The following is a 108,176-nucleotide window of genomic DNA, read 5'->3' on the forward strand; positions in this document are numbered from 1 at the left end:
CTGAATCAGCATTGTATCAGACGCAGTTCCTTTTTTCACAGCTGGTTCGGCAGGAACTTCAACAAATAGTGATGCATCTGAGCTGCTGATTTCCAGATCTGCAAGTTTTCGTTTCCAGTAATAGTAAGCGTGCTTTGTCAGCTGATTCAGTGCACACCAATCATCCAGTTTTAATCCGCTGGATTTTTTATCTGCTATTCTTCGCTGCCAAAGAGAAATGTTTTCATTTTTCATTTGATGCCTCCTAGAATTATTCTTTTAGGGAGCATATCATGATCTGGAGTTCTTTGGAATGACGCTGTTTTTTGAATCACTTACACTCCATCGTCCACAGAGATCGTTTATATAGAATATGGGATAATGCTCGGTTTAGGTGGCTTGTTTGGATTTTTTTAATTACAACAACATCACATTTTCAACCTGTCGGTTCGGTAGATACAGTCCACACTTTGCCTGTTCGGTATCGGTAGATGAGAACATATTTACTCAAAATTTCTAATGTCCAAAGCCCTCTATTTTCCATCCCGTTTGAGGAGTCTCATAAACCATACGGCAATCCCAAAACTGCTCTCCGCTGCTGATGGTCAACTCCTTTTTGTATTGAAGATTTACTGTCACTCTAAAGATTTTAGTGTTTTTATCGGGTTCATCAATCAGTTCGGTATTAAATAGTTTTGTGGATTTTAGGTTATCAAAACTTGATTTTGCTCCAATATCACTATCAGTTAACGGTAACCCAATCCCCTCGTTAAATAATTCCTCATTCTGAATGTTTGATGTTAAATTCCCAAGTAGAGCTTTTTTTGAAATACAGTATCCAGCTAATTTTGCATCTTTATTATCCAGTGCTGTGAAATATTCCTGGATTACCTGTTCCGGCTCTAATTTGGAGAGTCTTTCTTCGATATTATCCGCTCTGACCATACCATTAAGCCACCCGTAAATTGTTTTGCCGGTCACTTTTTCAAAACTATTCCCTCTTAGACTACAAGCGTTAAAAACACTATGACGACCAGCACTAATGAACGCGCCAATTATTTTGTCATCTTTCTTTACAACAATTCCCCTGGAATCCTGTATTGGATAAAACTCCTGAGGCATACTCTCATGGATTCGATAAATTTTAACGTCAATGTTGGCACTATTGGAATATCCGTTCATATCCAAACCTACATCCTTTGACAACTCATTATTATACGCAAAATAATATGCATTTGGATTAAAACCAGTTAAGACATTGATGTTGTTAAGTTTGTTATTCATAGCGCTAATTTGGTAATCCAGTGTCCATCCATACGTCTGAAACAGAGCCACCACATCGGCGTCATCTATATAAAAGTCGATGTTACTGTTCTCTAGAAATGAATCAATATAACGTGCAAAATCTGTTCCTAACTCATAAAGACCGCCATCTTTTACAATATAGGCTTTATTATACAGCGTATCGTAGTAAAGCTTGCAGCTATATCCGCCAATATCATTAGACAATTTTATCGAATACTGATTTGTATGATTATTCTCCAAGTCATCCTCCTGCACAGGTGTCAGGCTGGTTCTGAGCGTTGAATCGATGTATGCAACTATTGGGGAATGGGTTGTTTCAAACTGGTTTGCCGACTTAAAACCCATCATGTCGGATAGAAACTCAATCCTTACCCTATCATACTCGGTATGATACGCCACATCCGTTGTGCCCGAAGGACTAGATGCCGTTTCAATAATAGAAAGCATTGTTTCATAGTCGTTTTGGCCTATTGTGTAATATCTCCACTGTTCATTCATGCGAACCATCGCAAGAAGGGGTTCCGATTCGAAAAATCGTAGTTCTTGATCCTCATTCCATTCTATTTGCAGATCAGCTGATAGTTCTAGTGGTGAGTCCATTTTCTTTTCAGACCATTTGGCATTATCCAAATACTCCGCTATGGCTCGTGCTGAGACATTAAAGCCTTCATTCTTTCCCGGTGTACGGGAAACTAATAGTTCATTCTTTTGATATGATAATTTTGCAAGATTTTTGATGTTAAGCATCGATAAATCCTGTTTACTGACAGCAGGATTTGATAGCAGTGTGATACAAGTGCCAATCAAAATAATGACCGAAACAAGCACAACCCAAAATCTTGGTCTTTTATAATTCAACACGTTTTTAATCCTCCCTCTTACATTCCCCTCGCCAAAAGCAAGCGGACTTCCATTTAAAATGCGTCTTCCGATAGCAAGCGACAATAATGAATTAGCATAAGGTTTTTTTATATCTTCATGCATCTCTTTCAATACTCTTTCGTCACAGGAAAGTTCCATATCCGTACTCATTAACATGAATGCAATCCACACAAGGGGGTTAAACCAGTGGACGGACAGTGTTAGGAAAGCTAACACCTTAATGATGTGGTCTTTTCGGTGGATATGGGTTTGTTCATGTAGCAAAATATAGCTTCTTTCGGTAGCGTTAAGTCCAACAGGTAAATATATCTTGGGTTTTATTAATCCAAGCACAAACGGTGTTTTCAAATTCTTAGCTTCGAAGATATTGTTCTCTATTATTTGTGCACTTTTAAGCTGTCTTTTTAAGATCAAAATTGATACAAGGCTATAAATAAGTAATGCTATTATGCCAAAAACCCAGATATACGCCCCTATTTCCACATATATCTGAAGTGGATTCACACTTGCCCCAATAGTCGGTGCAGGAAGTGATTCGCTTACAAATGAATCTACCACTCCTATCCCACTATTAATCTGCGGACTTTGCTGATAGATGATATCATGGGGGATCGGAACAGCATTCGTATTCCGTGGCATTAGACTAAACATGCTTTCAAAGGAGAATGGAATTATAAGGCGAAAAGCGACCACACCCCATAAGGCATAGGAGATGACTTTTGGCACTTTTTTAAGTAATAGTCTGATGAGTATCACAAAAAGGATTACATAGCTTGCCGTAAGGCTCATATTTAAAACAGTAAGAAATAGTTCACTCATTGCTACACCTCCTTGTGCTCATCAATCAATCTTTTCAACTCTTCGGCTTGATTATTACTTAATTTTTTACCACTGATAAAAGATGTTAGAAATTTCGGCAGTGACCCTCCAAAGGTATCCTCAACAAAACGTATACTTTGCTTGGCATAATATTCATCCTTTGAAGTTTGAGATGAAACCACCGCATTTTCATTTTGAAAAATGCCCTTTTTACATAACTTTTTAAGTACTGTATATGTTGTAGACTTTTTCCAATTCATTTCTTTTTCACTTAGCTTCACAAGATCGCCGGAACCAATCGGTTCGTTCTGCCAGATTAATTCAGCAAACTTTTCTTCAGTTTCTGCGAGTTTATAATATTTCATGATAAACCTCCTTGGTCTATTCAATATCGACTTTATTTTATAAGTCTATACCCGATAGACTAAAATGTCAATGATAATTTATGATGTATTACAAAATATTCACAGTTGCATTGTTTAATTAAAGAAACAGTCAACTAATAAAACTTATCTCCAAGTTGACGGTAAAAAAAAATGCTGTGTTTATGAACTCTATTGACATTTTCACTCTAACCAGTTAGACTCTATGTATACTCTATTGCATTAGAGAAAGGAGCGGCTAGTATGGAGACACCGAAAGTATTTGAGAGCGAATATCGCTTTTGTCTTATTCTGTGGGAACATGAGCCTATCGGAAGCGGCGAGCTTGTAAAGCTGTGTAAAAAGCAGCTCGACTGGAAGCCCACCACCACATATACGGTCATCAAACGCCTTTCCGAACGTGGTATTCTGAAAAACGAAAACTCAATCGTATCTTCGTTAATTTCAAAGGATGAAGTGCAGGCTGCCGAGATCGATGAGCTTGTAGAAAAGAAATTTGAGGGTTCGCTACCGGCTTTTATAACTGCATTTACAAAGCACCAGCAGATTTCAGATAAGGAGATCGATGAAGTACAGAAAATGATTGATCGATACAGGAAGGGGGATCGCAATGGCTGATATATTCTTCAAATTTATCAACATGAGCATATCCGCAAGCTGGCTTGTGCTTGTTGTGATCATTCTAAGATTATTACTAAAAAAGGCCCCAAAATGGCTGAATCCTGTGCTATGGGGAATCGTCGGTCTGCGGCTCGTTTTGCCCTTTTCCTTCGAAAGCATCCTGAGCCTGATCCCTACTGCGGAAACAATCAGCCCGGAAATTATTTACTCTCAGGAACCTATAATTCATAGTGGTATTCCTGCATTAAACAGCGTGGTCAATCCCATCATTACGGAATATTTTGCCACCAATCCTACGGCCAGTGCAAATCCACTGCAAATATGGATTCCAATAGCTGCTATCGTTTGGACTGTTGGCATCGCCACCATGCTTATCTATACGGTTATCAGTTATCTGCATCTAAGCAGGCGGGTAAAGACTGCCGTGTTGCTCCGGGATAACATCTATCAGAGTGAAAATGTTGCATCGCCCTTTGTGCTTGGCATATTGCGCCCTCGCATCTATCTGTCATTTAATATGAACGAAAAAGATATATCTCATGTAGTTGCCCATGAATAAACGCACATCAAGCGGCATGATCACTGGATCAAGCTATTTGGCTTTTTACTGCTTGCTTTGTACTGGTTCAATCCTGTGTTGTGGGTGGCGTATATTCTTCTCTGCCGGGATATTGAGCTCGCCTGTGATGAGGGAGTGATCAAAGAATTGTGTGCAGATCAGCGGGCGGATTATTCGGATGCGCTACTTTCATGCAGTGTGCCACGACGCATGATTGATGCATGTCCGCTTGCTTTCGGAGAGATTGGTGTGAAAGAGAGGGTGAAAAACGTGCTGAATTATAAAAAGCCTACTTTCTGGCTTGTCTTCGTTGCTATTATCATCTGCCTCGTCGTGGCTGTATGCTTTCTAACAAATCCAAAGAAGGCTCCAATCTCTTTCAGTACTATTCAGATAACTTGGGCTAACACATTAGATATGAGACCTAACGAGCCGACATCTTACAAATTGAATGACGCAGAGCTTGGTGAACTAAAAGACCGTCTGCGAGATTTGGAGATTGGCAGAAAAAATAATGATTATGGCGGTTTTACGCCTGTGTATTCGCTGTCAATAAAAGCGCAAGGCATGGAGCAATTCATGATTGCAAGCTACAACAGCGACGGCACTCATGTAGGTTTGATGTATCAGGGGGAATATTACCGAATTGAGAATGACGATTTTTCAAGATACCTCAGCAACATCTGTGCCGGGAGCAACAGATCTGATGCACCCGGTAATAAAGGCGGGTTATCTCTCAATGATGTGATTATTCTTTCTCAAAAAGGTGAAGAGCTCTCGTGGGAAGATTTTGAACAATTTTCTTATGTAGAAGCCGGCTCTGGCCTCTATATCCGTGTTTATGAAATCAATCCTTTGTTCTCACTTTGGATAGGCGGAGGCAATCCCGATAATGAGCCAATGTATATCAGCCTTCGCACTAATACGGAGCCGGAGGATGCCATAGACATTCGAACAGAGGATGTAGCGGCTTTTATCAGCAAGCATAGAGATGATCTAGCTGAAACCTCGCCTCCAGTCTCTGACCCAAACGAAGATATGGAGCTAATGCCCGGTGGTTTGCCGAGGGTTTCTTCTGAAAATAACGAATTAAACAAGGCGTTTATTAACGCAAAACTGCTCCCCGATACCTATTGGGAAACCGACAACAAGACGAATCTGCCTATAGAAGGCGCAGCCGTTTCTATACCATCCGGCCGACTGGCTTTTGCGTTCCTGCCAACTCGTCCTCGCGAGGAAGAGTCCATATTCATTGACGAAGCGACGCTGAAACAGATCATCAGCGAAATCAACGTCGCAAAAGTATTGCCAAAAGCATCTCGCATCGATTGGGCGCAGGCTGATTTTCAAGACTATCGGCTCAACCTGTATATTCTTACCGACGGGAACGTCTACAATCGCATTGAACTTTGGGGCCCCATTCGCCACAAAAAGGATGTTTATGTGGATATCAGCGTAAGGAGTGTTGACAGCACGTATGCTCATGAAAGCTGGCGTATTGAATCGTCCGCGCTTGGCCAAATACTCATTGATACTTGGGGGTCGAAATTTGATCTTAAACGCTTGCACGATGTAACTCGCATCGACATGCGTGTGCTAAATTTTCATGATACGACAAAAGTAGGCAATACAGCTACACTTGAGGGAGACGCAGCACAGGATATGGCTGAACGTATGCTCAAAACCGCAAAAATCGTAACAGGGTATGGAAGTTGCGGCTATAATATCGAGCTTTGCTTTACCTTTTCGGATGGTACCACTGAGCTTGGATGGCTCAATGGCGATAGTTGCACCGGTATCGCAATGGATAATGGACCTAACATCATGTTCGACAAGGAGATTACAAGGGAACTATATAAACTACTCGACTACGGGGATGATTTTATCTCAGATTAATTATTTATCCTCGTAGATGGTATCTTTTCAATCAGCTGTAGGATAAGCTGCTCATCGTATTTGTCCGGAAGATATGACAAATCGAAATATCTGGGAACCAATAAAGTATTTATCTAAAACAACACAACATTAAGAAAGACTGCACTAAAAGTTTTATCCTTCGGTGCAGTCTTTGCTTTCGAGCCTCCGCTTGAAGAGAGTCGGTCAAAAATTTACTTGGTTTCGTAAATCCCTAAGTTGAACACCCTTTCGAGCGCCTTCTTCTGGCGCCCATAAGCCTTAATCTACTAATGATTGCAAAGACAACGGGAGCCATCGTGTTCGGAATCCTCAACGCCTTTGTCCCGGTCCTGTTTGCATCATTTATGACAGACCTTTCTGGCATCAACTGGGGGTATGCAATTGCTGCAGTCGTCCTGATTGCCATCACCTCTACTTTTCTGGGTCTTTTTATTGCCGTCTCGGTCAGCGAGGTATTCGAAGCTCAGACATTCTCTAATTTTTTCCGCTTCCCTATGATGTTTCTGTGCGGTCTGTTTATTCCGATCAGCAGCCTGCCGGCGTTTCTGCGCCCCCTTTCCTACATCCTCCCCCTGACCTACGGCGCTGATATCCTGAAGCGCTCCATTAACGGATCAGGCAGCATCAGCCCCTGGATAGCCTTTCCTGTTCTTGTTGCCTTCGGCTTCACCCTCTTTATCATAAGCACCCGAAATATTAAAAAGAAGTGGATCCACTAAAAACAGATGCCCGGCCGGATTTCCCCGGCTGGGCATCTGTTTTTAGTATGTTTAATATTGCTATTCTATTAAAGCTGCTGCTTCTCGTTTCCGCTGCACCACTTCTTACAGGCCTCCGCCTTTTTACCGCACATGATGTTCTTAGAACCGCACGAGGGACACAGTCTCTTATCCTGTTCGAAATTAATTTCATACACAGTACCGCAGTCCATGCATTTGAATTTGCACAGGCTTGTCTTATAGCTACCGCCGCTTATACTGATCGCTTTCCCTTCGCTGAGAGCGATGGCAACCTTGCGCCTTGCCTCATCTATAATGTTCTGGAATGTTTGTCTGGAGACCTGCATCCTTTCTGCGCACTCCTCCTGATTAAGGTCCTCTACATCCTTAAGCCTCATTGCTTCAAGCTCCTCGACTTTTAATATAACTTCCTCAAGTTCACATTTCGGCTTTCCTAACGGAACAAAGTATGTATCGCTTGGGAAGAATTCCACTCTTCTGAATTTCGTTGGTCTGGCCATCTTTTTCCTCCTGAATCTATCCAATCTATTCTGCTACTATCATAACACCTAAAAGGGAGCGTGAAAAGACGATTTATTGTAACTGTTCAGAACCCCTGTCTCGCGAGGTGTTTTTATGCTGATTTTGCATAAAAACCCGAGACATTCGTGCGCCAAATTGCTGATTTTGCAATTTGTGTGCCTCATATGTCACTATGAAGGACGTAGTCCTGAATAGCTACGATTTATTTGTAGATATCCTTTAAATCTTTCCATTTTGAAACAAAACAGAAATAGCCTTTTCCATAAGTCTGGGCTGCACTTCCTGATATGTCCAGTGTTCAGGAAGCCTTTCAGACAGCTCGATTTTTTCCATCTCAAAATCAGGCATTTCGCCAAACCTGCTTATATCTCCAAAATACAGCATGCCGTAAGTCTCTTCATCATTCCGGACAATCCCGTCAAAACCATTGACAGAATAGATGCACACTGGCTTCAACGAATATTCCAAAGCGCCAGTCTCTTCATACAGCTCTCTTTTCGCCGTTGCCAGTATATCTTCCCCTTCTTCCCGGTGACCGCTGGGAAACTCATAGGTATCACGTTCCTTATGCTTGCAGAATACCCATTTCCCCTCTGACCTTGCTATTATGACAGCCAGTTTCAAAAGGCTGTCATCTGCTTCTTCATAAAACTTGATTTCTAACATGAACTTGTTCCCTCCATCAGTCAGAATTCCTTTCATTCCGTACAGCATTTACGAAGCGACGGCAGCATGGCACACACAAACGCCAGCAGGATTGCAAGAACACCAGATATCAAAAACCAGATATTGACGCCAATTACATCCACAAATGCAGCGGACAAAAGGAGGCCTACCGGCATCGCTACCATTGACAGGCTCATGGATAAGGAAAATACCCTTCCCAGATATTCCGGTTCTATCTTCAGCTGGAATATCGTTGTCAGAACGCCATAGTAAAACGGAATCGTGACACCCATCACAGCGGCTAAACCGCCAAAAATCCAGATAACTCCCGACGGTAGCAGCCCGGATATCAGAAGGCCGATTCCCATGACTCCGATCGATTTCTTTATGGCTCCGATTTTATCAATCTTTTCTCCCCATCTTCCCAGGGCAATGGAACCGATCAGCGTTCCTGATGCAAACAGAATTTCCACAATGCCGGCTTCTGTAAACGTGCTGCCGAAATAGGATATGCACATCAACGGATACAGGGTCCCTATGGGCATGTAGATGATTGCGTACAGCGCACTGATAAATAAAAGCGCTATCATCCCCTGTTCTTTCCTGATTACCGCGACGGCTTCCTTCGCTTCCCTTATCATATGGGGCGTTTGAGCTTCTTCGTCCCTGACCAGGGCCGGAATCTCAATGCTTGTTATGGTAACGGCTGCAAAAACGGCACCCGCAACATCCAGCAGGATGATTGTACTGATGTCCCATACCCCATACAGGGCAGCGGCAATTGCCGGACTCAGCAGCATAGAAACCGATTCCACTGCCTGGGAATACCCGGCATATTTGACCAGGTGCTCACCCGGCACAATCAGGGGGGTGACAGCCTGCAGTGAAGGCATATGAAAAGTCGTTCCAATGGAACGCACAAAAAGGACGGACATGATCAGCCAGATCGGTATCTCTGTGTAGAATCCCCAGACGACAAGTATGAGGGTTACTGCAGCAATCAGCAGATCTGATATGATCATGATTTTCTTTCTGTCATACCGGTCTACCAGTACACCTATGAAAGGCCCCAGAACAGCATGCGGCAGGAATCCTGCCATTGTGGCAAAGGAAAGGATGGCTGCCGAACCTGTTTTCTCCGTCATATACCATATGATTGCCATCTGTATGACCGAACTTGTCAAAATCGACACTGCCTGTCCCGTCCAAAGTATATAAAATCTGCGTTTCCATTCTTGTTTCTGTCTGTTCACTATACTCACCTTCTATCAGTCTCTGAAATTATAAATATTCAGGACTATGTCCTTCATGGTCTCACAGAGTGAAAGAAAAAACACTTTCACTCTTAGCGTTTGTGATTTCACCTTTGCAGGCAATTGAAATCACGGCACTTAATAATGCACACAAATTACACAAAGCTTAACAGAACCCGAACATTCTGCTAAGCTTTTCGATTTATATGCCCTGTATTATGCTGTACCCGGCACCGCCCTGTATACCGGAAAAAAATCGCCCGTATTGTCTATGCCATCCTCCGTCTTTCGCATGGCTGCTAATTGCGCATACTTTGCTTCATCAAATATTTTACTGCCAAGGCTGAATACATTGGCTTCATTCCTGTTGAAACCCTTCTTGAACCTGAACAGGCTGTCTTCCGAGCCACCCAGTCCTCCGCCCATATGAAAGGTATCAAATCCATTTTCACATCCCCAACATGCCGCCTCATAAATCATGAGCGCCATTGGGCTGAACTTCTGGTAGTCTATATTTCCGGCTGCCAGATGATAATGCATCTTTTGGTTTGCCATCAGAACTAATGCCATGGCAATGATTCTTCCCTCATAGACAGAATAGAACAGCATTGCATTGTATTTCAAATCATTAAGCAATGCATCAAAAAATTCTTTTTCAAAATAATAATAGCTTTTGGCATTCCTTCTATCCATGGTGGCCGTATAGAGGGTTATAAATTCCTGATACAGCCATGGACTCCTTCCCCAAAAGACCTCTACTCCTGATTCTGTCGATTTCTTGATTTCCCGTCGGGTATTGCCTGACAGCGCTTCTGTGATCTGCTCCTGTGAATCAAGATGGATAGATACGGTTTTACCCGCCTCACGTACCTGATAAATCTCTTCAAGGCCTGCGCTGTTATTCAGGACCGGGTGAAAACGCACAAACTCGCTGACGATTCCCCTATCTTTACAATAAAAACTATATTCCTCGTCAAAACGTTTCAGGCTGTCCTCTCCGACTTCCCCCTCTATTAGAAAACCTCCGTAACCATATGGCGTGGCGATGTCAAAATAAGCGCCCTCCTCCAGTTTCCCACTGAAATGCGGGGCTTTGCTTATGTCCCTTTTCATCACTACATTAATTGCCCGTATCCCGTCGCCCTCATAATAGAAGAGGATGGGCTCACCGTCTCCGTGGAACTGCAGCGACTTCGCATAACCCGAAAGATAATATACATCATATTTTTCAAAGGTATTAACTATCTTATCCCATTTATCTGATTCATCAATCATAATTTCAGATATCATAATTTCACTTCCTGTCTGCGTTTGGTCTCCAAAATCGTATTGATATTTATAAATCTAATACTTAAAGTATATCTGTATTAACGCCAATAGTCAAATACCGAATTCCAGATTTTACTCCAGCCGCAGCTGATCCTCTGGCATCTCCAGATTAATCGGTTCCCCTTTTTTCTCCAGTTCGGCGGTCCTGTCTTTCGGCACAAACCAGCAGACCTGTGCTTCCTCAGGCGAGAGACTGCCGCCTGCCAACATTCCCATACAGAAAGGTATCATTGGAATTTCTAGAGCACATTCAGATGGCTCAGCAGAATCCTAAGCCCAATCAGAATCAGAATTGCACCACCAGCAATTTCAGCCTTGCTTTTGTACTTCGATCCAAAATAACTTCCGGCGAATACCCCGAAAAAGGAAATGATGAAGGTTGTTACTCCGATCAGCGAAACTGCCGGAATGATATCCACCTTCAGGAATGCAAAGGTAACGCCGACTGCGAGGGCATCTATACTTGTCGCAACTGCCATTCCGACAAGCTCCCTGATATTCAGGACTTCGCCTTCAATGGGACAAAGGGTCTCCTCTTCTTCCTTTTTACCGCCAATGCCTTCCCTAAGCATGCTCGATCCAATGAATCCAAGAAGTACAAATGCAATCCAGTGATCGATACTGGTAATATAGTTTTCAAACTGTTTCCCGAGAAACCAGCCAATCAGAGGCATCAGACCCTGGAAGCCGCCAAAAAGCAGCCCGATTATCAGGCTGTTCTTAATATATACTTTTTTCATGCACAGACCTTTACAGACCGCCGCTGCAAAAGCATCCATGGAAAGACCGATTCCGACAAGCAATAACTCTAAAAATCCCATTTTTTCTTTCTCCCGTTAATATTAATTTAATCAAAACCTATCCGGCGGGAGCAAAACGCAAGAAAGCCGCCCTTTGCCACCGCCGGATCATTTTCCGACTATGATTTTCTGAAGTTGTTGATATCCCTGACTATTTCCTTTACATCTTTGATCGTCCTGTCAAAAATCCCGGCCTCGAACAGATTGATGATGATCATTCCTACGGGTACCGCGATTATCATACCGAGCACGCCGCTGAGTTTATATCCCGTATACATGAATATCAGGGTCGGAAGGGGGTTGAGCCCCATGGTCTCTCCCAGTATCTTCGGCTGTATAAGCTGCCTGATCAGCTGGCTTGCTCCGTATATGACAAGCAGGCCCACTCCCATCTTAACATCTGAAGTCAGAAACTTGACAATCGCCCATGGTATCAGGACTGTGCCCGTTCCCAGGAAAGGAAGAAAATCCAATATTGCTATCACAAGAGCCAGGAAGATGGAATAACGTACTCCCAGTATCAGGAATCCGGCGAAAAGTATCACTGCCACAATCCCCATTATCTTAAACTGGGCCTTGAAGTATCCACCGACAACACGCTTCAGATTATTGCCAACTATACTGTAGTTCAGTTTTATCGATTCCGGAACATTCTTCTTTGCCCATGCAGAAATTTTTTCTTTCTCGATAAGCATGAAATAAGATGAAAGAATCGTGATTATGATTGCAATAAGCATGGCTGGCAGATTGGATGCCAGTTTCTTCACAGCCTCTATAGTAGGCACGCTTAATGTCTCCACTGCTTTCCCAATATAAGCACTGAAATTCTTTCCAATTTCCGTAATACTCTCCTGGACGCCCGACGGAAGCCTGTCATAAATAATCTTGAATTTATCTCCTACCTGCTCAAAGTCTGCCAAAAGAGATTTGTACATGGCTGGCGCATTTGACAGGAACTCTGATGCCTCTTTCACAATCTTTGCGATGCCAAAGTATCCTCCAAGGACAATCAGCCCAAGGACCACGATGATAATGCCCATAGAACTGTGCTTACGAAGGATTTTGACTTTTTTCTCAAGCACCTTCACAAGAGGATTCGCAATCATGGCGATGATCCAGCCTATGAGAAACGGCATAAAGAAAACTGCTACTTTCGGCCCTATATAGACCACCAAAAACAACCCCAGAATCAACACCATGAAATTCGTCAATATCTTTAAATATTTTACTGAATACTTCATCTGCACCACCCCTGGCTTTTTTCTTTATTATAACAGATGTATATTGGTTTTTCTCCCAAAACTTACATGTTTTGCAGCTGGATATTCAGACCGCGCTGTGTATCGGATCCTGATCGCCCCATTCCTATTCCGCAGCGCTGTTGTCCTTGTCCGCCGTTTCTACATTCTCTGCAGCGTCCGCTTCTACATTTTCATTCTCTTCAGAATCTTCTGCTGTCTCACCCGCCAGAATCTGGTCAATAATAGCCATAATTTCATCCTTGCCCTGCTTTGAAAGGGACGAGAATGGAATGACTACAGTACCAGGTACCACATTCAGGCCTGTCTTGATCATCTTGACGTGCTTCTGGAGCTGGCTTCGTTTGAGCTTGTCCGCCTTTGTCGCTATGATGATTGGATCGTACCCCTGATTCAGGATCCAGTCATACATATGCCTGTCATTTTCAGAAGGCTCATGCCTGATGTCGATCAGCAGGAATACCGCCTTCAGCTGATCCGAACTCCTTAAGTATTTCTCGATCAGCTTGCCCCATTTTGCCTTGGCTTCCAGGGATACCTTCGCATATCCGTATCCCGGAAGATCCACAAAATAGATCTCCTCGCTTATGTTGTAGAAATTGATAGTCTGTGTCTTGCCTGGCTGTGCGGAAGTCCTTGCGTAGGATTTCCTGTTCATCAGGGCGTTGATGAGGGAGGATTTTCCTACGTTGGATTTTCCGGCAAAGGCTATTTCCGGTTTTTCATTTTTAGGCAGAACGGAGGTTACTCCGCATACTGTCTCTAGATTTACGCTTCTAACAATCATTATTTCTTCTCCTTTTTTCCGGCATCCTGCCCTTTGGCAAATGCCAGAGGAAGTACATCTTTCATGGTTTCCGCATAAATGATTTCAATTCCTCTTTTTATCTCCATGGATATTTCAGCTATATCCTTTTCGTTGTTTTTAGGTACGATTACGGTTTTGATTCCCGCATTCTTTGCCGCGAGTATCTTTTCCTTCAGCCCGCCTACCGGAAGCACTCTTCCTCTTAATGTGATTTCACCGGTCATTGCCAGGTCTGCCCTGACAGGTTTCCTGACTACTGCCGAAATCATGGCTGTTGCCATTGTGATGCCGGCGGAAGGTCCGTCTTTTGGAACTGCACCTTCCGGAATATGGATATGGATGTCATGTGTGGCAAAGAAGTCCTCTGGTATTTCGAATTCCGTGCTTAAGGAGCGGATATAGCTGATGCCGGCCATTGCCGATTCCTTCATGACATCCCCCATCTGTCCCGTAAGCCTGAATTCACCTTTTCCAGGCATTACATTTACTTCTATCTGGAGGGTATCACCGCCTGCACTTGTCCATGCGAGTCCTCTTACGATACCGATTTCGTCTGTCACGTTGGCTGCCTCGTACTGGAAAACTGCATTGCCAAGATATTTCTCGAGATTGGACTCCGTTATTTTTACGGACTTCTTTTTCTTTTCGAGAATCTCTCTGGCCGCTTTCCTGCAGAGCTCTCCGATCTCTCTTTCCAGGCTTCTTACGCCTGACTCCCTTGTATGTCCGCTGATGATATTTTTAAGCGCTTTCGGGGATATGACCAGCTGCTGTTCTTCAAGACCGTGCTTCTTCTTCTGTTTCGGAATGAGATGCTCTGTTGCGATGTGGATCTTTTCATTTTCCGTATAGCTTGTCACTTCAATGATTTCCATCCTGTCCAGAAGTGGTTTCGGTATCGTCTGAAGAGAGTTTGCAGTAGTGATGAACATGACTTCCGACAGGTCTATGGGTATTTCGATATAGTGGTCCCTGAATTTTACATTCTGCTCGGAATCGAGAACCTCCAGGAGGGCAGATGCCGTATCTCCCTTGTAGTCGCTGCTCACCTTGTCTATTTCATCAAGGAGCATGAGGGGATTCTTTACGCCTGCGGACTTTATTCCTACAGCAATTCTTCCCGGCATGGCTCCCACATAGGTTTTCCTGTGTCCCCTGATTTCGGCCTCATCCCTGATTCCTCCGAGGGAAATACGGACATATTCCTTGTTCAGGGCTCTGGCTATGGATCTGGCTATGGAGGTCTTTCCTGTTCCCGGAGGGCCCACCAGGCAGATGATCGGTGTGGTTCCCTTTTTCGTAAGAATCCTTACTGCAAGGAATTCAAGCACCCTCTCCTTCACTTTCTCAAGTCCATAATGGTCCTCATTCAGAATCCTTTCGGCGTTCCTGATATCCTCATTGTCCTCCGACGCTTTTTCCCAGGGCATCTCCAGCAAGGTTTCTATATAGCCCCTTTCGACTGCGCTCTCAGAAGAGTTCGGTCCTATGCTTTTAAACCGTTCAATCTCTTTGATGATCTTCTCTTTGACTTCGTCACTTGCCTGAAGGTTCTCCACCTCAGCCATGAAGCGGTCTGCATCGGAAGTGGACGGATCCTCGCCCAGCTCTTCCTTGATCAGCTTCAGCTGCTCTCTCAAAAGATATTCCTTCTGGTTCTTATCCACCTTCTCTTTTACCTTGGTCTGGATCTCATGCTTGATCCGCATGATTTCGACCTCGTTGCTCAGGATCACAGAAAGGAGCTCATATCTTTCTTGTATATTGTCGGCTTCCAGAAGCCTCTGTTTTTCCTCGTAATAAAGCGGTATGTTTGTTATGATTGCATCCATCAGCTCTTTCAGTCCCTGGACGCTTCCAACCGTAACTGGAAGTTCTCTCGGAATTCTCGTATTGCTGTTGCTGTATATAAAGAATATCTCTTTCAGGTTCCTGATCATAGCTTCCGATGTGGCAGGTGAAAATGGGAAAAGGTCTTCCTCTTCGAGAATCTCGATGTTTGCCGTAAGCATATCATCCGTCTCCTCAAATCCGCTGAGCTCCGCCCTCTCTTTTCCTTCCACAAGCACCCTTAACACATTATTGGGCAGCTTGATTACCTGCTTGATTTCAGCCAGCGTGCCTATTTTGTACATGCTGTTGAAATCAGGATTTTCATCATCTATTTCTTTCTGCGTGACAAGAAAAACCTGCTGATCCTCCAGCATGGCATTTTCAATTGCCTTAACGGATTTTTTCCTGCTAACGTCAAAATGTATTACCATTCCAGGAATGATAGTCATGCCTCTCAATGCTACTGCCGGCAATTTTCTGAAACGATCACTCATTTTAGTTCTCCTTTACTGAATGACAAATGTGGATGCAGAAATATCATTTTGGCTGATACCCACATCCACATCATCTTTTCTGCATTATTTAAGCTGTCTCGTCATCAGCTTTCTTTAATATCTTGCTTGCTATTGATTTCTTTTTCGGAGACTGTGAATCCCTTCTTGTAATGAGCGGTTCACCAGTTCCTTCTGCTGCCTCTTTCGTTATATGGCAGGATTCAATCGTTTCATCTGAAGGAATCGTATACATAAGATCCATCATAACGTGTTCCATGATTGAACGGAGCCCTCTGGCGCCGGTTTTTCTTGCAAGGGATTTTTCGGCGATCACTTCGATCGCTTCCCTGTCAAAACTCAATTTCACGCCATCCAGTTCAAAAAGCTTCTTGTACTGCTTGATGATGGCACTCTTTGGTTCTGTCAGAATTCTCACAAGCGCTTCCTGATCCAGCGCATCGAGAGAAACCGTAATCGGAACACGTCCTACAAATTCCGGAATAAGTCCGAATTTCACGAAGTCCTGCGGAAGCGCCTGTTTCAGTATGGTTCCAACGTTTTCTTCTTTCCTGTGGGCGATTTCCGCATTGAATCCTATGGATTTCTGATCCATTCTGGTTTCGATTATCTTATCGAGACCTTCAAACGCACCGCCGCAGATAAACAGAATGTTTGTGGTGTTTATCTGGAGAAGCTCCTGATGAGGATGCTTCCTTCCGCCCTGTGGCGGCACTGAAGCCACTGTTCCTTCTATTATTTTCAGAAGAGCCTGCTGTACGCCTTCACCAGATACGTCCCTGGTAATGGATGCATTTTCTGACTTTCTGGTTATCTTATCGATCTCATCGATATAGATGATGCCGTATTCCGCTTTTTCTATATTGTAGTCGGCCGCCTGAATAAGCTTTAACAGGATATTCTCCACGTCCTCGCCTACGTAACCTGCTTCCGTAAGTGCTGTAGCATCCGCAATCGCGAAGGGTACATTCAGAAGCTTTGCAAGGGTCTGGGCAAGAAGCGTCTTGCCTGAACCTGTAGGTCCGAGCATCAGGATATTGCTTTTCTGCAATTCCACTTCAAGATCTTTTTCTGCCGTAATCCTCTTGTAATGATTGTAGACGGCAACTGAAAGAACTTTTTTTGCATCATCCTGGCCGATTACATAATCGTCAAGAAATGCCTTGATCTCTTCCGGCTTAAGCAGATTGATATCCTCTAAGATTTCCGGTTCGTTTTCAAATTCTTCTTCAATTATTTCCGCACAGATATCCACGCACTCGTCACATATATAAGCGCCGTTTGGTCCGGCTATTATTTTCCTTACCTGGTCCTGTGTCTTATTACAAAATGAGCATCTCACTTTATCTTCACTGTTTCTTCCTGGCATCATTTCACCTCTATTCTAAAAACTCTATCAAGTTGCATTAAGACCCCCACTAAACAGCAGGGGCCTTCATTATTTTGTCTGATTATCGGCTCGTAATTACGTTGTCGATGATTCCGTATGTTTTTGCTTCTTCCGAGTTCATGTAGTGATCTCTTTCGGTATCGACTGCAATCACTTCAATCGGCTGTCCTGTGTTTGCCGCTAAAATCTCGTTCAATTTTCTTTTTGTCTCAATGATTCTGTCTGCTATGATTTTGATATCAGTAGCCTGACCCTGAGCACCGCCTGATGGCTGATGAATCATGATTTCTGCATTCGGAAGAGCGAATCTCTTGCCTTTTGCACCGCCTGCCAGGAGGAATGCTCCCATGCTGGCTGCCATTCCCACGCAGATTGTAGATACATCTGACTTGATATAATTCATCGTATCATAGATCGCCATTCCTGCAGTTACTGAACCGCCAGGGCTGTTGATATAAAGATGTATATCTTTGGAAGGATCTTCTGATTCTAAAAATAAAAGCTGGGCAACAATCAGGCTCGCTGTTGTTTCATTAACTTCTTCTCCCAGAAATATGATTCTTTCCTTTAAAAGTCTTGAATAAATATCGTAGGATCTTTCTCCCCTGCTTGTCTGTTCAATGACATAAGGTACTAAACTCATGCTGCTCCTCCTGTCTGTAAATCAAGTTGTTTTTGCAATTCCGGTTACCGTATCGACCAGAATTATTTTTCTACAGCTGCATCTGTTACTAAAGTAACTGCCTGCTGAACTGCGATATCCATCTTCATCTGTTCTCTTTCGCCTTCACCGATCAGTTCAGCTAATTTTTCAGCTTCCATTTTGTACATAACTGCCATGTCTGCGATTTCTTTTTCAATCGCTTCTTCGCTTACTTCAATGTTTTCAGCCTTAACGACAGCTTCTAATACTAATCTGCTCTGGATTCTCTTAACAGCCTGTGGTTTCATCTGCTCTAATAAAGTCTGAGCTGAAAGTCCTGTGAACTGGAAGTACTGTTCGATTGTAAGACCCTGTGACTGGATTCTCTGAGCGAAATCATCTGCCATCTGTCTAACCTGAGTTTCTACCATCGCATCTGGAATTTCCATAGTTGCGTTTTCGATAATCTTAGCGATTACAGCATCTTCTTTCGCTGTTTTAGCCTGGTTTTCTTTCTTTTCAGCAAGCTTTGCTTTGATGTCTGCTTTGTATTCTTCTATTGTATCGAATTCTGAAACGTCTTTAGCGAAATCGTCATCTGCTGCAGGAAGTTCTTTTTCTTTGATTCCTTTTACAGTAACTTTGAACATAGCAGCTTTTCCTGCTAATTCAGCTGCCTGGTATTCAGCTGGGAAAGTAACGTTTACTTCTACTTCTTTGCCGATTTCAGCGCCGATCAGCTGTTCTTCGAATGTGTCGATGAATGAGTGTGATCCGATTGTTAATGGGAAGTCTTCACCTTTTCCGCCTTCGAAAGCAACTCCGTCAACAAATCCTTCAAAATCGATGATTGTTTCATCTTTGTCCTGAACTGGTCTGTTTTCTACGTTTACGATTCTTGCGTTGTTATTTCTTTCTTTGTCGATTTCTGCGTTGATTTCTTCTTCTGTAACTTCTACAGCAGCTTTTTCTACTTCGATTCCTTTGTATTCTCCAAGAGTCACTTCAGGTTTAACAGCAACTTCAGCTGTGAAGATGAAAGGTTTTCCGCTTTCGATCTGAACAACATCGATAGATGGCTGGGAAACGATGTCAAGTCCGCTTTCTTTTGCCGCTGCTTCATATGCATCAGGAATGATTGCATTTGCTGCATCTTCATAGAAAGTTTCAACTCCGTACATTTTTTCTACCATTTTTCTAGGCACTTTGCCTTGTCTGAATCCTGGAACACTGATTTTTCCTTTATTTTTAAGATATGCGCCCTGGATCGCTTTTTCTAATTCTTCTGCTGATGCCTCGATTGTAAGTTTCACCATATTTTTTTCTAATTTTTCTACCTGTAAACTCATTTTACAATTTCCTCCTTATATATATGTGAAAAGTTTATATACTTATCCATATTTGCAGTCATTATAAAAGTATAGCATACCGACTTTTAAAATACCAGCATTTTTTTAGCTCCCTGCCGAAAATGCGCCAGTCCCTCGCCAGCAGACCATCCAGCCTGTTTCTTCCTAATATATAATAGAATCCTTAATGTCATCGGCTATCTGTTTATCCTTGAGCTGGGCTACCAGCGAAAGCGCAAAAGGGATTGCCGTTCCAAGCCCCCGGCTTGTGGTAATGTTTCCAGACACTTCTACGGCGTTTTCTGTTACTTTTGCCCCCTTAAGCCTGTCTTCAAACCCCGGATATGCAGTAGCCGTCCTGTTCTTCAAGATCCCCAGGTCCCCCAGAATACTCGGTGCCGCACAGATTGCAGCTATTTTCCTGTTCTGGTCATTGAAGGATTCCAAGAGCTTTCCTAGTTTCTTATGCTTTGCCAGATTCAGGGTTCCAGGCATGCCTCCCGGAAGAACCAGAACCTCCGCATCGCTGAAATCTGCCTTTTCAAAAATAAGATCTGTCTCTACGTTTATTTTATGGCCTCCGTCTACCCTTGTCGCTTCGGACACGGATACAGTCTTCACATCAATCCTTGCCCTTCTCAGGATATCGACGACCGTAAGTGCTTCGATTTCCTCAAAGCCTTCTGCAAGAAACACATATACTTTTCCCATTATGAACTCCTCCTTCTTTATGATGATCCCGCCTGTTTTTCGTTAGAATTATTCTAACAGATATGCCCCCGGATTGCCATATTTAGTTGATATTTTGCGATACAGGTATTACTATGATGTTGGGACAAAGGATATTTTGCCCCCTGATACCTACCGATTGTTGCGCACTTCGCTTTCACAATCCTAAAAACATTCGAAAGGAGATCTTTATGGAAATTGAGAGAAAATTTCTGATAGAAGCCCTTCCACCAGACCTCGACTCCTGCCGCTCCCATATAATAGAGCAGGGATATCTCTGCACTGAGCCCGTAATCAGGGTCCGCAGGGAGGATGACGATTACTGGCTGACCTATAAAGGCAAAGGCCTTATGGTCCGGGAGGAGCATAACCTTCCTATTACAAGGGAAGCCTATGAGCACCTGCGTGAAAAGGCTGATGGCAATCTGATCACGAAAAAGCGGTATCTCATCCCCTTGGACAACGGACTCACGATCGAGCTTGACATATTCGACAAACCCTTTGCTCCCCTTGTCATTGCTGAGGTGGAATTCGCTTCTGAAGAAGAAGCTGGGGGATTTGTCGCTCCTGACTGGTTCGGAAAAGAAGTTACTTTCAACAGCGAGTACCAGAATAGCAGTCTGAGCCGAAAGAAGTTCTGATCTTTTTTAGGTTCAGGACCTGTCTCGGGGAAACTTTTTCCTCATCGGATGAACATTCATAGAAAAAAACAGAAAGCCTGATAAAAGACGGCTGCGGTTTTGTGCCAGCTTCTGGCCATCTCCGCCATCCGTCTCCATCAGGCTTTTCTGTTTTTCCTTATCTTTTCCAGCATTTCTTCTACTGAAAGTACAGCCGTGGATGCTTCAGCCATTTCCCGTTCCACCAGCTTTTCCTGCCTCCTGGCATACGTTTCCACAATCTTCCATAGCAGCCCTCCAGCCAGACGCAGAATTTTGCTGCTACTCTTTCTGTATTTTAACGAGTATTCTAAAATCATCTTCATTCTTCTCTTCCTTTATCTTGCACATTCTTTGGTGCTGTTCATTTTTTAGCCAAAGGGTTTCACCGTTTTTCCGTTCTATTTAGCCTGTCTTCCCAATTATAGATAATTCCACGCTCAAGCGCAACTAAAAGTAGCAAACAATCATTTTCACTACTTTAAGTTGCATTTGGGGATATTTCACAAAGAAGTTGTTATAATATAGGCATTCTCATGTTCGGACAATAAATTGATGATCCCACACCGGAGGTTAAAGAATGCTTGGAATAAAGCTTGCTCAGCGGCTTAAAGAGCTCCGCGATTCAAAAAATCTGACTCAGAAAGTCCTTGCCGATCAACTCGGCATCTCCCGTCAGTCATATTCAAAATACGAACTCGGCAAATGCGAACCAGACATCACAAGCCTGATCAGGCTTGCAAGCTTTTATTCCATTTCCCTGGAGAGCCTGCTGGACGTGGATCTTTCAACCCTCGACAGCAATTTGGCTATTTCTGAAACCATGGCATACCACCTGGGCATCAACAAGGAAAGCAACAGTTTCCTGCACCTGAGCGGAACCGAGGCGAAAATCATCATGGATTTCCGCAAACTTTCCCCTGATGACCAGCGTGAATTACGCAACTACATCAGTTTTAAAATCCAGGAAAGCTGATTCTACAATAGCGCATGAACTTTTCTATAGGATGAAAAATGGCAGATAACTGTTCCGGTTATCTGCCACATGCCTTACTATATTGTCTTTTTCACATTCTGTAACTATTCAGTACGATCTCATTCATAGTCACACAGAACGAACTTAGCATTTATGATTTCACTTCTCGCAAGCAAGCACAATCACGACACTTGGTGATCCACACAAATTGCAGGACCTGCCTCAGCTTACCACCCTGAATTCGTACACATGTTGATTATTCTCTGCACGTAGGCAGTCGCCTCCGGAGTATTCTGCGTATTTGCATTTTTCATGATATTCTGAAAAACGCCGGCAAAAAATTCCATTGAGCTCGAGGTATCATAATTACTGTTATATGAGCTGCCGTCTGCCGATACATAACAGCCCTTTTCCTTCTCATAAATGTCCAGAAATCTGACAAAATCAGATCTCAGACATAAATGATAATCTAGATAATGTCCGAATTCATGGTCAACAGAAAGCGGAAGCCGGCTGCTGTCTGCAAGGTAGAATATGTGGGTCTTTCCAGCAGAACCGCTGAAAGACCCAATTGTACCTGCGTCTACTTTAGCCGCCACGCCCCTTTTTGATGCCGAAGAAGAAATATTCTTCGTGAGCACTACGATATTAGCGCCCTTTTTTCTGTTCTTAAAAGCCTCCCGTATATTTGACGGGATTTTTGCAAGTTCCTCTTTTAGTACCGTCAAAGTCTCCACATCCGCATCTGCATCCATTTCAAAGTTTCCAATCAGGTTCTTGATCTCTGAGACGAGTCCGTTCTTCCTGTCTGGAGCCGCTGTTTCGGATGATGATCCGGGTAATGGATTTGCTTCAGGTAGAGCTGATGACGTTTTAGGTACAGATGCCGGGGGTGCCGCATCGGATACGGTCTGCCCCGATGCTGGCGTTTCAGATGCAGGTGGCGGCGTCCCAGGTGCAGGGGCTGGCGGTTTTTGCGCTGGATTCGGTGTTGTTGGTGCTGGCGCCGGCGGTTTTTGTGCGGATGCCGGTATTGTTGTTGCGGACGCTGGTTTTTCAGTTCCCGGGGCCTGGATTCCGTTTTCCCCTATCTGCGTTTCCTGCTCCGCTGCCTGCATTTCTTCAGTCTGTAATGCTGTCTCTTCCGGCTCTCCTGTCATTCCTGTTTCGCCTGTTTCGTCTGCCAGGAAAATCTCATCATCTCCGGTTATCTCCGTAACCGCTTCCGATGCATCCGATATTCCTGACAGCATTCTGCCAGCCTCCTCCTGAAGCTCTCCCAGGTATGTTATATTCGTTAATTCTTTCGGGGCGCATCCAGTCAATGCCAGGCATAAAAATGCCGATAGCAGAGCCCTTCTGCATATTTCCTTTCTTGTTCTCATCTGTCCAATGTCCTCTGCTTCCAGCCATATCAAGAAATATTGTCAATATTGTATTTCCCCTTATTTTTCTCCCTTAACCAAATGAAGTTTTCCGGTAACTGTTCAGAACCCCTGTACCGCCCCCCCGGTATAAACAGCTATTTTAATCCAAAGCTTTCTACTATCCCAGTGAATTCCGGTGAGTGAGCAAATCCTGATAAAATTTCCTCTTTGCTCGTTCCACTTTCTATTTTCTCCAGATAATAGTCAAGTCCGCCCTGTTCAAATTCCCTTCCCAGGAACGTCCTGTATAATGTTTTTATATAATCTGCATCCGAAAGATTTTTGTCCCTGAATTCATCCGAGAATATGAAGTTCTGGGCCACCTGGATCGGTGTAACCTCTCCTGCCAGAATCTTTTCAGCGTAGTAGTTCAGGCCGTCTGCCTCTGCTTCCCTGCCCAGCGCTTTTGCATATAAGCGGTTTACATACATCGTAAGATTTGGATTGATATCCATTGCCTTGTCAGTATGGACTTCTCCGCGTTCTATTCCATATCCGCTGCAGATAGCTGAATATTCCGGCGATTCCACGAATCCTTTGAATACAAAAAGTCTTGACACTCCGTTATCCAGGTAGTTTTTCCAGTATTCCATTCCTCCTGCATCGGAGCCGCGGTCCATGAATGTTCCATATAATACTTCCACATATTCTTCATTGCTCAGGTTCTGCCTTGTAAATTCAGGACTGAAGACGAAACCGCGTCCCACATCTGCTCCTGTCTTTTCCTGCGCTTTCAGCGATGTCGTGTAGTAGCTTATTTCGCTTTCTTCGGCGGTTCTTCCCAGCACTTTCCTATAAAGTCTTTCTACGAAGGCTTTAATCGGGTCACTCGGAACCAGCGACGTTTTTGCTGCATCTGCAGCCGCTTTAATTTCTCTTACCTGAAGCGGATTGATGCTTGTAACCAGATTATCGGCTATGCACTGTACTGCTGCGTCATATGCCCTGTCAAATACTTCCTTTGATTCCACTGCATATGTTGCCGAATCTGCTCTGACAGGCGCTAATTGCTCAACTAACAGGATCAGGTCTTCAATGCTTCCCATTTCGTAGACAAGTGCCATTGCAGCGGCGCCTATCATTGCATTGATTTCGTCAAGGCTTTCCTGTGTCTGGTTTTTGTCAGCAGCAATTGCTTTCCCGCTGTTTAGAGCTTCCTGGAATGCTTTCCATGATTTCGCCGTATATAAGGATGAGTCGGCAAAATCGAGTTCTTTTGCTGCAATTGCTGCGGCAAAATCTGAAAGGCTGCCTGTCGTCCTGTGGTTTGCAAGGAGATCCGCAAGGCTGTTCGCTGCACTGTCTACAGCTGTCTGCGCGATGTATTCGTTTGCTGCGAAGGCTTCTGCAATTTCAATCGCATCTGCCAGCTTCCGGCTGTCTTCCGGAATCCATGATGATATATCTGCCGCTTTTGCCAGCGCAAGCTGTTCCTGAAGGGCTGTTTTTGAAACATCAGCCATGCTGTCTTTTGTTGTAATGATTTCATAGATTCCCGGCTTTACGCCTGCTGCCCATTTGATTTTAACTGCAAGTACATTTGAAAAATCTTTTGTGCAAAACTGGTTTATGCTCTGCTTCAGGCTTCCTACCTCTACCCATCCGAAGGAATTTCCTTCCGGAACATAGATAGAAACCGCAGCATCAGAAATTTCAGTCGCCTTCTGCAGGATGGTCAGCTGGGTAATTCCCGCCGTCTTTTCAGACAGGTAGTAAATTGCCTCACCTGCCGCATCTGTAGCCGGACTGAACATTGTGGATACATCCCCATCAAACAGATTTTCTTTTTCATATCCGTTAGTCAGTTCTGCATCGGTTACTACTGTAGGATTGTTGATGCTTGGGATATATGCGCCATTGTTGATCTCGATTTCTCGAATCCTTGTCCATTTGTTATCCCCAACCTTTGATCTTGTGATTTCAAACTTCAGGTATCTTGCTGCTTTGCTGATGCCTGCTGCTTCTTTTACGCAGTATGAGATTTCATGATCAGGCATTACATCGAATATACTGTCTGTATTCGCTGCTTCTCCTGGATTTGCTTCTGTCTGGCTTCCTATTGTCAGAACTTCCGTCCAGTTTGTTTTATCGCTTGAAACGGAAAGCTTCGCATGTCTTGGGAAATCGACGTTGCTATCATTGAGTACGATTTTGATTGTATCCAGATCTATGGTGCGTCCCAGATCATACACAATGTTGTAGCCTGCTGTCTGTGAATTTTTGTATATTGCTTCTGTGGTTCTGTCATTGTCAAATACATTCAGAGGCGTTTCAACTGATCCAAATGTATTGCTTACCATGGACTTTTCTGCATATTCTGCTGAATTCACTTTGAAACTTGTAATATGGAAGGTTGCCGTCGATGCTGTTTTGTTGATTATCCTGATATATCTTGCATCTTCTAATGTGTTCAGGTCTGTTACTGCTGTCCACTCAACTTCATTCCTGGAAGTTTCAAGGGTAAGCCCTGACAAGCTCACATTTGTCGTGATGCTTGAAAGATCTTTGATTCTGTTAAGTTTGATGCCGATGTATTCATTCTGCGCCAGGGTGATTCCTGATGCCGCATCGATGGAGGTCATGCTGTCTTCTACTGTTGTCGTGAGGGCCGCATATGCCTTTACATTTGTGTAGACTTTATCATAAACTCTCGATTTTACACTGAATTCGGAGAACTGTGCCCAGTTTCCTTTTTGCACTTTATTGACCAGCCTTACGTATCTTGCTGTAATTCCTGTTCCGGAAAGGTCAAGGTCTGTGGCTAATTTCGTAACTGCCTGGGAAATCGTGTTGCCATACTTGGTCCAGGTGCTGTTGTTTGTGGAATATTCAAAATCATAGCTGGTCCAGTGGTCGCTGCCGCTTGTGCCTCCGACTGCAAAATGGATTTTTCCAAGTTCAACAGCTCTTCCAAGGTCAAGTGCAATGTAGTCGCCTACGAGTGCCGTATCCGCCGTTGCGCTTCCAACTCCAGTCTTATACCATACAAAAGTGGAGTCATCGCCATCTGTCAGATTCGCATCCAATCCGCTGTAGACCGTCATTGTTGATGATTTGCTTAACGTAGTCGTGATAGGTGCATTTGCTGCATCTTCCGCTGCCGCAGCCTCTGCCGCAGCCTTATTGACTGTAATTTCCCTGCATGCAATCCATACATTGCTGGTCGCAGTAGTTGCAATCAGTCTGATGCCTTTTATGTCAAGGTCAAGTCCTGTCACCGTAATAATGTCCTGGGTGTCCCCATAGACAGTGGCAGATAAATCCACCCATGTTTTCCCATCAGCAGTGTACTGGATTTTTGCATTCTGGAAGGTGTCATTCGGATTTGCATCAGTACCCATTCTGAATTCGACGTCTGACATATGTACGGTCTTGTTATAGATGATACCTACATAATCGCCTGCAACCGATGAGGAAGGGTTCTTCCAGATCGCTGCTGTCGATTTGTTCCCGTCAGTTATATTGCTTACATCCCCGGTTGGGGTGTCTGTCCTGCTTGTGATCACTGTGGTGAAAACGGTATCCGTTCCTATGACGGCCGAAACTTCTGCTGCCAGCGCTGTCTTGAGAGCTGCTGCAAAAGGAATGAGCCTTTTTGAACCAGGAGCTGCCTTTTTTGTTCCATTGATTATTACCCTGTCGTAATTTTTACTCTGTTCAAAGAGAGAAGATGCCTGGGAGTAGCTTGACCATACAGCATTGTTATCTTCCTTTTCAAGCGCGATTGCTGTTTTGATGAAACCGATATTTGCATCTGCTAAATCCTTTAATGAATTTGTAAATGGCAGAAGTTCGTCTTTCAGTGCTTCATTTTTTGATTTTGCCTGGAAGCCGTCACATGCTTCTGTGATCATCTCAAATTCGCTAATAAGCGCTTCGCCTTTTGCAAGGATGCTTTCGCCCGCATCCAGAGAAGCCCTGAACGCATCAAGCTGGGCCTTCAGGTCCTCTGACTCTCCAAGGTTGAGTCCGTGTCCGTTCGGACTTGGATCCGACATATGCTTTGCAAGTGTGTGGAGTTCATCGCCTGCATCCGCATCAACATAATCAAAACATGCGCTCCAGCTCCTGTCGTCGTCGAAATCATCTGTATTCCATGCGTAGTCCGCTACCTGGAAGATGGCTACCTTTGAAGCTTCAGCATCCTGCATCGGATTGGTAACAACTCCGGCAAGGTTCTTAACTCCAGGATTCAGCACTTCTGCTTTACCCATAAGGATTCTGGCCATATTGATATCGTTTACAGGCCAGTTGAGCCAGAATAAAGGATCTCTTCTGACTTCACCTGCTGCTGCAAGTGCAGATGAAAGGTTTCTTGTCTTGAAGTTGTTTACAGTCCCCTGGGTAACATGGCCGCAAACGCTGTCGCCTGTCCAGAAAATGTGGATGTTTTCATCAAAGCCTAATTCGTAGACATTCAATTCCTCACAGTCAGTCCATGCATTGTTGTATCCTGCCGGACAGAAAACAAGGTCGTAAACGTCGCCCTTCGCTTCCACCCAGCTGTTGAGGGCGTTCATCAGTTTGATTACCGCCTCTTTATTAAGGGATCCGACATCATCGCCAAGAACGCCGAATTGGCGGATTCCCACGCTGTAAAGCTGTTCGAATTTCGCAATTACTTTAGCGATATTTCCGTCTACATCTGTCCAGCTTCCGCTGAATGGATGCACTGTCCATACGAAACGGCATTTGCTTGCAACGCCTACCCGGGCCATTTCTGCGATTGCTTCCAGGTTCTCTGCCGGATAGAGCTCTGCCCACCTGCTCTTGTGATAAGGGTCATCCTTCGGTGCAAAAACGTAGGATGTCATCTTGAAATCGCCGCCAAATTCCATCAGGGACATACGGTCCTCGTTGCTCCATGGAATGCCGTAGTAGCCTTCGATGAATCCCCTGATTGCCGTGTCTGCATAATCATCAATCCTGAAATTGCGGATCGTCCTGCTTTCCATCTGCGTAAAAATATGCTTTAAAGAAACAAGGCCATAAAAAGCCGCATCCGTTGTATTGCCGAGAATTGCGATTGTTCCTTTGTCTGCTGACAGAATATAGGAATCTATCTTATCGAAGAATGTCTCTTCATGGACGATCTTGCCTGTAAAATAGGAATCTGCATACCCTCCCGAACCATTAATTCCAACAAGGATGTTTGTTGTTCCTGCCACAACTGCGCTGCTTTCAGTATAGGTGATGCCTTTTGATGCAAGCACCTCTTTCAGCTTTTCCTTAGTCGGATCGTCAATTCCGTCTTCAAAAACAACGTTGGCCTGAGGCGTAATCACAAAGGTCCCGTCGTTATATACCGTGTTCTGTGGTTTCGGATAAATCTGGTATTCCTGCATCGCCGCTGCTGCAATTCCCGAAACTGCAGCTCCTGCTGTTTCCGTCGACGCCTCAGACGCCGCTTCTTCAGCATTTACCTCTAATGGTGCGAATCCGCTGAATCCGCTTACCATCAGGGTTAGTGCCAAGAATAAACTTAGTGCTCTTTTGATTGTTTTCATAACTTTCCCCCGTTTTGATATTGTTTAGTTGTCTGCATCTTTGGGTTTTTATGTGAAATTTTCACAATAATCAACCTTATAAACGCAATACTCTTTAGTTGAATTGTATCCCATGGGGTATTTAAATGCTTTGTACAATCAACCTTTTTTTTTACAGTATAGTATAGGGGACGTGATGCAAAACATGTTCATTCGCAGCGCGCTCTCGCTTAGATGAAGACGTAGTGGTACGTAAGGCCGCAAAGTACGCGGCCTAAGTACCAACGTCTTCATATCATAGGAAAGTTCGTCCTATGATATGAAAACCCTCCGGGGGATGTGCAGTCGGGCTTGTGGTATTTGATTGACTTTCGTCAATCAGCCCTCCGCACAGCAAAGTGTTTTCGCCTTCAAGTTTTAGGTTCATGGAGTTAAAACGGCGAAACCACTTTGTTCTAAAGCTGCTCATTGAATCATGTTTTGCATCACTGCGTGTTGGATGGCGAATGTGAAAAGTGACGAAAACGAACGTTACAAGAGGGGTTTTAGACTCGCAAAACAAAATACCTTTTGACTCTAATGCCAGTATATATCAATATGTTACAGGGAATTATTCCCGTACAGACAGACAACAGCGGATGCCTCATCTGTTTTAGATAAGGTATCCGCTGCTGTTGTGATACTTTTTATAAAGGCTTTTCTTCCGGTATCTGATCATCCGCATCCAGTACGAACTTTCTTACAGCCTTGGCGACGCCTGCGTTTTCGTTGGTATCTGTTATGTAGTCGGCTTCGGCCTTGATGTCCTGGCTTCCGTTTCCCATTGCAATACCCAGGCCTGCAAACCGGATCATGGAAATGTCATTTTCGTTGTCACCGATGCAGATGATCCTGCTTCTCTCGATTCCCAGATACCCGCCTAAAATGCGCACGGCCTCTGCTTTTGAGGTCCCTGCAAGCATGACCTCGAAATTGTTTGCGTTCGAGCTTACCACCTCAAAATCCTCATATCCCTTGAGCTCCATCTTCGCCATCCGCACCCTTTCGCAGACCGACTTATCGCTGCAGTATGAGATGCTCTTGCAGATGTCATCCTGCTCAGCGGCAAGGATCTCTTCTTCCGAGGCATTCTCGATGATGATGATTTTCTTTTCATCACTGAGTTCGGGATTCACTCTCCTGTACGGGTGTTCCTCCGGAACGGGTGTGTTGCTGATCAGCTTGTTCGCCCCCTTAAAGTGGAGCACGAGATCGTATTTTGCTGCGACCCTGTATATCCGCCTCATCTGCTCATGATTCAGGCATCTCTTATATTCCAGGTCCCCGTACCTGAAATAGGTTCCGTTCGTTCCTATCACATGGACCCGCTTGTCAATCTTGTCGGCGAAATATCTGCCAAAATTGTAGGGGCGACCTGAAACCAGCGCTATCTCCACACCGCGTTCCAGTGCCTGCCTCAGGACTTTGATGTTTTCCTCCGGGATGGAAAACTCTTTGTTCAGAAGGGTTCCGTCCATGTCGATGCAGATTAATTTGTAAAACATAATGTCACCTCCGGTTTGCAATAGTTCCATACAACTCAATTATACCAAAACCAGTTAATTCTTGCTATTTTTCTGATAGTTATTATTGAACTGTATTGCCTGCCATAACGCCATGACTCTCTGCTAGCGATTCATTCTAAACCTTACCAGACAAGATTTTCAATGATGTTCTGGAATTGCTGGGATTTTGTAAACGATATACTGGGTTTTTTTGGTGGACTACAGGTATCGTTTTTGCTATAATAAAACAGAAAAATCCGAAATTTTAAAACAGAAAAAATTTGTTTTTCTTTTCTATAAAAGAGAATGGAGTGTTGATCATGGATAGTTATAAAGAAAAAGAAAATTGCAGAAAGTTATCCGAGGCAGAGAAAAAGCGTAAAGCAGAGTTTGAAGCGCTGTCTTCAAAACTGGAGACCCAGGGATACAAGAAAAAAGATCTGACGGTTGGAATCATGTTTGCAAATATTATGACTTTTGTAATTGCTGCACCATTTATTGGACTCTTCACCTTCTGGTTTCTTATGAAAAATCAGAACACTGGATTTTCACATAACTCAATCGGAAATCAAAATGTCTTTTTACTATTTATCGTGCTGATTTTCATCCATGAACTGCTTCATGGTGCTGTCTGGGCTGCTTTTGCAAAAAATCACTGGAAATCCATTTCGTTTGGATTTATGATGAAATATCTTACACCTTATTGTACCTGCAAGGAGCCATTAAAGAAAAACGAATATATACTTGGTGGATTGATGCCAACTCTTTGTTTAGGAATATTACCAGCAATCATTTCGATCTATACCGGATCCGATTTTATTTTTCACATGAGTATGATAATGATTCTATGTGGCGGTGGTGATATATTGATTGTCTTAAAGCTGATATTACATGAAAACCAGAATTCACAAAACACGATTTATATTGATCACCCCTATCAGGCAGGATTGGTGATGTTTGAACGCTAGCATCAAATAAAAACTGCTTTTTTACATTGACAAATCCATATTGCAGTACGGAGTGCTGATTGACGATAGCCGATCAACTCTCACAAGTCCGAATCCGCTTCCACGGAGAGCATTTTCATGTCATAGGAGACGCTCCTATGACATGAAAAACCGGATATCACAGTTCATTCCTTGTGATATCCGGTTTTTTTTGTTATTACTTATTAAGATTAGAATGTCTAAAGCCCTCTTGTAACGTTCGGCTTCGTCAATTTGCACCTTCGCCATCTGTTACACAGTGATACAAAACATGATTCAATGAGCAGCTTTATGAAGACGTTGGCACTTGGGCCGCGTATTCTGCGGCCCTATGTACCACTACGTCTTCATCTAAGCGAGAGCGCGCTGCGAATGAACATGTTTTGTATCACGTCCTCTTATATCTCTCAATCATATCCTCAAGCGTCGCGCATTCTACAAGAGGCGCCTTTCCTACCGAACCGAATTCCACGATCAGCGTACCCAGCACTTCCTTAACGCCTTTTTCCATGCATTCCACCACTGCTGCCACATCGTCATCCGGGATGTTTCCGTACATGACTGTGTCCATGATCGGCGTGATGAACACTCTCGGGTCGAACTGGTTCTTCTTTTCTTCCAGAATCTGATAAACCGCTCCGATCGAAGCGCTGTCGCGTTTTGACGGGTTGTATTTGAAGAATTCCCTTAAGTTTCTTGTAACTGCCATGCGGAGGTCGGTGTCCACGTTGATTTTTCCGATTCCGCAGTCGATCGCCTTTTTGAGCTCGCTTACTGCGATTCCGCCTGTGTTCTGGATGTCGCCGCCCAGGGCGTTGATCTCGTCAACGATATATTTCGGGACTGTGGAGGATCCGTGGGACACAAGGGCTCCGAAGACTCTTTCGTGCTTCATGCATTCCTTGATTGCGATTACAATTTCTTTTCTAAGCTTTACATCTTTTCCTTTTACCGCCCCGTGCATGGTTCCGTAGGAGATTGCCAGGCAGTCTGCCTGGGTCTTTTTGAAGAAGTCAACGGCGCTTAACGGATTCGTGTAGGTTGATGCGTCTGAGAATACGTGGTCTTCAACGCCTGCAAGAACGCCTAATTCACCCTCTACGGATACGCCCCTTGCATGGGCATATTTTACCACTTCCCTTGTGAGCTCTACGTTCTCGTCATACGGAAGGGATGAGCCGTCGATCATGACAGAGGTGTAGCCGCCGTCAATTGCCGCTTTTACGGATTCGAAGTCTTTTCCGTGGTCCAGATGGAGAACGATGGGGACAGGGGAGTTTTCACCGTACTTGCGGACAGCGTCTGCGATGTTTTTTGCGCCGGCCTTCTTATCTTCCAGAGTGGAATTGAAGAAGTCGGTCCTTCCGCCCATGAAGCCGTTTGCAAGGTCTGCTCCCTGGAGGATTGCTGCCGATCTGAACATTTCATGCACTTCTATGGCTGCCTTTACCTGGGCTACCGCATTTACATTGAACGCCCCCTGGGCGAACTGGTATTTTTCTGTTGCTTCTAATAATGGTCTTAAAGGTATTACTGGCATATGATTGATTTCCTTTCGAAATGAATTTTATTTCTGTATCTGTTTTCCTTTTACGAATGTATCTTCCACGTCATTTTCCTCATTAAGGATGACCAGGTCCGCATATTTTCCCGCTTCGATGGAGCCTTTCCTGTCGAATACGCCGATGAGTTTTGCCGGGTTTTCCGTCAGGAGGAGCAGCGCTTTTTCAAGGGGAAGGCCAGTGAATTTCAGGATGTTCTTCAGTGCGGTCCCCGTCGTCAGGGTGCTGCCTGCCCGCGATCCGCCCACTGCAAGCTTTGCATCGCCGTCGACTACCACGATGTCGTTCACGCCGAGCTTGTATTTTCCATCCGGAAGTCCCGTCGCCATAATGGAGTCTGTTACTGCCACCACTTTGTCGATTCCCTTGACTTTGAGCAGAAGCCTGACGACTGCCGGATGCAGATGCCTTCCGTCACAGATCGCCTCGCAGTATATATCGGATTCAAGTACCGCCCCCATGATTGCCGGGAAATGCTGGTGCATGAGCTTCATTGCATTGAAGGTATGGGTTGCTGTTGCCGCCCCGTTTTCGATTGCTTTCATTGCGGTGTCATAGTCCGCTCCCGAATGGCCGATTCCAACTGTCATCCCGAGTTCCTTCATGTTACCGATGCTTTCCGTGACGCCTTCGACTTCCGGGGATACGGTGATGTATCTGATGGCACCGTCCGCTGCCTCCTGGTATTCCCTGAGCAGTTCCATATCCGGCCGGTTCATCAGCAGATGCTCAGGCATTGCGCCCTTATATTCCGCTGCGAGGAAAGGGCCTTCCAGATGGATGCCCATCAGATCCGCTCCATTGCTTTCCATTTTCTGATGCTCCCTGAACTGTCCGATGCACCACAGGGTCTGTTCCCGCGTGTCCGTAAGGACGGAGCACAGCCAGGAGGTGGTTCCCTGGGTTGCAAAGAAATGGCTGATTTTCTCAAGATCTTCTGCCGTTGCCGCGTTTACGTCCACATTTACCGCTCCATGAGTGTGCAGGTCGATAAATCCAGGCACTACCGTTTTTCCTGTTGCATCGTAAACGGCTGCACCTTCAGGTGCCTGATCTTCTGATGAAATTCCAGTTATGATTCCATCGCTTACTGTAATATTGGTCTTTTCAAACCCCCCGTTTAAAAAAACGTTCCCATTCTTTATATATAAGCTGTTCATGCCAGTCCTCCTATGACTATCCTTCTAAGTTTGCCACAAAATCCGAAAATCTGATGCTGATATCCTGATGTCCCTGCAGCAGGGTCACTGGAAAATGTGCCGCTTTTTCTCCGTGTGCCGCATGGCGTACGACTGCACGGTGCCAGTCCCTGAAGCATCCGAGCCTGATTTTCCTTGCACTGCTGATTTCATGCATGCCGATCGTCACGCAATAGCGGGGCATGTCGTCAAGCGCTCCGTTCAGGTCTCCGATGGAATTGACAGCGCGGGTCTCCTTTGCGATATCGAGAACCCTTGTCTTGAGCTGAAGAAACTCCTCCGGTGACAGCTCATCCTGTGGTTCATTGAACGCCACGTGGCCGTTGATTCCGATTCCCCCGAATGCAATGTCAACTCCGCCCAGCTTTTCTATGAGGGCAGGGATATGTCCGATATTCTCAGGATCCGGGAATACCCGCTGTTCTTCCGGCATCACAAGTTCCGGTTTGATCTTTGTGTAGACATTGCGGTCCATGAAGCCCCTGAAGCTTAATTTATGCTCTTTTGCAATCCACTGCTTATTGTCGTCCAGATATTCGTCCATGTTGATGAACCATACCTGTTTCAGGCTGAGATTCTTCTGGTTCACCATGTCCACAAAATAAGGGTAGTGGCCGACCGGACCCACCGGACAGATGAATACCGTTGTCTCACCAAGTGCATTCTTTCTTTCTATCTCCTGCACCATTTCCTCCGCCAGTGATCTGAAAATGGTCGGATTGTCTTCCATTACCATAAGCGGAATCTTAGGTGCGTTTAAAAGCTCTTGTTTGCTGTACGAATAATATTTGTGTTCCATCGTGATTCTTTTCCTCACTTTCTTGTCCCATTGCAGCTATAGCCGGCAACCCGGCATTCCATGCAACTTTTCAGAACAGGTGGCCAAGGCTCAGCCCCCTGATGATTTTTACAATTTCCTTTGTGCGTGCGCATCCGAACTTCTGCAGTATGCTTCTGATCTGGGTCTTGACAGTCACCACTTCGACGCTTCTTGCCGCTGCAATCTCCGTGACCTTCATATCGAGAAGGAGCAGTCTGACCAGTTCCCGCTCGGCGCTTGTAAGCTTTGAGATGTTGTTGATAAAAAACAGCAGGCTCTTTTCAGACTCCTGAAGCCTTTTATATTCATTCATTACGATTTCCTGTACCTTTCCCTGCATTACCTGCTTGCCCCTGTAGGCGCTTCTGATGTGGTACAGTATTTCGTCCTCCGGACTTCCTTTTACAATGTAATCCACCGCGCCTGTTGCCATTGCAGTTATTACGATATTGTCAGTTTCATGTGCTGTAAGAAAAATGATTTTTGCTTCCGGATTCCTGTCGCGTATCTGCTCCGTTGCCGTTATGCCCGCAGTCATATTTTCCATCTCGATGTCCATCAGGATGATGTCATAGTCTGTCTGTTCCGCCAGCGCGACGATCCCGCTCCCGCTGTTGGCAGCAGCAACAACCTTCATATCCGGCTGTGCATTAATCTCTTCGGACAGATCTTCAATCAGCAGCTGAAAATCATCCGCAATCATTACTTTTATCAGGTCCGCCATTAGAATGCCCCTCCTCTCTATTCTTTATATTTCGGAAGCAGTATGTAGAAGCTGCTTCCCTCTCCCTCGCGGCTCTCATACCGGAGGCTTCCAAAATGTCCTCTGGCTATGGCCCTCACATAATACAGGCCCATACCCCAGTTGTAATTGGAATTCTTGCTGGAATAGAAGGGTTCAAACATTTTCTTCATCACCTGCTTATTCATGCCCGTTCCGTTGTCCCTGACTTCAATCACCGTATAGAGCCTTTCGCTATGGGTCTCGAGGTGGACTTCTCCACTCCTGCCTGTTGCATTGACTGACTCCTGTGCATTTACAAGCAGGTTATAGACAGCCTCGCAAAGATGGGTCTTGTCTGCCAGTACGACGGCATTTGTGTTCAGCTTGATCTGCACGGTCTCATCAGGATATTTGCTGTGGAACCTTTCTACTGCGCAATCTGCTATCTGTTCAAGCTTTGTCGGAACCAGATATAGCTGGTTTGATTTTACCGACCTGTATAATTCATCCAGACGGTTCAGCATGGTCTCGTTATGTTCTGACAGCAGCTCCACATATTCCTTCAATTTTTCCGTGTCCAGGGTTTCGTTTTCATACAGCTGCATAATCCTTTTATTGATGACGCGGTTCGCAAGCAGCTGGTTCTTAATGCTGTGGACGAATACGGAAGCGCCTATGCTTGCCGTATCGAATTTGTTCTGCATCATAAATTCTTCTTTTGTTTCAACAAAATTGCTCTGCGTATACTTCAAAAGGCTTGCAAAACCAAGTATGCAGCCGACTACGTTCAGGACGATAATAGCTACATATGCCCTCACTGGCAGGGTAGCGTTCATGTAATAGATTCCGTTCTTCCAGATAAAATCATCATAGTAGAACTTATAGATCTGGGCCGGATCCTGCCTGTAGTAGAGCAGATACAGGATTGACAGCGAAAATACAAATACGATAATCTGGACAAACTGCTTCTTGCAGAATTTCATGGTGATTGAAAAAAATTCAATAATCAGAAGCCCGAAAGACAAAACGACATAGATGGTTATCCACAAAAGCGATGCATCGACGATCACCTGCTGCACGAAGACCCTCTTGTCAGTCAGGGCCTTGAAAACATCAGGCATATAAATGACCAGCGATAATACCGGGCACACAAGGACCGCCATGTTCAGCCATCTGTTCCTCCTGATCCACGGAATCATGGAATACTTCATTGCGAGCAGCAGCAGAAACAGCGGAAACAGGTAACGTCCCAGTGCTATGATATACCCCAGCTGATCCAGCGTGAGGAGCATATATTGTATCTTCGTCTTAATTGTCCCGTTCAGGAAGAAAAATTCCTGAAGTTCCCTTGATATGCCGCCTTTTTTTGCAATATAGGTGAATACTCCCGTCAGGTTTACTGCAAGGCTGAGGCACATGCCCAGAAGCCAGACCGACTCACGGTTCCGTTTCACAATCAGCAGCAGTATTGTCGCTACAACCAGAAAAAACATCAATAAAATCAACATCAGCTAATATCCTCCGGATTCCTGTTCTTACGGGGCTGCTCTCTAAAAGCAGCCCGATAAAACCATTATATCACAAACTTTCCGGGATCCTATCCGTTGTATACCTCGTCTTTCATCATCAGATGCACTGCTGCTGTCTTGAAGGTGAGAGGCAGTGCCAGGATATTCGGATTTTCTCCTACGTACTTCCTTTTTGCATCTGCGAGCGCCTCTTCGATCGTAGCCCTTGTCTTAAGTCCCATTCCTCTTGCATACCCCGGTTCCTGGGCTCCGCAGAGGTAGATTGCAGACGTGTGCCTTTCTGCAAGATGTCCGCAGGAAATCATGGAAAATCCGTGGAACGGATGGAATGCGTTGCAGTAGCGGTATTTCCTGATGTATTCCTCATTTGTGGCAAAATATTCGCCATAGCGGTTCAGATCAGGAAGGGTGTTCATCTGATCCTTCTGGAACATATCGTACATCTCTCTCAGGTATGGCCATAATTCGTCGTGGAAGTATCCGTTGCATGTGGATGCGCAGATGATGACGCAGTTGTCGCTCATGACGCGTTTGTGGCGGATTACCTGTGCCGACAATGCCTGCATCAGCATGATCGGGTTGGTTCCCATTCCTTCCCCGTAGTGGAAGAACTGAGGCATACCGAATATCATGACGTCATATTTCTTTTCCGCAAAGGGAACATAGGTCCTCTTGTCTGCCGTCTTCCAGGAAACCGGCTGCATTTCCTTTGCGTATCCGCTGTTGATTTCAATCTGCCTGGATTTCGTATCAAGTACGGCATCGCAGCAGAAGAATTTTTTGCCCATGCACTTTTCCATGTGCTGTCCGATTTCATCGAATTTCGATCTCATCGTGGAATGGCCGCTTACAGGAACGAAATCCTTTTTGTGCATGACTTCCGGAACATGGTGGGATGCGATGGATCTCCAGTGTGTGATTCCCGTTGCGCAGTGTTTGTATCCGCCTGAATATCCGCCATACGGATTTCCCTGGGTATGTCCGATCAGGATTGCCAGATCGCTTTCATAAACATATTTGTTCATGATGACAGGATCTCCGTATTCGGTGGTTCCCAGATCCACAAGGTGGTCATAGTCCTCGCTGTCATGGTTGATGATCTGATGGGTATGCCAGAACTCATGGAACAGGTCAGCTCCCAGCACGTTGTAGATCTCCCTGTCCGTATTTTTTCTGTGGAGACCGTTCGAGCAGATGAGAAGGATGTCCTTTTTCTCAACGCCTGCGCTGTACAGTTCCTGAAGAATCAGCCTGATTGAGGTTTTTCTGTGTGAAGTAGCCTGTTCCCCGCCTTTGACCCTGTCCGGGAAAATAATTGTAACTTTTGAGCCTTTCTTCACAAGTTTTGTAACCGGCTCCATTCCGATCGGGTTCCGGATCGATTCAAGGGTCTTTTCAACAATCTGGTCTTCCGGGATGCATGCCGGATCCGGAACTGTAACTCCCGGTATAAAGACGTCTGTGCTGTCTGGAAGGTCGGCTTCTACTGTTCCCTGTCCATATTCAAATGATAATTTCATAGATGTTTCCTCACTTTCTTGATTGATTATTGTTCGTATCAACAGATATCCGCTGTACTGCTTCTGATTGTCTGCTTTGTTCCATAACTGTTCAGGGCTGTTTCCTCCACAGTCCCTCTATGCCAGGTAGGTTCTGATGATTTCCAGGTATTCTTCCGGATAAAATCCGATGTCTCCCTGGAACCGCGTAAGTGCGATAAGTCCGCCGTCAATTTCCGGTATCGATGCAAGCATGCCTGCGTTGTCTGTTTTCAGTCCGCCGCCATAGGTTACCGGGATTTCTCCAGCCTTTTCCTTTACAAACCTGGCTATTTTTTCTATATATTCTTTTCCCGGAGGTGTCTTTCCTGGTCCGATTGCCCAGATCGGCTCATAGGCGATTGCCACCTTGCCTTTGTCTACTCCTTCAAGACCTATGGAAAGCTGGTTTCCAAGAACCTCCTGCCATCTGTCCTGTTCTTCGGATGTCTCTCCTATGCAGTAAAGAACCGTCAGTCCCGAGGCAATTGCGGCCTTGATCTCTTTATTGAGAATCCGGTTCACTGCATCTGCATCGACGACTCCGGCTTCAGCCAGGATTCCAGCTTTGTCCCTTCTCTCTTCACAGTGTCCGATCAGGGCTCCGTTGCAGCCAATGGCCTTCATTGCATTTCCCGTCCTCAGGGATGTAAATGCGCCGAAGTTTCCTCCTATTGCCGTATCTTCCCTGTGAAGACCCTGGCATCCCAGTTTCAGGCAGCTTCCTTCCTGAAGCGCCGATGCCGCCCCGATCAGGTGGGCTTCCGGCATGAACATGACGAATTCCGCTTCCGCTTCCGGATACCTGTTCAGTTCCTCCTGTACCTGCTCAACGATGTATTTCCCCCATTCCGCCGGTACCGCAATGCTGTTCACGCCGCCAAATTCCCTCGGGATGTCAAACCTTTTCAAATTCAGATAAATATGCTTCATGCTTTTGTCTCCTCTTCTATTTCATCCTTAAAGCTTATGAATTCATTCAGTTCTCCCCCGATCAGAGGTTTGCACCATTTCACGAATTCTCCCGTAACGTCATTTCCCCGTTCGTTGATATAATCCTCCGGAATTTCTCTTTCATGCATCATGACTTCCTCGATGGGCACTAAAAATGTCTCTATTCCGTATTCATCACCCGGCCTGCGGCTGATACCTACCATAACGCCTGTCTCGCCGGCAACTGCTGCCCTGACTGCCTCCTGGCCCACCAGAACCGCCTCTTCCCGGTCCACTTCTGACTGGAGGGCAATGGAGGCCCTTCCGCAGATTCCCGGTTTTTCGCTTCTTGCCTTGATTCCAAGCTTCCTGATGACAAGGTTTGCAAGATGGCTGCTGACGTCGCCATAGTAGGTTGCCCTTTCGGTCTTGAATATAGGCGGCACAATCGACTCTCCATCCTTGTTTTTCAGGCCCTCGCTTACAACAACAACCACTCCGCCAAGCTCGTCATATAATTTTTTCACATCTTCCAGAAATTCATCTTCGTTAAAAGGCCTTTCCGGCAGATAGATCAGGTGCGGCGCATCTCCCTGTTTCCTTCTTGCAAGGGCAGATGCTGCGGTGATCCAACCTGCATTCCTTCCCATGGCTTCGATGACGCATACATGGATGGGAAGGGATTTCACATCGGCACCAACTTCCGCAGTCACTGTTGCGATATATTTTGCTGCGCTTCCGTACCCCGGCGCATGATCGATGATTGACAGGTCATTGTCAATGGTCTTTGGAATCCCTACTACATATATGTCATGGTCTTTGCACACCTTGCTTACTTTTCCGCATGTATCCATGGATCCGTTTCCGCCATTGAACAGGACGTATTTGATATTGTTCCTCTTAAAGATTTCAACCATCTGGTCATAATCATCCTGCCAGAGTTCAAACCGGGAAGATCCGATTGCCGTTCCCGGCGTCTGCAGCAGAAGCTTCAGGCGCTCCTCATCCGTCTTGCCGAGATCCAGGAAGTTTTCCTTCAGGATTGCCTCAGAGCCTCCGATTGCCCCGTATATTTTGTCTATCTTATCATTCTTTTTTGCTTCCGTAATAACTCCGTAAAGCGATGAGTTGATTACCGCTGTAGGTCCGCCACCGTGGACAACCAGCATATTGCCTTTTATCATCTTTTCCGCCTTTCCGCCTGTCTGGACAGGTCATATCTTTCTTCTGCAAGACATATTCCAAATGATCTGAAACAGCCGCATTCCGTTATTGCTTAATTCGATACTACCATATTTTCGTAGCAACAACACGCAATTTGATACGTTTTTTACACAAACGTTTGCGCATTTACCAATCGCAATGTTATAATTTGATTTGTATACTTATAATAACAGATCTAGATAATTATTAGGGACATAGTCCTGAATATATACCAGCCGGTTTAAGCAAAGATTACGCAAATTCCGGCTGCATCTGCACAAATACTGCGCAAACGTTATGGTAAAGCACACGGCTAACCAGACATCATCCAGGGAGGATATTATGACATTAAAAGAAATTGCCCGCCAGGCCGGAGTTTCAATTTCGACCGTCTCAAGGGTTATCAATCACAGCAATACAAAGGTTGCAAGCCAGGAAGTCCAGGACAGAATCTGGAAAATTGTACGCGAAAACAACTACGTCCCGAATTCCACCGCCCGCAGCCTGAAGCTCGGCACCACAGAAGAATACGAACCGAAAAGGACCAGGACCATCGGATGTATTTTCGCCCGCTCTTCCGACACCACGAACGATCCCTTTTTCACCCAGATTGCCCGTTCCATTGAACGTGAGGCTTTCCGGCAGGGATACATCCTCAAATATTCCTTTTCAGCCATAGACATCAATAATCCTTCTACCTTCAGCCTGATTGCAAACCATCAGGTAAACGGAGTCGCCGTGCTTGGCAGATTCGACAAGAACCTGCTGAATTTCATCAAAAAGCAGTATAAGCACGTTGTCTACACAGGCCTCAACACTATAGATACCGGCTTCGACCAGGTCATCTGCGACGGCTACCAGGCCTCCATTGCTGCCGTAAAACATCTGTATAAACTTGGTCACAGAAGAATCGGCTATGTCGGCGAAAAAAGCAAAGAGCTCAGGTACCAGGGATATATGGATACCATGAAAGAGCTCGGGCTGCCCCTGAACAGGGAGGATATCGTGATCACCCAACTCTCTTCTGACGGAGGCTATAACGGGATGAAGAAATTTCTCAAAGAGACGGACAGCATTGGGGTTACTGCCTTCTTCTGTGCAAACGACCTTACCGCAATCGGTGCCATGAAGGCAATCAAGGAGAACGGCCTCAGCGTGCCTTACGATATCGCGATCATGAGCATCGACGACATCGACACCGCCCAGTATGTTTCACCCATGCTTTCGACAATCCATGTCCCCATGGACGAGCTGGGTAAAATGACTGCAAAAATCCTGATCGACCGTATCGAAAACGGCAAGAATCTTCCAATGAAAATAGAGCTTCCTTTTTCTTTTGCACTCCGCGAAAGCTGCATATCAAGAGAAGCCCAGACAAAACATAAAAAACCAGAAAGCCAGGTGTAGACTGATGAAAAAAACAAATGGAAAAACCTTATATTTAGAATGCTATTCAGGAATCAGCGGCGACATGACAGTGGCAGCCCTCCTGGATCTTGGAGCTGATCAGGATGTCTTGATGGCTGGCCTTGAAAGCCTCAATGTCGACGGATACAGTATTAAAATCGGGAGAAAGGAGAAATGCGGGATCGATGCATGCGATTTCGACGTGGTTCTGACAAAAGGATTGGAATGCGACTGGAATCCTGATCATGTTCAGGATCATACGCACGAACATGAACATGCACACGAGCATGACCACGAACACGGTCATACCCACGAACATGAACATGGCCATAAGCATGAGCATACACACGATCACGAACATAGCCACGACCGCGAACATACACACGATCACGACCATACACACGATCACGGTCATACACACGATCACGACCATACACACGATCACGACCATACACACGACCACGGTCATACGCCCGATCACAGTCACAGGCACGCACCCGCGCTTTCAAAGAATCAGGAGCACATACATATCCACACCCATAGCTCCTCAGACCATGACCATCCACACGGCGCCCCCCATATCCACCTTGGTCACCATGACCACAGGAACCTCCTCGACATCAACAGGATCATCGAAACTTCATCCATCTCCCCGAATGCCATGGAACTTGCGAAAAGGATCTTCCATATAGTGGCAGTTGCGGAATCCAGGGCACACAGGAAACCCGTTGAGGAGGTTCATTTCCACGAAGTCGGCGCAGTCGACTCCATCGTCGATATCGTGGCGGTCGCCGTCTGCCTTGACAACCTTGACATCACCGATGTGATCGTGACCGAACTGTACGAAGGCACCGGCCACATCAGATGCCAGCACGGCATACTGCCGGTTCCTGTTCCCGCTGTTGCGAATATATCTGCCGACCATGACTTGCCGCTCCACATCACCTCTATAAAAGGCGAGCTTGTCACACCGACCGGTGCTGCAATCGTTGCCGCAATCAGGACAAAGGATTCCCTCCCCAAAAATTTCAAGATCCGCGGGATCGGACTGGGAGCCGGAAAGCGCAGCTATGAAAATTCAACCGGAATTCTGCGCGCCATGATCATCGAAGACATGGCCGCTGCTGAAACTTCGGACAGGGTATGGGTTCTTGAAACGAACATCGACGACTGCACCGGTGAAGCCCTGTCCTTCTGCATGGAACAGCTTTTCAAGGGCGGAGCCAAAGACGTATTCTACACACCGATCTACATGAAGAAAAACAGGCCGGCATACATGCTGAGCGTGATCTGCAGCGGGGACATGATCCCTCTGATGGAGGATATCATCTTCACAAACACAACCTCCATCGGAATCCGCAGGCATGAAGATACCCGAACAATCCTGAGCAGGGAGTTCAGAAACATAGCCACTCCATACGGCGAAGCCATCATCAAGGTCTGTACAAACAACGGAAAACAATACTTTTACCCGGAATACGACAGTGTCCGGAAGCTCTGCAGCATATCCGGGCAGGACTACATGACAATCTACAGCCTCCTGCAGCAATTAGCGCAAGAAAGGAAATAACAGAATGAATCAGACACCACATGCCGAAGCGGCAGCTGCAGAGAACACTGCCGTTTTAGATAAGTTATATAGCACCCTTGAGGGCCATGTACAAGAAGGGATCTGCGTGGCCTTTTCAGGCGGCGTCGACAGCAGCCTCCTGCTCATGCTCGCCTGTAAAGCAGGAGCGAAAGCGGGAATCCCGGTCCACGCCGTCACCTTCGAGACCAGACTCCATCCCCATGGCGACCTCGAAGAGGCTGCGGAGGCGGCCACCGCAATGGGTGCCCTCCACAAAACAATAGCCGTCGATGAATTTGCCGATGAAAGCATCCTGCACAACCCTGTCGACCGCTGCTACCGCTGCAAGAAGCTGCTCTTCCAGACTCTGCTGGCATATGCGGAACAGGAAGGCTGCGGCTATGTCATAGACGGCAGCAACTTCGATGACCTGAATGCCTACAGGCCTGGCATGAAGGCACTCAAAGAACTCGGCATACACAGCCCCCTGCTGGAGCTTGCAGTCACCAAAGCTCAGATCAGGTCTCTTTCCGCCGTACTTGGGATTCCTGCCCATGACAAGCCTGCTGCTCCCTGTCTCGCCACAAGGCTCCCCTACGGAACCAGACTTGATTTTGAACTTCTGGAACGACTGGACCAGGGCGAGAAGTTCATCCGGGCTCTCGGCTTCTACAACGTACGCCTGAGACAGCACGGCGAAATTACCCGTATCGAAATCGACAGGAAGGATTTCTCCGTGTTTATGGAATCCGCCGAAACCGTTACCGGGAGGCTGAAGGAACTCGGATTTTCATACATCACCCTTGACCTTGAAGGATTCCGGTCAGGAAGCATGGATATTCACGTAGTCTGATTTTGCGTCTATTCTGAATGATATCCTTCCTAGCCAGACTAAATACACAAATGAAGTTTCCTGCAAACTCATTAAAAATACCCCGCTTCTTCCTATCGAAAAGAAGCGGGGTATTTTTACTGTCCCAATGCGAAATATGCCGGAAGGAAAAGAAAATTCTCTCCTTTTGAACCCCGAAGCGGAACAAAATGGTCTTCAGGCACGACATCCAGCCATGCCTTGATCGCTTTTGACTCCCTGCTCAGGTCTCTTTGGACATTTATAAGCGTCTTCGGTTCTTCAAAGTACGAAAAGAGAATGTCCTCATGCAGGGCGATCGACTGGTACTTATCTCCGGCCAGAAGCCCTTCTTTTATGATTGCAACATGGTGATAGACATATTCGAACATGTTCTCCTCTTTCAGATATGCGATGCGTCCTCTCCTGCATTCCGGGCTGACCGGACGCCTCCAGTCCTCTTCGCTTTCCGGAATCGCATGATAAAAGACCTGATACATCCTGGCCCAGTCAGACAGTCCCGACTTTTCCGGCCATTTTTCGAGCAGTCCATGCATCGGTTCCATAAATTCCTCCGTCCTGACTTCCTCTCCGACAGCCTCAAAATACAGAAACAGCATACCCCCATGATAATACAGCGCCGCAGTCATGAGCCTTCCTTCGGCAATCATCCTTTCGGCATTCTTTCTGCACTTGTCCAGAGTTTCATCCAGTTCTTGTCCTGCAAAGTTGTTTTTCAGCTGTCCCCGATAATGGCAGCGGTAGATGTTACGATTCATTTCTATTTCCTCCCTGCAGATATTTCTTCAAACGGTATCTTTTCACCTATTTTATCATATTTCATCATTTCCGCTATGCAATCCCTGAATCCAGTCAATCATTGCCGTATTTTGTTCAACAAAAGATGGTATAGCGCAAAGCCATACCATCTTTCCTTTTGTTCCATTTCCATAGGAATGGCTCTATGCCGTCCATTCCTCTCAGTCATTCGGAATATCCTTGCGATCGCTGTACAGATCCCTTCCCAGAACCTCATCCTCTTCTCTTCCGTCCGGATAAACATCTTCCGCACTGTGATACTCACCTGCCAGATTTTCGAGTTCCTCCACTGTCATATCCTCACGAAACCTTGGATCTCCACTGCTGTTGCTGCTGATGATTTTTTTAAGTTCATGCTTGTTCATGGCAAGACCTCCTCCTTCTCTTCATCACCTGGATTGGCGTCTAAGCAGGCAAGTAAAATCAACTTGTGTAACTGCATCTTAATCATAATCATAATCATAATCGTAATCGTTACCTGAATTATACCAAATCGAAGGCGTTTATTCAATGCCCTGCATGCAGAACGGAAGTTCTAGTCCAGCCGCATCCATCAGCTTTTCATCAGCCAGTATCTCTCTGGCTCTTCCCTCGGCGAACACGGCGCCGTCCTTCAGGACCAGAACACGGTCGCAGATTTCAAGGGCCATATCCAGATCATGGGTGGCAATCAGTTTCGTCACCTCCAGCCCCTTCAGGAAATTCATCAGTTTTCTCCGAGTCTTGGGATCCAGGAAGGAGGTCGGCTCGTCAAAGAGCACAAGGGAAGGCTCCATGACAAGAATCGATGCCAGTGCGGCGATCCTTTTCTCACCTCCGGACAGCTTGTGGGAGTGGGACTGGAGCAGCTTCTCTATGCCAAGAACACCTGCGATGCCGGATATCTTCTCCCTAACCGTTTCCTCGCTGTCTCCATAATTTCTGAGGCCAAAGGCGATATCGTCATACACATTTGACATGAAGAGCTGATCATCCGGATTCTGGAATACAACCCCGGCACGCCTCCTGATTTCAGACAGGTTCTTTTTACAGACCTCAGTTCCCTCCACAAGAATCCTTCCCTCTTCAGGAATCAGGATTCCGACGACGGACATGAGGAGCGTGGACTTTCCGGCACCGTTCGTTCCAACAATGCCCACTGTCTCGCCTTTTTCAATATGAAAATCCAGATGCTCAAGTACCTTGTGCCCATCCGGATATGTTACGCTGATGCTTTCTATTTTTAACATTACTATGCCTCCGTGATTTTTCAGATCTTATTGCCGCCTGACCGCCTGTTACAGAAACAAGCTGCCTACCAGAGCGCTTACGTTTACAAATCGGAGCAGGAGAAAAAAGACCGAAGTGACCGTTATATAAGCCCATCCCTTTAACGAAATTTTTTCCCTGTCCGAATATGCAATCCGGCCTTCGTATCCCCTGCACTTCATTGCGTTATAAATCCGTTCCGACCTGTCGAAACTGCGGATGATCAGCTGCCCCAGGAAAGCCCCCATGTCCTTCATCCGGATTCCTTTTTCGTTTGGAGCCCGGAGCAGATAGGCATGGCGCATGACCGACGCTTCCTCTGCAATGACGCCGATGTACCGGTAGGTCAGCATGATCTGGGTTACAATGACCGGCGGTACCCTGAGGCTCAGCATTCCGTATGCAAGGCCGTTCATATCCGTCGTGGCAATGAGGATCAGCACCGCAGTGACGCAAAGAGCCGTTTTCAGCATAATGGAAGCAAACGATACCATCCCCGCTGTCACGGCTATGCCTCCAAGGATAAATGCCGTTTCCCTGGAAAACATCAGATTTGAGATTCCTGCAAAAAGGCTGAAGGGCAGTGCTATCAGCAGCCTGCCCGCTATGGTCTTAAAGGGTATTTCTCCAAGGGCCATCACCACCGCCGGATAAAAGAAGCAGGGTATCAGCCTGCTCACCTGACCCTGTCCATAGGAAATGATGATGAGCAGATAGATTACAGTGGTTATGATTTTTACCGGAGCCTGCAATCTATGTATTATGGTATTCTTTTGCGCTGACAGTTCCAGCGCATTCATCTGTGAAATCGAACTTTTTATATCCTGCATAAACCTGCTCTTTTCTTTTTATAGTAACTGTTCCTGACTGAATCCCCAAAGTCACAGACCATGACGTTTTTCTTATGCCGCAGCCTCTGTGTTCCGTCTTTTTTTCAATCTGGAAATCAAAGCTCCCGTCAGCACCGCCGCAGCCATCGTCACCAGCCCTCCGGCAATTCCTGATACGCTCGTTCCGACTGTTTCTGCAGCATCTCCGAACATGCTGTTTTCAGCGCTCTCTGCTTTGAATGCATAATCAGGCAAAAGGGCCGCCTTTTCCTGTATCCCTGCAATCATAGCATGGAGGCCTGAATCCCCTTCAAGCTCTGCTTCTCCCGTCACGCCTGCAATGGACCATTCCAGACCATCCGGATTTGCGGATGCATACGCTGAAAGGAATCCACCTGTCAGAACCGCTGCCAGCGACAGGATCACGAGCACTTTTTTAACCGGAATGCCGTTCACTGAAGAGTCCCTCATGGCGCTTTCCAGAATTTCACTGCGCATCTGATAGATGAAGCACAGTACCGCCGCGGTCACAAGCCCCTCAACTGCTCCAATTGCAAGATGTATCGGCTGCATAAGCGCCACAAAAGACAGGAAGGGCAGTTCCGTGATTCCGGAAGCCTGGGTCTGCAGCACTACAGCCAGGGATCCCACCTGCAGTCCGATCACGACTGCCAAAACTGAAGCTGCTGTAATCCTTTTTTTCGTCATTGCCTTCCTTACAATCGGCCTGAAGATGAGGGGATATGCGACCAGGCACGGGAGAACCCCCATATTGAAAATATTACATCCAAGAGCCAGGAGCCCCCCGTCCGCAAAGAAGAGGCACTGGATCAGGAGCACCGAAGCAATCGTAATCAGGGCATGGTACGGTCCCAACAGGGCCGCAAGCAGTATTCCTCCCCCAATATGTCCACTGGATCCCGTGACAGGGATCGTGAAGTTGATCATCTGGGCCGCGAACACGAATGCGCCCATAACCCCCATCATGGGGATCTTCTTTTCATCCATTTCAAATTTCGTTATTTTTCTGATGCTGTGCCCAATAGCGCCTGCCGAAGCGGCAGTCATGGTAACACCCACTGTTGCTGATAACAAAGCGTCTGACATATGCATAATCTGTCTTCCTCCTGATTCTATAATTTAAAGGCCGCCGGCCTTCCCGATTCTGCGGGCCGGTTCTATCTGTATCCGCACTTCCCTGATGCCCGTTTCCCTTCCTTCAGCCCTGTCTGGTTCGTTCTGACCAGCTTCGGCCTTTTCGCCTCCGGCAGCAAGCCTGTTGATCTGGGTAGCCATATATCCAGCCCCGAAACCGTTGTCGATATTGACCACGGCAAGGCCCTCTGCACAGGAGTTCAGCATGGTCAGCAGAGCCGATACGCCCTGGAAATTAGCTCCGTATCCGATCGATGTGGGCACCGCAATTACCGGCTTATCCACCAACCCGGCGATGACTCCTCCAAGGGCGCCCTCCATGCCTGCGACTGCAACCACGCAGTTCGCTTTCCTGATTTCCTCAACCTTTGAGAGCAGCCTATGGATGCCTGCTACGCCTACATCATAAATCCTCACCACGTTGCTTCCGAAAAATTCAGCAGTCTGTGCTGCTTCCTCGGCAACCGGGATATCTGAAGTTCCGCCTGTACATACAGCCACGCATCCTTCCCTGCTCCTCTCTTTTTCCTGTTCATTCCGGTGAACCGAAAGAATGCGGGAAAGCGGATCATATTTCACCATTGGAAGGATTTCCTTCACCTTCGTGTACTGGTCCCAGCTGGCTCTTGTACCCAGGACATCAGTGCCGTGGTCGTAAAAATTCTGAAAGATCCCCTTCAGGTGTTCGTCGGATTTTCCGGAACAGTAGACCACTTCTCCGAATCCTGAGCGCAGTGTCCTGTGATGGTCCAGTTTCGCAAATCCCAGATCTTCGTATGGGAGTTTCTTCAGTATTTCGGCTGCATGATCGATTCCTATTTCATTGTTCTTTACCTGATTTAAAAGTTTGTATACGTCCATGGTTTTCCTCCTGATTTCTTTCATTTTTCCGCTTCCACAAGACAGGCTGCACATTATTGTGCCAAAAGCCAGCTTGTAACGTTCGGCTTAGTCAATTTGCACATTCGCCCTCTATCACGCAGTGATTAAAAACATGAATTGATGAGCAGCTTTTAATCAAAAAAATCACCAAGAAACAGCCCTTCCGATATTAGAGGGCATGAATCTTCGTGATTCCAGTTCTTTCGATATGCAAAGTGATACTTTGATTTGTGCGCCCCTGCAAGTGCCTGAAAGGCAATATCCTTATCCAGGGGGTATATCCGCTGCCGTTCCTTCGTCTGCCAACTTCATGATGGCGGTTGATTCATGGCTTTGAATGATTGATTCATTTTTGTGGTTATCCTTGCCAATTATACGCTATTGGTCAAGATTTTGATTGAGATATTCCATTACCAGATTAATGCCGTAATCGATATAGGTGTCCACTGTTCCCTCCAGGTCGGCTGCGATGGTTATGCCGCACCTGTTCATGGGTATGAGTATCTTCTGGGCATCGCATGAGCTTACAGCAAATGCCATGGCGGGAGTAAGTTCCCCCAGCATCGAATTTGCAGCAACTATCGCCATTGGCCCCAGTATAATATCGGACTGTTTCGTGGTCCTGACGATTGCATTCTGCCCCGTCGCACCAATGTCAGCTCCTGACTTGATCATGTTATTTGTCGCTGTGGAATTTGTTCCAAGGGCGCAGATGACGACACCGCTGTCTTTCGGAATCTGCTTCCTGAGCTTTCCGACGATGCTCCTGCCTATTCCTCCACCCTGTCCGTCAATGACTGATATCCAGATTTCTTTTGCCATTATTCTGATCTCCTAAACTACTCTGCACCCTTCATGAGTGCAACAGACATAGTTGCTGCCTTGCCCTGCGGCCAGACAGTTGTATGTTTTCTATAATGAATTCTACCACAGGCAGATCGTAAATGCCACCCCGTTTTAGCGCAAACGTTTGCTTTATTTTCGTTGTTTTTGCTCTGTTTTTTTCATACGCATTTTCCTGGTTTTAATAAATTTCGCAATAAAACAGAAGGCTCATTTTTCTGTTGGAGGATAGACTTTATGAACATACGAAACAGAAACCCTCCATAAAAGGAAGGCTTCTGCTTCAATAATCACCTTATTTCTTTATAAGAACCCCTTTACATTATCTGGCTTCATACATTTCAGCCGTATAATTCTTCATGGCGTCCCAGTTGTCAAATTCAAAATCATCAAGGGAAACTGCCGCACCGCCATCAGCTACGGCTTTGACTGCTCGTTCCCATTCAGCCTGGGTCTTGTCTGACAGAGTCGCAATCTCTGCTTTGTAGTCGACGCTCTGAGCCAGCACGCCCTGAACGATCTGTCCTAAACTTGGAGTGATCGCCTGTACTTCTGCGTATACTTTTGCTGTATCCGGATTCGCAACGATTGGATCCGGAGCAAGTGCTGCTGCTTCTTTGTTTAATTTATAGTAATCTAACATCACTTCATCTGTCATGTATTCAGCATTCACTGCATCGATAACCGATACGAATCCGCCATCTTCAACCAGGCCTGACTGATAGTCTTCTGAATATAATGCCATTAAATATTTTGCAGCCACATCAGGATGTTCGCAGTCTGCTGAGATGCCCATCCATGCCTGTGCTCCCACATATGGCAGTTTTCCCTTTGCTCCGTCATCCGGAGTAGGAAGGGCCATTACGCCGAAATCAAGATCCGGATTTTCATTTCTCCAGGTAGATATGCACCATGCACCCTGCACGATGAACGCTGCCTGATTTTGAGCAAAAAGAGCACGAGCTTCAGGAGCCTTTAATGTAGATGAGTTCGGATGGAAACTTCCATCTTTCACCAGACCGTTGTAGAAGTCCATTGCTTTTACCATGGCTTCCGAATTCATTGTATTCTTTCCATCCACCAGCATAATCTGTGAGATGTCGCTTGTCTTTCCGCCTGCCAGGCTTGCTAACGAACGCACAAAGAGCTCAAGACGGTTTACCTGTGCGCCGCTGTCGATTATACCGAAGTACTGTCCGTTTCCGGCTTTTGTTATCTTTTCGCATACTTCCTTGAATTCACTCCATGTTTTTGGAAGTTTATCTTCTGAAATTCCAGCCTGCTCTAAAACGCCTTTGTTATAGAACATCAGAGTATTGATGATGTTTGCAGCTTCAGGAAGCGTATATACTTCTCCGTTCAGAGTCGTGATTCCTTCATTTAAAGATCCTTCTGAAAAGCTTGCAAGGAAATCATCGGTCACGTAGCTGTTCATTGGCTGATACCAGTTTTCTTCGACTGCAGTGCTTAATTTCACTCCGCCTGGAAGCGGGAATAAGTCAGGTGCATTTCCCGCTTTGATTGCCGATACGACTGTTTCCGTAAACTGGTCCGCTGTTAAAACAGTATACTCGATTGTTACGTTCGGATTTTCTTCCATGAATTTCTGATGAAAAGCTTCACGTCTCACTTTTGTACTGTCGCTCCAGTCTACTATTTTCAACGTAACCTTCTCATCTTTTCCAGTTTCCACCACTTCATTTGCTGTTTCTTCTTTTGCTGTCTCTTCCGTTTTGCTGTCTTCTTTACTGCTTACGTTAACGCCACAGCCTGCCACTGATAAGCCCATAACGAAAGCCAGCAGAAGTGCTGCTGCTTTTTTTGTTTTTCTCATAAATAAAATCCTCCTTTTTTGTCTATGTAAGAGCGGATCTCCGTCCGCTTCGTTACCACTGTCTGCATGCCCTTTTCGTTTTCCGGGGCCTGCTTTATGTTTCTATCAATCAGCTCTTTACTGCGCCTGCAATTCCATCTACAAAATACTTCTGAAGAGATACAAAAAGTATGACAATCGGTACGATGGCGATACAAGCTCCTGCAGCAATGCCGGTCCAGTCTACGACATTTTCACCTCGCAGGGCATAAAGGCCCACTGCCAGCGTTCGTATTTCCGGATTGTTGAGGGTTACGATCAGCGGAAGCAGGAAAGAGTTCCAGGTCCATATGCTCTGCATGGTCACGACTGTAACCATGATCGGCTTCGCAAGCGGAAACATGATTTTTGCATAGGTCTGAAAAAAACCACATCCGTCTATGGTAGCCGCTTCCTCCATTTCATTCGGAATTGAAGCATAGAAGCTTGAAAAGAGCATCAGGAAAATCACATGCCCGCCCCCGGATTCCGCAAGGATAAGGCCGATCAGGCTCTGTTCGAGACCCAGTTCTTTCAGCAGCTCGTATACAGGAATAACCGTAAATACCAGCGGTATGGTAATGCTGGCCATGAATATGCCTAAAATCACTTTTTTGCCTATAAAGGCATATCTTCCTATGACATATCCCGCAAGGGATGTCGACATTAGCACGATTGCAACTACTGATATTGTTACGATAATTGTATTCTTAAAATACACGCCAAAGTTGGCATTGTTCCACGCCCTGATGAAGTTATCAAAATGAAAGGCCTGGGGTATCAGATTGAGCCCGCTTCCAAAAAATTCACTCTGTGTCTTAAATGATGCTGAGACCATCCACAAAAAGGGATATACCCATATAAATGCTATTACGGCAAGCACCAGATAAATGACGATTTTACCAACAGATATTTTTTTCATTCTGTCCCCCTCCTAAACTGTTCTTCTCTTGCTGAGAATCCCTTTGATCGTGTTACCAATAATTCCCATGGCAACAATTATGGCACCGAAGGTGACTGCCGCCGAACTTGCATAACCAAGCCGCGGTGTTCCTGTTGCACTTGAGTATGCTGTCCTGTAGACGAATGTAGCCGCAACGTCAGTCGCAAAAAACGGCCCGCCATTTGTCATGGTCTGGATCAGATCGAATACTTTCAGGGAACTGATGATGCACAAAATTGCAATCGTTCCGCCGATCGGCATTATGATAGGCAGTACTATTTTCGAAAATGTCTGCCATCTGTTTGCGCCATCGATCATTGCCGCTTCATAAAGATCCTGGGAAACGCTCTGGAGCGCTGCCAGCCAGTATATCATATAGGTTCCTACGTCTTTCCATACACCTACGATCACGACCACGATCATCGCATAATCACCGCTACCAAGCCAGTTGACCGGTTTCATTCCGAACAGTCCAAGCATCTGGTTTACAGAACCCGTTCCTCCGAATATGAACATCATAATAATACCTACTATAGATGTAGTAGTTACAACCGGCATAAAAAACACTGTCCTGAATACAGCTGCACCTTTCTTAATGATGCTGTTGAACAGATATGCCAGGGCAAGCGATATCGTCAGGAGAAATGGAACACAGATCACCATATACTTAAAGCTGTTCCCTACTGCATTGAAGAAATATTTGTCCCCGAACAGTTCCCTGAAATTATCAAGCCCTGCAAACACTGCATTGGAAGTCATTCCCGACCAGTCCAGGGTCGAATAGAAAACACTGGACAAAATAGGGTATCCCAAAAACAGCACATATAATAGTACTGCGGGTATCATAAATACCCAGCACCAGATATTTATTTTCCTGAGCCTTTGTCTTTTTAAGACACTTGTTGTTCCTGAAGCTTTTGCTTTCATTTCTTATCGCCTCTCTTTGTTTTTATAAATTATAATTTGTAATTAATTGTTTTCCCTTGAAACTATTATCACTATACTAGATATCACCTTTGAAAGCAACTATTTTAACGTTAAAACTTCACTTTCTACATTTTTACACTATTTTACCGTTATTTTTTGTGCATTTATCACATGTACATATTATTTCTTGTTTGGTAGAATGGTTTTAAATTATAATTAATTGATTTCAGCAGCAGTTCGAGACAAACCCTTGAAATGTAGCAACAAATACGAAAATAACAGGAGATTCAATATGAATATAAACATTATATTTAAAAACAATGACTCTACTCTCAATTTTGCAGCAAAGGAATTGAAGTCCTATCTTTCTTTATTAGATATTGATCTCAGCTTTACCGAAAACAATCCGGCCGATACTTTCACTCTCAGACTCGAGGCGGCCTCCAGCCTGTCCAGGTACTGCATGCCGGAAGTTTCGATTCCTGAACTTGATGACCAGTTTTTCATTGACGTCACTTCAGATGGCGGCCTCATAGCAGGCACAAATTCGCGAAGCGTCCTGTTGGGCGTATACAGCTACCTTGCTGCAATCGGTTTCCGTTTTCTATATCCCGATAAGAAGCGCGATTACATTCCCCACATCCATTCCCTTAAAGAGCTCTTCGCATCTTATGGCAAGACTGCCCTGCACAGACACCGGGGCGTCTGCATAGAGGGAGCCAATTCTCTGCAGAATATATTGGATTTCATAGAATGGATGCCAAAATTAGGATACAATAGCTTCTTCGTACAGTTCCGAATCCCCTATACCTTTTTGGCGCGCTGGTACGAGCACGAAAAAAATCCCTATATCAGGAAAGAAGACTTCAACGAGGATATCGCAACCGCATACAGCGACATTATAGACAGGGAGATCCACAAACGCTCCCTTCTCCACCACCGGGTCGGACATGGATGGACATGCGAAACCATCGGCTATCCGTCACTGGGATGGACCGAATCAGGCACAGCTCCAGCGGAGGATATACGTCCTTATCTTGCCGAAGTAAACGGAAAGAGGGACTTCTTCAACGGTGTTCCAATCAACACCAACCTCTGCTATTCCAATCCTGACGTGATTGAAACTTTCACGAACGAAGTAATCGATTATGCAAAGAAAAATCCTGATATCGATTACCTTCATATATGGATCGCTGATGAGTTCAACAACATATGCGAATGTGATCAGTGTCAGAAGACCACCCCTTCTGACCAATACATCAATCTGTTGAATATAATTGATGGAAAAATGACACAGGCAGGAATAAAGACCCGTCTTGTTTTTCTGCTTTACCAGGAGCTTCTCTGGGCTCCACAAAAAGAACACCTCCACAATCCGGACCGTTTCACGCTTATGTTTGCCCCGATCAGCCGGACTTTTGAAAATTCCTATTCTATAAACACAGAGACCAGAAAGCCGCCGGAATACTGCCGCAATCAGATCGAACTTCCCCTTGATCTCGAGGAAAACCTTTCTTTTCTCCGGGAATGGCAGCAGATTTTCAGTGGCGACAGCTTCGTATATGATTATCCTTTGGGCAGGGCACACTATGGGGATCTTGGATACACATCAATAGCAATGGTGATCAGCTCCGATATCAAGCAGCTGGACAGCCTAAATATGAACGGATACATCAGCTGTCAGGAGCTCCGGGCAGGTCTGCCGAATTCGCTCCCGAATTATGTAATGGGACTTACGCTTTTTGACAGCGCAATTCCGTTCAACGAACTTCAGGCCGACTACTTCATGCATGCTTACGGGGAAGACTATCTCACCGCACTGAATTATCTGGACAAAATCTCCGCTCTTAATAGTCCCGATTATTTCAACGGCAAGGGCGAACGGGAAAATCCAGAACAGCACAATCGCTACAAAAACTGCGCAGAACTTATCAGAAATTTCAGACCGACCATCAGGGAGATTGCAGACAGATATACAAAAGCAGCCGCCGCTTCTTCTCCAAATGCAGGGATCCACGAATTCTTTTGGAAACTCCTTGACTACCACGCAGACTATAGTTTACGATTAACAGAAGCGTTATCCGCACTCTCAGCTTCCAAAAAAGAGGAAGCTGACGAACTCTGGAAAACATTCCATGCGTTCATATGTTCAAATGAAGAAACATGCCAGGCTCCCCTTGATGTATATCGGATCACTGAAGTCGGAACAAAATATACCGGTTTCAGCCTTGAAGCATAGTTTCAGACGGGGGTTTGCAGATCCCTGTCCAAACCGGAGACGCAATATTATGCACCTCAAAAAGGAGAGTTTGATATTGTATAAAGCAAAAAAGAACAAAACATCAAACAGAACACGAATATTAGAGTGTCTTTTTAGAAATCCCACCATTTCCAGAACTGAGATAGCTGATCTCACAGATATTACCCCTGCAACAGTCACAACAACCGTAACCCAGCTCATCTCTGAAGGAATCGTTCAGGAAGCCGGCGAGTCGAATGCGGAAGACAGCACTCCCGGACGCAGAAAAATTCTGATTGAAATCATCCCCGACTACGCTTACAGCATTGGAATCGAATTTACCCAGAAGGCCCTGGTGCTCTGCATAACCAACTTAAAAGGAACTGTCATCACAAAGAACATCGTTCCCTTTACTGAAGATCTGGCAAAAAATATCACCACTGAAATCATCACCCGGCTCGGACAACTGATAGCAGCCTCAGATATTTCCACCAACAAGTTCATCGGCATAGGCATCGCAGTACCTGGGCACATGGATTCAGATCAGAAGATGATGATCAGCAACAATCGATTGTGGGGATCCTTCAGCCCGGATATGATCCGCGAAGCCTTTGACCTTCCGGTCGTTTTGGAGAACAACGTGCGCTGCATGGGACTCTCTCAGTACCTTTTCAACCCAGCCACAACCCCTGACAATTTCTCATTTTTTCACGTCGGCCTTGGCATGCACTGCGCCATCATTGTCGAAGGCGAGCTATTCTCCGGCAACACCTACATTTCCGGAGAAATAGGCCATACAATCGTTGATGCAGACGGACGCAGATGCGAATGCGGAAAGCATGGCTGCCTGCAGACTATTGCAAGCGAAAACTGGCTGCTCAAGATTGCCGGAATGCTGTACGAAAATGATTCCGCTTCACTTCTCAAGACTCTCGCAGCCAGCAAAAACAGCATCACCATCGACCACATCACCACAGCCTATGAAATGGGCGATGCCGCGATACACGGTTATATCTCGGAAGCCCTCAAAGCCCTGGGGATTACAGCTTCAAATATAGCGATTTTAACAAGCCCCGAAAAAATCCTGCTGCACGGCCAGCTCTTCAACAACAAAGAAATCCGCCGCGAGCTTATGGATCTGATACAGAGACAGCTGCTCTTCGTCGACAGCAGCTACAACAACATTTTTGAAATACTCCCCTGTTCTACAATCGACGGAGCCATCGGCGCAAACGCACTATCAGTCATGCATTTTTTTATACACGGCATTTCAGCAGAATCATAACAATCTGCAAATCACAACATGACTCCCACCACAAAAAAGCAGCTGTGCATTGAACATCCCATTCAATGCATAGCTGCTTTCTAAAGCCAAAGCGTATATTCTTATTTCACTTCTGCCTCACGAGACAGGATTTCGAGCAGTTACAATCTAACCCTCAAATAATTCCTGATAATCTTCCATTCCATCCAGTCTTTCCATCAATTGCTCCACCGCTCCGAGCTCATGATCGGAATAAGACTGCTCCCTTCCGATAGATGCCCTCCAGCACTCCTTAGGATGTCTCTTGCTGCTGAATTCCGTATCAATAAACAGACCTTTATACTCGACCATAGTACAGTTCTCCCTTCACTACTGATAACCAAGCCTCACATATATCTCTTCTACTCTATCTACATACTGATTCAAATCCGAAAACATCCTATTGATCTCATCCTGATCAAACTCAAAACTGCAATGGGCATTTCCATAACACTGGGCGACTTTCCTCAGTCCCTCACAATAGCAGTACATATGTTTAAACAGGTCAAATACATCCTGGTCACAAATATTGTACTGTTCCTCATACATTTCAATACTCTGCGCCACTGCATTCTGCAATTCGACAATGTCTTCTTTGGTCGACAGTTCTCCGTAACGCCTGGTGCACCAGTCGTCATTAAAAGATTTCCAATCGTTTTTATACTGCTTATCATTCGTATAACCAGACAGAATCAGCATTGGATTCCACTGACCGATAAAAGCATTATACTTATTTTTTATATACTCCTCCATGACACATCCCCCTATTCTAGTCTTGATTGCTTAAACTTTCCTTCAGAACGCAAAAAAACAAAGCGCCAAATTGCAGAACCGACAATTTTACGCACTCTAAGCCCAGGCTTTTATGCAAATCCAGCACAAACCGCTCGCTGGACAGGCACCCTGGACAGTTATCCTGCATTCCATCTGCTCTACGAAAAAGGTTTCAGCCAAACAATAAAACCCATCAAATCTCCTCCCCTTATGTCATTTTACATCATTATAGTGCTTTTTAAGCAATTTTACAATTAATTATTTTTATTTTTTAAAATTGAATAACAACTAATCCGTTTGATTCCAGATTTCCATCTTATTTTTTTATCATATGAACCAGGTTTACAGCCAGGCGAGGTTACTTGGGCCGCGTATTTTGCGGTCTTATGTACCAAAAAACAAAGAGTTTCGCTTGCGAAACTCTCGCGCTGACGCGCAGTCGCTTCTGCAACATATTCTTCTTATGCGTCATGCGCCTCCTCGCGGAGCATTTTTAATTTGTAGGAAATTAGAGGAATTTCCCATGAATTAAAAAAACACCCTGTCTGGGAGAGACACGGTGTTTTTGGGGAGTTTTGAAATTAGCCCCTCAACTAATTACATATTCAAAGTTATCACTACGTCTTACTTTGGTCAATATTTTTTTCAAAACAATCATATAATTACCAACAATGTTCATATAACCCACATATTATTTGTTCATGATCCGATTTTTCCAATAAAAAAAGAACTTTGTCCCTAAATTGTCCAAAGTTCTTTTCAATCCATTCATATATCAAATTTATTGCAACACATAAGTATTGCACAGAATATTGTCATATTGCGACATGCTTATCAATCTGCATTTATAATATTCATATGCTTTATCCTCGATTTCATCAATTGAAAATTGCGTTTTACCTTCACGGTATTCATGTACAAGATTTATCAGTTCCGAAAATTTTACTCCCATAATTTTTCCTCCTTATTAAATCCTTCGTTGCCAATTTACGCTTCCGAAATCACCAAGTATTTTTTAATTATATCAGTAACCAGATGAAACTTCAATGCAAAATTACCAAAATATGATATATCACAGGAGGACCATTACAGGTCTTCTTGTGCGTCATGCGTCTCCTCGTGGGGCGTTTTTGCTTTATAAGAAATTCAAGGAATTCCCCATACAGACCAGCGTGTCAAAAGCCCTCTTATAACGTTTGGCTTAGTCAATTTGCACAGCCGCCCTCTATCACACAGTGATACAAAACATGAATTTTTGTATCACGTCCTCATTTGAAAACCTGTGCAAATTGACGAATACTATTTTGTAAATTGGCTTTTGATACTCCACTCCTATAAAACAAAAAAAACTCCTGAAACCAAAGTTTCAAGAGTCTGTAACAGGGCTACAAGGATTCGAACCTTGAGATGCTGGAGTCAGAGTCCAGTGCCTTACCGTTTGGCGATAGCCCTTTGTTTTTTAGCAGCTTTGTTTTACTGCGTTTCAACAAAATTTATTATATACTACCCAAAGAATAAATGCAACCCCTTTTTTTAAATTTTTTTATTTTTTTTAATTATACATATTGTATCTCAAAAAAGCCCTTTCCAAACTCATTTCTGTTGCTGGCGCTATAGCCCCAGCAGCCCCTGTGCATTCTTATAGGAGATAAGCTCCAGCTCCTCCTTTTCGAGTCCCAGCTCTTTCATATGGGCAACCATCTGCTTCTGTTCCTTCCACGGCGAATCCGTTGCGAACAGAACCTTGTCAGCTCCATGAGACCTTGTCATCCTCAGAAACTGCTCATCTTCCATTTCTCCCAGAGCAAAACCTGTATCCAAATACAGGTTTTTCCCTATCAGCCTGTCTTCTACCTGGTTCCAGTACTTTATACCGCCCATATGGGCTAATACGAGCTTCTCAGGCGATGTCTGGTTCAGAAGATTCTCAACCCTGCCCGGCGTACAGCGCACCACATCCGGAAGGATCAGGGAAATATCCACTCCCGCCGCTTTCATGGATGCTTTCAGGCCGTTCAGCGTCCCATCCGTAAACGGACTTATGCCTCCCATTTTCCTCAGTTTCTCCAGCGTCTTCCCCGCTATTTCATCGGGGAATATATGTGTATGAAAATCAATGATCATCTTTTCTTTGTCTCCTGCCCTTCATCATGCTGCTATTTGCCTATTCCGTTTTTGTGCTCTGCTACATAGCTCTTTTCCATGGTTATGACACACCGATACCTGGCATCGACCTCACAAAGCCTTTCACAGATTATTTCCTTCAGTTCTACCTGTCTTTCTTTGTCATACTCATAAGGAACTACCACGTCAAATATCAGATTGATCTGCTCTTCACCATGCACATACCTGAAATCATGTATAGACACTTTTTCATCTATGGCACCTATCACCTTCTCGACAACCGATCTGGTCGCAAGAACCGAATAGTTGTTCACTTCAACAGGATCCATATGGATTACCAGGATTATCCCCATCTTTTTCGTTACATCACGTTCGATGCCATCTATAATTTCATGTGAAATCTCGATATCCACATCATTCGGCACCTCGGCATGAATGGAAGCCATACTGTGGGACGGCCCATAGTTGTGGACGATCAGGTCATGGCTGCCTACTATCCCATCATAGCTTTCGACCATTTTTGTAATCTCCTCATAGACCTGCGGATCCACAGCCTCGCCGATGAGCGGCATCAGGGTATCCTTCGCAATGTTGATACCTGCATACATGACAACAAGCGATACGATAAGGCCTACAAATCCGTCGATATTTACTCCGGAAAATCTTGTGATGAGGATTGAAATGATGGTTGCCGTAGTCGTTACCACATCACCCATTGCATCTGCAGAGGTGGCTTTCATAACGCTCGAATTGATCTTCTTCCCAAGCCTTCCATTAAATAAGGAAAGCCAAAGCTTGACACCGACCGAAAGTACAAGAATAATCACTGAAACAAGCTGAAAATCCAGCTCTTCAGGATTCCTGATTTTCCCTATTGCACTCTTGAAAAATGTGAACCCCACTTCCAGAATCAAAAACGATACGACAAGAGCTGATATATATTCCACTCGTCCATGTCCAAAAGGATGGTCTTTGTCTGCCGGCTTGCTCGCCATCTTCACGCCTATAAAGCTGATCACCGAGGAGGCCGCATCTGAAAGATTATTAAATGCATCCGCAGTTACCGAGAGACTGTTCAATATGACTCCAATGCTTAGTTTAACTGCAAAAAGAAAGACATTGCAGATTATTCCCACAATACTGGCCAGGATGCCATATGCTGTTCTTACCTCACTCCGTTCGATCTCTTCGCTGTTTTTAACAAATTTTCTTACCAGATATTTTGTCATTCTGTTCCTCCGCTGTTTTTTCGCTGTTTTCAACCGGTCACCCCTGCATTTCACACAAGTATATCACAAACCGCTGCTTTTTTTAAATAGCTTTTCTGAAATAAGATTCCCGTTTAAATTCCTGATCATCATTATCAAATTTCGTCCCTATTGCAAGACATACCCCGCGGGATATGATTCCCACGGGGTATGTCTTATGTATCTATTATTTAACGATTTGTCCTGCGCTTTTCACAGTTTCTTCTGTTTATACGTTGCCTCCGGCTCTTCTGATTGCCTTGACAATTTCATTAATAAGCACTGGTACAAGAGAAAGGCCTATTACAAGTACCCAGTCAAACAGGTTCAGATGGAACACTTTGAAAATTTTCGCCAATGGTTCAAAGCTGATGACGATCCACTGGATGAATATACCGAATGCGATCGAAATACAGAGCCATTTATTCGTAAACAATCCAACCTGGAAGATGCTCTTTGTTTCACTTCTGACATTCAGGGAATGGAACAGCTGGGAAACGCTCAATACAACGAAAGCCATAGTTCTTGCATGGGTAAGCGTATCTCCGCCAAGATTTCCTTCATGGAGTACAGACAGGTCGTATGTTCCTGAATATCTCATTGCGCCGATTGCAAAAGCTGCAAGGGTAAGGAATCCGATCGTCGCACCATTGATGATAAGGAATGGTGTTCTGCCCTTGAAAATGCTGTCTTTTGGATTTCTTGGTTTGTCCTTCATTACATCCTTGTCGCCTGGATCCACACCAAGGGAAAGCGCCGGGAAGCTGTCTGTAATAAGGTTTACCCATAACAAATGGATTGACAGCAACGGCGTTGCCCATCCTAACAGGATCGCGAAGAAAAGGGAGAAAATCTCACCAATGTTACAGGACAGCAGGAACATGATGGACTTCTTGATATTCGCATAAATATTACGTCCTTCTTCAACTGCAGCTACGATTGTTGCAAAGTTGTCATCTGTAAGCACAACGTCTGCTGCACCTTTTGCAACGTCAGTTCCTGTAATACCCATTGCTACGCCGATATCCGCTGCCTTCAGGGAAGGTGCATCATTAACACCGTCACCGGTCATGGAAACGATATTTCCATCTCCTTTAAACGCTTTTACGATCCTTACTTTATGTTCTGGTGATACCCTCGCGAATACCCTCAGATTTTTCACTTTTTCGATCAACTCTTCATCTGAATATTCATCAAGTTCAACACCTGATATGGTCTGATCAGGAGTTTTTGCGATTCCGAGTTCTTTGGCGATTGCAAAGGCTGTCTTCTGGTGGTCACCTGTAATCATGATCGTCTTGATTCCCGACTGTTTGCATGTTGCAATGGAGTCGCGCACTTCAAGCCTTGGAGGATCGATCATTGCCACAAGGCCAATGAATACGAGCTCGCTTTCCATTCCATCCTGGTCTAAATCGCTGCTGTCGACTTCCTTGAATGCCGCTCCAAGAACACGAAGCGCATCATCGGAAAATCTGTTCGCGGCAGCCATAAAGTCCTTTTCTATTTCTTCCGTCATAGGGACGATTTCGCCATTGATGTATGCTTTTGTTGATAATTTCAGCAGGTTGTCTGTAGCGCCCTTTGTCATTACATGGAATTTTCCGCCATATGTGTTGACTGTCGACATCAGTTTTCTGTCAGATTCAAAAGGTGCTTCATTTACTCTCGGGTGCTCTTTGTTAAGATCTTCTTTTCTGATGCTGTATTTGTTTCCGATGTTGATCAGGGCAACTTCTGTAGGGTCTCCTGTACTTCCTTCTGCATTTGAAGTAGCATCGCTGCAGAGCACTATATTTTCAACAAGGAGCTTCTGGACAGGATCCTTCACGTCTATTTCGCTTTCAGGAACCACCTGTCCGTTCACATAGAATTTCTGGACAGTCATCTTGTTCTGAGTAAGGGTACCTGTCTTATCTGAACAGATTACATTTACCGCTCCAAGCGTTTCAACTGAAGGGAGCTTACGGATGATGGCATTTTTCTTGACCATTTTCTGTACGCCCATTGCGAGAACGATTGATACGATAGCCGGCATACCTTCCGGAATCGCTGCAACAGCAAGGGAAATTGCAGTCATGAACATGTCGAACATATCACGTTTCTGAAGTACAGCAATCGCGAACATGGCAACACACACAATCAGGGCTACTACACCAAGAAGCTTTCCAATTTCAGCAAGTTTCTTCTGTAACGGCGTCTTTTCTTCGGGCTGTTTCAACATGTTAGCAATGTGTCCGATTTCCGTTTCCATACCGATTGCAATGGCAACGCCTGTTCCTCTTCCGTTTGTTACCAGTGTTGAAGAGAAAGCCATGTTTTTCTTGTCTCCCAGCGGAATCTTTTCGTCGGGTATGACAAGTCTTGCATCTTTGTTTACAGGTACTGATTCACCTGTAAGAGAAGATTCTTCGATCTGAAGGTTTGCGCTCTCTATTAGTCTGAGATCACATGGGATGAATCTTCCTGCATCAAGCACAATGACATCTCCCGGCACGATTTCTTCTGAATTCACTTCCGTCACCTCACCGCCACGGATGGCATATGCCTTAGGTGTCGAAAGCTTTTTCAAAGCCTCCATGGATTTTTCAGCTTTTGCTTCCTGGGACACGCCAATTACCGCATTCAGGATCACTACGATGCCGATGATGACCATATCGCTGATTTCATTCATGAATCCTGAAATAGCTGCTGCCAGCAGAAGGATGTAGATAAGCGGATCATTCAGCTGTGCAAGAAACAGGGCTGCTATGCTTTTTTTCTTGCCTTCCTCCAATTTGTTCAAGCCGTATTTTTCACGTCTTGTCTCGACTTCCTGTGCAGTAAGGCCCTTTTCAGGGTCTACCTGCTGTTCTCTTAGAACTTCACTGATTTCCTGATTGTAATACATGATGTTCCCCTTTCTTTTTCATACGCTTATGCCGGCTGCTCTCACTGTCGCATAGCATGTTTATCTCCCAAAAACAGCTTTTTATCCCCTTCCAAGCCACATAAAACCGGGAATAAATTCTATTTTCTCTAAATAGCACCAAAAAAAGACCTTTGGTCTATTTTGTATAAGCCAAAAGTCTTGCAATTTCATAATTATCCGGGATTTCTCCGTAATGACGAATAATTAGCGTTCGCACGCTTGCTACTCCCTTTTAGTGAGTGATTTCATTATATATTAACTCATACATAAAAATCAATATTTTTTATTCAATTTTCAAGATTCAATATATAGCATGCCTACAGCTTTGCCGGCACGATTTCAATCCAGTATCCGTCAGGATCCGAAATAAAATAGATTCCCATGGCCTCATTTTCATAGCAGATGACTCCCATCGCCTTATGCTTTTCATGAAGTCCTTCATAATCATCCGTCATCATGGCGAGATGATATTCCAGTTCTCCAAGATTATAAGGCTCTGTCCTGTCCCTCAGCCATGTCAGCTCAAGCGTAAATCCATTGACCCCGTCGCTCAGGTAAACGAGTTTGAACGACCCGTCTTCTGCGATATGTTCCCGCGCAGGCTCCAGGTTCAGCGCCTCCTTATAAAACTTCAGACTTTTTTCAAGATCCAGTACGTTAAAATTGAAATGATTAAAAATTATCATAGTAATTCCTCCCTGACTTAAATGATTTGTTCCCCCCTTACTGCAAGGGGGGATCCGGACTCTCTTCCAGTCCGGACTACTCCACGCTTTTCAGCGATTCTATCATGTTTATTTTCTTCAGCTTGTAGTACATGGTGAAGTTTACAAATGTGGAAAAGAAGAAGGTCAATACAGTGCTGAGCGCATAGCTCATCACCTCAACATTCCTTCCGAACATCATGATATCCACTTCAGCAGTTACGATGATGAATCGATGCAGAATGAGTCCGAGAAGAATGCCAAGGGCTGCGCCGATTATCGTCAGCAGGGTGTTTTCCCTGTAAACATATTTGGCAACTTCTCCGTCATAGAATCCCAGGACCTTGAGCGTTGCAAGCTCTCTCTGCCTTTCACTTATGTTAATGTTGTTCAGATTATAAAGCACTACAAATGCAAGCAGGCCTGCCGCAACCACAAGCACATAAATGACTGTATCCATAGTCGTCAGCATATCCGCCACGCTGACTGCCGTTTCACTGGTAAAGGTCACGCTGCTTACAGCATCCAGCCCGTTGTAGTCCTTATGAAACTTCTTCTCAAAGGCAGCATCATCCGCCGTGTTGTTTGTCATGATCTCATTATAGACCGGTGTTTCTCCATATACGTTTTCAAACAGCGCCGGGCTCATATAAATATAATGCATAAAGTAATTTTCGGTTATTCCGGTCACCTTTACTTCCACCCGGTTCTCTTCGCTGTCTTTTATATAGATGGTATCGCCTTCTTCAGCTTCCAGAAGTTTTGCAAGTTTCTCTGTTATGATAACGCCGTCATCGCCAAGTACCAGCTGCTCACGGGAAATCCGCTCTCTCAAAGATACATAAGTTCCTAATTTCTCTACCGTTTCAGGTATAAAAAGATAGACATTCCTTTCATTTTTTCCGTATCCGGCATCCATGTTGATTTCTCTTGCATACATCTGGTCTTTGACTTTTCCGTCTTTTTCCAGGAGTTCAAAAACACCCTTCTTTTCTTCCTCTGTGGCATTCTCATCAAGCCCTACTGTTGCATCGCATGTCCTGATTTCACCAAACTGGATGTCCCCAATGGACATGATGGAGTCCCTGATTCCGAATCCGACTACCAGGAGCGACATGCAGCCGCCTATGCCAAAAACCGTCATGAAGAATCTCTTCTTATATCTCAGGAGGTTTCTTATCGTGGCCTTCTGGGTGAAATTAAGTTTTCCCCAGATAAAATCGAATTTTTCCAAAAACACTCTCTTGCCTGATTTCGGCGCAGCAGGCCTCATCAGCTGTGCCGGACATGACATGAGCTCCTTGTAGCAGGCATAGACTGTTGCAAGTGTCGTACAGACCACCGCAAGAATCGTGGATGTGGCAGAATAATACAGGCTGATCGGAGTCAGTATCTTCGGCAGGTTATTGTACATGATGCTGTATGCGCCTATTATGACTTTAGGAAGAACAAGCTGGCCTGTGACAAATCCCAGGATACTGCCTCCCAGGCTGGCAAGGACCGCATATAAGATGTACTTCTGGGCTATTTCAAGCTTGTTGTAGCCAAGGGCCTTCAGGGTTCCGATCTGAACCCTTTCCTCTTCGACCATCCTTGTCATAGTCGTGAGGCTGACAAGTGCCGCAACAAGGAAAAAGATGGCCGGGAATACTTTCCCGATTGCTCCGATCCTGTCAGAATCCTGTCCATATTCAACATAGGTCTGCAAAGTCTCCCTGTCAAGGACATACCACTCAGGAATCTCCAGTTCTGTCAGGGCCTCCTTTGCATCTTCCATTTTTCTCTTTGCATCGGCAATCTCTGCATCCGCCTTCACTTTTGCATCTTCATATTCAACGATTCCTTTATAATATTCAGCCTCCGAAGCGGCAAAGTCCGTCTTTGCCGTTTCCAGGCTGGCCCTTCCGGCTTCGACTTCCTTCTTTCCCTCGGCAAGTTCGCTCTCTCCGCTCTCAAGCACGGACAGCTGCCTGTTCAGTTCGGCTTCTGACGCCGCAAGTTCCCTTTCCGCCTGGGCAATCTGGGATTCTCCTGCCCCAAGTTCCGCTTCGGCCGCAGCCACCTGCTGGCTTCCTGCTTCGATTTGCGCCTCTGCTTCGGCTATCTGGGCCTCCGCTGCCGCTATCTGTGCCGTTCCTGCATCGATGCCCGCCGTCAGTGCTGCAATCTGATCCGCTACACTTGTATCGCCTCCGTCAAACAGGGACTGGAGATAGGCAAGCTGCTGCTTCGATGCTTCCAGTTCCGCCTTGCTCGCTGCCAGGGTAGTCCTGTTCGCTTCGAGCTGGGCCCTGCCCGTCTCCAGTTCAGCTTTCCTGGATGCCAGCTCCGTCTTTCCGCTTTCCAGGGTTGCTCTCTGTGCCTCGATTTCTGCCTTTCCGGATTTGATCTGGGCAAACCCATCCTCTATCTTTTTCCTTCCATCTGCAAGCTTCGCCTCATTGGCCGCTATTTCAGCCTCTGCATCGGAAACTTTCTTCTCATTCTCCGCCAGCTGCCTGCGCCCGTCGACTATCTTTACCCCGGCCTCGTCAAGTTCGGTTTTTGCATCGCTGAGCTCTTTCTCTCCCTTTGCAATCTCAGCCTCGCCTTCAGCAATCTTCTCATCGGCCTCGCCAAGCACTTCTGCATATCTCAGTTCACATCTCGCATCTGCAATCTTTTCGATTGCATCTGCCGTTTCTTTTACCCTGTCCTGATAGGCTTCTGTATAGGATGTAAGCTCTGCTGTACCTTCCACAGACACATAAGCCTCGGTAAATACCTCCAGGCTGAATGCTTCAGGCTGCACGATCAGGAAACTGTCCACCGTTCCACTTCCTATTGCGCTCGTTCCTCTTTCCCGCGAAAGATAATAAGAAGTGCTTCCGGCACCTGTGATCTTGAATTCCGTCACATTGAGGGTGTCGCCAACCGGATCCTCATTTCCGGATTGCACCGTGATCCTGTCACCCACGCGGTATCCTGTCAGTTCAAGGAATGCCGTATCTGCAAGGCACTCCGACGGTTTGTCAGGAAGCCTGCCTTCAGACACTGCTATTTTATTGATCCCGTCCGGAGCAGACATCAGTTTCACAACCAGCTGGGAATCCTCCGTATCACAGAGCATATCTGCTGAATATGCCGGCATTACGGCTTTTACCCCTTTTACCCTCGATATGGCTTCTACATCCTCCTGGGTAATCCCAAGTCCGCCAAGCACCCTGATGTCCATCAGACTGCTATCATCATAATATTCATCCGCTGACAGCCACATATCAGGCTTTGTTGCCCGGATGCCGGAAAAGAAGGCCACGCCAAGAGCCACGATGAGCAAAATAGAGGCAAACCTGTGAAAGCTCTTCTTGATTTCCATGTAAAAATCTTTTCTTAATGCTTTTTTATTATACTGTCTCATTACGCTCTCACCTTACCATTCAATGGTATCTACCGACACCGGTTTCTCATTCATGGTCATGTTGCTGACTTTTCCATTTTTGATTTTTATCACCCTGTCAGCCATAGGCGCTATTGCAGAGTTATGCGTAATCACGATTACTGTCATCCCTTTTTCTCTGCAGGTATCCTGCAGAAGCTTGAGGATAGCCTTTCCCGTTCCATAATCAAGGGCTCCTGTAGGTTCATCGCATAGCAGCAGCTTCGGATTCTTCGCCAAAGCCCTTGCGATCGCAACCCTTTGCTGCTCTCCGCCCGAAAGCTGGGCCGGAAAATTGCTCATCCTCTCAGCAAGCCCCACCTCTTCAAGCACAAGCTTTGCATCCAGGGGATCTTTGCAGATCTGAAGGGCAAGTTCAACATTTTCAAGAGCCGTCAGATTCTGCACCAGGTTATAGAACTGGAATACGAATCCAATATCATCTCTCCTGTATGCCGTAAGTTTTTTCCCTTTAAAACGGCTGATATCTGTGCCGTCCACCAGCACCTTGCCCTCGTCGCAGGTATCCATTCCTCCGAGAATATTCAGGACCGTAGTCTTTCCTGCTCCCGAAGGACCTACGATAACGACGAATTCTCCCCTTTTTATGTCAAACTCTACCCCGTCGACAGCATGTATCACAACCTCGCCCATATGGTAAGTTTTCCTGACGTCTTTCAGTTCTACGAATGCATTCATAATTCCAGCTCCTTTGTCTAACTTTCATAAAAATATTATAGCAAATTTCACAAATAATACAACTGCCACAAGAGCGGTTGTTGAATAACTTATATTTTACCATGCAATTTTCAGATACTAAATCAAACTTTCTTGGTTTAATGTCTGATTTTTGTTCATGGTTTGTTCATTTAACATTCAAAAAATTTTCATCTGAATAACATTGTTTCTTCATTTCTCTTATATATAATAATATTATCGAATCAGACAAAAGCACACAGCTTTCGGATGAAACGATCACACAAATACCAGTTTCTTAGTAATTAACTTACTAATTTGAATAAACTTTTTCATAATATATGCCAGTCAGCTATTGCTGTCTGGCATCCTCCCTTTTCGGGAGCTTTTTTTATGCCCTGAAAAAGGTCAATCCCCTGACAACATAAATGTCCCGTATGAGAGATGCACTGTTGCTTCCGCCTTCAGAAGCAGGAATATTTAAGAAGCGGGCTGTCTGGTCAAAACCAGGCAGCCCGCTGCAAATTCTTTTTATTCAGCCGGAAGCTTACGCTTTTCCTACTGAACCGAATAATTTCATCTTTTCAACAACAGTTGCTTTGATTGCATCTGTTCCAGGTGCTAATAATTTACGAGGATCGAAACCTTTTCCCTGTAAATCTTTTCCTGCTTCAATGTATTTACGTGTAGCTTCTGCAAATACTACCTGGCATTCAGTGTTAACGTTGATTTTTGCAACGCCAAGTGAGATTGCCTGCTGAATCATTTCTTCCGGGATTCCAGTGCCGCCGTGAAGAACTAATGGCATATCTCCAGTTAACTTCTGGATTGCATCAAGTGTTTCAAAGCTTAATCCTGCCCAGTTGTCAGGGTATTTACCATGGATGTTGCCGATACCTGCTGCTAACATCGTAACACCTAAGTCAGCGATCATTTTGCATTCTTCTGGATCTGCACATTCGCCAGCTCCTACAACGCCGTCTTCTTCTCCACCGATTGAACCAACTTCTGCTTCAAGGGAAAGCCCTTTTTCATTGCAGATTTTAACTAATTCAGTAGTTTTTGCAATGTTTTCTTCGATTGGATAGTGTGAACCATCGAACATTACTGAAGAAAAACCAGCTTCGATACATTTCATACATCCTTCAAAGCTGCCGTGGTCTAAGTGAAGAGCAACCGGTACAGTGATGTTCATTTCTTCAAGCATTCCATTTACCATGCCTACTATCGTTTTATAACCAGTCATGTATTTACCAGCGCCTTCTGATACACCTAAGATAACTGGTGAATTGTTTTCCTGAGCTGCTGCCAATACTGCTTTTGTCCATTCTAAGTTGTTGATGTTAAACTGGCCTACTGCATATTTACCTGCTTTTGCCTTCTGTAACATGTCTTTTGCTGAAACCAACATATTATAATACCTCCAAATCCTATTATTGTTTTTCATAAATCAACATTATTCCTTTGACATTATAACGCATATTCTTATAAATGGAAACACTTAAATCCTTAATTTCCTAATAATAATTTAACAATAAAGAACTCCCTGCCCGCTGCCGGACACGGAGTTCTTTGTCTTTGTCATATACAATTTAACATAAATCATCTTTAGGATGCTTTTACATAAAAATCAAAAATTACTTACGTACCAGGTACTTTCTCATATCGATTGCACATGCAACGAGAATAATCAGACCTTTGATGATGTACTGCATGTTTGCATTTACTGACAGGAAGTTAAGTGCAACGAAAATGATACGGAGCAGAATAACACCCATTACGATGCCTCTGATTTTACCGGTACCACCTACGAAGGATACACCACCGATAACGCAGGCTGCAATTGCATCCAATTCATAGTTCAAACCTGTATTTGCAGTGTTTGAACCGATACGGGCAGCTTCGATAAAACCTGTAATACCATACATACATCCTGCAAGGGTATGCACAAGAATGGTGGTTCTTGCAACATTAACACCTGAAACGTTTGCAGCTTCCGCATTTGAACCTACGGCAAACATGTTTTTACCAAAAGTAGTCTTGTTCCAGATGAACCACATGATGGCTACTACAATGATTCCATACCATACGTAGTTCGGAATCGGAACCCCTTTGATTTTCAGGATGCTTCCTGAAATGAATTTCTTGTAGGAATCGTCCAGACCTGAAAGTGGCTGGCCATTGTTGCCGTTCACCATAACGAACATTAACAGAGAGCCATAAACAACAAGCTGGGTAGCAAGGGTTACGATGAATGGATGCAGCTTGAATCTTGAGATGCAGAAACCATTCAGAAAACCGATAATGCCGCCTACTACAATTACCATAAGAATAACAAGCGGAATCGGCACAACCGGGAGATTCGGGAACATCTTGGTGGCATAGGTCACTGCCTGAAGACTGGCTGCCGACATACAGGCTGTAAGACCTACGATACGGCCTGCCGACAAGTCAGTACCGGTCAATACGATGGTTCCGGCGATTCCGCAGGCAATCGGAAGATTGGCTGCCGAAAGGCTGATCATATTAATGACAGATGAAGTTGACAGGAAACGGTGATTCTGAAAGTAAGTATACAATATGGCAATGAAAAGTAAAATATAGAGAGAATTGTCGATTAAAAACTCTTTCCAGAAATTAAGTTTTTCCTTGCTGTTCATTTTCTTTAAGTCTGCGTACTGGTTTTGAATATTTGCAAATGGTTTCACTACACGCGACCTCCTTTATACATATTTTGCGGCATGTGTCATAATTTCTTCCTGTGTCGCTTCTTTTGCACTTACCTCGCCTGCCAGACGTCCACCGGACATTACCAGGATTCTGTCGCACACGCCAAGAAGTTCCGGCATTTCAGAAGAAACCATAATTACTATTTTACCTTTTTTTGCCAAATCTATAATTAGCTGATAAATCTCATACTTGGCACCTACATCAATACCCCTTGTAGGTTCATCCAATAACAGAACCTCCGGTTCAGTCAGCATCCAGCGTCCAAGGATTACCTTCTGCTGGTTACCGCCGGAAAGGCTCCTGATCTGTGTATCCTGTGAAGGAGTCTTTATCCTCATGGCCTTGACGGACCAGTCAGTGTCTTCCCTCATGGACTTGTTACTAAGATAAAAGCTGCCCTTGAGATGCTTTTTCAAACTTGAAATTACGGTATTTTCACGAATAGTTAAAATTCCAAAGATACCTGTTGCACGTCTTTCTTCCGTAAGCAGCGCAAATCCATTTTTGATGGATTCCCTTGCATTTCGGTTCATCACTTCTTTTCCGTGCAATTTGATTGTTCCGCTCTTTTTCGTAGCGATTCCAAAAATATTCTCCAAAACTTCTGTACGTCCAGATCCGTCCAGTCCTGCCAGCCCGATAATCTCGCCCTGACGTACCTTAAACGAAACGTCTTCCAGATCCGAATACATACCGGAAAGATGTTCAACTTCCAGCGCAAGTTCACCCGGAACATTTGTTTTCTCCGGAAAACGGCTTCCCAGTTCACGTCCAACCATCAGTTTTATTATCATTTCCATGGTCAGCTCGCTTGCAGGTTTTGTTGCGATCCATGTTCCATCACGCATGATTGTCACTTCGTCGGATATTCGAAGTATTTCTTCCATTTTATGCGAAATATAGATAATACCGCACCCGCGGTCACGCAGCATATTGATGATTTTGAAAAGATGCTCTACCTCTTCCTGTGTAAGGGATGATGTAGGCTCATCAAATACGATTACTTTTGAATGGAAGGATACTGCTTTCGCAATTTCCACCATCTGTCGCTGTGAAACAGGCATTGTGCTCATGATACGTCTTGGATCTACTTCGATCCCGATATCTTTGAAAACTGCCATTGTGTCTTTGTACATCTTCTTTTCATCTACAGCGATCCCTGCTGTTTTCGGATAACGTCCAAGCCAGATATTATCCATTACATTTCGCTTCAAGGCCTGGTTCAATTCCTGGTGCACCATGGCAACCCCAGTTTCCAATGCTTCCTTGGAGGTCTTAAAATCAACTTCTTTTCCCTCTAATAAAATCTGACCCTGATCTTTTGAATACATACCAAACAGACACTTCATCAGAGTTGATTTTCCTGCACCATTTTCACCCATAAGTGCATGAACCGTGCCTCTTTTTACAGTCAGCGAAACATGGTCGAGCGCTTTAACACCGGGAAATTCTTTGCAGATGTCTGTCATTTGCAATAGAACATCATGCTCCATATTCATGTCCTCCTAGCTCTTTAACTACAATAGATTAAGTTCTTTATAACCAATTCGCCGCTTTGAAGGATATCACCCTTCACGGCTGCGAACTCTGCATACAATTAGAAACAGCTGCGCTGAAGACGTCAGCTGTTTCTAACTATTATGAATCAACTAAATTTTATTCTGATTTTGAACAGTTTATCTAAATCATTCTCCAGTATATGTTGCATATGGGATGTAAATTTTATTGCTGATATCTGGTGAAATAGTGTAGCTGTCTGTTCCGTCCATGATGTCTTTGTTATCAACTGTATTCTTAGCTAAAGCTGCGATACATGCTGCCATACCTTCAGCATCCTGTTTGATCGTACCAACCATTTTGCCGGCTTTGATCAAGCTCTTAGCTGCGTCAGTCGCATCTACACCAAATACTGGAATCATTTTTCCTGATCCTGTATTGTATCCAGCATCGTTAAGTGCTGAAACAACGCCTTCTGCCATACCATCGTTGTTGCAGATTGCTAATTCAATCATGTTTCCGTTTGATTCATTGTACTGAGCAAGATTTGTTACCATGTAGTTGTTTGCTGCTGTTGCACTCCAGTTACCATCCTGGTCAACCTGGTAGCCGTCTGTATTTGAGCTGTCAAAGTAAACAAGTGCTGGTTTTCCTGCTTCTGTAAGGACTTTGTTAGCGTCTTCTACAGCGTACTGAGTACGGTAGATTGCTTCAACATTGCCTTCCTGGCCTTTGAACATTGCATAGCTGATTGATCCGTCTTTGTTCAAGTCTACGGTATCGAAATTTTTAACAAGATAGTCGCCGATCAGCTGGCCCTGCATATGTCCTGCTTCAGGAGCATCTGTTCCTACGAATGCGCATTTGTCATAGCTTCCAAGTACATCTCCATCTTCTCCGTCTGGAGCAACTGCACGATTAAAGAAGATAACCGGGATTCCTGCTGTTTCTGCTTTGTCGATAATTGCCTGTGAAGCATCTGCAGATCCTGAAGTAACGATGTTTACAATAAGAGCAGTAACGCCCTGGCTGATTGCAGTATCGATCTGTTCATTCTGAGTTGTCTGGTTTGAGTTTCCGTCATAATCCTGGAATTCGATTCCAGCACCTTCTAATGCTGAATCTAATGCAGTACGTACGCTTGAAATATAAGTATCGCTGTAGCTGTAGTAGAATACACCGATGTTTGCGTCGCTTGTAGATTCTGTTTTGTCTGATGTATCAGAATCTGATGAACTGCCACATGCCACTAATGACATAGCCATTGCTGAAACGAGTAAAACTGATAATACTTTTCTGAATTTTTTCATAATGCTTTTTTCGTATGGTATAAAGTCTATACCACACTTCCCCCTTTTCTTTTTTTGTTTTCAGCCATTCTGATTTCGGCACTATGCCGCAATCCCTGCTGACACAAGAATAATAACATTCTTGTTTTAAAATAGAAATTGGATTTTTTATGAAAAAGGTATGATATTTTGTGATTCATATGATACCAGGGGTCAAAAGGTGCGGAACAATCCGTAGGTAATAGTTACAACTTATTCGTTTTCAATAGGGAAAAGTATTTTCTGGTTGTTTTCATCAAACATATTTTCTCTGGTGATCAGTGTCGTATCGGTAAATATTACCGTTTCCGACTGCTTGTTGTTTTTTATAAGCTTATATGCATTTTCAATCCCGAGATATCCAATAGAGAAGGGATTCTGCAGAATCAGGGCATCTACGCTTCCCCGTTCCAGCATATCCGCCAGAATGACATTGCTGTCAAATCCTACAACCTGTATGTCCTCAAGCATCTCCTTTTCTTCAACAGCATATCCCACACCCAGGGAAGTCCATTCATTGAAGGTGGCGATCACATTGATTTCAGGATGCTCCTCTATCATTCTTTTCGTACCTTTGTTGCCGGAGCTTATATTGGATTCCACATTGATGATGTCGACGATCTCCGCCCTTTTATCCTGCAGCACCTTATTTTTGAATCCTTCTTCCCGCTGGCGTCCGTTGGCAGAATTGATATCAAAGTTCACGATGCCGATTTTAAGCTCCTGCGCCTTATTCGCCAGCACTGCATCAGCAGCCATCTCTCCGGCAGCATAGTTATCCGTGCTGATTTCCAGATCAATATCTTCCGTATTGATTCCGCTGTCGATAATCACGACATGGATGCCGGCCTTCCTCGCTTCCTGTATTGCTTCTAACGATTTGTTTGCATCGATTGCCGAAAAAACGATAGCCTGTGCACGATTCTCCACAGCTTTCATGATCAGATCGTTCTGGGTTGCATAGTCTTCTTCATTTCTGGCACCTTCAAATGTCACTTTCACGCCATATTCCGTTGCTGCTGTGCTCACACCGGAGGCTACTGATTTCCAGAATCTGGATTCCGTCGCTTTTGCCACTACTGCAATATAAGGTTTCTGCTGGACCTGGGTAACCTGCTCGCATCCGCTAAGGACTGCGGAAAGCAGCAGGATGACACTTAATACGATACTTATTTTTTTATTCTGCATCTTCTTCACGCGCATAGTTTCATTCAAGCTACCACACCTTGTCCTTTCCCTCATTTTCAGTAATCTTCGGCAATCTGATCGTGATCGTCGTTCCTTCGTCCTGTTCACTGTCCACATGGAGCCCGTACTTATCTCCGAAATAAATTTTAATCCTGTCATTTACGTTCTTGATTCCAATTCCACTCTTCCCGTCTATATCATGCTTCAGGATATTTTCCACTTTTTCTTCCGGAATTCCTACCCCATTGTCTGACACCCTGAATATGATGTCTTCCTCATCCTGTCCTGCACTTATGACGATTTCTCCCTCATCGACCATCCTGTCTATTCCGTGATAGATTGCGTTTTCGATGATCGGCTGGAGAGTGATTTTATTGCAGCGGTACTGGAGTATGCTTTCATCCACTTCAAACCGGTAGGTGAACTGGTCCTTATAACGGAAGCTCTGGATAATCAGATAGTTCCTGGCATGATTGAGCTCATCCTCTATTGAAATCAGTTCGCGTCCTTTGCTGATGCTGATTCGGAAAAGCTTTGCAAGGGCGCTGACCATTTTGACAGCCTTGTCCATTTCCCCCTGTTCGCACATCCACTGTATCGAATCCAGTGTATTGTAGAGAAAATGGGGATTTATCTGAGCCTGAAGGGCTTTCAGCTCGGTCTTCCTTAAGGTTATCTCCTCCTGTTTGACCTTCTCCATAAGCTCCTGGATGATGATGACCATATGCTCAAAGGAACTGGAAAGGGTGTGGATTTCATAAATCCCATCTACAGACTTGTAACGGTAATTTTCCGCATCCTGCTCGAATTCCTTCATTGCACCCACAAGATCCTTCACCGGCTTCGAGACCATGCGCGCAATCAGCATCATGATGAGTGCTGCCGCAATCAGGCATATGACGGCATTCATGCCGATCAGCCTGTATACATCATTTATCTTCGACTGTATCAGTTCGCTTGTATAGCTGACTCCGATCACTCTCCAGTTACCATCATTGAGGGTCTGTATGGAATAGATGATGCCGCCGCTTTTGTGCACGCCGTCTTCCAGGCTGCCTACCATGCCAAGATCCTCCTCCTTCAGGCCCGCATAGATCAGCTGCTGCTGGGGATGGTATATGATATCGCCATTGCTGTCTATTACATAGCAGTAGCCCTGCTGCCCTATGCCCACATTGTCTACGTACGCAGCGATGGATGAGAATTTGATGTCCATGGCAAGATAGACTTCACCTTCATAAAGGTCTGTCTTCACCTTCTGCGCAACCGTAACGACCCACGGATAGCGGTTTACGAAAAGATTCTGTACATGGGGCGCAATTACACAATAATCGTTTTGAGCAAACAGCCCTCCGTCAAACGAAAGATTGCTTCTGATGTTCTCCTTCAACACTTCCCCTTTCGAACCGTAGCTGAGAATATTTCCCTCTCTGTCATACAGCATGATTGCCACAACCTCGCTTCTCATGGAGGTCATCATTTCAAAGAAATCCCTTGTCTCCTCCCAGTTCTGGCATTCTTCCACTTTGTTGCTGACCAGCTGCAGATTCTCCTTTATCCCGTCCGAATAATTTTCAATGGTGGTCGCCGCCTGGGAAACCGCCTGCTCCGAGTTCATGGTAACCGCCTCATAAAGAGAATCGCTGTAGATAGACACAAAAAAAACCGTGCAGATTCCCAGCAGTATGACCGCCTGGAGGCTGATCAGGACAATCAGCAGCAGAGACAGGGATATGGATTCCTTCTGTTTTCTTTTGATTTTGCCCATCATCATTTCCTTTCCATTTCCCTCATTTTATTCGGAGACATGCCATAATATTTCTTGAAGCAATAGCTGAAATAATGCTGGTCGCTGTAACCGCATTTATTTGAGATTTCCATGATTTTCATGGCCGTGCACATCAGGTAGGTCTTTGCCTCGATCATCCGCCGTTCAGTAAGAAGATTACTGAAGGTCTCTCCCCTGACTTTCTTCATAAGCGCACTCAGATAGGTCGAACTGATATGAAGCCTCTCGCTTATGGAAACCAGGGTCAGACTCTCATCATGGTATTCCTCATTGATGATCTGAATTGCCTGGTCGCAGATTATCTCAGAATTCAGTTTCCTCTGGCTCGCAATCACCTCTCTTGCGCGCTGACAGAAGCTCATGATTTCTTCACGCATTTTTTCATAGGAATAATTCACAAACAGATTTTCCGGAAACGGAAAGCTTTTCAGAATTGATATTGTAGCTTCCTCATCTGCCACCGAACACACTGCATCGTATACCGTTGACATCATCTGAATCAGCAGGAAATTAATGTTTGCTTTTGCTGATTTTCTGTTGCCGGACTCTTCAAATACCTGAAGCAGAAATCTCTCCAGTGCCTCCCTGTCTCCCGTCTTCAGGAGACGCTCCAGTTCGGATGTCGTGCTGCTGATATACTGATGCTCGTGTGCATTCACCTTTTCTATATCTGATATGAAATACGCTTCATTTGTTTCCCCCTGGGAATATATGCAGGCAGAAACCGCCTCATAGTAGGCTGGATTGCACTGCAGCAGCTTCTCCATCTCACAGCTGATACCGATTATGCAGCCGCTGTTCAGGACCCTCTGGGCATTCTGTATGATTTCCTTTGTGAAAATCAGGACATACTTCCCAAGCTCCCTCTCATTTGCAGATACAAGGGATACGATTTTTCCTTTTGAATAGAAGCTTCCAAAGCACACATATTTAGAAAGGATTGTATTGATGAAATTGACATACTCCGGTCTGGTGCAGTTTTCCTTTTCCGAATCAAAAAACTGCGTTACCAGAACCATGTAATGAAAATGATCGTTCTCGGATTTTTTCAGCCTGTAAAGGATTGCCTGGTTTTCAAGGGCGCCTTCTATATCGGCTTCATTCTCATCCGGGCTGATTTCAACATTGTCAAGCAGCAAAGACATCAGGAACGGTGCCGTTCCCGGGTGCTGTTTTCCATTCTGGTCTGCAGGCTCTTCCTGCTCTTTCAGCTGTCTGACTTTTGCATCCATTTTCTCCCTGATGACGGTCAGCTCTTTTGTCAGCTCCTCCGCCGAAATAGGCTTTAAAAGATAGCTGATGATATTATACTGTATTGCCTGCTGTGCATACTTGAAATCATCATAGCCGCTCAGAAAGGCAATATTCATCGCCGGCCTGATTTCACGCGCCTGTCTCGCAAGTTCAATGCCCGATACAAAGGGCATTTTTATATCCGTCAGCAGAAGGTCCGGCTCCAGCTTTTCGACAAGCTCCAGTGCCTCAATCCCATTTTCCGCTTCGCCGACAATTTCAAAACCGATGGCTTTCCAATCTATCTTTTTTACAATAGCCGTACGTAATTCCACTTCATCATCTGCAATAACAACTGTGTACATAAACCTCTCCTTCGCCACTATATCAAAAAAAAAAGAAGCTGTTCAGGATTATCAATGCAAAATACCTGGACAGCCTCTGACGGGAATCTTCAGGTTCCCCTTATTTACTTAGTTTCATGTGACTATTCAGCACTGCGTCCCTCATATGATCTGGCTGCATTTTCATTGAATGCATCCTCACCTTCATAAGTGTCCTCATCGGTCTCCCTGGTTTTATCTGCATCCACATATCCGTCTGATTCACCCTGATCATACAGGTCGGAAGCATCAAATCCGCCGTCCATATCTTCCCCGTAATTCTCAGCATCTGAATCTGCGGCTCCCTCTTCCATTTCTTCGCCGCTGATGTATTCCTCATCTTCCTCAAAAATCTCTTCACCGCTGAACGCATTGCCTCCAATTACCGTATAGGCAGCCGCCGCTATTCTTTTGACCTTTCTTCTCTTTTTAGACGGAATGATAAAGCTGATAGCCTCATGGTTATTCTCGATTATCAGATTGTTATGTTCCCCTCCGAATTCCCCATCCAGGGTCCAGGAGATCCAGTCAGATGACAGAATCTTCAGTTTGCTGGTTTTAAACGAAAGCATATATTCGGTATTCACCTCTTCAAGGAGAAGGGCCGCAATTATTTCCTGCAGTTCAAACGCAGTCTTCGGTCTTTTGATCAGAGTGACCTCGAAAAGTCCATCATTGAGCAGCACGTTGGGATCCGTCAGGTTCTTGAATCCTCCCACTGAAATCGAATTCGTTATCATGCCATAGATAAACTCATCTTCAATAATGACTCCGTCATGTTCCACATGCATCCAGTAGGATTTTACAGTCGCAAGTCTCTTCATGCCTTCCAGAACATAGGCAAGATGACCCAGCACATTCTTCATCTCCTGCTTCGTCTGATAGGAAACATCCGTAAATATACCGAAAGCTGCTATATAAACAAAGGAATTGCCGTTGAACATTCCGATATCGCAGGGGAAAGGCTGTCCGTCCACCACGGTCTGCGCAGCCTTGATTATATTCTTTGATATCTTCAGGCTGTTTGCAAAATCATTCGTGCTGCCTGTCGGCAGGTATCCGATCGGAATCTTCTTCTGGCACATCATCATCCCGCTGACCACCTCATCAAGGGTTCCATCTCCTCCGCTGCATACCAGCAAGTCATAGGATGCCGACTTCTCTTTCACTACATTCAGCGCATCCAGATGCGCCTGGGTCGGATATATGGTTATTTCATATCCTCCCTTTGTGAATATATCTAAAATCTCCGCAAGCTTGTTCTTAATCTGGCCTTTGCCGGCTTTTGGGTTATAAATGAAAAGCATTTTTTTGCTCACAGACACCATCTCCCTCCAAAATTAAATCCTGATACTATATTTTAACCTTATTTCTCCAATCTGGCAATAAGCAAGTATGGGCTTTCTGCTACTGCTGTGCGGCCACTGCTACTGTTTACCCTGTGAGGAGTAACCTGCCATTGCCCTCTGTTTTGAAATAAAGAGCGCAAGCGAAAATATTGCAACTGCAAATCCCGCCTCGACTGCGTAACAAGTCAGAATTCCCTGCATCGTATCAAGAGTGTATGTCTCCAGCAGATCGATTTCATTATTGGCCTTAATGTACCAGTAAGCAGGCGTAAATGAGGCCAGCAGCTTTATGGAATCTCCCAGCAGAAACTGAGGGACAAATGCGCCTCCCAGGAAGCACATTCCCAGGGAAATCGTATTCGCTGCTGCATTCTGCGCAGCTTTTGATTTGACGACCAGTACCACAAGCATGCTGATGCTCAGCGTTGCAATGGTAAAAATGAACAGATTCAGGCACATGAAAATTCCCGCCGTCGAAAATATCTTCCTGCCGAATATCACAAATCCGACAAGAATATTCAAGGCAAAAACAGCAAACGCGAAGATCAGGTTCGCCCCGGCCAGAATAACATTCATTTTTGTTGTCCGAATAGGGCTGCACTGTATTCTGCGCTTAAGGTCCTTCTGGTAAAAGGAACCCATGACGATGCAGACCCCTATGATGATCACACTAAGGGTCGAATATGCAGCCATGTTAAAATAGTAGGACATGCTGTAGCCATGATTCTCTGATGTGTCCCCGCTGCCAAGACTCACTGCAGCCTCTTTTTCTATGTCCTCTTTTACATATTCCTGGATTTTATCCGGAGCCATGTCTCCTGCAAGTTCCTGGTAAACACGCCACGTATTCAGGTATCTGTTGACCATGGAGTCCACATAAACGCTGCCGAAAGACTGTCCGATTGCTGTCTTTTCAAGAGACAGTTCCCCATCCCTTCCGAAATTCTCACTGAATCCTTCCGGAATTCTCAGCACATATTCCGTTACCCTAAAAAAAAGCGCATCCTGAATCATTTCCCTGTCGTTTTTGACCTCTGCCGAAACGGAATGTTCCTGCAGGTATGCAATCAGCCCTGCGGTCATGGCATGGTCACCGTCCTCATTTATGATTGTCAGAGCTGTCTTCGTTTCCTCAAATCCGGTCGTTTCATCTGACTGATTTCCCAATGTGCTGAATATCACAACTACCAGGAATACCAGCATATATATGGCGATTCCGACTATATTCTTTCTGAGCACCTTGAAATATGCACTAAATACTTTCATACTGCTGCCTCCTTATTACCAGAAAAGTTACAGTCAGAAATATCAGAGTCATGATTCCCAATGCTGCCATATTCTGCCAGTACCTCCCGTTGGTGTCATAATAGTATAGAGAATAATAGGCATCCGTCAGCCTGTTCACAGGATTTATTTTGGCTATCACAGGCATATTCGCCTGCACCCTGTATTTCATCTGGACATCCATCATGCCGGCCAGATAGCAGCCAAGCATCACCAGTGCCGAACATATGCCCGTCTTCAGATTTTCGCCGGCCCTGAGCACTGCTCCCACTGCAGTTCCAAATGAAATGCCCGTTATGACGCCGGCAATGTTTGTCAACATGGTCAGAAGATAGTCCTTTCCAAAATCAACCCTGAGTACCAGTGCGAGAAACAGAAATACCAGCGCAATGATTGCCGTCTGTATGACAGCCAGGGCAGCTGCAGATCCCAGGAAAACCTTCAGCTTCGGTGCCGGTACGATATTGAGCCTTGCCGCCAGCGGAGACTGGTTTGCCTGTATCCCTGTTATTTCGGCTACTCCTGCCATGGAAGCAAACATGCAGGACATGGCCAGAAGCGTATAAAAATAGTTCACCACTATATTGGGCGATTCTTCGGATACCTTGATTTCCTTCACGTATTCCCTTGTCTGCAGCGCCTCTTCAAGCTGATCCGGCGTGATTTTGCCAGCTGTGGCTTCCATCAGGTTTTCCACCGTCGACATCTTCTGTTTGAAATAATCCAGAAAGGATTTTATGATTGTCGCACCATAGCCGCTCTTATTGACCACGAGCCCTATGTCCTCTCCGAGCAGGATGTATCCGCTTATCTTTCCCTCCGACAGCAGTTTTTCAGCTTCCTCCTCGTTTTCCGCCTTCGTCACGTTAAACAGGATATCTCCGCTGCCTTCATCCGTCCTTTCATCATCCATCCCGGAGACGCTTTCCAGGGCCCCTAAAAAGGCCTCTTCATTTTCATATTGTCCCGTATCGACCAGCCCTACAGGAACGGTCTCAAACCCTTCCCCCTCCAATATGTTCGTAAACGTGAAGTAGAACAGGGTTCCAAGCAACATAGGGAACAGGAGGCTCCAGAACATCGTCTCTTTGGACCTCAGCAGAGCCTTGCTTCTGTAAAAGAATATGGTTTTAAACATTGTCCCTTAGCTCCTTTCCCGTTATCTCAAGAAATACATCATTCAGGGTCGGCAGCTCTGAGTAGAGCTTTCCAAATGCAATATTGTGGTCTTCCAGGTAATGCAGCACTGCCCCCAGGTTGTTCCTTCCTTTTTTCGACTTGACAACGAGGGTGTTCCCCGACAGTTCCACTTTGCTGATATTCGGAAGCGCCCTGATTCCTTCAACAGCCTCCCTGCTTATGCCAGGTACATCAACTGTAATCTTCTCGCCCAGCCCGATCATGGATTTCAGTTCCTCATTTGTGCCCGAAGAAATCACCTTTCCCCTGTCCATGATTGCGATCCTTGTGCAGATCTGGTCTACCTCCTCCATGTAATGGGACGTATACAGTATGGTCGCTCCCTGCTTATTGAGCTTTACGATTCCTTCGAGGATGTTGTTCCTGCTCTGGGGATCCACGGCAACCGTAGGCTCGTCAAGGATTACCAGTTTTGGCTTATGGGCAATGCCGCATGCGATGTTTAGCCTCCTCAGAAGGCCTCCGCTCAGCTTGTGCGGATAGAATTTTCTGAATTCCCCAAGCCCGGCAAACGCTATGGCCTCTTCCACCATCTCCTGCCTCTTCTTTTTATCCGGCACGTACAGCGAGCAGAAATAATCGATATTCTCATACACGGTAAGTTCATTGAATACGGCAACATTCTGCATCACGATTCCAATGTCCTGCTTGATGTCATATGCGACGGGGCTCATCTTTTTGTCAAATACCTGAATTTCTCCCTTGTCATATTTCAAAAGGGACAGTATGCAGTTTATGGCTGTCGTTTTTCCCGAGCCGTTCGGGCCGAGCAATCCTAATATTTCACCCTCCCTGAGTTCCATATTGAAATGGTCAAGCGCGATCAGTTCCCCGTATCTCTTAACAAGATTTTCCACCTTTATTACCATAATGTCCTCCTCTTTCCTGCCTTCAATCAGCTTCATTGCCTATCTGCAATTTGATTTCCGATAACCTGCTCCTTACTTTCATGCTTTCATTGTAGTCCATTCTAACGTTTACCGGAAGTGATATTCGTCCTGATTACTATGACAAATGTCATCTTTTTTTCTGTTGTTCATACCGCATATTATTATATGGTATAATGTGACTATTCAGGACTAAGCGGGACAGGGCTTCTGAACAGTTACGATATAATAACGAAAACGCATTGCAGTTCCAGTATTTTCTCCAAACCATACGAAAGAGGTAACAACCGATGACAGGACTTCTTGACAAAATGATTCTGCTCTTATTCTGCAGCGTGTTCGCGGCGGGCAATTCAGAAGGCATTGCCCTGATTTTCCCCCTGATAACCGCTTTGACCATAACCTCGCTTGCTGGATTTTTCAACAGCAGCAGAACGAATCTGGCATTTTTTCTTGCCTATTTTGTGCTGTGCCTGTTCTTCCCCTCCTTCCTGTATTTTGCACCGCTTGTGTGCTACGACATCTTCATGGAGAGGTTTCAGCCTGCCGCTTTTCTTCTCATCATTCCGTTTGCGGGAGGCTGCATAGCCGGTATTGGAAAATCCATTCTGCCTGCCGCCCTTCTTACCGCTGTATCCTTCCTTCTGAAAAACAGGGCTATAAGGCTCTCGCTTCTCCTGAAGGACTACATCCGGCTCCGCGACGAGGCCAAGGAATTCTCCAATTCCCTTGAGCACAAAAACAAGGAGCTTCTGGAAAAGCAGGACTACGAAGCAAACCTGGCCGCACTGAACGAAAGAAACAGGATAGCAGGAGAAATTCATGACAATGTCGGCCATCTCCTGTCCAGTTCAATACTCCAGATCGGTGCGCTGATCATTACAACGAAAGACCCTGAAATGAAGGAGAGTCTCTGCCAGATAAAGGACACCTTATCCACAGGAATGAACAGCATCCGGAACAGTATCCACAACATCCATGACGAATCCATCGATTTGTACACAAGCCTCAGGGGGCTGGACGGAGAATTCATCTTCTGCAAGGCGGTACTTGAATATGATGTCAGCCTCGACCTTTACGGGAAGGCCCGGTATGCGGTACTCTTCATTGTCAAAGAAGCACTGAACAATGTCATGAAACACTCGGATGCTACCGAGGTGAGAATATCCCTTATGGAGCACCCCGGTTTTTATCAGCTGGTCATCGCAGACAATGGCCGCCCCATAAATGGCTCCGTATATTCAGGACAGGGCATGGGCCTCAACAACATCACAAAACGCATAGATGCCCTGGATGGCTGCGTTAATATCAATACCCAGAACGGCTTTAAAATATTCATATCACTTCCAAAGGAGAATCCGAACATTGAAGATCATAATTATAGATGACGACAGGCTGGTCTGCCAGGCACTCAGGACCATTCTGGAAAGCGACCCTGAAATCGAAGTTCCGGCAATGGGATATAACGGTACCGACGCTCTAAGCCTGTATGAAATCCACCATCCCGACATTCTGCTGATGGATATCAGAATGGGCGAAATGACAGGAATAGATGCCGGGAGAGAGATACTGAAATCAGATCCTTCTGCCAGAATTCTTTATCTTACAACCTTTGCAGACAACGAGTATATCATCCAGGCTCTCCAGATCGGTGCAAAAGGCTATCTTCTGAAACAGAATTTCGAATGCATACTGCCTTCCATAAAGGCTGTTTCAATGGGACAGAGCGTTTTTGGAAATGAAATCATATCGAAAATACCAACTCTTATGGGAAAACCGGCTGATGTGGACCTTTCCGCATATGGCCTGACAGAAAAGGAAATGGAAATCATAATCCTTATAGCCGAAGGGCTCAGCAACCGGGAAATTGCCGCAAGAAGCTTTCTGAGCGAAGGTACTGTCAGAAACTACATAAGCGTCATGCTCGAAAAACTGCAGCTGCGGGACCGGACCCAGCTGGCTATTTTCTATTACAGGAACAGGCAGACTTTTCTATAAGATGAAAAAAAACGCCTTCGCATCCTAAGATGCGCAGGCGTCTGCAATTCATGTATGTGATTATTTGCTGCTTAAATATTTTTCAATGTTTGAGATTGCTTCCTCTTCATCTGAACCTGCAGCTATTACTGTAACTTCTTCTCCTGCTGCCAGTCCAAGTGTCATCATTCCCATGATGCTTTTTGCATTCACTCTTTTATCTCCACTTTCAACGTGAATATCGCTTTCATACTGGCTTGCTACCTGTACCAATAATGCCACCGGTCTTGCTTCTAATCCTGTTGGAATCTGAATTTTAATAGGTTTCTTAATCATTGCTTATCCTCCTTGTGTTATCCCTTAGCTTATCTGCTAAATTACTTAATTTCCTCAATCTATGATTTACCCCTGATTTTCCAACCTGGGGAGTCAACAGTGCTCCTAATTCTTTTAATGTTGCTTCCGGATGCTCTAACCTGATTTCTGCAATTTCCTCTAAACCTTCCGACAATCCGGACAAACCAATCGTATCCCTGATGTATCTGATATCCTCAATCTGCTTGACTGCTGCTGAGACGGTCTTATTGATGTTTGCCGTTTCGCAGTTTACTTTTCTGTTGACCGAATTCCTCATTTCCTTAAGAATTCTTACATTTTCCAGCTTCATGAGCGAGATATGGGCCTCCATCACATTCAGAATCTCAACGATCTGTGCCCCTTCTTTTATGTAGACGATAAAGTATTTTTTCCGCTGTACGATTTTGGAGTCGATTTGAAAACTATTTATGATTCCCTGGAGCTGTTCCGCCTTGGCTCTTGTCATGCATACGATCTCAAAATGATAAAATTTTTCCGGATCGCTTATGGAACCTGTTGCAAGAAATGCCCCTCTTATAAATGCCCTGCGGCAGCACGCATTCTGTATGATCATATTACTGACAAGCGAAAGGTTTTCTCCTACATCCCGGTTCTCATCAATCAGCTTTACTGCCTGCAGTATCCTGATTGCATCCTCATGTTTCCTTACAGTGATTGTATAGGACCTGCTCTTCTTCAGATATGCGTTTCTTCGGATAGAAATTTCAGTATTAATATTAAATGTTTTTTTAATTAATGTAAAGTACTTTCTCGCCACCGCCACATTTTCTGTATGGATTTTAATACAATATCGTTCTTCTTCCGATATCTGTATTCTTCCGCAAAGGCTGATGATTGCAGCTATCTCTGCTATCTGGCAGTGTCTTCCTTTGCTTATCTGTCTTGATAATTCATCTTTTACATCACCGGAAAAGGACATATGCTCACCTCATGCTTATCTTTTTCTTAAGGAATCCTTTTCGATGTCCCTGTGCTCCACTTTAAGTCCGTAATCCTGACATTTTTTAAGCCTGTCATACAATTTGTTAGCTAAGGTAACGGACCGGTGTTTCCCACCTGTACATCCTATGCTGATCACCAGCTGATTCTTTCCTTCAATTATATAGTTGGGAATCAGAAAATCCACCATATCCTCGAGCTTATCCAGGAATTGAACGGCTTGTTCCGTCTCCATGACGAAATCCTGAACAGCCTTGTCATTTCCTGTCTGAGGTCTGAGTTCATCTATGTAATAGGGATTCGGAAGAAACCTGACATCAAATACCAGATCCGAATCGCTTGGTATTCCATACTTGAATCCGAAAGAGAGCACGGTTACGAACAGATTCCTGTACTTCTGATTATTCACGAATATTTTTTCAAGTTCTGCCTTGAGTTCCCTTGTAAGAAGCGGGCTTGTATCCAATATGTAATCCGCCCTTTTCTTCATGAAGGTAAGTCTTGCCCTCTCAGCCTCAATTCCGCTGTCTACCCTGCCATGCTTTGCCAGGGGATGGCTCCTTCTGGTCTCTTTATATCGCTTTACAAGTACTTCGTCGCTGGCATCCAGATAAAGGACTTCGTACTTGAATCCGGACGCCTTCATGTCATCAAGGACTTTCCCCATTTCTTCCAGGGCGTGCCCGCTTCTGATGTCAATTCCCAAAGCGACCTTCGTCACTTCGCTGCTTGGCATATTGATCAGCTCTGCAAATTTCCCTACAAACTGTACCGGAAGGTTGTCCACGCAGAAATATCCCATATCTTCCAGCATTCTGAGTGCGGTACTTTTCCCGGCTCCTGACATTCCTGTTACGATAACAAATCTCATTTAATGATACACATCCTTTCAAGCACCTTGAAAACTGAAACTTTACTTGTCTTCCTGAAAATTCCCAAGCAGCTTTACTTCTGCCTTTAACTCTATTCCCGTCTGGGATTTCACTTCTTTTTTAATGTATTTGATAAGCTGGATGACATCTTTTGCCGTCGCACCGCCTTTGTTTATGACAAATCCACAGTGCTTTTCTGAAACCTGCGCTCCGCCAATGCTGAATCCCCTCAGGCCGGCATCCATAATGAGCTTGCCTGCAAAATGCCCCTCAGGCCTCTTGAAGGTGCTGCCTGCGCTCGGGAACTGTATCGGCTGCTTGGTTTCCCTCATCTGCCTGAGTTCCTTCATTCTGTCAAGAATCTGCTGCCTGTCCCCATGCCGGAGTTTCATCGTTGCTTCAAGCACGATGTAGTTCTTTTTTTCAACAAGGCTTGACCGGTATGCAAATTCCATTTCCTCACCGGAGAGTTCGATCATGTCGCCTTCCAGGGTCAGAAGTTTTGCCGAAATGACCACATCCTTCATTTCACCATCATAGGCGCCCGCATTCATGACCAGCGCTCCGCCGACGGTTCCCGGTATTCCTGCTGCAAATTCAAGCCCTGTAAGGCTGTTCTCTGCTGCCTTTGCTGCAATTTCCGAAAGCAGGGCTCCCGCCTGTGCTCTCATCGTTACGCCATCCAATTCAATCTGTCTCATGTTCCTGTATATCTGTATGATGACACCGCGATAGCCTTCATCACTTACCAGAAGATTGCTTCCCCTTCCAAGTACGTAGTAATCTGTCCCGGTTTTTCTGCACAATTCAATAATACGGCTTATTTCTTCCGCGCTGTTGGGCATTACGTAGTAATCGGCATTTCCCCCTACTTTGAAGGTTGTATGCATCTTCATGGATTCGTCAAGTTTTACACAATCACTGCCCACAATTTCGCACAGCTGTCCGTATAGGTCTTTGTTCATGCTGATTCTCCATTTAAATATAATTTATGGTACCTTTTCCGAGTTACCATCCTGTATGGTATCTTTATGCTGCTTATACATGCTTTTCCTATCATACAATAATAACGTTCTTAATTCAATCCTAAAATTGCCGTCTCTTTTTCCTGAAAAGCGGCTTTTCGTGGACAAAATGCATAACCGGAGAAACGCTCCTGATGGGTTTCTCCGGTTAACGGCATCACTTATTTTACAGGCCCCTTGCTTTATTTGTGCAGGCCTTCATAGCTTCAATCACACTGCTGCGGAAGCCTTCTTTCTCCAATACCCGTACAGCCTCAATCGTGGTTCCGCCCGGTGAGCAGACCATATCTTTGAGGGCACCCGGATGCATTCCGGTTTCCATGACCATCTTTGCGCTTCCGTATACTGCCTGTGCTGCAAATTTATACGCCTTGTCTCTTGGCATCCCGTCTGCAACCGCAGCATCGGCCATTGCCTCAATAAACATAAATACGTATGCCGGAGAGCTTCCGCTTACCGAAGTGACAACATCCATAAGGCTTTCCGGCACCACTTCCGCTTTTCCGAATCCCCTTAATATACCGCAGACATACTCAAGCTCTGCATCGTTTACCAGGACATTCTGGCAGACGCCGGTGATTCCCTCCCCTACAAGGGCTGGTGTGTTCGGCATCGTCCTTACTACCTTCACTGCTTTGCCGAACATGTTCCCGATCCATTCCAGAGTCTTACCGGGTGCAATTGTCACAATGATGCGTTTTTCATCTACGACATCCGCAATTTCTTTGATGACTGTTTCATAATACTGGGGTTTAACGGAAAGAACGATCACTTCCGATTTCCGAGCTACTTCTTTATTGCTGCCGGTAGTATGAATTCCAAGCTTGTTCTTTGCAGATTCAAGTGATGGTGCAAACGCATCGGAAGCTATGATCTCATCTGCGCTGAAAATCTCATTCCTGATTATGCCTCCAATCATGGCTGACGCCATATTTCCACATCCAATAAATCCCAACTTCATGAATTCCATCTCCCTATTTGTCTAAAATCAATTTTGCTGCTCCGTAAATTCCTGCATCGTTTCCAAGCATTGCAAGAGCAAATTCCGCATCCTTGCAACCTGCAAAGACTACTTTCTGATAATGTTTCTTAATGAAGTCGAACAGTATCGGACCAGCATTGGAAACGCCGCCTCCTATTACAAAAACTTCCGGATCCGCAACACATGCTACATTTGCAAGGGCTGTTCCAAGGTATTTTCCGAAGATGTCTGCAATTTCAGCTGCAGCTTCATCCCCTGCCTTTACAGCGTCAAATATTGTCTTGGCAGAAACCGCTTGGTCTCTTAATACGGAAGCCTTGTCTGTACCAGCCAGATATTTTTTTGCAACCCTTACAATACCTGTGGCAGAAGAAACCTGTTCGAGACATCCAACGCCGCCGCATCCGCATTTTTCCGTTTCTTCATCATTGATATGCATATGCCCGATTTCACCACCTGCACCGTTCGCTCCGGTAAGAATGCGGCCGTCGACGATGATTCCACCGCCTACACCTGTTCCAAGGGTTACCATTACGATGTTCGCATGCCCCTGTCCGCCACCTTTCCACATTTCTCCAAGTGCTGCAACATTTGCATCATTTCCAACCTTTACAGAGAGTCCTGTAAGCCTGCCGAGCTCCTCTGCAACATTGAAAGTCCCCCATCCAAGATTAACTGCCTTCAGGATAACGCCATCCGCTTTGATCGGCCCTGGAACTCCCATTCCAATTCCGACAACCTGATCCTTCTCTATCTTCTTTTCAGCAAGCTTCGCCTCTACGGATTTTGCAATGTCAGGGAGGATATGTTTCCCGTTGTCGTCTACAATGGTCTTGATTTCCCATTTGTCGAGCACGTCTCCTGCCTCATTAAAAAGTCCGAGTTTCACTGTGGTTCCGCCTACATCGATTCCAAAACAATACTTGTTCATTTGTTTCTGTCCCCTTTTCCATTCTGTTCTGTAATTATTTTTCATGTTTTATATACTGTTGCGGTAACAGGTGTTCTGAACCCTGTTACCCGCGGATCGTTACGCACGTTGCGCTACTCTCCTCTTTTTTTAGCAAGGTTGTTCTGAACCCTGTTATAAAGCTCCTGAGCAGCATTGTAGCCCATCTTTTTCTGTCTGTAATTAACCGCTGCCGATTCAACAATGATTGCAAGATTTCGGCCCGGCCTGATAGGAATGGAATGGCATACGATTTTATTGCCCAAAAATTCCGTGTATTCTTCTTCAAGTCCAAGACGGTCATATTCCTTGTCCCTGTTCCAGTCTTCAAGCTTGATTACAAGATCGATGGACTGGGTCTCCTTAACGCTTTCAACGCCGAACAGGGTCTTTACATCGATGATTCCGATACCTCTGAGTTCGATGAAATGCCTTGTGATATCCGGCGCCGTACCGATAAGCGTGTCATCGCTTACTTTGCGGATCTCAACAACATCATCCGTAACAAGACGGTGTCCGCGCTTGATCAGTTCAAGAGCCGCCTCGCTCTTACCGATACCGCTTTCTCCCATAATAAGCAAACCTTCACCATACACATCGACCAGAACCCCGTGGATTGAAATGCGCGGAGCAAGCTGCACATTCAGCCACCTGATGATTTCAGCCATGAATGATGAGGTTGTCTTCGCTGTCATGAATATCGGGACTTCATAATGATTTGCCAGTTCCAGAAGTTCTTCGTCCGGCTGGAGATTCCTGCTGAATACGATACATGGAATCTTGCTTTCCAGAAGACGTTTATACATTTCCCTTTTACGTTCAGATTCCAAAACCTCCAGATACGTATATTCTACATATCCTATAATCTGAACACGCTCTTCATCAAAATGATCGAAAAATCCTGCCAGCTGAAGCGCAGGCCGATTGATATCAGGGTGGGTAACTTTCCTCTTATTCATATCGATGTCCGGAGTGAGATTGATGAGATTCATTTTTTCCACTATTTTGCTTAATTCTACACTTGGCATATCCATTCTCCTTTATATGATTGACTTTATTTGAAAGACGCAGCTATTCAGGACTACAGCCCTGAACAGCACCCGAAAGACTGACCTTTAAATCCATACTATTCCGCCCATAGGTTTAACTCATTTTAACATAGATGTTTTATGACTTCAACCTGGTTTCTCCAGAAGACACCGGGGCTGCTTCTGATCATTGCTGTTCACTCCGTGAAAAACAACGTTTTATTTTCAATGGAAATAGTCGTAAACTTTCTGTGCTGCTGCTTCGTTCATCGCAGGGATTTCCCTGAGGGCTTCTACAGATGCCTCCCTGATTGCCTCTATCGACTGGAAATGCATCATCAGTGCTTTTCTTCTTGCTGGTCCGATGCCGTCAATATCATCCAGGACCGATTTTACCTGGACTCCGCTGCGGAGCGAGCGATGGTACTCGATTGCAAACCGGTGGGCTTCATCCTGTATTCTGGTGATCAGCCGGAACCCTTCCGAAGATTTTTCCATATGAAGCTCTTCATTGTTGAAATAGAGGCCTCTGGTGCTATGAGTGTCATCCTTGACCATGCCGCATACCGGAATATCGAGCCCCAGCTCATCGAGAACCTTCAGGGCAACATTCACCTGGCCCTTTCCTCCGTCCATCATGATCAGATCCGGGAATTTTGTAAAGCTCCCCATGTCTCCGGAAAGCCCTTTCTCCTCAAGCAGCTTCATTTCCCCCAGACCGTGGGAAAACCGCCTTGTCAGGACTTCTGCCATGCTCGAATAGTCGTCGGCTCCCTTCACCCACTTGATCTTGAACTTCCTATAGTCGCTTCGTCTGGGTTTTCCCTTTTCATAGACGATCATGGAGCCTACCGATTCGTAGCCGCTGGTATTTGAGATGTCGAAAGCCTCTATCCTTCCTATTCCTGCGAGACCGAGAAGACCTTCTATCTCTTTCACTGCGCCTATAGTCCTGCCTTCCTCTCTCTTGATCTTCTCCCTGTCCTGGTTCAGGACAAGTTCGGCATTTTTCGCTGCAAGTTCAACCAGCTTCTCCTTTGTTCCTTTTTTGGGCACCTTGATATACACTCTTTGGCCGCGTTTGCCGGAAAGCCATTGTTCCATCACCCCGATGTCCTCCGCCTCCTCCTGGAGCATGAGTTCCCTGGGAATGAAAGGCGTGCCGGAATAGAACTGCTTGATAAAGCTGGTCAGGACCATCTGTCTCGTATCCCCTGCCGGTATCGTGAGGAAAAAATGCTCCCGCCCGATAAGCCTTCCCTCTCTTACAAAGAATATCTGTGCGACCCCGTCTTCTCCATCGATGGCAAGGGCAATGATGTCCTTGTCTTCCTGGTCGCTGCTGGTAATCTTCTGTTTCTGGGTTATCTGCTTTACGCTGTTCATCAGATCCCGGTATTCCATGGCCGCTTCATATTCCATCTGTTCAGAGGCCTCCAGCATTTTCTTCTCAAGTTCCTTCAGCACCGGTGCGAAATTGCCGTTCAGAAAATCCAGAGCTCCGCCAATGGACTCTCTGTAGCCCTCGCGGCTGATATATCCCTGGCACGGGGCATTGCACTGCCTGATGTGGTAGTTCAGGCAGGGCCTGTCTTTTCCGATGTCCTTTGGAAGAATCCTGTTGCAGGTTCGTATCCTGTAAATCTTCCTTAATATTTCAATCGTATCCTTCACTGCCGCTGAACTTGTATAGGGACCAAAGTACCTGGCCTTATCCTTCTTCATGCTCCTGGAAAAAAGGACCCTCGGATAGTCTTCATTGACGGTTACCTTAATATACGGATATGTCTTATCGTCCTTCAGCATGGTATTGTACTTTGGACGGTGTTCCTTGATCAGGTTGCATTCCAGTACCAGCGCCTCCAGCTCAGAGTCCGTTATGATATATTCAAACCGGCTTATCCTGGAGACCATCTGTTCTATTTTTGCCGACTTGTTCCTGCTGCTCTGAAAATACTGGCGTACCCGGTTCTTCAGACTGATGGCTTTGCCCACGTAGATGATTGCATCCTTTGCATCATGCATGATATATACGCCTGGTTTTGCAGGAAGTTTTTTTAATTCTTCATCAATATCAAACATTAACGTCTGCTGCCCCTCTCCTGTTTTACAAAAAGGAAGAATACCTTCCGGGTTCCGCCCTGAAAATATTCTTCCTCCATTACTATTTATGCGTTTCCATCTTTACCAGGCTGATTAATGTTCACCGAAAAGCTCTTCGCCTTTTCCGGATCCGAAAGCGCCTGTCCCTTCAGCACTCAAAACACCTGCTGTGTTTCCGTCTATGCCAGGAGTATCCTGACCGGCCACGTTTTCATCCGCACCAGCCTTGACAGCTGCTTCCGCTGTCTCTGCAGCGTCGTCTTCCGTTACGATTCCACGCACCTGGTTGTAGATTTTCATGAATTCCTTACCTGTTATCGTTTCTTTTTCGATCAGGAATTCTGCTATCTTATCCATAACGTCACGGTTTCCACTTAAGAGCCTCTTGGCTTCCTCATAAGATTCCTTCAGCAGGAGCATCACTTCCTGGTCGATTTCGGCAGCCGTTGCATCGCCGCAGTTCAGGACCGATCTGCCGTCAAGATACTTGCTTTCCACCGATTCAAGACCCATAAGACCAAATTTCTCTGACATTCCATACTGGGTGATCATCGTTCTTGCTATCCTGGTTGCTTTTTCAATATCATTTGATGCTCCAGTCGTAACAGATTCGAATACCAGCTCTTCAGCTGCCCTTCCGCCGAATAAAGTAACAAGCCTTGCCTTAAGCTCAACCTTGGACATCAGGTATTTCTCTTCTTCCGGAACCTGCATTACATATCCAAGAGAACCCATCGTCCTTGGTACTATCGTTATCTTCTGTACAGGCTCTGCATTCTTCTGAAGTGCTGTAACAAGAGCATGGCCGACTTCGTGGTAGGCAACGATCTTCTTCTCTTCTTTGCCGAGTATCCTGTCTTTCTTTTCCTTGCCTGCAATGACTACTTCAACCGATTCGAATAGATCTGCCTGGGTAACTACCGACCTTCCGTTCTTTACCGCATTTATGGCTGCTTCATTTATCATATTTGCAAGATCCGAGCCTACGGCTCCCGAGGTCGCAAGAGCGATCGCTTCCAGATCCACAGTATCATCCATAAGAACGTTCTTTGCATGTACCTTCAGGGTTTCGATCCTTCCCTTTAAATCCGGCTTGTCTACAATAATCCTTCTGTCAAACCTGCCTGGTCTTAAAAGAGCATGGTCAAGGACTTCCGGCCTGTTTGTCGCCGCCAGTATAAGGATACCTTTTGAAGTATCGAATCCGTCCATTTCAGAAAGAAGCTGATTCAGAGTCTGCTCCCTTTCATCGTTTCCTCCTCCGAATCTGCTGTCCCTGCTTTTTCCGATTGCATCGATTTCATCAATGAATATGATACACGGAGCCGACTGCTGTGCCTGCTTGAAGAGGTCCCTTACACGGGATGCTCCTACGCCTACAAACATTTCAACGAAATCAGAACCTGAAAGCGAGAAGAAAGGAACCTTCGCTTCGCCTGCTACTGCCTTGGCGAGGAGCGTCTTTCCTGTTCCCGGAGGACCCACAAGAAGTGCGCCTTTTGGCAGCTTTGCACCTATTTTTGAATATTTTCCAGGATTATGAAGAAAGTCTACTACTTCCTGAAGGGATTCCTTCGCTTCATCCTGCCCTGCTACATCTTTGAACGTAATGCCCGTTTCCTGCTGGATATAGACCTTTGCATTACTCTTTCCAACACCCATCATGCCGCCTGATCCTTTGGACATCCTTCTCATGAAATAGCTCAATACGATCCACACGATTGCAAGTGGAAGTATGTATGCTATCAGAATCTCCAGAATAGCCGAACGTGAATTCGGAATATCCTTGTTCAACTTTACACCGGCATCAAGAAGCTTGCCTGTAAGTTCAGGATCTTCTATTTTTCCTGTGAAATAAGTCATCTTGACTGCACTATCTGTTTCAGTTACAGGCATGATATTGATCTGTTCATCAGTAATCGTCACGCTTTCAACTTCGCCTTTATCTACCATTGTCATAAATTCATTATAGGAAATTTCTTTGGTTGTCGCTGAAGTCATGACGTTATTCAAAAAGCTCATCGCTATAAGAACGGAAAGTGCCATGATAAGTACCACCATTATAGTCTGACGGTTCTGCGGATTGTTTACGCCCTTCTTGTTATTGTTTTTATTGCTGCTATTATTGTCCATAAATTTCCTCCTCGTACTCATGTACTTTATTATAGGGTGCCTGTCGGATTAAATCAATAATAAGATTATGAAATTTCGTTCCTATTTATAAAGGTTTTCTAAATATTTTAATGTTTCTGTGAAATTACTGCTCATCCGCAGAGCATAACGCCTGTTGTATTCCTGCCGGAAATATAGTAAAATCAATGATAACTGTTCATGGCCATTGCCATGACGAATACCTGCTGACTCTGCATAACCCCCGGATGCATATGCCGCAGATTTCTATTGAATATTATATGAAGGTGAAAAACAAAATGAATGTAAAAACCAAGCGATCACTGCTACTGTCTGGTCTCGTTCTGATGGCTGCCGCATTTGCCATAACAGCACATGCCAGCACCACGTCGGAAAAGATTTCCGACCTGAATGAAAAAAAAGCACAGACCGAAAACCAGCTGAAAACCACCGAATCCCGCCTTTCAGAACTTGAATCCTCTAAAGGCAGCCTGGAATCCTATATGTCAAACCTGAATACGCAGCTGTCAGAACTGAATGCCAGCCTTTCCGTTCTCGAAGAGCAGTCCCAGGCCAAATCAGCAGAAATTGCAGTTACCCGTACCGAACTCGAAGCCGCGGAGGCCGATGAGCAGTCCCAGTACGATGCCATGAAAAAAAGGATAAAATTCCTGTATGAAAAAGAAGATTCTGAATATCTTGAACTCCTCATTTCCTCCGAAAGCATAACCGACCTCCTGAACAAGGTTTCTTTTGTCTCCCAGCTCGCCGACTATGACAGAAAAATGCTTGTAAAGCTTCAGGACACGAAGAATCTGATTGTTGAAAAGGCTGCCGCATTGGAAGCAGAACAGAATGAACTCAACACTCTCCAGGCTCAGATCATTGACCAGGAAAAATCAGTGACAGCCCTTGTGACCTCGACTTCAAATGAAATCACCCAGTTTAAAAGTCAGATAGAAAGTTCCCAGGAAGAACTTGCCGCTTATGAGGCGAAGCTTCTCGAACAGGAAAAAGAACTTGAGAAGCTTCAGTTTACTGCTGCTGCCGAGCAGGCCGCTAGTGCCGGCGGTTTTTCCTATGTTGTCGCGCCTTCTGAAAAGGCAATGGCTTCAAGCAATCTCGATCTGATGGCAGCCATCATTGAATGTGAAGCCGGTGGTGAAAGCTATGAAGGCAAAATAGCAGTAGGCAATGTGGTCATGAACCGTCTGAACAGCAGCCGCTACCCTGACACGCTCATAGGTGTTCTTTACCAGAAATACCAGTTTGCACCCGTTACAAGCGGCCGTTTTGAAATCGTCCTCAACAGAGGCGCAAATGCAGCCTGCTACCAGGCTGCCCAGAATGTCTTCAACGGAGAAGTCGTTATCCCGTATTACCTGCATTTCCGGACCGTTATTCCCGGAATCACAGGAATCATAATCGGTGGACATATTTTCTACGAATAATGCAGAGATTATTTCCTGCAAACAGCAGATCAGCTCTGCTGCTCCTTTTCACATGAGGATGCAGCGGAGCTTTTATTTTCCTTTTATATTCTGCCTCCAGGTACGCAGATGCAGACAAATGATATTTTCATTGAAATCTCACAAATGTTTTGTTACTATATTATTATAATACAATTTTTTTGCTTCTTTTGACATTTCAGTTTTTTTATACGAAGATGCACTTTTATCTATTTATTTCACCAATAGAGTTTACTTAATTCAATTTTAGATTTATAATAATGCTATAATGTAGTCTTAGCTGACCTCCTAATCACGGACGTCAATTCTCCATATTCAATACTCTGATCTGCAGGCATCCCGGCTGAAAGGAACCCTCTTCTCCGGGACTCAAAAAAAGGAAGGTGTGGTTTTATGATGAACGTTACCGACTTTGTTTTAAAAGGCCATGTATTTTATTCAAAGAGCTTGAACGAGATTGCCTGTGTAGCCGACGGCTATGTGGTCTGTCTGGAGGGAATTTCTGCTGGCGTTTATGCCGATCTTCCTGACGAATATTCCGAACTTCCCATTTATGATTTCGATGACCGGCTGATCATACCCGGACTTGTTGATCTCCATACACACGCCCCTCAGTTTGCAATCAGAGGGCTCGGTACAGACCTCGAACTTCTCGACTGGCTGAAGGAACAGGTATTTGCCGAAGAAGCAAAATTCGCTGATGCCGGATATGCTGAAAAAGCCTATTCCCTATTCGCTGATGAATTAAAAAGAAGCGCAACAACCAGGGCCTGTGTCTATGGTACGATTCATGTCGAGGCAACCGAAATACTCATGCAGCTCCTTGATGACTCCGGGGTCTGCTGTATGGCCGGCAAGGTAAACACGGATCGCAATGCTCCAAACTATTTATGTGAAGCAGATGCCGCAATATCAGCAGAAGCAACAAGAAAATGGCTCCATGATACAGCCGGCAGGTTCAGGAATGTATCTCCTATCATAACGCCAAGATTTATACCGAGCTGTTCTGATCCGCTCATGGATGAGCTTTCCAAAATACAGAAAAAATGTGGGGTTGCGGTACAGTCTCATCTATCCGAGAACCCTGATGAAATAGAATGGGTACGGCAGTTATGTCCTGATACAGGCAACTATGCAGGTGCCTATGCAAAGCATGGGCTTTTGGGAAAAGGCTGCCCTACAATCATGGCACACTGCGTATACTCAACGGACGAAGAGATGGATATTCTGAAGGAAAACGGCGTATTCGTAGCCCACTGCCCTCAGTCTAACACAAACTTATCTTCCGGCATCGCGCCGGTAAGGAAATTCTTAGACAGAGGAATCCATGTCGGGCTGGGTTCTGATATCGCCGGAGGCACCTCTCTGCCCATATTCCGTGCCATGACCGATGCCATACAGTCCTCAAAACTCTATTGGCGGATGGTAGACAAGGAAGCAAGCCCTCTTTCAACTTCGGAAGCCTTTTACATGGCAACCAAAGGCGGCGGCGCTTTCTTTGGAAAGGTCGGTAGCTTCGAGCCTGGCTATGCTTTTGATGCCGTTGTTCTGGATGACAGTTCCCTTGATCACCCCCAGCCTCTCTCATTGCCTGAAAGGCTTGACCGGGCAATCTACCTTCATGATGAGCTGCAGATCTGCTGCAAATATGCTGACGGAAGAAGATGCTGATGCAAAAAATGAGCGTTATTATCTAATTGTATGAGATTAAAAGGGATTGGCAAAAACAAGTAACCGTTTTTGCCAATCCCTTTTTTGCAGGAAACCTTGCATCCCGATTCCCCGTTCCGAAGGAATCACTACCTGAAAGCATTGAATCCTTTTAGCTTTACATCATTCGAAATATATCCTTCTTGTTCAGGTTCCTCCCCCATCAGATCTGTGCTCAGATATTTCTTATTATCGTCCGGAAAAAGTATCACTACTGTCCCTCTGCCCCCGAGCATTTCCTGGACCTTTATGGCACCCAGAAAATTTGCTCCGGACGAGACTCCGACTCCCATTCCCAGTTCTCTTGACAGCATCTGTGCCATGATTATTGAATCGCCATCTTCTACAGCAACCACCTCATCAATTTCATCCAGTTTCAAAATCGCCGGTACGAATTCGTCCGATATTCCCTGAATCCTGTGTTTTCCGGTCTTATATCCTGTTGACAGGGTCGGCGAGCTTGCTGGTTCAAGTGGATGAATCTTCATCTTCGGATTCTGCTCCTTCAGATAACGTCCTATACCCATAATGCTTCCGCCTGTTCCGACACCGGCAACTACTGCCTCAGGTACTATATTCCTTTCCTGCATCTGCCTCCAGATCTCATTTCCAGTTGTCAGGTAATGCGCCTCGGCATTATCTTCATTCGCAAACTGCCTTGGCAGGAATACATTTTCATGCTGATCCCTGTACTCCTCCGATTTTCTGATACAGCCCAGAAATCCGCCTTCTTCCCTGCTTACAAGCCTTATCTCCGCCCCAAAGCTTTTCATCAGCTCAACCCGTTCCTGGCTCATCCAGTCGGGCATAAATATAATTACCCTGTGCCCCAGAAGCCTTCCGATTGCTGAAAAAGAAATACCCATGTTTCCGCTTGTCGCTTCAACGATTATGCTTTCCTTCTTCAGTTCTCCGCTATTGTAAGCTTTCTCCAGAATGTTGATCGCCACCCTGTCCTTTGCGCTTCCTGTTATGCTGTAGTGCTCCGCCTTTGCATATAGTTTCCTGTCCTCACCCTTATATTCAAAAGAAATCTCCATGAGCGGAGTATTTCCCACCATCGCTTTAAGCCCTGCAAGCTGTTGTCTGATTTTTTCCATTTCACAATCTCCCTTTCATGCGTTATGCGTAACTATTCAGGACTACATCCTTCATAGTCACAGATGATGCACCGGACTACTGAACAATTACCATTATACTTACTATAATAATATAAGACGCCGGTAAATACAAATATGTTTTGACGAAACAGCGAAGGGCCGGGCATGCAGAAATCTCCGGCCTGTTCATAAGCAGGCCGGAGATTTCTATTTTAAAATATATCTGCTTCCTATAATCCGAAGCCGTTCATGATGGTATTGAATTCTGGCGAATATGCAAATCCCATCAATATTTCTTCCCTGCCTGTTCCTGATGCAAGTCTTGCAAGATGGAAATCCAATCCATCCTGATCGAATTCCCTGCCCATGAATGTTGTATACAATACTTTTACGTAATCTTCATCACTGAGATTTCTATTCTGGAACTCATCTGAAAAAATGAAGTTCTGTGCCGCATTTACCGGCGTTACTCTTCCTGCCAGTATCTCTCCTGCATAATACTCTAATCCATCTTCATCTGCCGCTCTTCCCAAAGCCTTATCATATAAACGGTAAACGAATTTCGTAAGATTCAGGTTTTTATCTCTTTCATCTGTCAGCACAACAGTTCCACGGTTGATTCCGTATCCATTGCAGATATCCGTAAATTCGACTGATTCAACAAATCCCCTGAATACATAGAGTCTTGATACGCCTTCATCAAGCATGCTGCTCCAGTAAACTTTGCCATCTGTATCTGATGCGCGGCCCATAAATGTCTGATATAAAACCTCCACATAGTCTGAATTGCTCAGCTTTCGGCCTGTGAATTCAGGACTGAAGACAAATCCTCTTCCGGCATCTGCTCCAGTTATGAGCTGTGCTGTCAGATAATCTGCATAGTAGTTGATTTCAGATGATGAAGCGGACCTGCCGAGTATCTTTTCATAAAGCCTTGTTACAAATGCATTTACCTTATCAGAATCCCCTGAAAATGCCTGAGCAGCTACCCCGCCAAAGGTATCGGAAAATCCCGTATTGCGTGATAAATAGTATATTTTAATGTCTTCTGCCGTGACAGCAAACACATCTGCTCCAATTTGTGGTGCATTCCCCATGAACTTAACTGCCGACAGGCTGGTACAGCCCTGGAATGCATAGTCGCTGATTTGTGTTACACTTGCTGGTATTATGATTTCCGCAAAACCGCTGCAGTAGGCAAATGTACCGGTCCCTATTCTTGTAAGGCTGTCTGGCAGATCCATTCCCGGCAGCGAGCTGCAGGATCCGAATGCCCCTGAACCGATAGATGTAACGCCGTTCGGTATGTTGATTCCGGTCAGGCTGTCGCAGAATCCAAATGCGATTCTCCCGATACTTTTCAGGCTGCCCGGGAGGGTTATTGCCTTCATTGAAGTACATCCCCAGAATGCGCCGTCTCCTATACTTGTAACGCCTTCTGGAACAACAACGCTTGTTATTTCTTCACGATCCTGAAATACACTTTTCCCAATACTTGTTATTCCCATATCTGCCGGTATCACGACTTCAGCTGCCGTTCCCGTGTATGCTGTCAGGACTCCTCCTGATACTGTAAAATCAAGATTGCCCGCATTGCTTTCTGTTGCTGCTGCCGGCATGATCGTCAACATCATTACCACAGCCACCATAATTGAACATATTTTTTTCAACATTTTGTAATCTCCTTCTCTGATTTTGATAGCTCTAAAGAGCCTTTTTAGCTGGCTTGCTGCTTCCTTACAGCTGCCTTTCCCGTGACTTGCTTCTCCCCTGCTGCACCTCCTAAAACAGATTCCCACCAACATGGATTCTTAATAAAATCTTCCTTTTTGTAATGCAAATTAGAATTTTACTGATTTTAGTAAATTCTAATTTAAGGATATCACTTTTCTGAATTATATTCAACGAAATTTCCAATATTTTTGTTTTGTTCCATATATTATACATAATTCATGACCTTTTGCCCCCGGCGTCGTATTATAAGGTATGCTCTTATAACATGAAAAAGCATAAAACTGAGCAGTTGTTTTATGAAAACGTCCTGCTGTTTTATGCTTTCTCCAATAATATGATATCGTTTATAATACGAAACTGCTGATGATCCCTTCAAATTCAGGTGAATTTGCAAATCCCAGGAGTACTGTCTCCCGGCTTGTTCCGTCCTTCAGCCTTGCAAGATGATAGTCCAGTCCGGACTGGTCGAATTCCCTGCCCATGAATGTCACATACAGGGTTTTCACAAAATCCTCATCACCAAGGTTTTTATTCAAAAATTCACCCGAAAAAAAGAAGTTCTGCGCTGCCTGAACAGGCGTCACCCTGCCGGCCATGATTTCCGCAGCATAATAATTGAGACCTTCGATTTCCGCATCTCTTCCTAATGCCTTTTCATAAAGACGGTTTACAAACATCGTAAGATTCGGATTCATATCCATCGGCTCAGTTAATAAAACGTTTCCCTGGGCTATTCCGCTGTCGATGCAGATTCCAGAGTATTCCGGGGATTCAACGAATCCCTTGAATACATATTGCCTTGATACCCCGTTATCAAGGAAATTCGTCCAGTATGCTTTCCCGCCCGCATCGGAGGCACGCCCCATAAAGGTCTCATATAGCACATCTACATAAGCCGGATTGCTTAAATTCCGTCCGGTAAATTCAGGGCTGAAAACAAAGCTCCTTCCTACATCTGCTCCCGTTATCTTATTTTGTATAAGCAGGGAAGCGTAATAGTCGATTTCATCTGCTGATGCCGTTCTTCCAAGAACCTTGTCATACAGCCTTCCTACAAAGCCCTCACTCTTTACAGCTGCAGCATCTATTTCCACCTGGGTTATATCTGATGTAAACGCTTTGATACGAAGATTCGTTACCCCGTCTGCGCTTAAATCTTCCCATGATTTCCCGTCATTCCAGCTTACCAGGCTCTGACCGGCTGCAGCATTGGAATTAAAGTCAATGTAGGAATACGAATAATCATAGTCATAGTTGAACATTACCGTTCCGTCTGGCTTTGACAGTGTAATGACCACCGCAAACCGTTCTCCCTGCTCAAGGGTTACCGGAGCATTTAGTTCAACCGTATGATAGCCGGCATATACCGCAGTTCCCGTCTGGGGTTCTGCCAGCATTACTGTTCCGCTTGTCGGTCTGCGAGGGTCTGTCGGGTTTTTATAAATCTGGATGCTGTAATTCGTATTCACAGACTGAAGGGCAAAGGAAACTGCCTCAAGGATTTCTTTTCCTGCCGTATTTCCATGGGCTGTAAAGACATTGGATATCATGCAGCTGCTATTGTACATATAATAGGATGTGCTTACCCCTCCATCGTATTGATAGTTATGGTCGTAATTATCGCTGCCTTCAAATACAAAAGAATATGCTGTAGCTTTTTTCATCACATAGTCCTCGTAGGAGATCCAGCAATATCCTGCATTTCCCCACCAGGTACCCCAGCTGTTTTTTACCAGCCATGCCCCATTGTTTGCAGGCTGCCGGCCGCTCAGAAAATTGCTTTTCGAATAATTGTCATCCCAGCCAATGATCGTAATCGCATGGTTGGCATATCCAATGTTTCCATTATAATAGATTGCCGCCGTATCGTAGTTCACATAAGCATCATCATGATTATAGGAAGATTCCACTGCACCGTTGTCCATAATCGCCTGTTTAACGTTGCTGATGTCAGACATTGAAATCCAATAGGCATCCCTCAGATGCGCGGCATCTTCGTATGCGATGCCGTCGTTAAGTGGTTGTGGGATACTGTCTGTTTCCGGATACTCTGCCGTAGCCTCGTCCGCCATTCCAATCCACTTTGCCAGTGAAAACGTCGTTGTAAAACCGTCTCCCCCTGTTGTCAAATAGGCATCCGCTGCTGTGGATGTGAGTGCGACATCATCGCCCACCGTTCCTCCAAGCAGATCCGTTACTGTATTGTAATGGAAATAAGACAGGTGATGTTCTGATAAATCTACCAGAGTGTCAGCAAGTCCCTGTCTGATCAGATTCGACTCTGCTGCCGCTGCTGCAGAAAATGCCCAGCAGGTTCCAAAATTCCCCTGATACCTTACGGGCGTAACATAGCTTTTCCCATTTACATTTCTCAAATCATAGCTGGCCGGTATATAGGAGGCCTTCAGCAAATGTGGTTCCGTGCTGTCATTGCTTATCTCATTTACACTATCGACCCGTACTCCGCTGTCAATATATCCTTTTCCCAACCCGGACATTTGTCCCAGGCCTTTCTTTTCCTTTTCAACCTGCCCGAAAACATCTGTCTCCTGAACTTCCTGCATTCCGGTAACGCTTTCATTTGCCGCAAATACCGCTGTTGCCTGAAGTTGTGTAAACAGAACACACAGTCCAATCAAAGCCGGCTGTACTCGCTTAACAATTTTGCTCTTTGTGGTTCCTCTTTTCATTCGCCATCCCCCTGGTTTAGATCAGTCACAATGCTGTTTGAGTGATACTATCATTTGTTATTCATTACTTATATCGTCAGTACTCCTCCTTTTGTAAACTGTTTATATCAGCTATTTTTCATCCAGTTCCTGTTTATTCTCTGAAAAGCATTTTCACTTTATATTCTGCCTTTCTGTCTGATTATACCCAGGCTTTCTGCATATCATATTATCATGAAACACATTCCTATTCAATACTATTTTTATCTTTTTCCCAATAAAGGAATAAGATGTAAGAAATTTGGTTTAATGAGCCGGTTAATCAAAAAAAAGCCTGCCAGAGAGCAGACCTTTTCAAATTCCTGATTTTTAAAAAATGAGACATCCGGGGCTCGAACCCGGGACACCTAGATTAAAAGTCTAGTGCTCTACCAACTGAGCTAATATCCCATATATGTAAACCGGCCTGCCGCAACATGCCTGTTCACAGACTTATGCGGACTAATGCCGGAGTAGGGTGGATAGAGGGATTCGAACCCTCGGCCTCCAGAGCCACAATCTGGCGCGCTAACCAACTGCGCTATACCCACCATAAAAAAATCGCTAATGCAGCTATTCAGTCATCCTGGCTGAAAATCAATCATCAAGCTACACTTAACAAACTGTGCTTGTAGGGATTCGAACCCTAGACCCTCGGCTTAGAAGGCCGATGCTCTATCCAACTGAGCTACAAACACACATTGTATATTCCATATACTTAAAAGCGTCAGCACGATATTCTGGTTTTTCCTTATATCCGTGCATAACACAAGCGGGTGATGGGAATCGAACCCACGTATCTAGCTTGGAAGGCTAGTGTTCTACCATTGAACTACACCCGCAAATCAATTATGCTATTTATTTAAGACAAGTCTCTTTAAACCAGACCACTTACATGTTCTTTTTTAAAGATAGTCGGGGTGACAGGATTCGAACCTGCGACCTCCTGGTCCCAAACCAGGCGCTCTAGCCAAGCTGAGCCACACCCCGTAATGCTTTGCGCCTTTCGTATTATCTGTGACGCAAGACATATTATATTATAGTATTCACTTCTTGTCAACACTATATTTGGATTTTTTTATTTTTTTTATTTAATTGCAATTGTTTTGTTTTTACACCATCTTGTACATTGCCTTTTTATGGCATCGATTGCTTGATGCCTTCTCCTATTCGAAGCCGCCGCCTATTAGTCCCGCCGATTCCGTAACATAGACAAAGCTGTCATCCTTAAGCCCTTTCACATACATCTTCAGGCTTACAAGTTCCCTGTTACTGACAACCGTCTGGATCAGCATCTTCTTTTTCACATTCGTGGTATCCATTCCCTGGATGAATGTAACTCTTCGATGGAGCTCCTTCCTGATATAGTCCGTTATATCCAGATAATTATCAGACATGATATTGACAATATAATACTTGTTCAGTCCTATAATCACATAATCCGTTATCCTGCTCGATATCATGTTGCAGATCAGGGAATATACGATAAACGTAAAATCTCCATAAATCACGGACGAAAAAATAATGACCGTATTCAGGACCATAAAAAAATTCCCTACCGACAGATCCTTTTTTTCATTCAGATATAGTCCTACTATGGCTTCCGGCCCGTTGGCAACCTCCTGCCTCAAAATGATTCCCGTCGCCACGCCCAGCATAACGCCGGCCACTACCGTTGCAATAATCGGATCCGTTATGAACGGATCGAATATCTTTCCCACAATTCCTATACCAAAAGTAAAGGCTCCGTAGCTAAAAGCCGCATAAAAGACCTGCTTCCTGTCATAACTGAAAAATGACCATAAAAGGACCGGAATGCATAGCACGATCAGCGTCATCTGCATGTTAAATCCGAACAGATTATTCAATACGGTAGCAACACCCCCGAAACCTGGTGCCACAAGCTGATTTGGCACCAGGACAAGCCTGAACGCTCCTGCTCCAATAAACTGGCCTACAAGAATCCAGAACAGTCTCTTTATTATCTTATACATGAATTTATCCCCTCTGTTAAGTTTTTGGAATAGCTGCTTATGCTTTCCATAATGCTATAGTAAACACACTTCCGGGTCCTGTCAAATTAATTTATATGTTACTCGTGACTGGAACTGGCATTATATGCTCCCATACTCCCAAACAGGCATCCTATCACGTTATTAAGACCTTATATCGATATTCGGCTCTGTGGTGGTTCCATCTTCAGCTGTTACCTGCATCAGGATACTGTTCCGGGGCGATATCAGGCTGATATTTTCTATATTCCGAATGTTTCACACAAAAAAAGCAGCTCAAACAAGCTGCTTGTAATTTTTCAACTATTATATATCTTCAAAACTACACACTCAAACTATTCAATCATCCATTTTTGTTCTATCCTATGAACCATTTACTTAACAATTATGCTGTTTAGGAAGTTCGATTTCACTTCGTTCAATCGAACGACCAACACACTAGACTCTGTCTGCGACTTCGTCTTGCCAATCGTCAAGTGCTTATGGTCAAGCCCTCGACCTATTAGTAACAGTCAGCTCCACATGTTGCCATGCTTCCACCTCTGTCCTATCCACCTCGTCGTCTTCAA

The 108,176-nt window shown here is 45.0% G+C and carries 82 protein-coding genes, 6 tRNA genes, 1 rRNA gene and 4 pseudogenes; 15 read left to right on the plus strand and 78 right to left on the minus strand.

Annotated features, from left to right (window positions below; all coding sequences use genetic code 11):
• The 3 genes from tnpA to BJR36_RS10035 all read right to left on the minus strand — a co-directional run.
• Nucleotides 1-234 (minus strand): IS66 family insertion sequence element accessory protein TnpA (gene tnpA, locus BJR36_RS10025; protein ID WP_408605719.1); only part of this gene is annotated, 234 nt, incomplete at its 3' end.
• A gap of 261 nt (nt 235-495) precedes the next feature.
• The gene (locus BJR36_RS20710) at nt 496-2,985 is read right to left on the minus strand and encodes a M56 family metallopeptidase (RefSeq protein WP_242875523.1); all 2,490 of its coding nucleotides are present in this window, start codon (nt 2,983-2,985) and stop codon (nt 496-498) included.
• A gap of 2 nt (nt 2,986-2,987) precedes the next feature.
• On the minus strand, nt 2,988-3,350 hold the full coding sequence (locus BJR36_RS10035) for a BlaI/MecI/CopY family transcriptional regulator (protein ID WP_091233598.1): 363 nt from the start codon (nt 3,348-3,350) through the stop codon (nt 2,988-2,990).
• 261 nt (nt 3,351-3,611) lie between these two features.
• On the opposite strand from BJR36_RS10035, the gene BJR36_RS10040 reads away from it, so the two are divergent.
• From BJR36_RS10040 to BJR36_RS10055, 3 genes and pseudogenes are all read left to right on the plus strand, one after another.
• The gene (locus BJR36_RS10040) at nt 3,612-3,986 is read left to right on the plus strand and encodes a BlaI/MecI/CopY family transcriptional regulator (RefSeq protein ID WP_091233601.1); all 375 of its coding nucleotides are present in this window, start codon (nt 3,612-3,614) and stop codon (nt 3,984-3,986) included.
• Nucleotides 3,987-4,008: 22 nt separating this feature from the next.
• Nucleotides 4,009-6,444 (plus strand): annotated as a pseudogene (locus BJR36_RS10050) (M56 family metallopeptidase).
• A 260-nt stretch (nt 6,445-6,704) separates the two neighbouring features.
• A pseudogene (locus BJR36_RS10055) lies at nt 6,705-7,184 on the plus strand (ABC transporter permease); the annotation flags it as partial.
• Between the two features lie 68 nt (nt 7,185-7,252).
• On the opposite strand, the gene BJR36_RS10060 reads toward BJR36_RS10055, so the two are convergent.
• The 13 genes from BJR36_RS10060 to BJR36_RS10115 form a co-directional block, all read right to left on the minus strand.
• A complete protein-coding gene (locus tag BJR36_RS10060; protein ID WP_091233610.1) occupies nt 7,253-7,705 on the minus strand; it encodes a DUF134 domain-containing protein in 453 nt (150 codons plus the stop codon).
• A gap of 241 nt (nt 7,706-7,946) precedes the next feature.
• Complete coding sequence (locus BJR36_RS10065; RefSeq protein ID WP_242875524.1) at nt 7,947-8,441, minus strand: NUDIX hydrolase; 495 nt, start codon at nt 8,439-8,441, stop codon at nt 7,947-7,949.
• Nucleotides 8,426-9,646, minus strand: a complete 1,221-nt coding sequence (locus tag BJR36_RS10070; protein ID WP_091233613.1) for an MFS transporter — start codon at nt 9,644-9,646, stop codon at nt 8,426-8,428. The genes BJR36_RS10065 and BJR36_RS10070 overlap by 16 nt, the downstream gene beginning before the upstream one ends.
• Nucleotides 9,647-9,862: 216 nt before the next feature.
• Entirely contained in the window at nt 9,863-10,936 is a 1,074-nt protein-coding gene (locus BJR36_RS10075; RefSeq protein ID WP_091233615.1) for a lipid II:glycine glycyltransferase FemX, read from the minus strand.
• Nucleotides 10,937-11,047: 111 nt separating this feature from the next.
• The gene (locus BJR36_RS20300; RefSeq protein ID WP_169823657.1) at nt 11,048-11,191 is read right to left on the minus strand and encodes a hypothetical protein; all 144 of its coding nucleotides are present in this window, start codon (nt 11,189-11,191) and stop codon (nt 11,048-11,050) included.
• Nucleotides 11,192-11,214: 23 nt separating this feature from the next.
• Nucleotides 11,215-11,796: a manganese efflux pump MntP gene (locus BJR36_RS10080; protein ID WP_091233618.1), complete on the minus strand. Its 582-nt coding sequence runs from the start codon at nt 11,794-11,796 to the stop codon at nt 11,215-11,217.
• 98 nt (nt 11,797-11,894) lie between these two features.
• Entirely contained in the window at nt 11,895-13,016 is a 1,122-nt protein-coding gene (gene ytvI / locus BJR36_RS10085; RefSeq protein WP_091233621.1) for a sporulation integral membrane protein YtvI, read from the minus strand.
• 124 nt (nt 13,017-13,140) lie between these two features.
• On the minus strand, nt 13,141-13,821 hold the full coding sequence (yihA, locus tag BJR36_RS10090; RefSeq protein WP_091233624.1) for a ribosome biogenesis GTP-binding protein YihA/YsxC: 681 nt from the start codon (nt 13,819-13,821) through the stop codon (nt 13,141-13,143).
• The gene (gene lon, locus BJR36_RS10095) at nt 13,821-16,169 is read right to left on the minus strand and encodes an endopeptidase La (RefSeq protein WP_091233626.1); all 2,349 of its coding nucleotides are present in this window, start codon (nt 16,167-16,169) and stop codon (nt 13,821-13,823) included. Before lon ends, yihA begins: the two co-directional genes overlap by 1 nt.
• Before the next feature lie 88 nt (nt 16,170-16,257).
• Nucleotides 16,258-17,556, minus strand: coding sequence for an ATP-dependent Clp protease ATP-binding subunit ClpX (gene clpX, locus BJR36_RS10100; RefSeq protein ID WP_091233628.1), 1,299 nt, complete (start codon nt 17,554-17,556; stop codon nt 16,258-16,260).
• Nucleotides 17,557-17,638: 82 nt separating this feature from the next.
• A complete protein-coding gene (gene clpP, locus BJR36_RS10105) occupies nt 17,639-18,220 on the minus strand; it encodes an ATP-dependent Clp endopeptidase proteolytic subunit ClpP (protein ID WP_091233631.1) in 582 nt (193 codons plus the stop codon).
• 62 nt (nt 18,221-18,282) lie between these two features.
• Nucleotides 18,283-19,569, minus strand: a complete 1,287-nt coding sequence (tig, locus tag BJR36_RS10110) for a trigger factor (protein WP_091233634.1) — start codon at nt 19,567-19,569, stop codon at nt 18,283-18,285.
• A 165-nt stretch (nt 19,570-19,734) separates the two neighbouring features.
• On the minus strand, nt 19,735-20,280 hold the full coding sequence (locus BJR36_RS10115; protein WP_091233637.1) for a DJ-1 family glyoxalase III: 546 nt from the start codon (nt 20,278-20,280) through the stop codon (nt 19,735-19,737).
• A gap of 209 nt (nt 20,281-20,489) precedes the next feature.
• Between BJR36_RS10115 and BJR36_RS10120 the strand changes: the two genes are divergently transcribed.
• A complete protein-coding gene (locus tag BJR36_RS10120) occupies nt 20,490-20,939 on the plus strand; it encodes a CYTH domain-containing protein (protein ID WP_091233641.1) in 450 nt (149 codons plus the stop codon).
• A gap of 137 nt (nt 20,940-21,076) precedes the next feature.
• Here the strand turns inward: BJR36_RS10120 and BJR36_RS10125 are convergent, their stop codons facing one another.
• Nucleotides 21,077-21,283 carry a hypothetical protein gene (locus tag BJR36_RS10125; RefSeq protein WP_091233645.1) on the minus strand — a complete coding sequence of 69 codons (207 nt, stop codon included), beginning with the start codon at nt 21,281-21,283 and terminating at the stop codon, nt 21,077-21,079.
• A 254-nt stretch (nt 21,284-21,537) separates the two neighbouring features.
• Between BJR36_RS10125 and BJR36_RS10130 the strand changes: the two genes are divergently transcribed.
• On the plus strand, nt 21,538-21,933 hold the full coding sequence (locus BJR36_RS10130; protein WP_091233648.1) for a helix-turn-helix domain-containing protein: 396 nt from the start codon (nt 21,538-21,540) through the stop codon (nt 21,931-21,933).
• Nucleotides 21,934-22,160: 227 nt separating this feature from the next.
• Here BJR36_RS10130 and BJR36_RS10135 read toward each other — a convergent pair whose 3' ends face one another.
• The 3 genes from BJR36_RS10135 to BJR36_RS10145 form a co-directional block, all read right to left on the minus strand.
• On the minus strand, nt 22,161-23,318 hold the full coding sequence (locus BJR36_RS10135) for a hypothetical protein (RefSeq protein ID WP_139133538.1): 1,158 nt from the start codon (nt 23,316-23,318) through the stop codon (nt 22,161-22,163).
• A 137-nt stretch (nt 23,319-23,455) separates the two neighbouring features.
• Entirely contained in the window at nt 23,456-28,867 is a 5,412-nt protein-coding gene (locus tag BJR36_RS10140) for a beta-N-acetylglucosaminidase domain-containing protein (protein ID WP_091233654.1), read from the minus strand.
• Between the two features lie 665 nt (nt 28,868-29,532).
• Entirely contained in the window at nt 29,533-30,390 is an 858-nt protein-coding gene (locus BJR36_RS10145) for a Cof-type HAD-IIB family hydrolase (protein ID WP_091233657.1), read from the minus strand.
• A gap of 320 nt (nt 30,391-30,710) precedes the next feature.
• On the opposite strand from BJR36_RS10145, the gene BJR36_RS10150 reads away from it, so the two are divergent.
• On the plus strand, nt 30,711-31,358 hold the full coding sequence (locus BJR36_RS10150) for a DUF3267 domain-containing protein (RefSeq protein ID WP_091233659.1): 648 nt from the start codon (nt 30,711-30,713) through the stop codon (nt 31,356-31,358).
• A 406-nt stretch (nt 31,359-31,764) separates the two neighbouring features.
• Here BJR36_RS10150 and BJR36_RS10155 read toward each other — a convergent pair whose 3' ends face one another.
• The 8 genes from BJR36_RS10155 to BJR36_RS10190 form a co-directional block, all read right to left on the minus strand.
• Nucleotides 31,765-32,916: a class II fructose-bisphosphate aldolase gene (locus BJR36_RS10155; RefSeq protein WP_091233662.1), complete on the minus strand. Its 1,152-nt coding sequence runs from the start codon at nt 32,914-32,916 to the stop codon at nt 31,765-31,767.
• Between the two features lie 27 nt (nt 32,917-32,943).
• The gene (gene nagA / locus BJR36_RS10160) at nt 32,944-34,098 is read right to left on the minus strand and encodes an N-acetylglucosamine-6-phosphate deacetylase (RefSeq protein WP_091233665.1); all 1,155 of its coding nucleotides are present in this window, start codon (nt 34,096-34,098) and stop codon (nt 32,944-32,946) included.
• Between the two features lie 16 nt (nt 34,099-34,114).
• Complete coding sequence (locus BJR36_RS10165; protein ID WP_091233668.1) at nt 34,115-34,936, minus strand: sugar phosphate isomerase family; 822 nt, start codon at nt 34,934-34,936, stop codon at nt 34,115-34,117.
• A 70-nt stretch (nt 34,937-35,006) separates the two neighbouring features.
• A complete protein-coding gene (locus BJR36_RS10170; RefSeq protein ID WP_091233670.1) occupies nt 35,007-35,681 on the minus strand; it encodes a response regulator transcription factor in 675 nt (224 codons plus the stop codon).
• A gap of 17 nt (nt 35,682-35,698) precedes the next feature.
• Nucleotides 35,699-37,189, minus strand: a complete 1,491-nt coding sequence (locus BJR36_RS10175; RefSeq protein WP_091233673.1) for an ATP-binding protein — start codon at nt 37,187-37,189, stop codon at nt 35,699-35,701.
• A gap of 89 nt (nt 37,190-37,278) precedes the next feature.
• Nucleotides 37,279-38,730 carry a lactate racemase domain-containing protein gene (locus BJR36_RS10180; protein WP_091233675.1) on the minus strand — a complete coding sequence of 484 codons (1,452 nt, stop codon included), beginning with the start codon at nt 38,728-38,730 and terminating at the stop codon, nt 37,279-37,281.
• Nucleotides 38,731-38,847: 117 nt separating this feature from the next.
• Nucleotides 38,848-39,681: a triose-phosphate isomerase family protein gene (locus BJR36_RS10185; RefSeq protein ID WP_091233678.1), complete on the minus strand. Its 834-nt coding sequence runs from the start codon at nt 39,679-39,681 to the stop codon at nt 38,848-38,850.
• Entirely contained in the window at nt 39,678-40,862 is a 1,185-nt protein-coding gene (locus tag BJR36_RS10190) for a diphosphate--fructose-6-phosphate 1-phosphotransferase (protein WP_091233815.1), read from the minus strand. Before BJR36_RS10190 ends, BJR36_RS10185 begins: the two co-directional genes overlap by 4 nt.
• A 364-nt stretch (nt 40,863-41,226) precedes the next feature.
• Here BJR36_RS10190 and BJR36_RS10195 point away from each other — a divergent pair, with 364 nt between their 5' ends.
• Genes BJR36_RS10195 through larE form a run of 3 tightly spaced genes read left to right on the plus strand, consistent with a single transcriptional unit; the run spans nt 41,227 to nt 44,714 of the window.
• A complete protein-coding gene (locus BJR36_RS10195) occupies nt 41,227-42,291 on the plus strand; it encodes a LacI family DNA-binding transcriptional regulator (RefSeq protein WP_091233681.1) in 1,065 nt (354 codons plus the stop codon).
• A 4-nt stretch (nt 42,292-42,295) separates the two neighbouring features.
• Nucleotides 42,296-43,861: a nickel pincer cofactor biosynthesis protein LarC gene (gene larC, locus BJR36_RS10200; protein ID WP_091233684.1), complete on the plus strand. Its 1,566-nt coding sequence runs from the start codon at nt 42,296-42,298 to the stop codon at nt 43,859-43,861.
• 4 nt (nt 43,862-43,865) lie between these two features.
• On the plus strand, nt 43,866-44,714 hold the full coding sequence (larE, locus tag BJR36_RS10205) for an ATP-dependent sacrificial sulfur transferase LarE (protein ID WP_091233687.1): 849 nt from the start codon (nt 43,866-43,868) through the stop codon (nt 44,712-44,714).
• Nucleotides 44,715-44,830: 116 nt separating this feature from the next.
• Here larE and BJR36_RS10210 read toward each other — a convergent pair whose 3' ends face one another.
• The 10 genes and pseudogenes from BJR36_RS10210 to BJR36_RS10255 form a co-directional block, all read right to left on the minus strand.
• Nucleotides 44,831-45,490, minus strand: coding sequence for a hypothetical protein (locus tag BJR36_RS10210; protein ID WP_091233691.1), 660 nt, complete (start codon nt 45,488-45,490; stop codon nt 44,831-44,833).
• Nucleotides 45,491-45,691: 201 nt separating this feature from the next.
• On the minus strand, nt 45,692-45,895 hold the full coding sequence (locus tag BJR36_RS10215) for a hypothetical protein (protein ID WP_091233693.1): 204 nt from the start codon (nt 45,893-45,895) through the stop codon (nt 45,692-45,694).
• A gap of 138 nt (nt 45,896-46,033) precedes the next feature.
• A complete protein-coding gene (locus tag BJR36_RS10220) occupies nt 46,034-46,759 on the minus strand; it encodes an energy-coupling factor ABC transporter ATP-binding protein (protein ID WP_091233696.1) in 726 nt (241 codons plus the stop codon).
• A gap of 48 nt (nt 46,760-46,807) precedes the next feature.
• Nucleotides 46,808-47,608: a cobalt ECF transporter T component CbiQ gene (gene cbiQ, locus BJR36_RS10225; RefSeq protein WP_091233698.1), complete on the minus strand. Its 801-nt coding sequence runs from the start codon at nt 47,606-47,608 to the stop codon at nt 46,808-46,810.
• A 72-nt stretch (nt 47,609-47,680) separates the two neighbouring features.
• Nucleotides 47,681-48,721 carry an energy-coupling factor ABC transporter permease gene (locus tag BJR36_RS10230; RefSeq protein ID WP_207648852.1) on the minus strand — a complete coding sequence of 347 codons (1,041 nt, stop codon included), beginning with the start codon at nt 48,719-48,721 and terminating at the stop codon, nt 47,681-47,683.
• A 156-nt stretch (nt 48,722-48,877) separates the two neighbouring features.
• Nucleotides 48,878-49,624: pseudogene (gene larB, locus BJR36_RS10235) on the minus strand (nickel pincer cofactor biosynthesis protein LarB); the annotation flags it as partial.
• A gap of 399 nt (nt 49,625-50,023) precedes the next feature.
• Nucleotides 50,024-50,467 carry a DUF3842 family protein gene (locus BJR36_RS10240; protein ID WP_242875525.1) on the minus strand — a complete coding sequence of 148 codons (444 nt, stop codon included), beginning with the start codon at nt 50,465-50,467 and terminating at the stop codon, nt 50,024-50,026.
• A gap of 343 nt (nt 50,468-50,810) precedes the next feature.
• The gene (locus BJR36_RS10245; RefSeq protein ID WP_091233702.1) at nt 50,811-52,322 is read right to left on the minus strand and encodes an ABC transporter substrate-binding protein; all 1,512 of its coding nucleotides are present in this window, start codon (nt 52,320-52,322) and stop codon (nt 50,811-50,813) included.
• 109 nt (nt 52,323-52,431) lie between these two features.
• Complete coding sequence (locus BJR36_RS10250; RefSeq protein WP_091233705.1) at nt 52,432-53,262, minus strand: carbohydrate ABC transporter permease; 831 nt, start codon at nt 53,260-53,262, stop codon at nt 52,432-52,434.
• Between the two features lie 12 nt (nt 53,263-53,274).
• Nucleotides 53,275-54,210 (minus strand): carbohydrate ABC transporter permease, encoded by a 936-nt coding sequence (locus BJR36_RS10255; RefSeq protein WP_091233707.1) that lies wholly within the window; start codon nt 54,208-54,210, stop codon nt 53,275-53,277.
• 292 nt (nt 54,211-54,502) lie between these two features.
• On the opposite strand from BJR36_RS10255, the gene BJR36_RS10260 reads away from it, so the two are divergent.
• Both BJR36_RS10260 and BJR36_RS10265 read left to right on the plus strand, forming a co-directional pair.
• On the plus strand, nt 54,503-56,449 hold the full coding sequence (locus BJR36_RS10260; protein ID WP_091233709.1) for a DUF4838 domain-containing protein: 1,947 nt from the start codon (nt 54,503-54,505) through the stop codon (nt 56,447-56,449).
• Between the two features lie 76 nt (nt 56,450-56,525).
• Nucleotides 56,526-57,734: an ROK family transcriptional regulator gene (locus BJR36_RS10265; RefSeq protein WP_091233711.1), complete on the plus strand. Its 1,209-nt coding sequence runs from the start codon at nt 56,526-56,528 to the stop codon at nt 57,732-57,734.
• 147 nt (nt 57,735-57,881) lie between these two features.
• Here BJR36_RS10265 and BJR36_RS10270 read toward each other — a convergent pair whose 3' ends face one another.
• The 21 genes and pseudogenes from BJR36_RS10270 to BJR36_RS10365 all read right to left on the minus strand — a co-directional run bounded on the left by BJR36_RS10270 (nt 57,882) and on the right by BJR36_RS10365 (nt 84,509).
• Nucleotides 57,882-58,064, minus strand: coding sequence for a hypothetical protein (locus tag BJR36_RS10270; RefSeq protein ID WP_091233714.1), 183 nt, complete (start codon nt 58,062-58,064; stop codon nt 57,882-57,884).
• Nucleotides 58,065-58,082: 18 nt separating this feature from the next.
• Entirely contained in the window at nt 58,083-58,505 is a 423-nt protein-coding gene (locus tag BJR36_RS10275) for a hypothetical protein (RefSeq protein ID WP_091233715.1), read from the minus strand.
• Nucleotides 58,506-59,307: 802 nt separating this feature from the next.
• Nucleotides 59,308-59,478: a hypothetical protein gene (locus BJR36_RS20310; RefSeq protein ID WP_169823660.1), complete on the minus strand. Its 171-nt coding sequence runs from the start codon at nt 59,476-59,478 to the stop codon at nt 59,308-59,310.
• A gap of 428 nt (nt 59,479-59,906) precedes the next feature.
• A tRNA-Gln gene (locus BJR36_RS10280) sits at nt 59,907-59,978 on the minus strand.
• Nucleotides 59,979-60,137: 159 nt separating this feature from the next.
• Nucleotides 60,138-60,650: an amidohydrolase family protein gene (locus BJR36_RS10285; RefSeq protein ID WP_091233718.1), complete on the minus strand. Its 513-nt coding sequence runs from the start codon at nt 60,648-60,650 to the stop codon at nt 60,138-60,140.
• A 32-nt stretch (nt 60,651-60,682) separates the two neighbouring features.
• On the minus strand, nt 60,683-61,879 hold the full coding sequence (locus BJR36_RS10290) for a cation diffusion facilitator family transporter (protein WP_091233721.1): 1,197 nt from the start codon (nt 61,877-61,879) through the stop codon (nt 60,683-60,685).
• 247 nt (nt 61,880-62,126) lie between these two features.
• Nucleotides 62,127-64,787, minus strand: coding sequence for a cation-translocating P-type ATPase (locus tag BJR36_RS10295; RefSeq protein ID WP_091233723.1), 2,661 nt, complete (start codon nt 64,785-64,787; stop codon nt 62,127-62,129).
• A gap of 338 nt (nt 64,788-65,125) precedes the next feature.
• Nucleotides 65,126-65,494 (minus strand): VOC family protein, encoded by a 369-nt coding sequence (locus tag BJR36_RS10300; RefSeq protein WP_091233726.1) that lies wholly within the window; start codon nt 65,492-65,494, stop codon nt 65,126-65,128.
• A 76-nt stretch (nt 65,495-65,570) separates the two neighbouring features.
• Nucleotides 65,571-68,909, minus strand: coding sequence for an ABC transporter permease (locus tag BJR36_RS10305; RefSeq protein WP_091233729.1), 3,339 nt, complete (start codon nt 68,907-68,909; stop codon nt 65,571-65,573).
• Nucleotides 68,910-68,921: 12 nt separating this feature from the next.
• A complete protein-coding gene (locus BJR36_RS10310; RefSeq protein WP_091233732.1) occupies nt 68,922-69,626 on the minus strand; it encodes an ABC transporter ATP-binding protein in 705 nt (234 codons plus the stop codon).
• Between the two features lie 544 nt (nt 69,627-70,170).
• A complete protein-coding gene (gene fba, locus BJR36_RS10315) occupies nt 70,171-71,034 on the minus strand; it encodes a class II fructose-1,6-bisphosphate aldolase (protein ID WP_091233734.1) in 864 nt (287 codons plus the stop codon).
• Nucleotides 71,035-71,260: 226 nt separating this feature from the next.
• Complete coding sequence (locus tag BJR36_RS10320; protein ID WP_242875526.1) at nt 71,261-72,331, minus strand: galactose/methyl galactoside ABC transporter permease MglC; 1,071 nt, start codon at nt 72,329-72,331, stop codon at nt 71,261-71,263.
• A 15-nt stretch (nt 72,332-72,346) separates the two neighbouring features.
• The gene (locus BJR36_RS10325) at nt 72,347-73,846 is read right to left on the minus strand and encodes a sugar ABC transporter ATP-binding protein (protein WP_091233739.1); all 1,500 of its coding nucleotides are present in this window, start codon (nt 73,844-73,846) and stop codon (nt 72,347-72,349) included.
• A gap of 192 nt (nt 73,847-74,038) precedes the next feature.
• The gene (locus BJR36_RS10330; protein WP_091233742.1) at nt 74,039-75,160 is read right to left on the minus strand and encodes a galactose ABC transporter substrate-binding protein; all 1,122 of its coding nucleotides are present in this window, start codon (nt 75,158-75,160) and stop codon (nt 74,039-74,041) included.
• Nucleotides 75,161-75,391: 231 nt separating this feature from the next.
• Nucleotides 75,392-76,393 carry a substrate-binding domain-containing protein gene (locus tag BJR36_RS10335; protein ID WP_242875527.1) on the minus strand — a complete coding sequence of 334 codons (1,002 nt, stop codon included), beginning with the start codon at nt 76,391-76,393 and terminating at the stop codon, nt 75,392-75,394.
• Nucleotide 76,394: 1 nt separating this feature from the next.
• A complete protein-coding gene (locus BJR36_RS10340) occupies nt 76,395-78,134 on the minus strand; it encodes a sensor histidine kinase (protein WP_091233745.1) in 1,740 nt (579 codons plus the stop codon).
• 2 nt (nt 78,135-78,136) lie between these two features.
• On the minus strand, nt 78,137-79,753 hold the full coding sequence (locus BJR36_RS10345; protein ID WP_091233746.1) for a response regulator transcription factor: 1,617 nt from the start codon (nt 79,751-79,753) through the stop codon (nt 78,137-78,139).
• Nucleotides 79,754-80,199: 446 nt separating this feature from the next.
• A pseudogene (locus BJR36_RS10350) lies at nt 80,200-81,099 on the minus strand (diacylglycerol/lipid kinase family protein); the annotation flags it as partial.
• Between the two features lie 99 nt (nt 81,100-81,198).
• Entirely contained in the window at nt 81,199-82,386 is a 1,188-nt protein-coding gene (locus BJR36_RS10355) for an ABC transporter permease (RefSeq protein ID WP_091233752.1), read from the minus strand.
• Nucleotides 82,373-83,542: an ABC transporter permease gene (locus tag BJR36_RS10360; protein ID WP_091233754.1), complete on the minus strand. Its 1,170-nt coding sequence runs from the start codon at nt 83,540-83,542 to the stop codon at nt 82,373-82,375. Before BJR36_RS10360 ends, BJR36_RS10355 begins: the two co-directional genes overlap by 14 nt.
• Nucleotides 83,535-84,509: an ABC transporter ATP-binding protein gene (locus tag BJR36_RS10365; RefSeq protein WP_330387886.1), complete on the minus strand. Its 975-nt coding sequence runs from the start codon at nt 84,507-84,509 to the stop codon at nt 83,535-83,537. The genes BJR36_RS10360 and BJR36_RS10365 overlap by 8 nt, the downstream gene beginning before the upstream one ends.
• Before the next feature lie 272 nt (nt 84,510-84,781).
• Here BJR36_RS10365 and BJR36_RS10370 point away from each other — a divergent pair, with 272 nt between their 5' ends.
• The gene (locus tag BJR36_RS10370) at nt 84,782-85,879 is read left to right on the plus strand and encodes a sensor histidine kinase (protein WP_091233756.1); all 1,098 of its coding nucleotides are present in this window, start codon (nt 84,782-84,784) and stop codon (nt 85,877-85,879) included.
• Nucleotides 85,857-86,489 carry a response regulator transcription factor gene (locus tag BJR36_RS10375; RefSeq protein WP_091233758.1) on the plus strand — a complete coding sequence of 211 codons (633 nt, stop codon included), beginning with the start codon at nt 85,857-85,859 and terminating at the stop codon, nt 86,487-86,489. Before BJR36_RS10370 ends, BJR36_RS10375 begins: the two co-directional genes overlap by 23 nt.
• Nucleotides 86,490-86,549: 60 nt before the next feature.
• On the opposite strand, the gene BJR36_RS10380 is transcribed toward BJR36_RS10375, so the two are convergent.
• The 9 genes from BJR36_RS10380 to ftsH all read right to left on the minus strand — a co-directional run bounded on the left by BJR36_RS10380 (nt 86,550) and on the right by ftsH (nt 96,877).
• Nucleotides 86,550-86,804 (minus strand): HPr family phosphocarrier protein, encoded by a 255-nt coding sequence (locus tag BJR36_RS10380; protein ID WP_091233760.1) that lies wholly within the window; start codon nt 86,802-86,804, stop codon nt 86,550-86,552.
• The gene (whiA, locus tag BJR36_RS10385; protein ID WP_091233763.1) at nt 86,797-87,765 is read right to left on the minus strand and encodes a DNA-binding protein WhiA; all 969 of its coding nucleotides are present in this window, start codon (nt 87,763-87,765) and stop codon (nt 86,797-86,799) included. The genes BJR36_RS10380 and whiA overlap by 8 nt, the downstream gene beginning before the upstream one ends.
• 15 nt (nt 87,766-87,780) lie before the next feature.
• Nucleotides 87,781-88,656: an RNase adapter RapZ gene (gene rapZ, locus BJR36_RS10390; protein WP_091233765.1), complete on the minus strand. Its 876-nt coding sequence runs from the start codon at nt 88,654-88,656 to the stop codon at nt 87,781-87,783.
• Nucleotides 88,657-88,698: 42 nt separating this feature from the next.
• On the minus strand, nt 88,699-89,622 hold the full coding sequence (murB, locus tag BJR36_RS10395; RefSeq protein WP_091233770.1) for a UDP-N-acetylmuramate dehydrogenase: 924 nt from the start codon (nt 89,620-89,622) through the stop codon (nt 88,699-88,701).
• Between the two features lie 226 nt (nt 89,623-89,848).
• Nucleotides 89,849-90,643 carry a pyrroline-5-carboxylate reductase gene (gene proC / locus BJR36_RS10400; protein WP_207648853.1) on the minus strand — a complete coding sequence of 265 codons (795 nt, stop codon included), beginning with the start codon at nt 90,641-90,643 and terminating at the stop codon, nt 89,849-89,851.
• A 13-nt stretch (nt 90,644-90,656) separates the two neighbouring features.
• Entirely contained in the window at nt 90,657-91,595 is a 939-nt protein-coding gene (locus BJR36_RS10405) for an ROK family glucokinase (RefSeq protein ID WP_091233776.1), read from the minus strand.
• Between the two features lie 113 nt (nt 91,596-91,708).
• Complete coding sequence (gene hprK, locus BJR36_RS10410; protein WP_091233779.1) at nt 91,709-92,641, minus strand: HPr(Ser) kinase/phosphatase; 933 nt, start codon at nt 92,639-92,641, stop codon at nt 91,709-91,711.
• Between the two features lie 225 nt (nt 92,642-92,866).
• The gene (uvrC, locus tag BJR36_RS10415; RefSeq protein ID WP_091233784.1) at nt 92,867-94,723 is read right to left on the minus strand and encodes an excinuclease ABC subunit UvrC; all 1,857 of its coding nucleotides are present in this window, start codon (nt 94,721-94,723) and stop codon (nt 92,867-92,869) included.
• A 114-nt stretch (nt 94,724-94,837) separates the two neighbouring features.
• Nucleotides 94,838-96,877 carry an ATP-dependent zinc metalloprotease FtsH gene (ftsH, locus tag BJR36_RS10420; protein ID WP_091233789.1) on the minus strand — a complete coding sequence of 680 codons (2,040 nt, stop codon included), beginning with the start codon at nt 96,875-96,877 and terminating at the stop codon, nt 94,838-94,840.
• Nucleotides 96,878-97,173: 296 nt separating this feature from the next.
• Between ftsH and BJR36_RS10425 the strand changes: the two genes are divergently transcribed.
• Together BJR36_RS10425 and BJR36_RS10430 are read left to right on the plus strand one after the other, a co-directional pair.
• Nucleotides 97,174-98,325, plus strand: coding sequence for a cell wall hydrolase (locus BJR36_RS10425; protein ID WP_169823661.1), 1,152 nt, complete (start codon nt 97,174-97,176; stop codon nt 98,323-98,325).
• Between the two features lie 411 nt (nt 98,326-98,736).
• Nucleotides 98,737-100,014, plus strand: coding sequence for an amidohydrolase family protein (locus BJR36_RS10430; protein ID WP_330387888.1), 1,278 nt, complete (start codon nt 98,737-98,739; stop codon nt 100,012-100,014).
• A 128-nt stretch (nt 100,015-100,142) separates the two neighbouring features.
• On the opposite strand, the gene BJR36_RS10435 is transcribed toward BJR36_RS10430, so the two are convergent.
• From BJR36_RS10435 to BJR36_RS10480, 10 genes are all read right to left on the minus strand, one after another.
• On the minus strand, nt 100,143-101,153 hold the full coding sequence (locus tag BJR36_RS10435; protein WP_091233796.1) for a PLP-dependent cysteine synthase family protein: 1,011 nt from the start codon (nt 101,151-101,153) through the stop codon (nt 100,143-100,145).
• Between the two features lie 230 nt (nt 101,154-101,383).
• Nucleotides 101,384-102,826, minus strand: a complete 1,443-nt coding sequence (locus BJR36_RS10440) for a leucine-rich repeat protein (RefSeq protein ID WP_169823662.1) — start codon at nt 102,824-102,826, stop codon at nt 101,384-101,386.
• Between the two features lie 405 nt (nt 102,827-103,231).
• Nucleotides 103,232-105,577 carry a DUF4214 domain-containing protein gene (locus BJR36_RS10445; protein ID WP_091233804.1) on the minus strand — a complete coding sequence of 782 codons (2,346 nt, stop codon included), beginning with the start codon at nt 105,575-105,577 and terminating at the stop codon, nt 103,232-103,234.
• 356 nt (nt 105,578-105,933) lie between these two features.
• Nucleotides 105,934-106,006 (minus strand) — tRNA-Lys (locus tag BJR36_RS10450).
• Nucleotides 106,007-106,072: 66 nt separating this feature from the next.
• Nucleotides 106,073-106,146 (minus strand) — tRNA-His (locus tag BJR36_RS10455).
• A gap of 73 nt (nt 106,147-106,219) precedes the next feature.
• Nucleotides 106,220-106,293: transfer RNA gene (locus BJR36_RS10460), tRNA-Arg, on the minus strand.
• A gap of 73 nt (nt 106,294-106,366) precedes the next feature.
• Nucleotides 106,367-106,437 (minus strand) — tRNA-Gly (locus BJR36_RS10465).
• 73 nt (nt 106,438-106,510) lie between these two features.
• Nucleotides 106,511-106,585 (minus strand) — tRNA-Pro (locus BJR36_RS10470).
• 176 nt (nt 106,586-106,761) lie between these two features.
• Nucleotides 106,762-107,589 (minus strand): YitT family protein, encoded by an 828-nt coding sequence (locus tag BJR36_RS10475; RefSeq protein ID WP_091233808.1) that lies wholly within the window; start codon nt 107,587-107,589, stop codon nt 106,762-106,764.
• A 500-nt stretch (nt 107,590-108,089) separates the two neighbouring features.
• A 23S ribosomal RNA gene (locus BJR36_RS10480) occupies nt 108,090-108,176 on the minus strand; the annotation flags it as partial.

Source organism: Anaerobium acetethylicum (assembly GCF_900096945.1).
In the GTDB taxonomy this organism is placed as follows: domain Bacteria; phylum Bacillota; class Clostridia; order Lachnospirales; family Lachnospiraceae; genus Anaerobium; species Anaerobium acetethylicum.

Excerpts from the sequence above, each read along its gene's own strand:
- BJR36_RS20710 (WP_242875523.1), bottom strand. The coding sequence starts at position 2,985 with ATGAGTGAACTATTTCTTACTGTTTTAAATATGAGCCTTACGGCAAGC.
- BJR36_RS10035 (WP_091233598.1), bottom strand. The coding sequence starts at position 3,350 with ATGAAATATTATAAACTCGCAGAAACTGAAGAAAAGTTTGCTGAATTA.
- BJR36_RS10040 (WP_091233601.1), top strand. The coding sequence starts at position 3,612 with ATGGAGACACCGAAAGTATTTGAGAGCGAATATCGCTTTTGTCTTATT.
- BJR36_RS10060 (WP_091233610.1), bottom strand. The coding sequence starts at position 7,705 with ATGGCCAGACCAACGAAATTCAGAAGAGTGGAATTCTTCCCAAGCGAT.
- BJR36_RS10065 (WP_242875524.1), bottom strand. The coding sequence starts at position 8,441 with ATGCTGTACGGAATGAAAGGAATTCTGACTGATGGAGGGAACAAGTTC.
- BJR36_RS10075 (WP_091233615.1), bottom strand. The coding sequence starts at position 10,936 with ATGATATCTGAAATTATGATTGATGAATCAGATAAATGGGATAAGATA.
- BJR36_RS20300 (WP_169823657.1), bottom strand. The coding sequence starts at position 11,191 with ATGGGAATGTTGGCAGGCGGCAGTCTCTCGCCTGAGGAAGCACAGGTC.
- BJR36_RS10080 (WP_091233618.1), bottom strand. The coding sequence starts at position 11,796 with ATGGGATTTTTAGAGTTATTGCTTGTCGGAATCGGTCTTTCCATGGAT.
- ytvI (WP_091233621.1), bottom strand. The coding sequence starts at position 13,016 with ATGAAGTATTCAGTAAAATATTTAAAGATATTGACGAATTTCATGGTG.
- yihA (WP_091233624.1), bottom strand. The coding sequence starts at position 13,821 with ATGATTGTTAGAAGCGTAAATCTAGAGACAGTATGCGGAGTAACCTCC.
- lon (WP_091233626.1), bottom strand. The coding sequence starts at position 16,169 with ATGAGTGATCGTTTCAGAAAATTGCCGGCAGTAGCATTGAGAGGCATG.
- clpX (WP_091233628.1), bottom strand. The coding sequence starts at position 17,556 with ATGCCAGGAAGAAACAGTGAAGATAAAGTGAGATGCTCATTTTGTAAT.
- clpP (WP_091233631.1), bottom strand. The coding sequence starts at position 18,220 with ATGAGTTTAGTACCTTATGTCATTGAACAGACAAGCAGGGGAGAAAGA.
- tig (WP_091233634.1), bottom strand. The coding sequence starts at position 19,569 with ATGAGTTTACAGGTAGAAAAATTAGAAAAAAATATGGTGAAACTTACA.
- BJR36_RS10115 (WP_091233637.1), bottom strand. The coding sequence starts at position 20,280 with ATGGGAAAAGTATATGTGTTTCTTGCAGAAGGCTTTGAGGAAATCGAA.
- BJR36_RS10120 (WP_091233641.1), top strand. The coding sequence starts at position 20,490 with ATGGAAATTGAGAGAAAATTTCTGATAGAAGCCCTTCCACCAGACCTC.
- BJR36_RS10125 (WP_091233645.1), bottom strand. The coding sequence starts at position 21,283 with ATGAAGATGATTTTAGAATACTCGTTAAAATACAGAAAGAGTAGCAGC.
- BJR36_RS10130 (WP_091233648.1), top strand. The coding sequence starts at position 21,538 with ATGCTTGGAATAAAGCTTGCTCAGCGGCTTAAAGAGCTCCGCGATTCA.
- BJR36_RS10135 (WP_139133538.1), bottom strand. The coding sequence starts at position 23,318 with ATGAGAACAAGAAAGGAAATATGCAGAAGGGCTCTGCTATCGGCATTT.
- BJR36_RS10140 (WP_091233654.1), bottom strand. The coding sequence starts at position 28,867 with ATGAAAACAATCAAAAGAGCACTAAGTTTATTCTTGGCACTAACCCTG.
- BJR36_RS10145 (WP_091233657.1), bottom strand. The coding sequence starts at position 30,390 with ATGTTTTACAAATTAATCTGCATCGACATGGACGGAACCCTTCTGAAC.
- BJR36_RS10150 (WP_091233659.1), top strand. The coding sequence starts at position 30,711 with ATGGATAGTTATAAAGAAAAAGAAAATTGCAGAAAGTTATCCGAGGCA.
- BJR36_RS10155 (WP_091233662.1), bottom strand. The coding sequence starts at position 32,916 with ATGCCAGTAATACCTTTAAGACCATTATTAGAAGCAACAGAAAAATAC.
- nagA (WP_091233665.1), bottom strand. The coding sequence starts at position 34,098 with ATGAACAGCTTATATATAAAGAATGGGAACGTTTTTTTAAACGGGGGG.
- BJR36_RS10165 (WP_091233668.1), bottom strand. The coding sequence starts at position 34,936 with ATGGAACACAAATATTATTCGTACAGCAAACAAGAGCTTTTAAACGCA.
- BJR36_RS10170 (WP_091233670.1), bottom strand. The coding sequence starts at position 35,681 with ATGGCGGACCTGATAAAAGTAATGATTGCGGATGATTTTCAGCTGCTG.
- BJR36_RS10175 (WP_091233673.1), bottom strand. The coding sequence starts at position 37,189 with ATGTTGATTTTATTGATGTTTTTTCTGGTTGTAGCGACAATACTGCTG.
- BJR36_RS10180 (WP_091233675.1), bottom strand. The coding sequence starts at position 38,730 with ATGAAATTATCATTTGAATATGGACAGGGAACAGTAGAAGCCGACCTT.
- BJR36_RS10185 (WP_091233678.1), bottom strand. The coding sequence starts at position 39,681 with ATGAAGCATATTTATCTGAATTTGAAAAGGTTTGACATCCCGAGGGAA.
- BJR36_RS10195 (WP_091233681.1), top strand. The coding sequence starts at position 41,227 with ATGACATTAAAAGAAATTGCCCGCCAGGCCGGAGTTTCAATTTCGACC.
- larC (WP_091233684.1), top strand. The coding sequence starts at position 42,296 with ATGAAAAAAACAAATGGAAAAACCTTATATTTAGAATGCTATTCAGGA.
- larE (WP_091233687.1), top strand. The coding sequence starts at position 43,866 with ATGAATCAGACACCACATGCCGAAGCGGCAGCTGCAGAGAACACTGCC.
- BJR36_RS10210 (WP_091233691.1), bottom strand. The coding sequence starts at position 45,490 with ATGAATCGTAACATCTACCGCTGCCATTATCGGGGACAGCTGAAAAAC.
- BJR36_RS10215 (WP_091233693.1), bottom strand. The coding sequence starts at position 45,895 with ATGAACAAGCATGAACTTAAAAAAATCATCAGCAGCAACAGCAGTGGA.
- BJR36_RS10220 (WP_091233696.1), bottom strand. The coding sequence starts at position 46,759 with ATGTTAAAAATAGAAAGCATCAGCGTAACATATCCGGATGGGCACAAG.
- cbiQ (WP_091233698.1), bottom strand. The coding sequence starts at position 47,608 with ATGCAGGATATAAAAAGTTCGATTTCACAGATGAATGCGCTGGAACTG.
- BJR36_RS10230 (WP_207648852.1), bottom strand. The coding sequence starts at position 48,721 with ATGCATATGTCAGACGCTTTGTTATCAGCAACAGTGGGTGTTACCATG.
- BJR36_RS10240 (WP_242875525.1), bottom strand. The coding sequence starts at position 50,467 with ATGGCAAAAGAAATCTGGATATCAGTCATTGACGGACAGGGTGGAGGA.
- BJR36_RS10245 (WP_091233702.1), bottom strand. The coding sequence starts at position 52,322 with ATGAGAAAAACAAAAAAAGCAGCAGCACTTCTGCTGGCTTTCGTTATG.
- BJR36_RS10250 (WP_091233705.1), bottom strand. The coding sequence starts at position 53,262 with ATGAAAAAAATATCTGTTGGTAAAATCGTCATTTATCTGGTGCTTGCC.
- BJR36_RS10255 (WP_091233707.1), bottom strand. The coding sequence starts at position 54,210 with ATGAAAGCAAAAGCTTCAGGAACAACAAGTGTCTTAAAAAGACAAAGG.
- BJR36_RS10260 (WP_091233709.1), top strand. The coding sequence starts at position 54,503 with ATGAATATAAACATTATATTTAAAAACAATGACTCTACTCTCAATTTT.
- BJR36_RS10270 (WP_091233714.1), bottom strand. The coding sequence starts at position 58,064 with ATGGTCGAGTATAAAGGTCTGTTTATTGATACGGAATTCAGCAGCAAG.
- BJR36_RS10275 (WP_091233715.1), bottom strand. The coding sequence starts at position 58,505 with ATGGAGGAGTATATAAAAAATAAGTATAATGCTTTTATCGGTCAGTGG.
- BJR36_RS20310 (WP_169823660.1), bottom strand. The coding sequence starts at position 59,478 with ATGGGAGTAAAATTTTCGGAACTGATAAATCTTGTACATGAATACCGT.
- BJR36_RS10285 (WP_091233718.1), bottom strand. The coding sequence starts at position 60,650 with ATGATCATTGATTTTCATACACATATATTCCCCGATGAAATAGCGGGG.
- BJR36_RS10290 (WP_091233721.1), bottom strand. The coding sequence starts at position 61,879 with ATGACAAAATATCTGGTAAGAAAATTTGTTAAAAACAGCGAAGAGATC.
- BJR36_RS10295 (WP_091233723.1), bottom strand. The coding sequence starts at position 64,787 with ATGTATTACAATCAGGAAATCAGTGAAGTTCTAAGAGAACAGCAGGTA.
- BJR36_RS10300 (WP_091233726.1), bottom strand. The coding sequence starts at position 65,494 with ATGATAATTTTTAATCATTTCAATTTTAACGTACTGGATCTTGAAAAA.
- BJR36_RS10305 (WP_091233729.1), bottom strand. The coding sequence starts at position 68,909 with ATGAGACAGTATAATAAAAAAGCATTAAGAAAAGATTTTTACATGGAA.
- BJR36_RS10310 (WP_091233732.1), bottom strand. The coding sequence starts at position 69,626 with ATGAATGCATTCGTAGAACTGAAAGACGTCAGGAAAACTTACCATATG.
- fba (WP_091233734.1), bottom strand. The coding sequence starts at position 71,034 with ATGTTGGTTTCAGCAAAAGACATGTTACAGAAGGCAAAAGCAGGTAAA.
- BJR36_RS10325 (WP_091233739.1), bottom strand. The coding sequence starts at position 73,846 with ATGGAGCATGATGTTCTATTGCAAATGACAGACATCTGCAAAGAATTT.
- BJR36_RS10330 (WP_091233742.1), bottom strand. The coding sequence starts at position 75,160 with ATGAAAAAATTCAGAAAAGTATTATCAGTTTTACTCGTTTCAGCAATG.
- BJR36_RS10340 (WP_091233745.1), bottom strand. The coding sequence starts at position 78,134 with ATGGGCAAAATCAAAAGAAAACAGAAGGAATCCATATCCCTGTCTCTG.
- BJR36_RS10345 (WP_091233746.1), bottom strand. The coding sequence starts at position 79,753 with ATGTACACAGTTGTTATTGCAGATGATGAAGTGGAATTACGTACGGCT.
- BJR36_RS10355 (WP_091233752.1), bottom strand. The coding sequence starts at position 82,386 with ATGAAAGTATTTAGTGCATATTTCAAGGTGCTCAGAAAGAATATAGTC.
- BJR36_RS10360 (WP_091233754.1), bottom strand. The coding sequence starts at position 83,542 with ATGTTTAAAACCATATTCTTTTACAGAAGCAAGGCTCTGCTGAGGTCC.
- BJR36_RS10365 (WP_330387886.1), bottom strand. The coding sequence starts at position 84,509 with ATGAAGCTGATTGAAGGCAGGAAAGAGGAGGACATTATGGTAATAAAG.
- BJR36_RS10370 (WP_091233756.1), top strand. The coding sequence starts at position 84,782 with ATGACAGGACTTCTTGACAAAATGATTCTGCTCTTATTCTGCAGCGTG.
- BJR36_RS10380 (WP_091233760.1), bottom strand. The coding sequence starts at position 86,804 with ATGATTAAGAAACCTATTAAAATTCAGATTCCAACAGGATTAGAAGCA.
- whiA (WP_091233763.1), bottom strand. The coding sequence starts at position 87,765 with ATGTCCTTTTCCGGTGATGTAAAAGATGAATTATCAAGACAGATAAGC.
- rapZ (WP_091233765.1), bottom strand. The coding sequence starts at position 88,656 with ATGAGATTTGTTATCGTAACAGGAATGTCAGGAGCCGGGAAAAGTACC.
- murB (WP_091233770.1), bottom strand. The coding sequence starts at position 89,622 with ATGAACAAAGACCTATACGGACAGCTGTGCGAAATTGTGGGCAGTGAT.
- proC (WP_207648853.1), bottom strand. The coding sequence starts at position 90,643 with ATGAAGTTGGGATTTATTGGATGTGGAAATATGGCGTCAGCCATGATT.
- BJR36_RS10405 (WP_091233776.1), bottom strand. The coding sequence starts at position 91,595 with ATGAACAAGTATTGTTTTGGAATCGATGTAGGCGGAACCACAGTGAAA.
- hprK (WP_091233779.1), bottom strand. The coding sequence starts at position 92,641 with ATGCCAAGTGTAGAATTAAGCAAAATAGTGGAAAAAATGAATCTCATC.
- uvrC (WP_091233784.1), bottom strand. The coding sequence starts at position 94,723 with ATGTTTGATATTGATGAAGAATTAAAAAAACTTCCTGCAAAACCAGGC.
- ftsH (WP_091233789.1), bottom strand. The coding sequence starts at position 96,877 with ATGGACAATAATAGCAGCAATAAAAACAATAACAAGAAGGGCGTAAAC.
- BJR36_RS10425 (WP_169823661.1), top strand. The coding sequence starts at position 97,174 with ATGAATGTAAAAACCAAGCGATCACTGCTACTGTCTGGTCTCGTTCTG.
- BJR36_RS10430 (WP_330387888.1), top strand. The coding sequence starts at position 98,737 with ATGATGAACGTTACCGACTTTGTTTTAAAAGGCCATGTATTTTATTCA.
- BJR36_RS10435 (WP_091233796.1), bottom strand. The coding sequence starts at position 101,153 with ATGGAAAAAATCAGACAACAGCTTGCAGGGCTTAAAGCGATGGTGGGA.
- BJR36_RS10440 (WP_169823662.1), bottom strand. The coding sequence starts at position 102,826 with ATGTTGAAAAAAATATGTTCAATTATGGTGGCTGTGGTAATGATGTTG.
- BJR36_RS10445 (WP_091233804.1), bottom strand. The coding sequence starts at position 105,577 with ATGAAAAGAGGAACCACAAAGAGCAAAATTGTTAAGCGAGTACAGCCG.
- BJR36_RS10475 (WP_091233808.1), bottom strand. The coding sequence starts at position 107,589 with ATGTATAAGATAATAAAGAGACTGTTCTGGATTCTTGTAGGCCAGTTT.